The organism is Rhodoplanes azumiensis (genome assembly GCF_042682915.1).
Taxonomy (GTDB): domain Bacteria; phylum Pseudomonadota; class Alphaproteobacteria; order Rhizobiales; family Xanthobacteraceae; genus Rhodoplanes; species Rhodoplanes azumiensis.
In genome coordinates this window covers 1-113,754 of the sequence record NZ_JBHUIW010000001.1, presented here as the reverse complement: position 1 = coordinate 113,754, position 113,754 = coordinate 1, and the positions used below count along the sequence as shown (strand labels likewise).

The window sequence follows — 113,754 nt, the reverse complement described above, 5'->3', positions numbered from 1 at the left end:
GCCCTGTTCCCGGCCGGGCGGCGGGGGAATCGCAGGCGACGCTGATCTATGTCCGCGAGGTCGGTTGTCCGTGGTGCCGCGAATGGGACGCCCGCATCGGCCCGATCTATCCGAAGACGCCGGAGGGCCGCCGCGCGCCGATCCGCGAGGTCGAGAAGCGCGACGTTCCGGCCTCGGGCCTGACCCTCGCCCGCCCGGTGCGCTACACGCCGACCTTCGTGCTGGTCGTCGACAAGACCGAGATCGGCCGCATCGAGGGCTATCCCGGCGAGGAGTTCTTCTGGGCGCGGCTGGCCAAGCTTCTGGAGCTGTTGCCGGGCGAGTGACTCTTTCCCTCTCCCTGAGGGAGAGGGTCGGGCGCGAGCAAAGCTCGCGACCGGGGCGAGGGTTTACGGCGTCAGTTGGTGAGCGCGGCACCCCCTCACCCAGATCTCGCGCGATCGCGCGAGATCCGACCTCTCCCGGCCGGGGAGAGGTGAAGGGCAGATGCGTCAACGCACTGCTCCGGCAGGCTACATGGCCGTTGCGCGGGATCGCCCTACCCCGCCCGCCCCGACGCCGGCTCGGCGCCCGGCGCCGCCGTGGCGGCCGGCGTCTCGCGATCGATCAGGAAGTCGGTGATCCCGGCGGCGAGCCAGATGCAGGCGAGCGTCACCCAGGCGGTGAGCGCGAAGATGGCGCCGCCCGACACCCCGGCCCCGACCGCGCAGCCGCCGGCCAGCATGCCGCCGAAGCCCATGAGCACGGCGCCGACGATGTAGCGCCGCATGCTCTGGCCGTCCTTGAAGCCCTGCAGCACGAACTCCTTGTAGAGGAGCGCGCCGAGAAGCGAGCCGAGGAAGACGCCCGGCACCAGGCCGATGTCGAAGTTCCACACCATGCGCGACTGGTCGAGCACGAACATCAGCGTGTCGGCCGACGGCCCCGTGAACGTGATGCTGGTGACCCGGGCCGGCGCGAAGCTCGCCTGCGAGATCGTGTAGGTGACGAGCCAGCCGATCGCGACCATGCCGCCGACGCCCGACGCCGTGAACCAGGTCACGGCCGGCAGCTTGCTCTTCACGGCATAGAAGTACGCCGCCGCGCACCACACGACCCCGAAGGCGAGCGCGTGCCCGTGGCCGAGGCCGAGCACGACGAGGAGATCGCGGGCGCCGGCGCCGTCGATCGTCCACCAGCCCGTGATGGTCTCGCGCAGCGGCGTCAGCGCCCCGCGATAGGCCGACTGCGCCGTCACGGCCATCACCAGCCCGGTGACGAGGGCGCGGAGATTGCCGGTGGCGGACAGCACGAGCAGCCGGCTGGCGCAGCCGCGCGTCATGATCATGCCGGCGCCGAACATCAGGCCGCCGAGGATCGCTCCCGACAGGCTGCCGCGCTGGGCGAGCTGGCGCGCCTCGGAGACGTCGAGCAGCCCCGTCAGGATGAATCCTTGCGTCCACACCACGGCCGTCGCGAAGGCCATCAGCCAGATCGCCACCTTCTGCCCGACCTCGCCGTGGAAGAACTCGATCGAGGCGGCCCGCAGGCAGAAGCGGCTGCGCTGCGCCGCGAAGCCGAAGGCGGCGCCGACCGCGACGCCGGCGAGCGCCAGGGTCGGCCCTTCCCCCACCTGCTCGATGATGGTGATCAGATCCACGCGACGCCTCCGCCGGCGCGCCGTGGCCGGGCACGACGAGCATGCGGCGCGCCGAATATGAGAACCTTGACAATCCGCAACGTCGGAAGCGGTGGGCGCGTGGATTGGAGGGCAAGCGCCCACCGACCCAGCCTGTCATTCCGGCGCGCGGCGAAGCCGCGAACCCGGAATCCCGCGGCGACCTGCGAACTCTCGGCTGGATTCCGGGTTCGGCGTTGCGCGCCGCTCCGGCATGACCACCGCGTTGATCACATCACCGAATCTGGGATCCGCTATCGCGCCGGCGGCTCGTCGTCCTCGGTGCCGGCGAGCTCGGCGAGCGCCTGCTCGAAGTCCTTGGCTTCACGGAAGTTCTTGTAGACCGAGGCGAACCGGACATAGGCGACGTCGTCGAGGTCGCGCAGATGCGCCATCACGGTCTCGCCGATCGTCTCGGCCGTCACCTCGCCCTCGCCGATGCTCTCGAGGTCGCGGACGATCTTGGAGATCGTCTGCTCGACCCGGTCGGGATCGACGTTCCGCTTGCGCAGCGCGATCTCGATCGAGCGGGCGAGCTTGTCGCGATCGAACGGCACCCGGCGACCGTTGCGCTTGATCACGGTCAGCTCGCGCAGCTGCACCCGCTCGAAGGTGGTGAAGCGGAAGCCGCAGGCGAGGCACAGCCGACGCCTGCGGATCGCCGAGGAATCTTCGGTGGGACGCGAGTCCTTCACCTGGGTGTCGAGGCTGCCGCAGCTCGGACAGCGCATCGTGGATCCCCCGTGCCCTTCGGGCGCCGGGGCGCCGCGGCCCCGGCCGGCCCGACTCAGTCCTGGTAGATCGGGAAGCGTCCGACCAGCCGCTTCACCTTCTCGCGCACCGCCGCCTCGACCAGCGAGTCCTCGTCGGACTTCTTCTGCGAGAGGACGTCGAGCACCTCGGAGATCATCTCGCCGACCTCCTTGAATTCGGCGACGCCGAAGCCGCGGGTGGTCCCGGCCGGAGTGCCGAGCCGGACGCCCGAGGTCACCATCGGCTTCTCGGGGTCGAACGGGATGCCGTTCTTGTTGCAGGTGATGTGGGCGCGCCCGAGCGCCGCCTCGGCGACCTTGCCGGTGAGCTGCTTGGGCCGCAGATCGACCAGCATCAGGTGCGTGTCGGTGCCGCCGGAGACGATGTCGAAGCCGCGCGACTTCAGGGTTTCCGCAAGCGCCTTCGCATTTTCGACGACGTTCTTCGCGTAGACCTTGAACGACGGACGCAGCGCCTCGCCGAACGCCACGGCCTTCGCCGCGATGACGTGCATCAGCGGGCCGCCCTGCATGCCGGGGAAGACGGCCGAGTTGATCTTCTTGGCCAGCGCCTCGTCGTCGGAGAGGATCACGCCGCCGCGCGGGCCGCGCAGCGTCTTGTGGGTCGTCGTGGTGACGACGTGGGCGTGCGGGAACGGGCTCGGATGCGCGCCGCCCGCCACCAGGCCGGCGAAATGCGCCATGTCCACCATCAGATAGGCGCCGACCTCGTCGGCGATCTCGCGGAATGCCCGGAAGTCGATCACCCGCGGATAGGCCGAGCCGCCGGCGACGATCAGCTTCGGCTTGTGGGCGTGGGCGAGCTTTCGCACCTCGTCCATGTCGATGCGGTGGTCGTCCGGGCGCACGCTGTAGGGCACCACGTTGAACCACTTGCCCGACACGTTGACGGGCGAGCCGTGGGTCAGGTGGCCCCCGGCCGCCAAGTTGAGCCCCATGAAGGTGTCGCCGGGGCTCAGGAGCGCGAAGAACACGGCCGCGTTGGCCGAGGCGCCGGAGTGCGGCTGGACGTTGGCGAAGCCGCAGCCGAACAGCTTCGTCACTCGCTCGATGGCGAGCCGCTCGACCACGTCGACATACTGGCAGCCGCCGTAGTAGCGCTTGCCCGGCAGCCCCTCGGCATACTTGTTGGTGAGCACCGAGCCCTGCGCCTCGAGCACGGCGCGGCTGACGATGTTCTCCGAGGCGATCAGCTCGATCTCGTCACGCTGCCGGCCGAGCTCCTGGCGAATCGCGCCGAAGATCTCCGGATCGGCCTCTTGGACACTGGCGGAAAAGAAGGATTCGGCTTCGACCGAAGCCGGCTTCGTCACGGACATCGTGGTCTCCTGGCGCCGCGGGATGCGCGAGAATGGCGCCTCGACAGGCGGATCCCGGGGTGTGTTTGGGCCGTCGGATTAGCATATCGACTCCCGACCGCCAAGTTGTGGGCCGGCTTCCGGCGGTCCGGCTCTAGATATGGGGGCGTACAGGCCGCAGGGCCTCCGTGGCGCGGACAGCCCCGACCCGGTTGGGCCCGGCTCGGCGCCACTCAGCCACCGCCGTCGGCTCTTCGCCCTCGTCAGCCTTCGCCCTCCTGGGCGAGGCGGCGCTCCAGCTTGCGGAGCGCGAGGCGCTGCAGGTCGGAGCGCGGTGTCGTCAGCGGCCCCATGACGGTCACCTCGATGCCGGTGGCCCCGTCGATCGCGGACACCCGGACGGCACCGCCGACCGCGGTCATCTCGAAGAACACCTCGCGACCTGTCGAGTCGTCCGCCATCCGGGCCTCGCAGCGTGGGCCGGGAGGCTGGCAGATTCGCCCCCAGGGCCGATCGGACCGCCACCCCCTACCCGCGCGACGCCGCGCCCTGGCTGGCCGCGAGGCCGTCGCGCGAATAAATGTCGTCGCGGAACTGGACGACGCCGTCCGGGGTCACCCAGGCCGTCACATAGACCCAGTAGAGCGGCACCGGCGTCGCCAGGCGCGCGTCCTTGCGCTCGCCCGACTTGATCACCGCGTCGATCTCGGCGCGCGACCAGCCGGGCGTATCCGACAGGAGCCACACGACGAGGTCGCGCACGTTCTGGACCCGCATGCAGCCCGAGGAGTGGAAGCGGAAGTCCTCGCCGAACAGGCTCTTGGACGGCGTGTCGTGCATGTACACGTCGTCCTTGTTCGGGAAGTTGATGCGGATCGAGCCGAGCGAGTTGAAGTCGCCCGGATCCTGCTTGAAGCGGTAGTTCACCGCCTCGTTGGAGTTCCAGTTGATCTGGGTCGGCTGCAGCTCGGTGCCGCGGCCGTCGAAGATGCGGATGTGGTTCTTGGTGAGATAGTCCGGCTCCTCCTGCATGCGCGGGATCAGATCCTTGCGCACGATCGAGACCGGCACGGTCCAGTACGGATTGAAGTTCACCTCGACGACGCGGCTCTGCAGGATCGGCGAGGCGCGGTCCGGCTTGCCCGCGACCGTGACGTGGCGCGACACCACGACGCCGCCCTCGATCGCCTCGATCTGGGCGGCCGGGATGTTGGCGACGACGAGCTTGTTGCCGAGATTGCTCGACAGGGTGCGCAGCCGCACCACGTTGATGCGAAGCTGCGCCAGCCGCACCTGCGCCGGCACGTTGAGGGCCTTCAGGGTCTGCTGGCGCACCACGCCGTCGACGGTCAGGCCGTGGCGCGCCTGGAAGCGGCGCACCGCCGCCTCGACATAGGAATCGTAGACGTCGCCGGCGCCGGCCGCCGCCGGATCGATGTCACCCGACACGGCGAGGCGATCGCGCAGCACCGGCACGGCCGGGTTGCGGTTGCCGAGCCGCAGCCGCTCGACCTGCGGCACGGTCGGCCAGCCGCCGCGCGCCACGATCTCCTCGTAGCGTGGGATGAACTGCTCGCTGGTCTGGGCCGTCGACGGGTCGAGGGTCGGCAACGAGGCCTTCGGCATGAGAATGGTGCGCGACGCCGAGTCGAAGCCCTGGCCGAAATTGCGCCCCTGGCTCTGCTGGATGAGCTGCTCGAGCACGGCGTCCTGGCCGGGCGAGCCCTGAGCGAAGGCCCGGCCCGCGAACGCCGCGAGCCCGGCCACCCCGCCCGCGAGGGCGCGGACGACCGCCCGGCGGTCGAGCCCGTCGTGCCGCGTTGCGCCCCGCGGCGCACCGTCGTGCCGGTGGATCCCCGCCGCGCCACCGTCCTTCTTCACGTCCCCGTCCATCTCACCTCGCCGCGCCCCGAAAGGTCGCGCCTCGTTGGTCGCTTATGCCCGTTGGTCACGCATGCTCGTTGGTCACGCGGGCGCACGATCGCGCCCTGCCCCGACTGCGACCCGCATATCACGGCGATTACGGAGGCGAGCCGGCGTTTTTATGTCAGCCCGCTCCGGTGTGCGACGGCGCGACGGCACCTCTGCAGCCCATCGTGGTGGCGCTTCGCGACATGTCGGAGAGCGCGCATTGACGGTATCGGAGGGTGTTCCGTATGGTCGCGGCGCACCGACGCGCGAGGCCTGTCGAACGAACGCCGGCCCGCGCACCGCAACCCCCGAACGGCATTGGAGCCGACCCCGATGAAAACCTCCATTCTCGCCGTCGCGGCCCTCGTCTCGACGGCCGCGACGACGGCGCTCGCGCAGAGCCGGCAGGACTTCACGCTGATCAACCGCACCGGCTACGACATCAGCGAGGTCTATGTCTCTCCCAGCAAGACCGACGACTGGGAGGAGGACATCCTGGGCGACGACAGCCTCGAGGACGGCGAGCGCGCCAACATCACGTTCAGCCGCGCCGGCAAGACCTGCATGTGGGATCTCAAGGTCGTCTACAGCGACGACGACTCCTCCGCCGTCTGGCACGACATCAACCTGTGCCAGGTCGAGCGGGTCACGCTCCGCTACAACCGCAAGACCGACACGACCTCGGCGACGTTCGACTGAGGGCCGCCTCCGTGGGTGCGCGCCCGTCGGCGCCAACATAGGCGTTCGCCGACACACCCCTGCTCTCACCGGCCCCCCGAGGCGCCCGGCGAAGCCGGGCCTCGAAGGGCGACGGCCCGGGCCGGATCCTTCGAGGCTCGCGACGCGAGCACCTCGGGATGACGGGTGGTGGCATGGGCTGTTGGTGACAGCCGTTTCCAGCCAGCACAACCGGCGCCCGGCCCGCAAAACGCACGAAGCCCCGGTCCGCGCGCGGCGGCCGGGGCGTTCGTCGGGGGTCGGGCGCGCCGCGCCCGCCGGTGCTCGAAAGATCGAACCCGCGATCAGAGCCGATAGAGGATCTGGTCGGTCCAGAACCGCTCGAGCCGGTGCAGCGCCTTGTTGAGGGTGGCGAACTCCTCGGCGTTGACGCCGCCGACCTGCTCGACCGTGCGGACGTGCTTCTGGTAGAGCGCCTCGATGATGTTGCGCACCTCGCGGCCCTTGTCGGTCAGCTTGATGCGCACCGAGCGGCGGTCGACCCGCGAGCGCTGGTGGTCGAGGAAGCCCATCTCGACGAGCTTCTTCAGGTTGTAGGAGACGTTCGAGCCGAGATAGTAGCCGCGCGTGCGCAGCTCGCCGGCGGTCAGCTCCTTGTCGCCGATATTGTACAGGAGCAGCGCCTGCACCGAGTTGATGTCGGCACGGCCGCGGCGGTCGAACTCGTCCTTGATGACGTCGAGAAGGCGACGGTGGAGCCTTTCGACGAGGGTCAGCGATTCCAGGTAGAGCGGCCGGATATGGTCGAAGCGCATATCCCGCTCGGCGGGTTCCGCCGGCCTTGCGACTGCTTTCATGACGACGCCTATTGGTTGTTGTTCGACGAGGCCCTGTATTCCTCGTTCTCGACCATTACTACGTGGCACGCTCTAAAATCGGTTTAAACAACAGCATAAAGAACCGGTTTATTTGCCGAGGTAAACCAACGACTAAGGATGGAATTTCGTGTCCGGATTTTACCTTGGATTCACCGCCTTTCGACTGTGCCGGGGATGCCGGCTCCCCCGTTAACCGGCGTCTCCCGTGCGCCCCCCGCCCGGCCCCTGCCAGGCCCCTGCCCGGCCCCTGAAAATGGACGCGGCGGCCCCGAGGGGCCGCCGCGTCGCGATGTCGGTTCGGTGAGGGGCGGTCGGGCCGGGTCAGTTCACCCGGATCCAGTCAGTTCACCCGGGTCCAGGTCTGCCCGCCGCAGAACATGCCGCCGAAGGCACAGCCCTGGACGCGCATCTTGTCGGCGCCCTTCATGGCCAGCGTCGAGTCGTAGATGCCGCCGCCGCCGTTGCGGGTGTCCTTGATCCGGCCCTTCCAGCCGTCGCCGGACGCCTTCATGTCGATCAGCACCTTCTCGCCGTTACGGCCGGTCTTGGCGTCGACCGAATAGCCGCACAGGTTCTGGCCGCACGGCTCGACCCGCACCATGCCCTCCTTCTTCTCGGTCATCCACAGGCCGACCGGGCCGGTGGGGGCGGCGACGGGCGCCGGCGCCGGGGCCGGCGGGAGTACGGCGACGCGCTGCTCGGGAACGGGCGCCGGAGCGGGCACGGGGGCAGCGGCCGGAGCCGGGGCGACCGGGGCCGTCGCGACGGGCGCCGGATCGGTCTGGCCGACCGGCGGCGGCGCCGGGGGCGGCGGCGGCACGGCCACGGTCGTCTGGGCCGGGGGCGCGACCGGGGCGGCGACCGGAGCAGTCGGGGCCGGCGCCGGCGTGGCGACGGGCGGCTGGCCGGCGGGGGCCTTGGCGGTCGGGCGGACGTTCCACTGTGGCGCCGGGACGGCCGTAACCTTCTTGTCGTCCTCGTCGTCGTCCTTGCCGAAGCCACCGAAGCCGCCGAGCTTGCCCTTGGCGAGGCTCTCGATGTCCTTCCAGCCGACGGCCGGCAGATCGAACTGCTGCGCCTCGCGGGCGCCGTGCTCGCGCCAAGTGACGGTGCCGCACAGCTTGTCGCGGCAGCGCTCGTCGAAATCGATGCGGACCGTGCCGCCGTTCACCGGGACGCTGAACGAGCCGGCTTGGGCGGACGTGCCGAGCACGACCACGGCGGCGGCGAGACCGAAGGTCATTCCAATCGTGCTGCCGAGAGCCTTGCGGAGCGTCGTCATGGGATCCTCCCGTCGGTCGGGCCAGCGGCCCGGTGTCGAGGGTGAGGATGCCCCCGTCCCGGCCCTGCAACCGTGAGGTGGATCACACGAGCCCCGGCGGTCCGCCGCGCGGCCCGAACCGGGGCGCCCGAAAACGCGACAGGGCGGGCCTCGGAGGCCCGCCCTGTCGGAGCGCCGCGCGGCGGCGACTCAGTGGCCGTTGACCGGGAGGGTGGGAGCGGTCCGCACGGCCGGACGTTCGTAATCCGCGACCGAGACCCCGGCCTTCGACACCAGGACGGCCCAGACCGGCATGTCGATCTCGAGGAAGGCCGCGAAGGTGTCGAGCGTGGCGCGCACCGGCTCGGCCCCGCTCGCCGTCAGGTTGTCCTTGAAGAAGTGCGAGTCGACGGCGCGCGTCACCGCATTGGCGATCTCGCGCTGGATCTCGCCCGGAATGCCGCGCGGCGCCATCAGGCCGAACCACAGGCCGACATCGACGCCGGCGATCCCCTCCTCGGCCAGCGTCGGCAGCTGCGGCGCGACCGGGCTGCGGCGCGCCCCCGTGGTGGCGAGCTGAACGATGCGGCGGTCGGCGGCGATGCCCGCGATGGTCGGCAGCGGCGCGAACAGAACGTCGAGCCGTCCCGCGACGAGGTCGGCGGCGGCCTCGTGGCTGCCGTCGTAGGTGGCCTGAACCATGCTGACGCCGGCGGCGGCCTTGAACAGCTGGGCGGCGAGATGTCCGCCGGTGCCGAGGCCCGACGTGCCGTAGCGCAGGGTTCCGGGCTTCGCCTTGGCGAGCGCCACGAGCTCGCGGACCGAGCCGACGCCGAGGGCGCGGTTCACCACCACGACGGTCGGCACCCGACCGAGCAGCGCGATCGGCGCGAAGGCGTGCGGAAACGCGAAGGGTTGCTCGGGCAGGATCGCGGCGTTGGCGGACTGGGCGTTGCTCGCCACGAACAGCGTGTAGCCGTCGGGCTCGGCGATCGCCGCGGTCGCGGCGGCGTCGTTGCTGGAGTGGCCCGGGATGTTCTCGACGATGAAGCGCTGGTTGAAATACTCGGTCAGCTTGTCGGCATAGATGCGGGCGAGGATGTCGGTCGTCGAGCCGGCCGGGAAGCCGACCACGATGTGGACCGGTCGGGTGGGATAGATCTGGGCGTCCGCGACGCTCGCAACCGCTCCGAGAAGCAGCGTCGCGGCGATCGGGGCCAGCAGTCGGCGTAACAAGGTCGTCTCCCGTCGCGGCCCATTCGCGGGCTCGCCGTCGAGGCGCGCGCGGCCGCCTCACGCAGGTCGTCGGGGAGAGAAGGTGCGGAAGGTCGTCAGGTTCTCCGGCGACACGCGGGGAGCGGTGCACGCACCGTCCTGTGCCTTATTTAACTGCAACTGGCTGCTGAGGAATCGGGCGGATCACGTAGACCCGCATGCGTGAGAGCGCGGGCTGGCGCGCGCCGAACGCCGGTCTCCGCGAACCGAATATTTACCGATCATGAACCATAAGGAGCGCCGCACGGATTCGGCCTCCCCGAGGGCTTTGCATAATCGGTCATTCCGGGGCGCGCCCCCTCTGGCAGAATCGCCCTACTCGCGAAACGCCTCCTCGCGACCCTTGCGGATCGCCGGCAGCGCGACCGCGACCAAGAGCCCCGCGGCGGCGAGCAGGAAGCCGAGGCTGAGCGGCCGCGTGACGAAGATGCTCCAGTCGCCGCCCGACAGCACCATGGCGCGCCGGAAGTTCTCCTCCAGCATCGGGCCGAGCACGAGACCGAGCAGCAGCGGCGCCGGCTCGCAATCGAGCTTGCGGAACACGTAACCGACGACACCGAAGGCCGTCATGATCAGCACCTCGGCCGGGCTCGAGTTCAGCGTGTAGGTGCCGATGCAGCAGAACACCAGGATGCTCGGGAACAGATAGCCGTAGGGCAGATGAAGGAGCCGCACCCACAGTCCGATCAGCGGCAGGTTCAGCACCACCAGCACGGCGTTGCCGATCCACATGCTGGCGATGAGGCCCCAGAACAGCACCGGCTGCTTCGTTATGATCTCGGGGCCCGGCGTGATGCCGTGCACCATCATGGCGCCGATCATCAGGGCCATGAGGGCGTTGGGCGGCACGCCGAGGCTGAGCATCGGGATGAAGCAGGCCTGTGCGGCGGCGTTGTTGGCGGTCTCGGGCGCCGCGACTCCCTCGATGGCGCCCTGACCGAACCGCTCCGGCGTGCGCGAGACCTTCTTCTCGAGGCTGTAGGCCGAGAAGGCCGCGATGGTCGGCCCGCCGCCCGGCAGGATGCCGAAGGCGGTGCCGACCGCGGTGCCGCGGATCATCGCGGGCAGGCAGCGCAGAAGATCGGCCCGCGAGGGCATCAGCTCGCGCACGCGCAGCACGGCGGGACGCGCCTGTGTCTTCTCCTCCAGATTGATCATGATCTCGGCGAGGCCGAACAGGCCCATCGACAGCGGCACGAAGCCGATGCCGTCGAACAGCACGTCGAGGCCGCCGGTCATACGGTAGTCGCCGGTCGAAACGTCGGTGCCGACCGAACCGAACAGCACGCCGAGCACGATCATGCCGATCGCCTTGAGGAGCGAGCCGTGCGCCAGCACGACGGCGGAGACGAGCCCGAGCAGCATCACGGACACGTAGTCGGCCGACTGGAACATCAGCGCGACGCCGGCGAGCGGCGGACCGGCGACCGCGATCAGCAGCGTCACCACGGTGCCGGCGAACAGGGAGCCGAGCGCCGCGATGGCGAGCGCCGGCCCGGCGCGGCCCTGCTTGGCCATCGCGTGGCCGTCCAGGATCGTCACCACCGAGGAGGTTTCGCCTGGAATCTTGACCAGGATCGCCGTCGTCGAACCGCCGTATTGGGCGCCGTAGAAGACGCCGGCCAGCATGATCAGCGCGCCGACCGGCGACAGCCAGAACGTGATCGGCAGAATCAGCGCCATCGTCGTGAGCGGCCCGATGCCGGGCAGTACGCCGATCGCGGTGCCGACCGCACAGCCGAACAGGCAGAGCCCGAGATTCTGCCAGGTCAGCGCGACCGCGAAGCCGAGCGCGATGTTCTGGAAGAGATCGGACATCACGGGGCCTTCACGACAGCGCCGGCCACAGCCGGATCGGCATGCCGAGCGCCATCACGAAGACGCCGACATTGACGACGACGAGCACGAGCGTGAGCAGCGCGAGCCGCAGCGGCGGCAGCATCGGTCCCGCCCCGGCGCCGATCAGGATCGTCACGACCAGGGTCGCAACCAGCCCGAGCGGGCGGAGCGACAGCGCGAAGGCGAGCGCCGCGAGGGTGATGCAGACGAGCGGCCGCCAGTGCCACGCCTGCGGCCGCCCGTCGGGCCGGATCAGCGCCAGGGCGGCGAGCACGCCGCCGCAGCCGATCAGCAGCAGCGCGACGAGGCGCGGAAAGTAGCCCGACCCCATCGCGTCGGCCGTCCCGGTCTCGAGGCCGCGCGACAGCCAGAGGGCACCGAGCCCGAGGCCGACGAACATCAGCCCGGCGAGGAGATTCTTGGTCGGCCCGATACGCAAGGGTTGTGGTTCCCCACGGTGCGGTCGCCAGACGAGCCGGTCTTCCGGGGCGCGGACCGCAGGTCCACGAACCCGGAATCCAGCGCCCCGCCCGGTGATCATGGCAGGATTCCGGGTTCGCCGCGGAGCCTGTGCTCGGGCGGCGCGACGCGCCGACCCGAGTGCGGCGCCCCGGAACGACATGTCCCGAAGCTCGCCTACTTCTGCCGCGCCTTGACGAGCCCGGCTTCGAGCAGGATCGGATAGAGTTCGGCGTCGTCCTTCTTCCAGCGCGCCGCCGTGGCCTTGCCGTCGCCCGGCTGGATCGCGAAGCCGGCCTTCTTGGCCTTGTCGACGAACGCGGGATCCTTCAGCACCGTCAGGATGCTGGTCTCCAGGACCGTCAGCCGGTCCTGCGGAATCCCTTTCGGCCCGATGATGCAGCGCCACGAGCCGGCGATCAGGTCGACGCCCTGCTCCTTGAAGGTCGGGATCTCGGGCGCCATGAAGTGCCGCTCGGCCGCCGACACGCCGAGCAGCTTCAGCTTGCCGGAGCGGTGCGGCTCGATCGCGTCCGGCACCGGCACGGCGGCCGTGTCGATCTCGCCGCCCATCAGGGCCGTCACGGTCGGAGCGTAGCCGCCATAGGCCACCTTGGTGACCTTGAAGCCGAGCTGCTTCTCGAAGATCGAGATGGCGATGTAGGAGGAGCCGCCCGGCTGGTCGTTGCCGTTGCGCAGCTTGCCGGGGTTGGCGCGGGCGCGCTCGATCAGCTCCTTCAGCGAACCGATGCCGCTCGCGTTGCTGGCCTGCAGGGCGAACGGATCCTCGCCGAAGAAGGCGATCGGCTCCATCTCGTCGAGCGTGTTGGCCTGCGGGTTGAGATAGGGCAGCGACACGCCGCCCGACGCCAGCATGCCGATCGTGTAGCCGTCGGGCTTCGCCGTCACCACCTCGCGATGGCCGATCGCGCCCCCTGCCCCGGGCTTGTTCATCACCACGACGGGCACGCCGATCTGCTTCGACAGCGCATCGGCGAGGAGCCGCATGCTGATGTCGCTGCCACCGCCCGGCGGCCAGGCGACGACCAGCGTGATCGGCCCGGACGGGAACGCCTGCGCGCTCGCCTCGGTCCACACCGCGGGCGCGGCGACCGCCATCACTCCGGCACCGGCGAGCTTCAATAGATCCCTGCGCTTCATGGTGGTCTCCTGATCAGATGGACGTCACGGGCGGGGACCGGTCCGAGACGACCCCGGCGCGCCCCCCTGCACTTCCAAGAACCATGCCGCGTCGAGGCCGAGCGGCGCGACGCGTCAGCGCGTCGCGGCGGCGAAGCGGCGGATCACGTCGAGGCCGAGCGCGCAATCCTCCGGCGTGCCCAGCAGGCCCAGCACCGGCTCGTCGAGACCGGCGGCGACGAAGTCGGCGAGCCTTTGCATGCAATGCTCCGGCGTACCGGCGATCCCGAAGGCGTCGACGGCCTCGTCGGAGACGAGCGCCGAGGCGCCGGCGATGTCGCGCTTCGCGATCGCGGCGATCACGGCCTCGTGGTCGACCGGAATCCCGGACGCCCGAATGTTCTCGGCGAGGAACGCGTTGCGCATCACGAAAGCGAGCCGCTCACGAACGATGTCGCGCGCGGCGCCGCCGTCCGGCGAGGCGGCGAAGAAGATGTAGCCGGCGCGCCGGATTTTTTCGGGATCGCGCCCCGCCGCGGTCGCCGCCTCGAGGCTCAGGGTGATCGACTGCCGCACCGAGCCCGTCGACAGCCCGGCCGAGAGCACGACGCCGTCGCCGACCCGGCCGGCGAGCTTGAGCATGTCGGGGCCGATGGCGGCGACGTAGACCGGGATCGGCCTCTTCGGCACGACCGCGAGGCGGGCGCCGGCGAGCCGCACGAACTCACCCTCGGTGTGCACGGGTTCGCCGGTCCACAGGGCGCGCAGCGCAGCGACGAACTCGCGCACCGCCGCGACCGGCTTCACCATCGCTTGCCCGGCCTCCTTCAGGAACATCGGATTGCCGGTGCCGACCGCGATCGCCGCGCGGCCGGGCGCCACCTCGTCGAGCGTCGCGAGCGCCATGGCGGTCGGCACCGCGTGGCACACATAGGGGCTCACCGCCGTGGGAACGAGGGCCGCCTCGCCCGGCACCGCGAACGCGAAGGCCATGCAGGTGGCGATCGCCTCGCGATAGCCGAGATGCTCGGCGACCCACAGGCTGCCGGCGCCGGCCGCGACCGACTCCTTCGCCAGCGCGATCGCCTCGCCGGTGGGCACGAAGCCGTCGAAGTTGACACCGATCCGCACCCGCCCCGCCCCTCAGGTTCCGGTCTCGACGAGGGCGAGCAGCTCGGCCGCCGACTTGCCGGCGAGGCCCAGCTTCTCGAGCGTCAGGCCGTCGCGCCAGTAGTCGATGCCGAGCGACAGGCCGGCGAGCTGGATCAGCGCGTCCATGGTCGGGGTCGGCACGCCGGCGACGCGACCGAGCGCCGCCATCGGCACCAAGCCGTAGCCGACGTCCTCGTGGACATAGCGGTGGTCGAGCGTGCCGGGCGCCTTGATCGTCTTGTTCGGCGCGCTCTCGATGCAAGCGCGCGAGATGTCGCCGGAGTCGCGCGCCTCGGTCGTGGTCAGCCCGGCGTCGTGGAACAGCTGCAGGAACGACACGGCCGGCACGCCGAGCGCCTTCGCGACCGCCATGCGCTCGGCATCGACCGCCGCCGTGACGCGGCCGACGGCGTCGGTGATGCCCTCGCGATAGAACAGGAAGTTTCCGCCGGTGCGCTGGATCCAGCCGGCGTTCATGATCATGCCGGGCGAATGGAACACGGCGTTGATGTTGGCGAGCGCCGTCTCGAGCACGCTCGACGCCTCGACGATCTCCGGATAGAGCGGCTTCATCAGTGCGAACAATTCGCCGCGGTCGCGGCCGGGCAGCGCCGCGAAGCGCAGCCGCTTCGTGTAGCTGTAGATGTTGACGGTCGTCGGCCCTTCGAGCCGGGTGATGTAGGTGAGCGTCACGGTCTCGCAGGTCTTCACCGGGCCGCGACAGCCGGCGCGGCGCAGCTCGTGCACGAAGTGGAGGCCGCCGCCCGTGTGGCCGGGATTGACGAACACCGGCTGCGAGCCGTCGAGAAGTGGCGCCAGCGCCTGCGCGTAGGTCTCGTGCGCGACGGACGGCACCACCAGCATGATCAGGTCGGCGCCGCGTACCGCCTCGGCGACGTCGCAGGTGAGGAGATCGACCGGCACCAGTCCTTCGACGATGCCGCGGGCCTGAATGCCGCCCTGTGCCCGGATCGGAGCCAGGCGCTCGGGGTTGCGGGCGTGCAGGCGTACCGAGAAGCCGCGGTGTCCGAGATCGGCGGCGGCCGCGAAGCCACCGTGGCCCGCGCCGAGGACGGCGATCGACGTGATGCTCATGGTTCGGACAATCCGTTGAGGCGCGGCCGGTGGCCCGGCGTGACGGCAGACGCGCGGCCGCGCGACACGACTTCGGCTGGAGACCGACCGATGCTGAACGGCATGCGCGCGAAGACCCGTCGCGGTTGAAGGCCATCCAAGTCTGCATACCAGGACGGCCGAGGCAACGGTCTTTATGCAAAGTGGATGCCGGCCACTGCGGTCATGCCGGCCCCGTGCCGGGCATCCACATCTTCACGGCAATGCGGCTCGAAGGAAGGCGTGGATGGCCGGGACGAGCCCGGCCATGACGAAACGCGGAGGTTTCAGCCGTCAGCTGCCGTCGCCCGCGCGTCGCCCGCTCAGAACCGCACGAGCAGATTGCCTCGGACACCCTGGTCGGAGAGGTCGGCGCCATATTGGCCGCGCCACGACACGCCGACCGTCGCGTTGGCCGCGACCGCGACGTCGAGGCCGATGTCGCCGACGAAGGCGTCCTTGGCGATCGGCGCGCCGGCGACCGTGAACGGGCTGCCGCCGGCGAGCGCCAGCGTCGCCAGCGTCGACGTGTCGCCGAAGGCGTGCCGCCAGCCGACCGTGCCGCGCAGCTTGCCGGCCGCGGCGCCGAGCGCGACGTCGGCGGTGCCGTGCAGGCCGACCGTCGTGAAGGTCACGCCGGTGTCGTCCGATCCGGCCCGCAGCGCCGCGCCGCCGCCCGCTTCGGTGAACGAATCCGTGTGCAGGTTGACGTGGGCGAGCGCCGCGAACGGCTCGACCACGCTCCGCCCCACGGGCACCTTCCAGCCGAGCTCGGCGAAACCCTGCGCCGTGCCGGCTCCGTAGTCGGCGGTCGGACGATCGGAGAAGTTGGTCAGCACGACGCTGCGCGAGGTCGCGATGTCGTTGTAGGTGTAGGCGGCGCCGGCACGCAGGCCGAGCGCGCCCCACTGCTGTCCGCCGTAAAGGCCGACATGATAGCCTTCGGCCGTCGCGGCGCCCGCCGTGCCGGACGCCGTGGTGCGGCTGTAGCCGGCCAGGAGCCCGAGGCGCCAGCCGTCGAGAAAAACACGGTCGCCGCCGACCACGAAGCCGCCGGTCGAGCGGTCGAAAGCGCGCGCATTGCCGTCGCCGTTCGCCGTGCCCCAGGTGCCGAACGCCCGGCTCCACACCGTCGCCCGCTCGGCGCCGGGGCCGACCGCGTCGAACGCGGCCCGCACGCGGTCGAGCGCGGCGTCACGTACCAGCCCGGCGGTCTCGATCAGCGCGCCCTTGGTCGAGGCATGGACCTCGCCCGAGATCTGGTCGAAGGCGGCGCGCGCCGCCGCGTCGGTCGGCAGGAAGGCGACCGCGTTGTAGAGCGCGCTGGCGTTGGTCAGGCTGCCGAGCCCGGCGGCCGCCGCGGTCTGGTTGGCCGTCGCTGCGGCCGCCGTGAAGGCGCGGGTGAGCCGCACGTCGAGATAGACGTTGTTGGCGTCGTAGGCGGCACTGGCGGTGGCGAAGGCCGACACGGCGCCGCCATCGGCGACCGAGGCGTAGGTGCCGGTGACGCCGCCGGCCGCGGTCAGGATGGTGTAGCGGGTGCCGACCGTCGCGGCGCCCAGCGTCGAGACCGCGATGGTGCCGCCCGCGATCGTCGCCGTGCCGGTCACCAGGATCAGGTCGGAGGTGCCGTTCGGGCCGATCTCGACCGCGTAGGTCGACCCCACAGCCTGGGTGTAGTTGCCGGCGATCGTGATGGTGCCGATCGAGTTGCCCGGCGCCACGGTGCCGCCCGACTGCACCTCGGTGTCGCCGATCGTGCCGGAGCCCTTGAGGAGGCCGCCGCTGCGCACCTCGACCGTGCCGGTCGAGGTGCCGTTGACGGTCAGTGTCCCGTCCACCTGGACGGTCGATGCGAACAGGTTGGCGCCGGCCGCGACCGTGACGGTGCCTTCGTTGACGAAGGTGGCACCGGTGAGCGTCAGGCTCGACCCGGTGCCGAGCGCGATCGTGCCGGAGCGCGCGTTGGTGAAGGTGGTGGTGCCGACCGGACCCGTGAAGGTGGCGGAACCGCCGGACGCGACGGTGAGCAGGCCCGCATTGGTGAAGCTCGTCGTGCCGGCGAGCGTCCAGCTCGCCGACGTGACGCCGGACGGCAGCAGGTTCCAGGTGCCCTGGTTGACGATCAGGCTGGTGCCGCCGGACGTCGTGAAGCCGCCGTTGACGGTGCCGGTGTTGGTGAACGAGGCGGTGCCGGCCGTCGCCGACAGCGCGATCGCGACCGGGTTGGTCGTTCCGGTCGCCGTGATGGTGCCAGAATTGGTCACCGTGACGTTGCCGCTGCTGCTCTCGGCCGAGATGCCGCCGCGCGCCGTGATCGTCCCGGCATTGGTGACGGTGACGTCGCCCGACGGTGTCAGCGCCTTGATGCCCCAGTCGCTGGGCGCCGTGATGACGCCGCTCGCCGTGTTGGTGACGACGACGGCGCCGGTGCTCGACGCCTGCGCCCAGATGCCGGCGTGGCCGACGCCGGAATCCGCGATCGACGTGTTGTCGAAGGCGTTCAGCGTACCGCTGTTGGTCACCGTGACGGTGCCGTTCTCGGTCATCGCGTGAACGGCGTTGTCGTCATAGGCCGTGACCGTGCCCGAATTGACGATGGTCGTGTCCCCGGCCGCCGACCAGGCGACGAGACCCTGGCGGGTCGTCGAGGTGACGGTCCCGGAGTTCGTCAGCAGGGCGAGGCCCTGATAGTCGATGACCCTGATGCCGGCCTTGTAGGCGGACACCGTGCCGCTGTTGGTGACCGAGACGGTGACCGGGTTCGCCGCCGTGTTGTTGTGGCCGCCGTCGGCGTAGATACCCCAGTCGTCGTTGGAGGTGACGCGACCCGAATTGGTGATCGTGACGGCGCCGAGATTGGTCGTCGCCGTGATGCCCGGGGCGCCGGCTCCCGACGACGTGACCGTGGCGGCGCTGTCGATCGTGATGTCGCCCGACGTGTCGTTGCGCATCCACACGGCACCGAAGCCGCCGACCGACGTGACGGTGACGCCCGAGCCGAGCGTCACGATGATGTCGTGGTTCGCCGCGTTCGTCTGCGAGTAGACGGCGCTGTAGCTCGGATTGCTGATCGTCGTCGTGCCGCCGATGGTCAGCGTGTGGCTGGTCGGCGTGGTCGTGCCGGACGGCGCCATGTCGACCCCGACCGTCGTCATGTCCGTGATCAGGAGCGACGTCGCCCCAGCGCCGGTGCGCAGGCTGACGAAGCTCGCGTCGCACTGGCTCGACACCGGCGCCACATCGCTCGTGATCGTGCAGCCGGCCTGCGCCGGCTCCGACAGCGCGCCGGCGAGCGCGACTTGGGCGGCCGCCAGCGCGACACCGCGAGCGAGGACGTCGTGCGGGCGAAAGCGGGACCGGGTCGCCGGGACGAGCCACGGGGCGACGGGGGACGGAGTCCGGACGGGGGGCACGGAAGCTTCCTTCGGATGGTCGTTGTCGATCACGGCGGGAGGAAGAAACGAAGCGCGTGGGGTGATAGTCGACGGCGGCTATCCGAGCGGCAATGCCCGGGGCCCCTCATTTCCTACGAAAGTCCTAACGTGTACCTGCAGCCGTGTCCTGGGGAACACACCGAAGAAGCGACGCCGCAAGCAGAACGGCGACGTCGACCGCGCATACAATAAATACGTGCAGCCCAAAACGGGCACGGCGGCCGGGGATACCTCCGGCCGCCGTTCCGAAAACCAAATGTCGGACCTGATTCGCCGGCAAGCCCCGCTCGCGGACTAGCCGCGGCGCTCGGCCGTCCAGGTGCCGGCGCAGGCCCCGCCCGCCCACTTGCCGGTGCCGGACTCGCCCGACAAGCGGCCCTGGCCGGTGGCGCTCTTGCCGGCATAGCTCAGCTTGACGACCAGCTTGCCGTCCCGGCCGACCTTGCCCGAGATGTCGAACGAGGTGCTGCCCGCATTGATCAGGCTGCCGTCGTCGTTGATGCGGATCGGATACCGGTAGGCGCGGTCGCAGTCGCCCTGCTCCGTCACCACCACCACGCTCCACACCCCGTCGAAGCCGGTTCTCGCGTCGGCCGGAACCGGGGTCGCCAAGACGGCGCCGATGGACCCAGCCGCGAGCGCCGCCACGGCGCAACGAACGAACGCAGTCGTCATGTGTCGATGTCTCCCCTCGAAACGATCCGGTGCGCGAGATCGGATTAGCTGGATCGGGTGCGCGACCATGCGCGAAATCGGTGAAAAGCTCGTTGCATTCCACCGATCGTTCCCCCGTTCCGTCGGACGAGCTAACGACAAGGTTCAGCAATGGTTCCCGTGATCACGGCCGGAAACTAACCCGTCCGGGCCGGATGGCCGGATCGGTCGGTCACAACCCTGTGAGGCCGGCGATCGCGAGGCTCGCGTCCCACAGGCGGCGCGCCGCGGCGTCGTCCTGCGCGACGGCCGAGGGATCGGTGATCCGGCCGCGTACCACATAGGCGCCGGACGTCGTCGAAAACTCCGGCGCGGTGGCGACATGGATCGCGTTCTTCGCCCCCTTTTCGAGCGACATTGCGAACAGCTTGGCGATCCGGATGCCGATCCCCCAGAGCCCCCTGTTGTTGTCGCCGATGCGGGTGGCGACGAATCCGGGATGCAGGCAGTTGGCCGTGATCGTGGCGCCGGAGGCGACGGCGCCGGTGGCGCCCGTGCCCGCGAGCCGCCGCGCCAGCTCGCGGGTGAACAGGATGTTGGCGAGCTTCGAGCGGCGGTAGGCCGGCCAGCCCGAATAGGCCCGCTCCCCCTGCAGGTCGTCGAAGTCGAGTGTCACGCCCTTGTGGGCTTCCGAGGCGACGTTGACGATCCGGGCCGGGCCGGAGCGGCGCAGCGTGTCCAGCAGGCCGAGGGTCAGCACCACATAGGCCATGTGGTTGAGGGCGAAGGTGCGCTCGAGCCCGTCTGCCGTCACCTCGCGGCGGGCGAACATGCCGCCGGCGTTGTTGAGGAGCACGTCGATACGCGGCAGCGACGACAGCCGGGCGGCCAGCGCCTTCACCTCGGCGATGGACGACAAGTCGGCATAGTCGGCCTCGGCGATCGCCCCCGGCGCCTCGCGGCGCAGCCGCGCCAACGCGGCGTCGCCGCGCATCCGGTCGCGACCGACCAGGACGAGCCCGGCGCCTCGCCGCGCCAGCGCGATCGCGGCCTCGAGCCCGATCCCGCCGGTCGCTCCGGTGATGACGATCGTCTTGCCGAGCAGGTCGCGACCGTCCGCCGACGCCGCGCCCCGCTCACCCGCACCCTGCTCGGCCGCCCCTTGCTCCGCCCTACCCCGCTCCGCCATGCCCCGCTCCGCCATGCCCCGCTCCGCCATGCCCCCGTGCCCGTGTCGCTCCACGAGATCGGGGACATGACGGGTTCCGGCTCGGCCGGCAAGCCCGGCGGCGGAAGGGCCTAACGGCGGCCCTTCCGGCCCTTGCGTGGCGAGCCCATGAGGCCCTGCATGGAGCGCCAGTCCATGGCGCTGACCATGCCCATCATGGCGCCCATATCCATGCCGCCCATTCCCATTCCGCCCATTCCCCCCATGCCGCCGAACCCGGCCGAGGAGAAGCCGCCGCCCCCGAACCCACCGCCGTCGCCGCCGAAGCCGCCGCCGCCGCCGTCCATCATGTTGGCCATCATCGGGCCGAAGGTCTGCATCAGCTGGGCGTAGCGCTTCTTGCCCATGCGTTGCTTCATCATCTCCAGGAGAGGCGCCATCTGGCTGGCCATCTGCTCGCCGCCGAAGCCGCCCATCCCGCCGCCCATCCCACCGAAGCCCATCATCTGGGCGTGGGCGGGCGCCGGCACGGCGACCACCAGGAGCGCGGCTGCCGCCGCCCCCGACAGCCCGGCCGCGCGGAGCGCGCCCAGCCGGGTCGTGAGGCCACGCGAGAGGCCACGACGCGAAGCACCACCCGTCGAACGTTCACGCATGCGAAGTCCTCCTCGGACGGCGAGAGCCGTCGCCTGCAGGCGTTGCGCCCCCCGAACGGATCCCCGTTCGGTCCTCGGTGCGTCGGACCCGGCGCCGGGTTCACGCCGGGATCGAGAATCCGCCGGCGCAACCTCCCGGCCGGCCCGCTTGGATGGGCCTGGTCGAGGCACCGGAAATGCTGCCTTATTCGTGCAATCTGCGGACCGCACAATTCGGTGAGGGTCGGCGACTCGCCGGCCCGGTCGCGGGAGGGGATCCATGCCGGACAGCGCCACCGGTCGGCTCGACAGCTCTTGGTTCGCCAGCTCTTGGTTCGACAGGGGAGCTTTGGACACGTTCACGCCGTTCGGCACCCTGCACCTCGTCTCGGTGCTGTGCTGCTTTGCGGCGATCACCGTCCTGGTGCTGGTCGCACGGCGGCTCGCGCCCCCGGCCGAGATGCGCCTGCGCGCCGGCCTCGCCGTGTTCGCCGTCCTGGTCTGGGGCACCTACAACATCGCCTGGAACTGGAGCGGCATCGACATCGTCTCGGGGCTTCCGCTGCACATCTGCGACGTCGGCGGCATCATCGCGCCGCTTGCGCTGATCTCGCAGAAGCGCTTCCTGCGGGCGACGCTCTACTTCTGGGCCTTCGCGCTGACCACCCAGGCGTTCATCCAGCCGACCCTCGTCCAGGGCCCCGCCTCGCCGCTGTTCTGGTGCTTCTGGATCGCCCACGCGATCATCTTCGGCTACGCCATCTACGACATCGTGGTGCTCGGCTTCCGCCCCGACTGGAGCGATTTCCGCCGCGCCGCCGTGTTCACGATCGGCTATGTCGGCGCCGTCTTCCTCCTCAACATCGCGCTCGGCTCCAACTACGCCTATGTGGGCGACCCGGCCGACACCAAGCTGATCCCGCCCTTCGTCGCGATGCTCGGCCCGTGGCCGGCGCGTGTGCTGGTGATGGCGGCGCTGGCCGGTTTCGGGTTCCTCCTGGTGTTCCTGCCCTGGCGTTTTTTCGGCCGGGCCGCCGAGGCCGCGGTGGAGCCGGAGGCGGCGTGAGCGGCGGCTGAGCCGCCGATGGCGCGGGCGGCTTCCCAAGCGCCGCCCGTTGCTCTAGGAAGCGGCCCTTCCGCAACCCGAAGGCCCCCGCTGCGATGCCGACCTCCGCCCTGCCCGAGCCCACCCGTCCATCCGAAGAGCCGGGTGTCGTGCGAAAAGTCAGCTACGTGTCGCTCGGCTGCCCGAAGGCGCTGGTCGATTCCGAGCGCATCATCACGCGGCTGCGGGCCGAGGGCTACGAGCTGACGCGCTCCCATGCGGGCGCCGACCTGGTGCTGGTCAACACCTGCGGGTTCCTCGACAGCGCCAAGGCGGAGTCGCTCGCCGCCATCGGCGAGGCTTTGGCCGAGAACGGCAAGGTGGTGGTGACCGGCTGCATGGGCGCCGAGCCCGACGCGATCACCGAGAAATTCCCCAACGTGCTCGCCGTGACGGGACCGCAGCAATACGAGAGCGTGATGGAGGCCGTGCATCGCGCCGTCCCTCCCGCCCACGCGCCGTTCGTCGATCTCGTGCCGCCGCAAGGCATCAAGCTGACGCCGCGCCACTACGCCTATCTGAAGATCTCCGAGGGCTGCAACAACCGCTGCAGCTTCTGCATCATCCCGAAGCTGCGCGGCGACCTCGTCTCGCGCCCCGCCGCCGACGTGCTCCGCGAGGCCGAGAAGCTCGTCGCGGCCGGCGTGAAGGAGCTTTTGGTGATCTCGCAGGACACCTCGGCCTACGGCGTGGATCTGAAATACGCGACCAGCGTCTGGCGCGACCGCGAGGTGCGGGCGAGGTTCCTCGATCTCGCGGGCGCGCTCGGCGAGCTCGGCGTGTGGGTGCGGCTCCACTACGTCTATCCCTATCCGCATGTCGACGAGGTGATCCCGCTGATGGCCGAGGGTCGCGTGCTGCCCTATCTCGACATCCCGTTCCAGCACGGCGCGACCTCGGTGCTCCGGCGCATGCGCCGTCCCGGCGCCCAGGAGAAGACGCTCCAGCGCATCGCGCGCTGGCGCGAGACGTGCCCCGACCTGACGCTGCGCTCGACCTTCATCGTCGGCTTCCCCGGCGAAACCGACGACGAATTCGAGGAGCTGCTCGCCTGGCTCGACGAAGCCTCGCTCGATCGCGTCGGCTGCTTCAAGTACGAGCCCGTGAAGGGTGCGCCCGCCAACGATCTCGGCCTCGCCGTCCCCGACGAGGTGAAGGAGGAGCGCTGGCACCGCTTCATGCAGCGCCAGCAGGCGATCTCGGCGCGCCGCCTGAAGCGGAAGGTCGGCACCCGCCAGCAGGTGATCATCGACGCGGTGGAGAACGGCATCGCCCGCGGCCGCAGCAAGGCCGACGCGCCGGAGATCGACGGCGCCGTCCACGTCGTCTCGCGCCGCCCGCTGCGCGTCGGCGAGATCGCCACGGTCAAGATCGAGCGCGCCGACGCCTACGACCTGCACGGCACCGCGGTGGGGTTCTGACCGCTCTCGGTCGTTCCGGGGCGGCGCGCAAGCGCCGCGCCCGGAACCCATATGCCCCCTCTATCGTGAGCCACGGACACCGAGGAAACGGAATCATGGCTCGCGGACCTGACGGTCCGGATCCGGGAATGACGGATCACGCTCCCTCCAGCGCCCGCAGCAGCGTCAGGATCGCGCGATTGAACGGGACGGCGATGCCGTGGCGCTCCGCCGTGCGGACCACGGCGCCGGTGATGAACTCGTGCTCCATCGGCCGCCCGGCGAGGCGATCGTAGAGCATCGACGTGCCGGTGGCCGGATTGTAGGTCTTGTGGAGATGCAGCGTGTGGGCGACGTCGGCGGCGCCGATGTTTGCGCCTTCGGCCCGACCCACCGCCACGGCCTCCGAGATCAGCGTCTCGCCGAGCGCCGCGACGTCCGTGTCCTGAAAGATGCCGATGCGGCGCAGCGTCAGCGCCGTGATCGGATTGGCCGCCACGTTGGTCAGCACCTTGCGCCACAGCGCCGTGACGAAATCGGGCTCCTGGTGCACGACGAGCCCGGACGATCTCATCAGCACCGCGAAGGCCGCGCCCGGGCCGCCCTCCGGCACCGTGATGCGTCCTTCGGTGTGCAACCTGATGTGTCCGGGTGCGAGACGCTCGACGCCCGAATAGATCAGCGCCGGCAGCACGGTGGCGTCGTCGACGAAGCCCGCCACCCGCTCGGCGTGGCCGATGCCGTTCTGCACGACGACGACGGTCGTCCCCTCCCCGACCAGGGCGCGCAGCCACGGCCCCGCTGCCGCCGTGTCCTGCGACTTCACGGCGACCAGCACCCACGGGACCGGAGCGACGTCAGCCGACGACGTGACGATGCGGACCGGCACGGTGTCGCTGCGCCCGCCGCGCTCGACCACCAGGGCGTCGACCGGCGTGCGCACGCACAGGCTCACGTCGTGACCGGCATCGCACAGATGGGCGCACAACAAGCCCCCGACGGCGCCCCCGCCGATCACGGCGACGCGCGTCGCAACTCCGCTTTCCATCATCTCGGACTCAACACCTTCACGATCGCCCCGGTCAGCCTCGACAGATCCGCCTCCCCGATCGTGAAGGCCGGCGTGAGATAGACGATCCGGCCGAACGGCCGGACGTAGACGCCCTCGTCCACGAATCGCGCTTTCAGGGCCGGAACGTCGATCGTGTCGAGCTCGACGACGCCGATGGCGCCGCGCACCCGCACGTCGACGACGCCCGGCAGGTCGCGGCACGGTGCGAGCTGATCCGTCATCTGGGCCGCGATCGCCTTCACCTGCGCGAGCCGCGGCTCGCGCTCGAACAGATCGAGCGAGGCGTTGGCGGCCGCGCAGGCGAGCGGGTTGCCCATGAAGGTCGGCCCGTGCATCAGCGCCGCCATGGCGTCGTCCGACCAGAACGCCTTGAAGACGCGCTCGCTCGCCACGGTCGCGGCGAGCGGCAGTGTGCCGCCCGACAGCGCCTTGCCGAGCGTCACGATGTCCGGCACCACGCCGGCGCCGCCCTGCTCGACCGGCGCGCAGGAAAACATCGCGCCGGTGCGGCCGAAGCCCGTGAAAACCTCGTCGAAGATCAACAGCGTGCCGTGCCGGTCCGCGAGCGCCCGCAAGCGCGTCAGCACGGCGGCGTCGTGGAACAGCATGCCGCCGGCGCCCTGCACCAGCGGCTCGACGATGATGCCGGCGATCTCGTCGGCCCGTTCACCGAGCAGACGGTCGAGCGCCGCGGTCGTCGCCGCGTCGCGCGGCAGGTCGGTGATCAGGTGCTCGGGCAACAGTCCCTTGAACAGTCGGTGCATGCCGTCGTCCGGATCGCACACCGCCATGGTCGCGGTGGTGTCGCCGTGATAGCCGCCCCGGAAGGCGACGAACCGGGTGCGACCGCGGACGCCGGAGTTGATCCAGAACTGCACCGCCATCTTCATCGCGACCTCGACGGCGACCGAGCCCGAGTCGGAGAAGAACACCCGACCGAGGTCGCCCGGCAGCAGCGCCGCGAGTCGCGTCGCGAGTTGCGCCGCAGGTTCGTGCAGGAGCCCGCCCAGCATCACGTGCGGCATCGTCTCGAGCTGGCGAGCGACCGCCATGCGGATATGCGGATGATTGTAACCGTGGCAGGCCGTCCACCACGAGGCGACACCGTCGACCAGCTCGCGGCCGTCGGCGAGCACGATGCGGCTGCCACGCGTCGCCGCGACCGGCAGTGGCGGCGCCGCGGTCTTCATTTGCGCATAGGGCAGCCACACCCGATCACGACCGCGTGTCCACCAGGATGGCGGCTCTGCGACCCCGGCATGCCCCATTTCGCCTTTATGAACAATATCATGCGGGCCGTGCATGGCGTTCCCTGCGGCTTCGTCGGTTGCTCTTGTCATCGCGGGCGGCCACCCTTGCGGTTCGGCCGGCGGGACGACCCGGTCCGGCCGACGGTCCAGTACCGCACCGCCCTGCGCGATGAAACCCGCTTTCGGCGCGCCGTCCGACCTTCGCCTCCGAGACCGGATGTTCGAGACCCGGATGTTCGAGACCCCGATTCGATGACCTCACTCGATGCTTTCGCCACCGCCAAGCTGGACGCCCTCGCGGCGCAGAGCCTGCGGCGAGACCTCGTCTCCACGGCCCGATCGGCCGGCACCGTGGTGGAGCGCGGTGGACGCCGATACCTGTCCTTCTCCTGCAACGACTATCTGAACCTCTCGCATCACCCGGCCGTGCTCGCGGCGGCGCGCGAGGCCATCGACCGCTACGGCATCGGCTCCGGCGCATCGCGCCTCGTCACCGGCAACCATCCGCTCTACGACGCGCTGGAGGAGCGCCTCGCCCGGCTCAAGGGCGCCGAGGCCTGTTGCGTGTTCGGCTCCGGCTATCTCACCAACACGGGTGTCATTCCGGCGCTGGCGGGGCGCGGCGATCTGATCGTCGTCGACGAATGGGCGCATGCCTGCATCATGGCGGGCAGCCGGATGAGCGGCGCCGCCGTGCATGTCTTCCGCCACAACGACGTCGCCCATGCCGACGCACTGTTGACGGCCCATCGGGCCGCCCACCGCCACGCGCTGCTGCTCACCGACGGCGTCTTCTCGATGGACGGGGATCTGGCGCCGTTGCCGGCGCTCGGCCGGCTGGCGCGGGCCCACGACGCTTGGCTGATGGCCGACGACGCCCACGGCATCGGCGTTCTGGGGGGCGGCCGCGGCTCGAGCTACGCGTTCGACGAGCCTGCCGACGTGCCGCTGCAGATGGGCACGCTGTCGAAGGCGATCGGCGGCTACGGCGGCTATCTGTGCGCCTCGCGCCCGGTCGTCGAGCTGATGAAGAGCCGGGCCCGCACGCTCGTCTACTCGACCGGGCTGCCGCCGCCCGTGGTCGCCGCCGCGATCGCGGCGCTCGACCTGATCGCGGCCGATCCGAGCCTCGCCGAAGGTCCGATCGCCAAGGCGCGACTGTTCACGCGGCGCGCCGGGCTGCCGGACCCCCAGAGCCCGATCGTGCCCGTGCTGGTCGGCGAGGCGGAGGCGGCGCTCGCCGCCTCGCGCATGCTCGCCGAGGAGGGGTACCTGGTGGTGGCGATCCGGCCGCCGACCGTGCCGGCCGGCACGGCACGGCTGCGGCTGACCTTCACGCCCGCCCACCCGGACCAGGATGTCGAGCGTCTCGCGGATCTGGTCCGCGAGCGCGTACTGGGGAACGTGTCATGACTGTCGTTTTCGTCAGCGCCACCGGGACCGAGGTGGGCAAGACCTTCGTGTCCCGTGGGTTGATCAAGGCCCTCAAGGCGAAGGGCCGCACCGTCGAGGCGCTGAAGCCGGTGCAGAGCGGCTACGACCCGCGCGAGGCCGACGGCAGCGACGCCGGCCTGCTGGTCGCCGCCACCGGGCTGGAGCCGACCGAGGAGGCCATCGCGGCCGTCGCGCCGTGGCGATTCGAGGCGCCGCTGTCGCCGCATCTCGCCGCCCGCCGGGAGGGCCGCAGCATCGATGCCGACGCCGTGGTCGCCTTCTGCCGCGAGCGCATCGCGGCCCGCAAGGACGTGATGGTGATCGAAGGGGTCGGCGGCATCATGGCCCCGCTCGACCGCTCGCGCACCGTGCTCGACCTGATGGTCGCGGTCGGCGCCCCGGTCGTCCTCGTGGTCGGCAGCTATCTCGGCACGATCAGCCACACCCTGACGGCGCTCGAGGTGCTGCGGCAGCGCGGCCTCGCGGTCGCCGCGATCGTGGTCAGCCAGACCGACGACGGCACGGTGGTCCCGCTCGCCGACACGATCGGGGCGCTGGAGGCCTTCGGCAAGGGCCTGCCGGTGCTCGCCGTGCCGCGGCTGCCGCCGGAGAGCCCGCCCGAGCATCCGGTGTTCGACGAACTCGCCGCGCTGGTGTGAACCGCCGGCCGGCGAGCCGCAAGCCGGACCGCCGCCACCGGCCGGCGGACCCGTCCGCCGGCCCATCCCGGATCGACCGAACTTGATCTCCGTCCGTCCGGGCGTATGGCTGGACGAGGCGCGTCGGATGCGGCGGACCGTTCTCCGCACCCGGACGCGAGGCGAGATCGCATGACGCAGCCGCACGCCGCGGACGACCGGCACAGACACCTGTTCGCGCGATACTGGCGGAGCGCGTCCGGCTTCTGGACGGAGCGATCGGCCCGGGTGAGCTGGCCGCTGACGCTGGGCCTCGTCTGCATCGTGCTGTCGCAGATCGCGGTGCAGTACCAGCTCAACTACTGGAACCGCGATTTCTTCAACGCGCTCGAGCGCCGCGACGCGGCGGCGTTGTGGCAACAGGTCGGCTGGTTCGTGCCGCTCGCCGTGCTCAGCGTCAGCCTGTCGATCGCCTCGGTGTGGGGCCGGATGACCACGCAGCGCAAATGGCGCGAATGGCTGACCCGGCACCTGCTGGCGCTGTGGCTCGAGGAGCGCCGTTATCAGCGGCTCGGCTCGGTCGACGGCGAGCACCAGAACGCCGAGTACCGGATCTCCTTCGACGCCCGCATCGCCACCGACGCGCCGGTCGACATGGCGATCGGGCTCCTGAACGCCGTGGTGACAGCGCTGGTGTTCATCAACGTGCTGTGGACGGTCGGCGGCGACTTCCGCTTCCAGGTCGCCGGCCACACGCTGACCATCCACGCCTATCTGGTCGTCGCGGCCGTCGTCTACACGCTGGTGTTCACCACCGCGATGGTCTTCGTCGGCCGCAATCTCACCACGGTGATCCAGGCCGAGAACCAGGCCGAGGCGGAGCTGCGCGCCGCCACCAACGAGATCCGCGAGCTCGGCGAGCGCGTCCCGCCCGCCACGGTCGCGCTCGCCGACCTGCAGGGCGTGCGCGTCGCGCTGACCCAGGTGCTGCGGCGCTGGCGCCAGCTCTGCCACCAGCTGATGGGCACCACCATGGTGTCGCAGACCGACATCCTGCTGGCACCGGTGGCGGCCTGGATCCTGTGCGCCCCGAAGTTCTTGGCCGGCGATATGTCGCTCGGCGAGCTCACCCAGGCGTCCGCCGCCTTCGTGTCGGTCCAGCTCGCCTTCAACTGGTTCGTCGACAATTACCACCGCGTCGCCGAATGGCGGTCCTCGGTGAATCGCGTCGCCACCCTGCTCCACGCCCTCGACGACGCCGACGGCATCCCGGAGCCGACACCCGCCCCGGCACCGGGGCCGCAGGACCACGTCGTGATCTGACCGCTCCCGGGGATCCGAAGGCCCGAGGACTCACGCCCGCACCCGTGTCGCGATCGCCTGGAGTCCCAGAAAGGCGACGTCGGGATGGGTGATCACCGCGGTCGGGATCGCGGCCAGGTAGGCCTGGAACCGGCCCTTCGCCTCGAAGCGGGCGCGGAACTCCGACGCGTCGAAGGCCGCGCCGAGGCGCGGCACGATGCCGCCGGCGACGAAGACGCCGCCGCGCGCCCGGAACATCAGGGCGACGTCGCCGGCGACGCTGCCCAGCATGGCGCAGAACATCGCGACGGCCTCGCGGCAGACCGGGCACGCCCCCTCCCCGGCGAGCCTGCTGATCTCGGCGGCCCGGCGTGCCGGGACGACGACGCCGTCCACGACGGCGATCGCCGCATGGAGCGCCTCGAGCCCGGGACCGGAGATCGCCCGTTCGTTCGACACATGGCCGTAGCGGCGGCGCAGCACCGCGACGACCGCCGCCTCGCGATCGGTGGTCGCGGCGAGGCTCGCGTGGCCACCCTCGGTCGGCACCACGACCGGATCGGCGGAACCTCCCGCACCGTCGGGACCGCGCACCAAGGCCGCGACGCCGAGCCCGGTGCCCGGGCCGAGCACGACCCTGGGACCGCCCGGCACCGCCGTGCCACCGCCGACCGGACGAAGATGGTCAGGACCGAGGCGGGTCAGCGCCCACGCCACCGCCTCGAAGTCGTTGATCAGGACGACGCGCGACATCCCGAAGCCGGCACGCAGTTCGGCCGCTTCGATCACCCACGGGCTGTTGGTGAAGCGCACCGTCTCGCCGTCGACCGGGGCGGCGACGGCGAGCACCGCCGCCGTCGGTCGCACGCCCGGCGCTTCGGCCCGCAGAAACGTCGCCACGGCGTCGTTCGGGGACGGATGGTCGGCCACGGCGAGGTGACGGATCGCCCCGAGCCGGTCCGTGAGCAGGGCGAAGCGGGCATTGGTGCCGCCGATGTCGGCGAGCAGCACGGCACTCACGTCACGACCCTCGCACGCCCATCGTCATTGCGCCGCGGCGAGCGGGCGCGATGCCGTCGCCCGGATCAGGTCGGCGTACCAGTGATAGGAGGCCTTGGGGATCCGCATTCCGGTGGCGTAGTCGACATACACGATTCCGAATCGCTGGCTGTAGCCCGAGCCCCACTCGAAATTGTCGAGCAGCGACCAGATGAAATAGCCCCGCACGTCGGCCCCGGCGGCGCGCGCCTCGTTCAGCGCGTCGATGTAGGACTTCAGATAGTCGATGCGCGAGGGATCGTTCACCTCGCCCTTCTCGTCGACCACGTCCGGATTGGCGGTGCCGTTCTCCAGAACGTAGACGGGCAGCTTGTAGCGGTTCGACAGGAAGATCAGCGTGTCGCGGAAGGCGTCGGCCTCGATCGGCCAGCCCATCGAGGTGCGCCGCACGGACTCGGGCGACGGCCCCCAGCCGACGCCGAGCGGATTGCCGTCCCACGCCTTCATGTAGTGCGGCGAATAGTGGTTGAGGCCGAACCAGTCGATCGGACGGCAGATCCGCGCGATGTCGCCGGCCGCGATCCACGGCTCCATCAGATCGGCGATCAGGGCCGGATAATGGCCGAGGAGCTGAGGATCCGCGAAGGCGCCGTTCCAGTAGGCGTCGAACAGCGCCGCCGCCTTCACGTCCTCGGGCGCCGGCGTCGCCGGCCGGCACGGCTGGATGTTGTGGACGATGCCGAGCGATGCGTCCCTCACCAGCGCGCGCAGCACGTCGATGGCACCGCCGTGGCCGAGATTCACGTGATGGATCGCGCGGTGGAACATGTTGCGGTCGACGATGCCGGGCGCCTGACCGCCCATCACGAAGCCGAACAGCGTGAACACCGACGACTCGTTGAAGGTGGCGAAGCGCTTGACCCGGTCGCCGTAGCGGCGCGCGATCAGGGCCGCGTAGTCGGCGAACCAGAAGGCGCAGTCACGATTGGCCCAGCCGCCGAGGTCGCCCAAGGCCTGCGGCAGATCCCAGTGATAGAGGCACAGCCACGGCTCGATGTTCGCCTCGAGCAGCGCGTCGATCAGCCGGTCGTAGAAGGCGAGGCCCGCCTCGTTGGCGGCGCCGCGCCCCTTCGGCTGCACGCGCGGCCAGGCGACGGAAAATCGATAGGCGCCGACGCCGAGCGCCTTCATCAGCGCGACGTCCTCGGCATAGCGGTGATAGTGGTCGCAGGCGACGTCGCCGGTGTCGTTGTTGGTGATGCGACCGGGCTGGCGGCTGTAGGTGTCCCAGATGCTCGGCCCCTTGCCGTCCTCGGATGCGGCGCCTTCGATCTGATAGCTCGAGGTGGACACGCCCCACAGGAATGGAACGTCGGATGCGGCGGCGGGCGCGGGCGCGCGCGGGCTCATGGTTGTCCTTCCCTTCGCAGTCTCGTTTTCGCGGTCTCGTTTTCGCGGTCTGGCCTGCACGACGAGCGCCCGTGCAGACATCACGATCGGGCGAGGCTACGCCGGCGACGTTTCCGATGTGTTGATGGCCGTCAACCGACGCGCGCCGCACCCGGCCGCACCCTCGGAGCAGTCCTTACGGTACTTATCGGAGTGCGCCGCGGGCCCGATCGGCAGAGACTGATCCTGCGGACCGCCGCTCCGAACGACGCTGGCCCGTCCTTGTCTCCCGCGCGTCGCGTGCGCTCGACATCCGGCGCGACGCGTGCGGGCCCGCTCCCTCTCGAACGCCGATCGCGCGATGATCCGGGGTCGAGGTGGTCCGGCGTCGAGGTGGTCATGCGCAAATCCACGAAGATCGTCTTCATCGGGGCCGGCAGCATGTCGTTCGGCCTCACGCTGTTCCGCGACCTCTTCTTCTCCGAGGATCTGGCCGGCGCCACCATCGTGCTGGTCGACACCGACGCCGCCGCGCTCGAGCGCATGGCGGCGATCGGCCGCCTGCTCGCCGACAAGGCGCGCGTCGCCGTGACGATCGAGACGACCACGGACCGGCGCGCCGCGCTGCCGGGCGCCGACTTCGTCCTCAACGCCACGGCGATCGACCGGATGCGGCTGTGGCGGCACGACTACGAGGTGCCGAAGCGGCACGGCATCCGCCAGACTCTCGGCGAGAACGGCGGCCCGGGCGGCCTGTTCTTCACGCTGCGCACCCTGCCAATGGTCTTCGACTTCGCCCGCGACATCGAAGAGATCTGCCCCGACGCGCTGTTCGTCAACCTCTCGAATCCCGAGAGCCGCATCGTCATGGCGCTCGGCAAGTACACGAAGGTGCGGGTGCTCGGCCTGTGCGAGGGCATCTTCGGCGCCCGCAGCCAGGTCGCGCGGATCCTCGACCGGCCGGCCGAGACGATCGACGTCTGGGGCGCCGGCCTCAATCACTTCCAATGGCTGATGGCGATCCGCGACCGCGAGACCGGCGCCGATCTCTACCCGGCGCTGCGCGAGAAGGAGGCGACGCACGACCCCGCCTTCGTCCCGCTCGACCGCACGCTGTTCCGCGCCTTCGGCTTGTGGCCGACCTGCGGCGACGGCCACACCGGCGAGTTCGTGCCGTATGGCTGGGAGGCCGACGGCGGGGACGACAAGGGCTACGACTTCGACGGCGACCTGCGAACGCGGGCGGAGTTCCGCGCCGGCGTCGACGCCGTGCTGGCCGGCACGGCCGCGATCCCGGACTGGTGGACGATGCCGTCGGGCGAGCGCGGCGCCGCCGTGATCGCCGCGGTCGCCCACAACGAGAAGCGGTTCATCGAGTCGGGCGTCGTCTACAACCGCGGCGTCGTCCCGAACCTGCCGGCCGAGCTCGCCGTCGAGGTGCCGATCGTGGCGGACGCGGCCGGCATCCATCCGGTGTCGCTCGGCCCCCTGCCCGATCCGATCGCCAAGCTGCTCGCCGTGCAGGCCGGCGTCCAGCAGCTCGCCGTCGAGGCGGCGGTGCGTGGCTCCAAGGAGCTGGCGCTCGAAGCCCTGCTGATCGACCCGGTGGTCGCCTCGACCAGCGCCGCGCGGGCCGTGCTCGACGAGTTGTGGGAGATCAACAAGCCCTACATCCGGGCCTGCCTATGATCGCATGGCGGCCGTCGCCGACATCGTCTCGACGGCCGTGGACGGGTTGGACTAGGGTGGACGAGCACATCGCCGCGGGCCGAGGAGTCGGCGCGGCCGGGATCGGAGAGGTCCGGTGCGGGTCAGGGATTTCATGTCGTCCCCGGTGGTGGCGATCGGGCCGGATCGGCCGATCTGCGAGGCCGCCCAGCTCATGCTCGATCACCGCGTCAGCGGCCTGCCCGTGGTCGACGCCGGCGGGCGGCTGGTCGGCATCGTCAGCGAGCGCGACCTGCTGCGCCGCCGCTCGAACGGCGATCCGCCGCGGCGGCCGCACTGGCTGCAGCTGATGACCGAGCGCAACGCCCTCGAGCAGGAGCCCGAGCGATTCCATACGCTGACGGTCGGCGACGTGATGACGACCGATCTCGTCACGGTCGGCGAGAACACGCCGCTCGAGGAGGCCGGTCGGCTCCTGGAGAGCCGCCGCATCAAGCGACTGCCGGTCGTCCGCGGCCAGCGCGTGGTCGGCGTGATCTCCCGCGCCGACCTGCTGCGCGCGCTGCCCCGCGCGCTCGGCAAGGCCGAGGCGGCGTCCAAGCACGACCCCGCGATGACCGACGAGCGCCTGATCGAGCTCGAGCGCCAATACTGGCTGCAACGCACCCGCGGGCCGAAGTGAGGTCTCCGGTCCGGTCGTTCCGGGGCGCCGCGCAGCGGCGAGCCCGGAATCCATAAGCCCGGCGGTAGTGGCTCACGAAAGACCGGGGATATGGGTTCCGGGCTCGGCGCCGACGCGCCGACCCAGGACGACAGAGGCCCCTACTGGCTCGTCGCCTTCCGGTTCGCGCGGAGCTGCAGATAGAGGTCGTAGGTCTTCTTCGCGACGCTGCGCCAGGAGTAGTTCTGCTCGACCCGGGTGCGGCCGGCCTCGGCCATGCGGGCGCGCAGCGCCGGATCGCGGGCGATGCGGTTGATGCCGTCGGCGAGGCCGCGCTCGAAGCGGGCCGGCGCCATCGGATCGTGCGGCGGCTCCGCCGACAGGTTCGGGTCGACCAGGATGCCGGTGACGTCGTCGACCACCACCTCCTTGATGCCGCCGACCGCGCTGCCGACCACCGGCGTGCCGCACGCCATGGCCTCCAGGTTGATGATGCCGAACGGCTCGTAGATCGACGGGCAGCAGAACACGGTGGCGTGCGAGTAGAGCGCGATGGTGTCGGCGCGCGGCAGCATCTTGGACAGCCAGATCACGCCTTCGCGGCTCCTCTGCAGCTCGGCGACGATCTCCTCGGTCTCGCGCTGCAGCGCGAGCGTGTCGGCGTCGCCGGCGCACAGCACCACCTGCAGCGACGGGTCGAGCTGCGGGATCGCCTGCAGGAGGTAGTAGAGGCCCTTCTGGCGGGTGATGCGGCCGACGAACAGCACGTAGGGACGGTCCGGATCGACGCCGAGCCGGGTGAGCACCTCGGGGGCGTGGATCTTCTTGTACTCGTCGGTGTCGATGCCGTTCGGGATGATGTGGACGCGCTCGGCCGGCACGTCGAACAGCCGCAGGATATCCTCCTGGGTGCTCTTCGACACGGCGATCACGGCATCGGCCGTCTCCAGGGCGTTCTTCTCGATCCAGCGCGACAGGTCGTAGCCGTGCCCGAGCTGGTCGCGCTTCCACGGCCGCAGCGGCTCCAGCGAATGGACCGTGATCACCATCGGGATGTTGTAGAGGATCTTCGCCAAGAGCCCGGAGAAGTGCGTGTACCACGTGTGGCAGTGGATGATCTCGACATTGCCTTCGAGCTCGTTGCCGATTCCCTGCCCCATGAAGGCGAGGCAGGTGGACAGCGCCTTCAAGGGCGACACGTAGGTCTGCGGGCAGCCGGCGAACAGCGTGGTGTCGACCTTGATGCCGCGGACATGGAGCTGGCCGTCGTCCAGCGTCTGATCGTGGAAGGTGCGCACCTCGACCGGCGTCAGCTTGGCGAGCTCGCGCGACAGATACTCCACGTGCACGCCGGCGCCGCCGTAGACATAGGGCGGGTATTCGTTGGTGGTGAGCAGGACTCGCATCTCGGGCACTCCAGTCGCCGCTCGCGGCGCGGCGGAAACGTCGGCGCGCGCCGTCAGGCGACGCAGCGCAGCAGCACGGCCGGATCCTGGTCGGGATCGATGGCGAGCCGCACCCCGCCCCATTCGACCAGCCGCCACTCCCCGGTGACGAGGTTCTCGACCGCCCGCACGGGCCGGCGCGCGCCCTCCGGGCCGATCCGCATGTCGCCGAAATGCAGCCACACGTCGTGCCGCCCGGGCGCGAGCGCGATCGCCACCGCCACCACGTTGTCGCGGGCGACCGACTCCTTGACGAAGCCGAGCACGGCCGGGCTGTCGACCTGCACGAAGCCGAAATTGGAGGTCTGCTGAAGCGCCGGATTGGCGCGCCGGATGGCATTGAGCTGGGTGATGTAGCCCTTGATGTTGCCCGGCGCGTTCCAGTCGCGCACCTTGATCTCGTATTTCTCGGAGTCGAGATACTCCTCCTTGCCCGGCACCGGCACGTGCTCGAGCAGCTCGAACCCGTTGTAGACACCATAGTTTCCGGCGAGCGTCGCGGCGAGCGCGACCCGCGACTTGAACATCCACGGCTCGCCGCCCTGCAGATGGACGGGCAGGATGTCGGGCGTGTTGACGAAGAAGTTCGGCCGGAAATACTCGCGTTCCGGATGGCGCGTCAGCTCGGCCATGTAGGCGGACAGTTCATCCTTGCCGGTGCGCCAGGTGAAGTAGGTGTAGGACTGCGAGAATCCGAGCTTGGCCAGCGCCTTCATCACCTTCGGCCGGGTGAAGGCCTCGGACAGGAAGACGGCGTCCGGATAGCGGGCGTGGACCTCGCGGATCATCCACTCCCAGAACGGGAACGGCTTGGTGTGCGGGTTGTCGACGCGGAAGATCCGCACCCCCTGCTCGGCCCAGAACAGGACGACGTCGCGCAGCGCCTGCCAGAGTGCGACGCGCTCGGCGCAGTAGAAGTCGGGATTGGTGATGTCCTCGTACTTCTTCGGCGGGTTCTCGGCGTACTTCATCGAGCCGTCGGGCCGCCACTTGAACCACTCGGGATGCTGCTTGATCCACGGATGGTCGGGCGAGCACTGCGTCGCGAAGTCGAGCGCGATCTCGAGCCCGTGCCCCTTCGCGGCGGCGACCAGGCGGCGGAAGTCCTGGAGGGTGCCGAGCTGGGGATGGACGGCGTCGTGGCCCCCCTCGGCGGCGCCGATCGCGTAAGGCGAGCCCGGATCGCCCGGCTCGGCCTTGAGCGCGTTGTTCTTGCCCTTGCGGTTCTTCACCCCGATCGGATGGATCGGCGGGAAATAGAGGACGTCGAAACCCATCGCCGAGACGTCCGGCAGGCGCGCGATGACGTCGTCGAAGGTGCCGTGGCGGTTCGGGTCGGGCGTCTGGCTGCGCGGGAACACTTCGTACCAGGCGCTGCAGCGGGCGCGCGGCCGCTCGATCATCATCGGGAAGGCCTGGCTCCAGGTCAGGTCCGGCCGCGCCTCGACGGCCGCCATCGCGGCCGCCAGATCCTCGGCGAGCAAGGGCCGCGCCCCACCGGCCGTACCGAACATGTTGAGCGCCGCCTGCAGGCGCCCGGCCATGTCGCCGGCGCGTGGCAGCGCCGCCGCGACCAGGTCGCGCCCCTCCTTCAGCTCCAGGGTGACGTCCTGTCCGGCCTTCTGCTTGGCCAGCGTGTCGCGCCGCCAGGTCGCGAAGCCGGCCGTCCAGGCCTCGATCACGAACACGTGCCGGCCGATCTCGATCGGCACGAAGGCGCCGTGCCAGCGGTCGTTCTCGACCGGCACCAGCGGCGCGGTGCGCCAGCCGCGCTCGCCCTCGCGATGCCAGCGCAGCGCCGCCGCCGTCACCTCGTGGCCGTCGCGGAAGAGATCGACCCACACATCGACCGGCTCGCCGACGATCCGCTTCACCGGATAACGCCCGCCGTCGACGGTCGGATAGACGTCCTCGATGACGAAGCGCCGCTGATAGGCCTCGGCCTCGAGCGGTGCGCTCTCGGCGGTGGCGGGCAGATGCGACTCGTACGTCACGGTCGAGCGGGGCGTGCGCGGGAAATTCATCTTCGACCTTATGAGAGATCAGGGTTCGTTATGAGCGGCCCGCCGGTCGCGCGCAACGCCGCGCCGAGAAAACGCGCAGGCGCCCGGCAACCCTCGCGGGGAGACGGCTCCGGCCCACAATGTTTCCTTTTCGGCCCGGCGGCAAGGCCGCATCGCACTGCGGCAAAGGTTGCGTCGCAACGATCCGAAGACGCGGCGAGCGCGCCGTCGACAGCGCGACGCGCCCGACACGAAAATGCCCGCGACGGCGACCGTCGCGGGCGTGGATGGTGCGATGATCGTGCGCGCCGGCGCGCGCCGCCGGTGCGGACCGACTCGCCGCCCCGTCAGGCGGAGGCGAGCGCCGCCGGCGACGCGGCGAGGCCGGCCACCCGCACGGTGTGCTGGGCGATCATCGCCTCCTCGTCGGTCTGCATGACGTAGACCTTCACGGGCGAGCCGGCCGTCGAGATCACCTCGGCACCGGCCTCGTTGGCGGCCCGGTCGACGACGAGGCCGGCCCACTCCATGCCGTCCAGCACGGCGCCGCGGACGAACTTCGAGTTCGCCCCGATGCCGCCCGTGAACACGATCGCGTCGGCGCCGCCCGTGATCGCCATCAGGCTTCCGAGCTCGCGGCGGATGCGGTTGACGAAGTAGGCCAGCGCCTGCTTGGCGGCCGGCGCGTCGGAGGCCTCGAGGTCGCGCATGTCGCTCGACACGCCCGACATGCCCTTGAGGCCCGACTTCTTGTTGAGCAGATCGGAGATCTCCGCCGCCGTCATCTCCTTCTGCTGCATCAGATAGAGCAGCACGCCGGGATCGATCTGGCCGCAGCGCGTGCCCATCAGGAGGCCGTCGAGCGGCGAGAAGCCCATGGTCGAGCCGACGCCCTTGCCGTCCTTGATGGCGCACATCGAGGCGCCGTTGCCGAGATGCAGCACGACGAGCCGGCGCAACGCATCCGGATCACGATCCATCAGCCGGCTGGTGATGTACTCGTAGGAGAGGCCGTGGAAGCCGTAGCGGCGCACGCCCTCCTCGTAATACGCCGGCGGCAAGCCGTAGGTGTCGTTGACGAACGGCTGGGTGCGATGGAAGGCGGTGTCGAAGCAGCCGACCTGGGGAATGCCCGGGAAGGCGCGTCCCGCCGCCGCGATGCCGGCGAGATTGTGCGGCTGGTGCAGCGGCGCCAGCGGCGCGAAGGTCTTCAGCACCGCGAAGGCGGCGTCGTCGATCAGCATCGGGGCCGAGTAGACCGGCCCGCCATGGACGACGCGGTGACCGATCGCGGCGATCTTGGCGTCGGGGAAACGCTCGCCGAGCCACCCGATGATGATCTTCAGCGCGTCGTCGTGGTTCTTGGGCGTCTCGGCGCCGGTCAGGGTCCGCTTGGTCTTCTGACCGTCGACCTTGGCCTCGAACTCCGGCGTGACGCCGATTCCTTCCACCTGGCCGATCGCGACCATGCGGGGCCATTCGCCGCCGTCGAGCACGAACAGCGCGAACTTGATCGAGGACGACCCCGCATTGAGGGTGATGATGTGGTCGCTCATGTCTGCGATTCCGTTTCTTCTTGATGTCCGGCGCGGCTCACTCGGCCGCGACCTTGGCCGTGTCGGTGCCCGGCACCGGAACCGCACGACCGGTGCGGCGCCGATATTCGTAGAGCTGGGCGAGCGCCGCCGAGACCAGCCGGGCGCGATCGTTGTCGGCGCGGCTGGTCAGCATGACCGGCGCGGCGGCGCCGACGACGAGGCCGGCGGCCTCGGCCCGCGCCACGAAGGTGAGCTCCTTGGCCAGCATGTTGCCGGCCTCGAGGTTCGGCACGATCAGCACGTCGGCGCGGCCGGCGACCAGCGACGTGATGCCCTTGGTGCGGGCCGCAGCGACGTCCATGGCGTTGTCCATGGCGAGCGGGCCGTCGACGATGCCGCCCTTGATCTGGCCGCGCTCGGCCATCTTGGAGAGTGCCGCCGCGTCGAGCGTCGAGGGGATGCTCGGATTGACGGTCTCGACCGCCGACAGGATGCCGACGCGCGGCTTCTCGATGCCGCACGCGATGGCGAGATCGATGGCGCTCTGGGTGATGTCGACCTTGGTGATCAGATCCGGCGCGATGTTGATCGCCGCGTCGGAGATGAACAGGAGGTGGTCCATGGTCGGCACGTCCATGACGAAGACGTGGCTGATACGGCGCCCGGAGCGCAGGCCGCCGTCCTTCTTGACCACCTGGCCGAGCAGCTCGTCGGTGTGCAGGTTGCCCTTCATCACCGAAGCCGCCTCGCCGCGACGCACCAGCTCGACCGCCTTGGCCGACGCCTCGACGCCGTTCTGCGCGTCGATCAGCTTGTAGGGCGTGATGTCGAGACCGCCCGCCTCGGCCGCCTTCTGGATGGCGGCGCGCGAGCCGATCAGGATCGGCTCGATCAGGCCTTCGCGGGCGGCCAGCACGGCGCCGCCGAGCGAGTTGTGATCGTCCGGGCAGACCACCGCGGTCGCCATCGGGCCGAGGCTCTTGGCGCGCTGGATCAGCGGCGTGAACTGGTCGCACTCGTCGAGGATCAGGGTCGGCAGCTCGCGCGCCGCGACCGTCATGCGCTCGGTCGGTACGTCGACGAGGGCGCGGCCCTCCGCCACCACGGTGCCGTCGAGCTTCTCGATCCGGGTCTCGAACACGGCGACGGGTGCGGCCTGCTTCTCGACGCAGCGGACGCTCGCCCGCACCTTGTCGCCGACCTTCACGCGGCTCACCGCGCGCAGATCCTGCGAGCGATAGAGCGTGCCGGGCCCGGGCAGCAGATTGCCGAGCACAGCCGAGATCAGCGAGCCCGCCCACATGAACGGCGCCGTGACGGCGCGGTTCTCGGTCGAGGCCTGATCCGGAACCACGGCCGGGTTGGTGTTGCCCGAGACGTGAGCGAACAGATAAAGATCCTGCACCGAGCAGACCCGCTCGATGCTCGCGGTGTCGCCGACCTTCAGCTCGGCGAATGTCGTGTTCTTGATCACGTCTGCCATCGTCGTATCCATCTGCGGTGGTGCATCGAGGCGTGGTGCGCCGAGCACACCGACCGCTTCTCCGTCAGGGGTCGTCGTGTCAGGGGTCCGGAGCAAGTCCTGTTCCAGAAGCGCGGCGGCAGGAAAGACATCCCGACCCGGCGAGGGTCAATCGAATTCGGCGTTTGGCTGGGTGAGCGTTCGCGCATGGCCTCCGATGAGCGCGAGACGTCGCGAGTATCACGCACGTGACGCGAAGCACGCGATCCGAAACCGGCCGGCCCGAAGCGCGACGGGCCGCGGGTTCCACTCTACGAACGAACTTATAAGAAACACATAAATGGTCGAAGACACGACGGAAAAACCACGTACCCGGGGCCACGCACAGGCCGCGCGACGGCCGGAGAGCTTTCCCGGACACACCGCTCCGGCGGCCGGCATCGCGGTCGCCGCGTCGATCACGACGACAGCGTGGACGTGATCAGGGGTGCGCCGTCGATCCGAAAAGATACTGTTCGGGATTTTCCGTATGCGCCCCGGACTCGGTCCCTCGATGCAGTCTAGCCGGACCGTGCGATGCCGCTGCATCGGCACAGATTCGCCCGGCCCGGCCTCGACGTGGGGCCGGTCGCGCAATCCCTTGCGCCCCACTGCGCAAGCCGCTGCACAGGCCGTTCCCCTCGGTCGCGTCCTGTCGGTCGTCGGCCGGCTGTCGCGGCCGATGGCGGCATGCTATCAAGGCGCGTGACGAGACGACGCCCCCACGCCGCGCCACCGACCGCTCCGGCCCCGTCATGGCCGCGGGCCGTGTCGGGCGTGGTCGTCATCGTCGCGCTGCTTTTCCAGATCCTGCTGCCCGCGCTCGCGTCGCCGCGCCCCGGGGACGGCACCTCCCGGGACGGTGCCTGGTGGTCGTCGGCCGCCGGTCTCACCGACATCCTCTGCATCGGCCGGCCGGGTCTGGCGGGCGCCGACCGCAACCTCCCCGGCACGACCGACCTTCCCGCCGACGAGCGGACCGACGCCGCGCACGGCTGCTGCGTCCTCTGCACGACGCCGGGGGTCGCGACCATCGCGTTTCAGGTGGTCGGTCCGGCTCCGGCCTGGCACCGGATCGCCGCGCAGATGCCGCGCCGCTTCGCCGTCGCGATCGTGCCCGAGCGCAGCCCGATCCGCCCGCGCGCGCCACCCGCGTCCTGATTCCCCGCACCTCTTGCCTTCGTTCAGGTCCGTGATTCCGGCCGTTCGGCGCTCGCATGGCGCGACGGCCTCGTTCGGAGAATATCGATGTTCCGCACTCTCTCGTATGCCGCTGTCGCCGGCGCTCTCGTCGCCCTGCCGCTCGCCGCCGCGGCGCAGACGCCGGCCCCCACCGAGATCAAGGTCGGCGCCCTCAAGATCGAGACCCCGTGGACCCGCGCCACCCCGCGCGGCGCCAAGGTCGCGGGCGGCTACATGACCATCACCAACACCGGGACCGTGCCGGACCGCCTGGTCGGCGGCAGCCTGCCGCAGGCCGGCCGCTTCGAGGTCCACGAGATGAAGACCGAAAACGGGATCATGACCATGCGGCCGATCCCGGGCGGCCTCGAGATCAAGCCGGGCGAGACCGTCAAGCTGATGCCCGGCGGCTACCACGTGATGTTCATGGAGCTGAAGGAGCCGCTCAAGGAGGGCACGACACTCGCGGGCGAGCTGCGCTTCGAGAAGGCCGGCACGGTCGCGGTCAGCTACAAGGTGCAGGCGATCGGCGCCACCACGCCGGACGGCACGGCGCCGGCGGGCGGATCGGCCGGCGGCCATCAGCACGGCCACTGAGAGGGGCCGTCGTTCCGGGGCGCGGACCGCGAGGTCCGCGAACCCGGAATCCAGCCACGACGTCCGAGGCTCGGTCGAATTCCGGGCTCGGCGCGGAGCCCGTGCTCGGGCGGCGCGACGCGCCAGCCCGAGAGCGCCGCTCGGAACGACCCCGAGGCGATCGGCGTTCGCCCGCCTACACCTTGATCTCGATCGGGCCGCCGGCCTTCTTCCAGGCGCCGAAGCCGCCGCCGACATGGGCGACCGGGGCGAGCCCCATGCGCTTCGCCGTCAGGGTGGCGAGCGCCGAACGGGCGCCGGCCGCGCAGAAGAACACGTACTTCTTGTCCTGGGCGAAGATCGGCTTGTGGTAGGGGCTCGCCGGGTCGATCCAGAACTCCAGCATGCCGCGCGGACAGTGGAAGGCGCCGGGCACCCGGCCCTCGCGATCGAGCTCGCGGATGTCGCGCAGGTCGACGAACACGACGCCGGGGTCGCCATGCAGGGCGATCGCCTGGTCGACACCGAGGGTCTCGATCTCGCGCTCCGCCTCGGCTACCAGATCGGCGACGTGCTTCGTGATGGTCTGACTCATGAGTTTCTCCTGGGCGTCGGCACCGGAACGGCACCGGCGAAGCGGGACGTCGGTGGCGAGGCGGGCCGGCATTGTGGCGACCACGCGCGGATTGGCAATCGGGGGGAATGGCGATGCTCGGATGGTTCGACCCGCTCGATCTCGTGGCGATCTCGGTGTTCGTCCTCGCCTGGACGAGCTACGCTGTCGCGATGGAATGGACGCGGCTCGGCCGTGGCGCCCTCAATGCGCGCATGGACGAGGAGCGCGCCGTTTGGATGCGCCGCATGCTGCGGCGCGAGTCGCGCATCGTCGACACCCAGATCATGGCGGCCCTGCAGAACGGCGCCGCCTTCTTCGCCTCGACCTCGCTGCTCGCCATCGGCGGCGCGCTCACCGTGGTGCGCTCGACCGACCAGGTCGCGTCGATCCTCTCCACCCTGCCCGTCTCGATGCCGAGCGCGCGCGAATTGTGGGAGGTGAAGTCGGTCGGCCTCACCGTGATCTTCGTCTACACCTTCTACAAGTTCGCGTGGTCGTACCGGCTGTTCAACTACGTCGCGATCATGCTGGGGGCGACGCCACCCGCCGCCGAGCAGGGCAGCGAGGAGGCCGAGCGCCACGTCCGCCGCACCACGCGGCTGTTCCGTTCGGCCGCCATGCATTTCAACCGCGGCCAGCGGGCGCTGTTCTTCGCCCTCGCCTATCTGGGCTGGTTCATCGGCCCGTGGGTGCTGATCGCCTCGACCGCGGCGGTCGTCTTCGTCGTCTGGCACCGGCAGTTCGCGTCGGATTCGCTGCGCGCGCTGCGCGACGACCAGCCCCCGGACTGACGTCGAGTCACGGCGCCGGGAACAGCTCCGACGACTTGCCGGTGAGCCAGTAGACGAGAAGGCCGACCCATTCGCGCATCGCCGTGTCGGTGCGGCGCAGCCCGTCGCCGATCGAGGCGAACGGCCGCAGCGCATCGGCCGGCCCGACCGTGCGCCAGTCGACCGGGTACGGCTCGACCGCGAAGCCGGCCCGCCGAAACACGCCGATCGCGCGCGGCATGTGATAGGCCGAGGTGACGAGCAGCCAGCGCTCGCCCGATTTTGGTCGTGCGATCGCCTTGGTGAAGAGGGCGTTCTCCACCGTGTTGCGCGACCGGTCCTCGCCGACGAGGCGTTCGTCGGGCAGCCCGAGCTCACGCAAGAGGCGCAGCGCCGGCACCGACTCCGACCCCTCCCCGTACAGGAATCCCGGATCGCCGCCCGAATGGATCACCCGCGCCTCGGGGTGGCGCAAGGCGAGCGCGGCCGCCGCCGTCATCCGCTCGGCCGCCTCGTTGAGCACGACCTCGCCGCGCGCCGCCGAGACGTCCGGCGTGGTCGCCCCGCCGAGGATGACGATGCCGGCGATCGGCCGGCCGTCGTCGCGGAACGGCGGGAACCGCTCCTCCAGCGGCACCATCAGGGCGTTGCCGAGCGGCGACCAGCCGAGCACCGCGAGCAGGACGAGGCTCGCGACCGCGAGGCCGCGGCCGAGCCGCGCGAAGCGCGTCGCCATCAGGGCGAGGCCGACGAGGCCCAGCACCATCACGGCGTTGGACGGCAGGGCGAAGAAGCCGAGCAACTTGGAGACCGGAAAGAACATGCCCCGGTGAAGCGTTCCCCGGCGCCCGCGTCAAGCCGTCGCCGAGTCGGAGCGTCCGCGCCGCGAAAGGTCAGCGCTTCGCCTCGATGAAAAATTTCCCGAGCCAGCCGACGACGACGCCCTGGATCAGTCCGAGAAACAGCCCGGAGCCTTGAAGCACGTCCTTGACCGGGCCACGCGCCTGGGCGCCAAGGACCAAATAGAGAACGAGCAGGTAGAAGGCGGACAGGACGAGCGCCCCCCAGACCACGACGGCGGATGCCCGCTTCTCGGCGTCCTCCGGATGGTCGGTCACGGTCCAGGCGCCGCCGATCAGAGTCATGCCCGGGAATACGTACTGGGCAACCCAGGTCCAGGCCGCCTCCGCCTCGGTGCCGTAGAAACCGTTGAGCTGGCGCAGGATCAGGATCAGCAGCAGCGGCATCACCGCGACGCCCCAAAGCGCCGTTAGCACGAGCTTGGCGGTGCGCACCGTCATGGCAGCGCTTTCAGGCTCGCGCCGATGCTCTCGAGGTGTTCGTCGAGCGTCCACCGGCTCGGACGCAGATGCCGCGTCTCCTCGCCCGTCCGCTCGAACTCGTAGACCAGCACCAGGAGCGCATGATGGGGTGTCACCGGCAAGGCACGGATCTCCGGATCCAGGAAATCGGCGCCCTGTTGCGCCCAGGCCTCCGTCAGTCGTTGCAACTCATCGTCGCCGACCGGGCGCATCTCGACCGCCTTGTTGGTCAGCACGAACACGATGATACGGTGATAGCCGGGTGTGCGGACGAGCCCGAAGATGTCCCAGAAGCTGATCCCGGCGCTCGCGACGACGGCACGGCTCGGCCAACGGTCGGGTTTCGCCAGGGGCCGACCGGTGACGGCGTCGAGACGCTCGATCCGGGTCACGAGGGCGAACCCTCCCGGTACGGCGTAGTAGTTGATCTGGTCGAAGTCGGCGGCCGTGGTGATGGCGCGAAGCCGGTCGGCGACCTCTCCGACCGTCCGGGCCCGGGGCCTGTCCGCGACGACGTCCGGCGAGAAGGCGCGCCGTGTCGACGGCGTCGGCGGTGGCCACGGGAAAAACGGCTTGTTCGTCTCCGGTGCACGTCCCCCACCGAAGGTCGGCGCCGTGGGGGGCGTCGACGGTGCCGCCCTCGCCCACGGCTCGGGCCCGTTCCGATCCATGCGCGCGATCGGTCCGTCGCGATAGGCGTGGCGGTGCCACTCGGCGAAGGTCGATTCCGCCCGGCTCCGGGCCAGCTCGGCGAGGCGGGTCCGGCACTCCGGCGTCAACCGGCTGCCGCGCTGGATGCGCACCCGCGTTATCTCGTCCATGCCGGCCAGGAGCACCTCGCGGCGCCGCCATGCAGTCCAGGCAGCATCGTCGAGCCGGTCGACCCCGGTCCGGCACGACTCCGCAAGGGTCGCCTCGAGGATCCGCAGCTCGGCGACGAGGTCGGGGGCCGCCTCCCGCGGTTGCGGCGTCGCCGGCTCCTGGGCGCCGGCGAGGCTCCCGGACCACAGCAGCACGGCGAGCAGGACGTGCACGAGAAACCGCATCGGGGCCTCCCTCGGCAGCTGTCCGAGAGAAGCCTAGTGCAGGTCACGCGCCAGCCGCAACTTTCGCGTGCCGACCGCGGCGTCCGTGCGCGAACTGTTGATCGCCCGGCGCGCGCATCGGCCGGCCGCCGTCAGCTCCGGCTCTGCCGCCAGGCGGCGTAGCGGGCCTTGGCCTCGTCGTTCGGGGGATAGAGGCCGGGCAGCGGCACGCCGCGCTCCACCTCGGTGAACACCCAGCTCTCGTAGAGCTCGTGCTCGGCACCCTCGTGGGCGACGTACTCGACCAGATCCTTCGGAATCACCACGGCACCGTCGTCGTCGGCGACGATCACGTCGTCCGGGAAGATCGCGACGCCGCCGCAGCCGATCGGCTCCTGCCAGTTGACGAAGGTGAGCCCGTTGACCGAGGCGGGCGCGGCGACGCCGGCGCACCACACCGGCAAGCCGCTCGCCAGCACGCCGGTGCGGTCGCGCATGACGCCGTCGGTGACCAGCGCCGTGACGTTCCGCTTCTTCATGCGGGCGCACAGGATGTCGCCGAAGATGCCGGCCGACGTGATGCCCATGGCGTCGGCGACGACGATGCAGTTCTCCGGCATCGCCTCGATGGCGCCACGGGTCGAGATCGGCTTCGACCAGCTCTCCGGCGTCGCCAGATCCTCGCGGGCCGGGACGAAGCGCAGTGTGAAGGCGGGGCCGACCAGGCGCTCGCCGCCGCCGACCAGCGGCTTCGGCCCGGCCATCCAGCAGCGCCGGATGCCCTTCTTCAAGAGCATGGTGGTGACGGTGGCGGTCGTCACCTTCTTCAGGATGTCGTAGAGCGCCGCGGACATTGGGGTTTCCTGTTCGGAGATCGAGAGATTGTAAGCGTCACCCTGAGGCGCTCGGGCAAAGCCCGAGCCTCGAAGGGCGACGGCATCGATCTCGTGCTTGCCAGAGATCGACACCATTGAAGCCCAAGTCGGCGACGCCGACTTGGGTGGCTGCCCGTCCTTCGAGGTCCGGCGACGCCCGGCACCTCAGGACGACGGATCAGAGTCAGGCCGCCACCAGGCCGAGGCGCTCGTCACGGCGGCGCAGCCACAGCATGAACGGGATCGACAAGAGCACCATCCAGGCCTTGCCGACGACCTGGCCGGCCAGGAAGTCGAGCGAGCCGAAGGCGAGCCACAGGAACAGGAGCGAGTCGACGACGAGCCCGACGAGGCCGGAGGCGAGCACGGCCGTCACCATGCGGCGGCGCGCCAGCGGCGTGTAGACGGCGAGATCGGCCATCTCGGAGACCAGGAAGGCGGCCGCCGAGGCGATCACCAAAGCGGGCGGCGCCAGGAAGGCGGACAGGAGCGCACCCACCAGCACCGCGGCGGCCGCGACCAGCACGCCGAGCCGGCGCTGCACGAGATCGCGGAGCACCAGGGCGACGCCGACCATCAGCACGCCGGACGGCGCCGAAAGGCCCGGCAGCACCGGCACCAGGCACGGCCCACGTGGCACGCAGGTCGTGCCCGCATGCTGGATCAGCCAGTTGGCGGCCGGAATCGTGAGAGCGAAAAGGACAAGAAAAACGAGCCCTTCCGAGCGACGGCGAAGATCGGGGGTTAACATCGGCGAGCGGACATCCATTGCGAGAAGCCCTCGGCCCGCAGCCGGCAGGCCGGACAGGTGCCACAGCCGTAGCCCCACGGGTGGCGGACCGAGCGGTCGCCCACATAGCAGGTGTGGGTCTGTTCGAGAAGCAGGTCGACGAACGGCGCCCCGCCGAGCTGCTCGGCGAGCGCGAAGGTCTGCGCCTTGTCGATCCACATCAGCGGCGTGTGGACGACGAAGCGGCGCTGCATGCCCAGATTGAGGGCGAGCTGCATCGCCTTGACGGTGTCGTCGCGGCAATCCGGATAGCCCGAATAGTCGGTCTCGCACATGCCGGCGACGAGATGGCGGGCGCCGCGCCGATAGGCGAGCGCCCCCGCGAAGGTGAGGAAGACGAGGTTGCGGCCGGGCACGAAGGTGGTCGGCAGCCCATCCTCGGCGACCTCGATGGCCACGTCGCGGGTGAGCGCCGTCTCCGAGACGGCGCCGAGCGCGTCGAGCGGGATCAGGTGGTCGGGGCCGAGCCGCTCGGCCCAGGCGGGGTCGAGGGCGGCCATCTGCATGCGGATGCGCGGCCGCACCTGCAGCTCGACGGCGTGCCGCTGGCCATAGGCGAAGCCGACCGTCTCGACCCGCGAGAAGCGCGACAACGCCCAGGCGAGGCAGACGGTCGAATCCTGGCCGCCCGAGAACAGCACCAGGGCGGTTTCATCCTGCAGGCTCATCACACGACCATCGTTTTCGCCGGTTCGTCGCCGCCCGACGAGGCAGCCCGGGAAGACCGCAGCGCCCGAAGGGCTGTGCGCAAATCGGCCCGCCCGACCGGCTTGTCAACCGGCCCTGCATGCAGGCCCCTATCCCGGCGAGCGCGACTCCCGGTGAAGACGCCGGGGCCGCCTCAGTCCCACTTCGGCGCGCCGCTCCAGTTGACGATGCGGCCGTTCGGGCGGGCGAGGCCGCGGATCGCGGCCATCTCGTCGTCGCCGAGCACGAAGTCGAACACGGCGAGATTCTCGGTGAGGAGATCGAGCCGCGCCGCGCGCGGGATCGGGATGCCACCCGCCTGCATGATGTAGCGCAGGCTCACCTGGGCCGGGGTCTTGCCGTGCGCCGCCGCGATCTCGCGCATCACCTGGTCGGAGAACACGGCGCCGCGCGCCATCGGGCTGAACGCCGTGACGGCCATGCCGTGGCGCCGGCAGGCCTCCACCACCTTGCTCTGGTCGAGATGCGGATGCCACTCGATCTGGTTGACGGCGAGCGGCTCGCTCGCGTGCTTCACGGCCTCGTCGAGCAGCGCGACCGTGAAGTTGGAGACGCCGATGTTCTTCGCGAAGCCGACCTGCTTCATCTTGCACAGCGCCCCGATCGTCTCGGACAACGGGATGCGCGGGTTCGGCCAATGGATCAGCAGAAGGTCGACCTCGGAGAGCCGCAGCCGGGCGAGGCTCCCCTTGGTGGCGCGTTCGAGCTCGCGCGGCGCCAGGTGATCGGGCCAGATCTTGGTCGTGACGAACACCTCGGCGCGTCTGAGGCCGGAGCCGCGGATGCCCTCCCCGACCTCGCGCTCGTTCTCGTACACCTCGGCCGTGTCGATCAGCTTGTAGCCGGACCGCAGCGCCTGCTCGACCGTGCGGGCGCAGATCCGGCCCTTGAGCTCCCAGGTGCCGAGCCCGATCGCCGGGATGGTGGCGCCGTTGGCGGTGACGTACTCCATGCCGTCCTCTCCGGCGCTCCGTCCCACGGAGCGCCCCTGCAGAGATTATAACGGCGAGCCGTTAACGGATCGGATCACGTGTCCCAGACCGGCGCGTGCGCCGGGCTCACCAGCCGACCGTTCGGCTTCCGCAGCGCGGCGATGTCGGCCACGTCCTGTGCCGAAAGCGTGAAATCGAACACCGCGAGGTTCTCGGCGAGACGGTCACGCGAGGCGGTGCGCGGGATGGCGACGAGTCCTTGCTGGACGAGCCAGCGCAGCGCCACCTGCGAGGCGCTCTTGCCGTGCGCGGCACCGATGCGCCGCAGCACCGGGTCGGACGGCACCTCGCCGCGGGCGAGCGGGCAGTAGGCCGTGATCGACAGGCCGTGGCTTCGGCACGTCTCGATCAGCCGGCGCTGGTCGATGTAGGGATGCACCTCGATCTGGTTGGTCACCAGCGGCACGGTCGCGAGCCGCACCGCCTCCTCCACCATGCCGACCGTGAAGTTGGCGACACCGACATGGCGGGCGCGCTTGTCGGCCGCGACCTTGCAGAGCGCGCCGATCATGTCGGCCATCGGCACCGCGGCGTTCGGCCAGTGGATCAAGAGGAGGTCGACGAAGGCGAGATCGAGCTTCCTCAGGCTCTCGTCGAACGAGCGCTCGAAGTCGCCCGGCGCCAGATTGGCGTGCCACACCTTGGTGGTGACGAAGACCTCTTCACGCGCGACACCGGAGGCGCGCAGCCCCTGCCCCACCTCGGCCTCGTTGCCGTACATCTGCGCGGTATCGAGATGCCGATAGCCGAGCCGGACCGCGGCGTCGACGATCTCGACGCAGGTCTCGCCCTTCAGGGTCATGGTCCCGAGCCCGATCGCCGGGATCCGGGCCCCGTTCGCCTCCACGGTCTGCATGTGTCACTCCCCATGATGATCCGCCCGCGATCGTTGTGGAGAAACCGCACAGGCGTGCGGGTCGCGGGCATCGGCCGACGACGTCGGCCGGCGGACGAGCGTGTCCGGATCGGCGCCGCCACGCAAGCACCTGCCGCGACGGGCAGACCGGCTGGTTTCAAGGATCGACGCCGTTGACGAGATCGTCGCCGTCGCCGAGGGCGGTGCCGGGCAGGACGAGGCCGCGCCCCGTCATCTCGCGGAGCGCGGCGGCCGGCATCGGCCGGGCGAACAGGTAGCCCTGCATCTCGTCGCAGCCGGCGAGCCGCAGCAGCAGGCGCTGCTCCTCGGTCTCGACGCCCTCGGCGAGCACGGAAAGGCCGAGCGCGCGGCCGAGCGCGACGATCGCCTGCAGGATCACGCCGCCGTTGGCGGAACGTCCGAGCGGCGCGACGAACTCCTTGTCGATCTTGAGCTTGTCGATCGGCAGGCGGCGCAGATAGCTGAGGCTCGAATAGCCGGAGCCGAAGTCGTCGAGGGCGATCTTGACGCCGAGCGCCCGCAGCTCCTTCAGGCGCTGCTTGGCGTCTTCCGGGTTGTCGATGAGGACGCCCTCGGTGATCTCCAGCACCACCCGGGACGGATCGATGCCGGAGTCGGCGAGCGCGCTCGCCACCGCCCGCACCAGGCCGCGGTCGCGCACCTGGATCGGCGACAGGTTGATGGCGATGAACAGCTCGGGCCAGTCGCGCGCGTCGGCGAGCGCGCGGCGCAGCACGAACTCGCCGAGCTCGATCATCAGGCCGGCCTGCTCGGCCACCGGCACGAAGACGCTCGGCGGGATGTTGCCGCGCACCGCGTGCTTCCAGCGCACCAAGGCCTCGGCCCCGACCATGCGCAGCCCGTCGCCGGCGACGATCGGCTGATAGGCGACCGTCAGCCCGTCGTCGGCGAGCGCGAGCCGCAGCTCCTGCTCGATGAAGCGCCGCTCGTTGATCTCGTCCTCGAGCCCGTGATGGAACGCCAGGATGCGGCCGCGGCCCATCTTCTTGGCAGCGCGTGCCGCGAGATCGGCACGGCGGATCAGCTCATGCGCGCTCTCTCCGTCTCGCGGCGCCAGTGCGAGCCCGACGCTCGCCGTGACGTTGATGACCTGGTCGCGGATGTGGAACGGCGCGGCGAGGCGGCGCGCGCAGGCGTTCGCCGCATCGACCGCCACGGCGCCGTTGCGCACGCCCATCACCACGGCGAACTCGTCGCCGTCGATGCGCCCGACCTCGGCGGTCGCGGGCAGCACACTGCGCAGCCGCTCGGACGCCTCGGCGATCAGCCGGTCGCCGATTTCGTGCCCCAGAACCTCGTTGATCTCCTTGAACGAGTCGAGGTCGATGCAGACGAAGGCGATGCTCTCGTCGGGACCGCGCGCCTTCAAGGCGCAGCCGAGCGCGGCGATGATCTTGCGCCGATTCGGCATGCCGGTGAGCGGATCCTCCTGGGCGATGCGGCGCAGCTCGACCTCGATCTGCTCCAGTCCGCCGGCCGCGCGCCGGATCTGGACGAGCGACAGGCCGGCGAAGCCGAGGAAGGCGGCCCCACCGACCACCGGCAACAGCCACAGCCAGGCGGGGTTGCCGGCGTCGTCGGGCGGCTCCCAGCCGAACCAGCCGACGATGCGTCCGCGCGAATCGGTCTGCGAATGAAGCGGTCCGGACGCCTCGCCCGGGTCGGTGTCGAAGCGCAGCCCACGCACGCCGGCCGTCTCCCCCATCGCGGCGACGATCGGCCCGTCGATCGGCACCGCGAGCACCAGCGTCAGCTCGGCCTCGCCCGCCGACCCGGCACCGACCGGCACCATGGCGACCACGGCGGGCTGCTGCTCGATCAGAAGGATCTCGGTCTGCACCGGCACGGCGCGGTCGATCAGCGCCAGGTCGGTCCGCGCGCCGCTTCGCGACGGCCCGTCGCCCGGCTGAAAGGTTGCGATGTACGAAACGATGGACGGCGGCACCACCCGCACATCCGGCGGATATGCGGCCGCGAGCGAGCCGTCACGGCGGACCAGGAAGGCCCAGCGATGACGCAAGTGCGGCAGGCCGGCCGGCGCCAGGTGCTGCTCGATGTCGACCGGAATGACGTCGGCGGCGCCGGTGGCGGAGATCGCCCGGGCGCGCTGCAGCGCGACGTCGCCGAACACGCTGCGATACTCGGCGAAGGTCCGGGTGACGCCCACCCGCGCCCGTTCGAGCGCGACCGAATCGTCCGGACGAACGACGAGATAGAGGACGGCCGCCACCGACACGAGGCCACAGGCGAGTGCCGCGGCGAGCGCCAGCAGGGAGCCGGACACCGGTCGCGCGGCCCCGGCCCAGGCACGCGGCTTCGCCGCACGCGGCGGCTCGGCGGCGTGCTGGTCCGATCCCTTCGCTCTGCCTTCGCCGCTGCTGTCAGCGGAACCCATGAAGCCACCTTCGGCGGACTTTTCGTCCCGATTTGTAGCAGTATGGGAGTTAATACTTGGTCAGCAAAGGTCGAAATGGAGCGTCTGACGGAACATTTCGGTCGGCTGTTCGGCGTTCACTTCAAGCCGAACCACAGGCTCGCGATTCCCAGGAACGAGAAGAAGCCGACCACGTCGGTGATGGTCGTGACGAACACGCCGGAGGACACGGCCGGATCGAGCCGAAACCGCTCGATGACCAGCGGGACCAATATACCCCCGAGGGCGGCCGCGACGAGATTGCAGATCATCGCGAGCCCGATCACCACCCCGAGGTCGACGGTTCTGAACCACGCCGCCGCGGCGACGCCGGTGATCACCGCGAAAGCGACGCCGTTGACGACGCCGACCAGCACCTCGCGCAGCACGATCCGGGCCGCGTTGCCGTCGTGCAGCTCGCGCGTGGCGAGCGCCCGCACCGCGACCGTCATGCTCTGGGTCGCGGCATTGCCGCCCTGGCTCGCGACGATCGGAGCGAGCACGGCGAGTGCCACCATCTTCTGCAGCTCGCCCTCGAACAGGCCGAGCACCGAGGAGGCGAGGAACGCCGTCGCGAGATTGACCAGAAGCCAGTTGAAGCGGCCGCGCGCGATCGTCCACACGGAGTCGGACAGCTCCTCGTCGCCCGTGACGCCGCCGAGCGCCTTGATGTCCTTCTCGGCCTCCTCCTCGATCACGTCGACGACGTCGTCGACCGTGACGACGCCGACCAGCCGGTCGCCCTCGTCGACCACGGGCGCGGCGATCAGGTTGTAGCGCTCGAACATGCGCGCCACCTCCTCGAGGTCGTCGGTGGCGTGGACGCGGCGGCGGCCGGCGTCCATCAGCTCGGCGACCGGCGTCGGCCGGCGGGTCCGCAGCAGCGTGTCGAGCGCGACGGTGCCGAGCAACTTGTCGTCGCCGTCGACCACGTGGATCTCGAAGAAGCGCTCGGGCAGCTCCTCGTTGTCGCGCAGGAAGTCGATCGTGTGGCCGACCGTCCACGACGGCGGCACCGCGACATACTCGGACTGCATGCGTCGCCCGGCGGAGTTCTCCGGGTACTGCAGGCTGCGCTCGAGGGCGCGACGATCGAGCGAGGGAAGCTGCTCGAGAATCTCGTCCTGCTCGTCCTTGGGCAGGTCTTCCAGGATGTAGACGGCGTCGTCGGAGTCGAGATCGCGCACCCCCTCGGCGACCGCCGCGGGGGCGAGCTCCTCGAGGATCTCCTCGCGGACCGTGTCGTCGACCTCGACCAGCGCCGTGAAGTCGAAGTCGGCGCCCATAAGGGCGATCAAGCGCGGCCGCAGCGCGGGATCGAGCGCCTCGATCAGGTCGCCGACGTCGGCCTCGTGCATGTCGCCGACGAGATGCCGCAGCGCCGCGGCGTCTTCCGCCTCGATCGCCGACGTGACCCGCGCGACGAAGCCGGCCGCGATCGCGCCGTCCTCGTCACGCAGCACGACGTCTCCCGCCTCGGTGCTCGTCTCGGGCTGGTTCGGCATCTCGATTCTCACGATCGGGACGGGCGCTCGGCCACGCGCCCTGGTCCGGCTTTTACGCGGGCGGATCCGACGTGGCAAATCGCCTGCGACGGCATGATGACGCCCCCGCACGACTGCCCCGCCCTCGCCACATCCGCATGGCACGCCCTGGCCAGGCTGCGGACGATCCGCATCCCGAGTGTGCGGATCCAGCGGATGATTCGGCCCGGCCCGATGGTCCTGACGACGGTCGCGACGAGGCTCGTGAGGGCGAAGCTCGCGGCGACGAGGCTCGCGGCGACGTTGCTCGCGGCGACGGTCGCGACGATGCTCGCCGCGCCCACGGCGGACGCGCAGACGGCGGACGCGCAGACGGCGTGTCCGGGCCGCAGCGGCGCGCTCGGCACCGCCCGCATCCTCACCGTCGATCCGGCGACGACGCCGCGGGTCGGCCGCAAGCATTTCGCCGACACCCTGCCGCTCGCCGACATGGAGGTGGTGCTCACCTTCGACGACGGGCCGCGCCCCGGCCGCACCGACCGGGTGCTCGACGCCCTGGCGCGCGAATGCGTGCGGGCGAGCTTCTTCGTCCTAGGCAAGCACGCCCTGGCGCACCCGGCGCTGCTGCGCCGGATCGCCGCCGAGGGCCACACGGTCGCCCATCATACCTTCGCGCATCCGCTGCTCGACCGGATGTCCCCGACGGCCGCCGAGCGCGAGATCGATCATGGCTTCGTGGCCGTCGAGACGGCGCTGCACGGTCGGCCGAGCGAGCGGCCGTCGACGCCGTTCTTTCGCTTCCCCGGCTTCGCCTCGACGCCCGCCCTGCTCGACCGGCTGCGGGAGCGCGGCATCGTCGTGTTCGGCGCGGACCTGTGGGCGAGCGACTGGACCGACATGACGCCGGGCCAGCAGCTCGATCTGGTGCTCGCCCGGCTGGAGGCGTCGCGCGGTGGCATCCTGCTCTTCCACGATCCGCGGCTGCAGACCGTCCAGATGCTTCCCGCTTTTCTCAGGGCTCTGAAATCACGCGGCTTTCGGATCGTCCACGTGGTCCCGCCGCCGGTCCGGACGGCGACCGGCCCGCGTTGATGCGGGCAGGGCACACGGCCACGATTTCATCATCTGTACACGATATTTTACCCTTTTCCCGGTTACCAATCGCGCGTGACTATGGAAAAAAGTGTTGGCATTCCGAGTGATCGGGGGAAGGGGCAGGTCATGCGCCGGTCGTGTGCGAGTGGTCCGTCGTTGATCGCATCATCGGTTGCGCTGTCGCTGCTCGCCGCCGCGGCCGCCCCCGCGGCGCACGCCGCCTCGCCGACGGCCGCCACGCCCCCCGCCGCGCAGTGCCCCGGTAACCCGAACGCGCTCGGCACCAGCCGCACCCTGGTGGTCGATCCGATGGAGCACGCCCGCATCGGCGTGATGCAGTATCGCGAGTCGCTGCCGCTGGAGCACAAGGAGGTGGTGATCACCTTCGACGACGGGCCGATCCCGCCCTACTCCAACCGGGTTCTCGACATCTTGGCATCGGAATGCGTGAAGGTGACGTATTTCCTGGTCGGCCGGATGTCGCACGCCTATCCGAGCATCGTGCGCCGCATGCAGGCCGAGGGGCACACGATCGGCACCCACAGCAACAGCCATCCCCTCACCTTCCACAAGATGCCGATCGGCCAGGCCGAGGCGGAGATCGAGGGCGGCATCGCCAATGCGGGGGCGGCGCTCGGCGACCGCGCCGCGGTGGCGCCGTTCTTCCGCATCCCGGGTCTCCTGCGCCGGGACGAGGTCGAGCGCCTGCTGGTCTCGCGCGGCCTGATGACCTGGAGCGCCGACTTCCCGGCCGACGACTGGAAGCACATCTCGGCCGACGAGGTGATGAAGCGGGCGCTGGAGCGGATCGAGGCGCGCGGCCGCGGCGTGCTGCTCCTGCACGACATCCAGCCGGCGACCGTGCTGGCCCTGCCCGGCCTCCTCAAGGCCTTGAAGGCGCGCGGCTACAAGATCGTCCACGTGGTGCCGGCGAGCGCCGACCTGCCGAAGACCGCGACGACGCCCGAGCAGTGGATGGGCCGTCGCACCGCCAACGGTAGCGGCAACGGCGGCTCGTGGCCGACGCCGGTCTTCACCATCGAGACGTTGCTCGCCGACCCGATCCTGCCGACCTACGACCCGACGAGCGTCGGCGTCATCGATGCGCTCGGTCCGGCGCCCGTCGTGGCGCGCTCCCAGATGCGCAGCTTCCGCGCCCCCGCCCGCGCGGTGCCGCTGCCGCCCGAGCCGGTGTGGCCGCGCCACCTCGACGACGCGGCGGCGAGCCGCGCCGCGGCCCAGCCGGTCGCCCTGCCGGTCCCGAGCATGGGGAGCTTCGGCCGGGATCAGGACTTCGCCCCGGCGAGCCCGGTGCTCGGCACCGCCGGCCACGCGGCTCTGCTGCCGCCCGTGCCGGTGTTCGGTCCCGGCGAGGCGCGCCCACCGCTCGGACCGCGACTGGCCGCCCTGAAGCCGCCGGCCGGCCCGCGGGCGCCGGCGACCACGCCCGTGTCGCTCGCCGCGGAACCGCCGCCGACCACGACCGCGGCACCGCTGCCGGCGCCGGAGCCGACCGGTGCCACGCCGCGCGGCCTGCTCGGCCGCTGGCCGTTCTCCACCTCGGCCCTGCCGAAGCTCGGAATTCCGTGATCGCGCCCGGCGGCGACAGCCCGATGTCTCGGATCGGCCGGGCCTCGTCCCGGCCGATGTCGTCTCGACCCCGCAACGGGAACACCGGGCCCCGGCCCGCCGACCTCCGGCGCGCCTCACGCCCCGGACCGGGCGACCTCTCGGCCGACCTCCGGCCGACCACGGGCCGACCTCGCCGGCGGCGCGCCGGTGCCGTGCCGGCGATTCGGCCGGCCGTCGGATTCGGTGCCGCGCCGCCCCGCAACCCGGCTCCGAAATCCGAGTTTTCGGGGCTTCGCCGGTCTTGTCGCGGCATCATCGATTTGTTACACCCTCGCCGTCGCCTCGATGCCCGGGCCGTCACCGGCCGGCATCGATATCCCCTGATGCGGTCGTGGCGGAACTGGTAGACGCGCTAGCTTGAGGTGCTAGTGGGGCGACCCGTGGAGGTTCGAGTCCTCTCGACCGCACCAGACTTCGCCGTCGGCTTTTCCGAGCCGGCTTCGACCGGGCGAAGCTGCTCCCTGATCAATCCGTGCTGATCGAATCCGGCACCCGCCGGACGGCGCACCGTGCCCGATCCGGGGCGACGGTGGCCGATCGATCGTGCAGGCCCGGATGGGCAGAGGGCGGGACGACAGTGTCGCCCCGCCCCGCATCTCGATCGCGCGGGCGCCTCGGCCCCCTCGCTCGGCCCTCCTGGCCGTCGGCGCCGCGCCGAAATTCACGCCGTCGCCGGCTCGATCCAGCGCGGGAAGACCGGGGTGGGCGGCGGGAGCTGGCTGCCGGGCGCGATGCGGGTTCCGCCGCCGAGCTGCGAAAAATCGCGGGCGTCGGCCGGCACGGCGAGGATGTCGAGCAGCTTGCCGCAGGCCGTCGGCATCACCGGCTGGGCCAGGATGGCGACCTGGCGCAGCACCTCGGCCGTGACGTAGAGCACCGTGCCCTGACGCACCGGATCGGTCTTGGCGAGCGCCCACGGCTGCTCGCCGGCGAAGTACCGATTCGCGTCGGCGACCACGGCCCACGCGGCCTCGAGCACCCGGTGGATCTGCTGAGTCGCCATCTGCTCGCGCGCCTTGCCGACCAGCGCGTCGGCGGCGTCGAGGATCGTCTTGTCGGTCTCGGTGAACGCGCCCGGCGTCGGCATCACGCCCTTGAACGCCTTCGCCAGCATCGACAGCGAGCGCTGCGCGAGGTTGCCGAGGTCGTTCGCCAGATCCGCGTTGATGCGGTTGACGATCGCCTCGTGCGAATAGCTGCCGTCCTGACCGAACGGCACCTCGCGCAGGAAGAAGTAGCGGAGCTGATCGACACCGTAGAGCTCGGCGAGCCCGACCGGGTCGATCACGTTGCCGACCGACTTCGACATCTTCTCGCCCCGGTTGAACAGAAATCCGTGCGAAAAGACCCGGCGCGGCACGTCGACCCCGGCCGACATCAGGAAGGCCGGCCAATAGACGGCGTGGAAGCGCACGATGTCCTTGCCGATCACGTGCAGGTCGGCCGGCCAGTACTTCCGGAACATCGCGCTGTCGGTGTCGGGGAAACCGACGCCGGTGATGTAGTTGGTCAGCGCGTCGACCCACACGTACATGATGTGCTTCTCGTCGCCCGGCACCGGGATGCCCCAGTCGAAGGTGGTGCGGGAGATCGACAGATCCTGCAGCCCGCCGCGCACGAAGCTCGCGACCTCGTTGAGGCGCTCCTTCGGCAGCACGAAGTCGGGCACCCGCTCGTAGAGATCGAGCAGCTTCTGCTGATAGGCGGACAGCCTGAAGAACCAGCTCTCCTCCGCGACCCACTCGACCGGCGTGCCGGTCTTGGTCGACACGCGGGTGCCGTTCTGGTCGAGCTGGGTCTCGCTCTCGGCGTAGAACGCCTCGTCGCGGACCGAGTACCAGCCCTCGTACTTCGACAGATAGACGTCGCCGTTCGCCTTCATCCGCTCCCAGATCGCCTTGGACGAGCGGTAGTGGCGCTCCTCCGTGGTGCGGATGAAGTCGTCGTGCGAGATGTTCAGCTTTTCGTCCATGGCGCGGAACAGCGCGACGTTGCGGTCGGCGAGCTCGCGCGCCGCGAGCCCCTCCTTGGCGGCCGTCTGCACCATCTTCTGGCCGTGCTCGTCGGTGCCGGTGAGGAAGTGCACGTCGTAGCCGTCGAGCCGCATGAAGCGGGCGATCGCGTCGGTGGCGATCACCTCGTAGGCATGGCCGATGTGCGGCGCCCCGTTCGGATAGGCGATCGCGGTCGTGAGGTAGTAGCGCTTGGAGGCCATGGATTTCGAAGCTCGCAGGCAATCCGGGCAAAAAGCAGCCGTCATTCCGGGGCGCGGCGAAGCCGCGAACCCGGAATCCAGCCGTGTGCTCGGCGTCGGTGGCTGGATTCCGGGTCCGACGCTGCGCGCCGGCCCGGAATGACGAGATGCTGCGGCGATGTCGCCGCCTGGGTATCAACCCCGTGCCGCCTCGGCAAGCCAGCCGAACACGGCGAAGACGAGCGCGCGGCGATCGAGGTTGAGGGTGAGGACATCGCGGGCGGCGGCGTCGAGCCGGCTCCACGCCTCGGCATAGGGGGCGAGCCGGGCCGGCGCCTGAGGACCATGACGCAACTGCGCCGAAAGCCAATCGCGCACCGTGTCGACGAAGGCCTCCACGGTCTCGCGGTCGGCCCGCTCCAGCGTGTCGCCGAGCGCGTGCAGGCCGCGCGGGTCGGTGCGAGGAAGCCCGGCGAGCAGCGCCGTCACCTTCTCGCGCATCGCCAGCAGCGGTCCGCCGGAGAGCGCGATCGCCCGGGCGACGCAACCGTCGGCCGCGGCCGCCGCCTGGGCGAGCCCGGCCTCCCCCGGATCGCGTCCGAGCGCCCCGGCGGCGGCCGTCGCGACCTCGGGTGCCGACAGCGGCCGCAGCGTCAGCATGCGGCAGCGCGACTTGATGGTGGGGAGCAGGCGACCCGGCGAATGGCTGACCAGGAGGAGCAGCGCGCGCCGCGGCGGCTCCTCGAGAATCTTCAGGAGCGCGTTGGCGCCCTCGGGGTATTTCAGCTCCTCGGCGGCGTCGACGACGCAGATGCGCCAGCCGCCGCCCGTCGCCGTGGCGCCGAAGAAACCGACCGTCTCGCGCACCTGGTCGACCGTGATGACGGTGCGCACCGTCTCGCTCTTCTCGCCGGGCGTCCGTTCGAGCGCGAGCAGCGCGCCCTCGGTGTCGGCCGCCACCCGGCGAACGACGGGATGATCGGGCGGCAGCGCCAGCGAGGTCGCGGCCTGCACGGCGGGCGAAGCCGGGTCTGGATGAGCGAGGACGAAGCGGGCGAAGCGGTAGACGAGCGTCGCCTTGCCGATGCCGGCCGGCCCGCCGATCAGCCAGGCGTGCGGCACCCGGCCGGACGTGTAGGCGGCGAGCAGGGTCTGCTCGGCGGCGGCATGGCCGACGAGGTCGAGGGTCTCGCGCGGATGCGGAACCAGCCTCTCCTCGCGCGCGGCGCGCGGCGCCTTGCTCACGGCACGGCCGCGCCGAGGGCGGCGCGGCGCGAGGCGTCGCCCGAGTCTGGATCGATCGAGTCTGGATCGATCGCCTCTGGATCGATCGCCTCCGGCTCGCTCGTGCCGGGATCGCCCTCGTCTGCGCCGATCGCCGTGGTGTGCACCTGGGCGGCGCCGAGCCGCGCGCACACCACGGTCCACACCTCGTCGGAGATGCGCTGCGGCGTCGGGCTCGCGTCGATCACGGCGCAGCGGCCGGGCTCGGCGGCGGCGATCGCGCGATAGGCGTCGCGCAGGCGCGCATGGAACGACACGTCCTCGGCCTCGAACCGGTCGATCGCGCCGCCTTCGCGCCGGCCTGCCGCGCGGGCGAGCCCGGCCTCGGCCGGGAGATCGAGCACGAGGGTCAGGTCCGGCACCGTGTCGCCGACCGTGACGCGCTCCAGCGCCCGGATCATGGCGGGATCGACCTTGCCGACCGCGCCCTGGTAGACGCGGGTCGAATCGGCGAAGCGGTCGCACACCACCCACGCGCCGCGCGCGAGCGCCGGCCGGATGGTCGTCTCGAGATGGTCGGCCCGGGCGGCGGCGAACAGCATCGCCTCGGTCTCGGCCCCGAGCGGCTTCGCTGCACCGCTGAGCAGCACGTGCCGTACCGCCTCGGCCCCCGGCGAGCCGCCGGGCTCGCGGGTCTGCACGACGGCGATGCCGAGCCGCCGTAGCCGGGTGGCGAGCAGCGCCGCCTGGGTCGACTTGCCCGACCCCTCCCCGCCCTCGAACGTGATGAACTTCCCGCGCATCTCACATCCTGTCGGCCGGCGCCCGGCTCCCACCAATCGGATCCGCGACAAATCAGATCCGCGAAAATCCGGCCTTGAGCCAACCGATGACGACCTCCGTGACGACGTCGACGGCGCGCTGCGGCAGGTTGCCGACCTCGACGCTTTCGGCCGCCTTCAGCGGCACTTCGAGCGTGACGTTCTCGCCCCGGATGACGCGCAGGCGGCCGATCCTCTGGCCTTCGGCGACCGGCGCCCGCACCGGACCCGTATAGACGATCCGGGCCGAGATGCGGTCGGTCGTGTTCTTCGGCACCAGCACCGAGACCGCCTTGTCGGCGACCAGCGGCACCGAGCCCTGCGCGCCTCCGAACACCTTGGCGTCGCCGATCACCTGGCCGTCGGCGAACAGCGGGCGCGCCTCGAAGCCGGAGAAGCCCCAGTCGAGCAGTCGCTTGCCCTCGTCGGCGCGATCCTTGGCGGTCTTCAGCCCGTTGATCGCCACGATCAGCCGCAGGCCGTTCTGCACGGCCGAGCCGACGAGGCCATAGCCGCCCTCCGCCGTGAAGCCGGTCTTCATGCCGTCGGCGCCGATGTTGAGCGGCAAGAGCGGGTTGCGGTTGAGCTGGCGGATCTTGTTCCAGGTGAACTCGCGCTCGCCGTAGATCGAATAGAACTCCGGGTACGTCTTGATGATGTGCTGGGCGAGCTTGGCGAGCTCGCGCATCGTCACCTGATTGGCCGGATCGGGCAGCCCGGTGGCGTTGCCGAAGGTCGAGCGCGTCAGTCCGATCTCGCGCGCTCGCTTGGTCGCCATCTCGGCGAAGCTGCGCTCGTTGCCTGCGATTCCCTCGGCGAGCGCGATCGCCGCGTCGTTGCCGGACTGGATGATCAGGCCGCGCAGCAGATCCTCGACCTTCACCCGGCTGTGGATCGGCGCGAACATCGACGACGTGTGCGACGGCGCCCCGCCCCGCCGCCAGGCATCTTCGCTGACCTGGAACTCCTGGTCGAGGGTGACGCGGCCGGCCTTGATCTCGTTGAAGACGACCTCGGCGGTCATCAGCTTGAGGAGGCTCGACGGGGCCGTCGGCGTGTCGGCGGCCTTCTCGTAGAGGACCGTGCCGGTCTCGGCGTCGATCAGGATGGCGTAAGGGGCGGCGGTCTGGAAGCCGCCTTCCTCCTTCTTCTGGCCGGTGACCGAGTTGTTGGCGGCGGTCGCCCCCGCCACCAGGGCGAAGGTCAGGGCGAGCGCGGCGACCGCGCGCGTGCCGGGGCGCCGCGTCCACGCCCGCGCCCTCCACAGCCGTCGAAGCATCGCAATCATCGCCATCGCATCCGGGAAGAGTTGGCCGGAACAATGGCGCGACGCGGCGGCCGGAACAATGGCGGTCCGGACCGAAAAGCGAAATATTAAGCGTGAGTAGAGCGTTGTACCGGCAAGCTCGCGTCTCAGTAGAGCCCGCGGCCGGTCATCACGGCGGCCGGGGCGCCCCCGGAGCGCGATTCGACGGCGGCGAGTGCCGGCGCCGGGCGGGTCGGGGTCGCGATCGGGACGGTGCGCACCGTGGTCACGCGCCCTGGCTTGGGATCGCGGCCGGCCGCCAGCACGGGCGGCGTCTCGTCGCCGGCGGGAGCGCGCTGCGAGCTGCGGCCGTAGCCGCGCGACGGCGGCGCCGGCTGGTCGTCGAGGCCGAGGCTGAACGGCCGCTCGGGCGGCATCGGCACACTGGAGCGCGGCGGCGGTGGCGCCGCCGCTCCGACGCCGTGCAGCGCCGGCACGAACGGCCGCGTCGCCGCGACCATCACCAGCGACGGTGCCGGCGCCGGCGTGCCCTCGCGCAGCGTCGCCATCAGGATGCCGTCGTCGGAGCCTTCGAGCGGCGCGCGGCCGACATACTCGACCCGCACCCGCGCCGTGCCGTTCTTCTGGAAGCCCAGCATGTCGGCGGCCTTGACCGACACGTCGATCAGCCGGCCCTGGTGGAACGGCCCGCGGTCGTTGACGCGCAGGATGATGGATCGGCTGTTGCCGAGATTGGTCACCCGCACGTAGCTCGGCATCGGCAGCGTCGGATGGGCGGCCGACATGCTGTGCATGTCGTAGACCTCGCCATTGGCGGTGAGCCGCCCGTGGAAATCGTTCCCGTACCACGAGGCCAGCCCCTCGGCCCGGTAGTTCACGTCCTCCTCGGGGACGTACATGCGGCCGCCGACCATGTAGGGCTTGCCGATGCGATAGCCGCCGCCGCCTTTCGGCACCGGCTGTCCGGCCTCGACGACGCGCGGGCTCGCGGCGACGCCGTACCGTGGATCGATCTGTGGGAACAGGCCGCCGTTGCCGGCCGTGCACTGGGCCAGCAGCATGCTCGCGCCCGCCGCCGCGCCGATGCGCGCCAGCCGGGCCCACCGTCCCCGCATCTCCCCCCGGATCATCCGACGAGGATCCCCCTCCTGCCGTCTTCCACGTGCGTCGACGCCGTCGCTCCGCCCGTTCCCCCCGGAACAGGTCGGCGGTCGCCCACGCCCGGACCGCCGCGCCTCGACGAGTCGCGGACAGTCCTGCCCGCACGTTACAGCGCTGCCGCCGCGCGCGGAACGACAACAGTTTTTCAAGGTAAATGAGCCGGAAAGAAGACGGCCCTGGATATCCACGACATCTGCGCCGCAACCCGAAGGGCGTGTTAACCGGCAGCGGGTTAGCCTTCCCCATCGCTCGACCAGAACGGTCTCACGCCATGCACCACGCCCGCATTCCCCGCCTCGCCGGCTCGACACTCAGGAGGGTCGTCGCCGTGACGGCGGGCGTCGTGGTGATCGGGACCGCCGTCGGGGTCGGCGCCGCGCTGTTGCCTCGCACGACGGGTACGTCGTCGGCGCGGATCGGCCCGGAGGGCACGATTCGCCTGGCGCCGGACGCCGCCAAGCAGTGCCAACGCCTCGGCTTCGACAACCGCAACGGCGAGGTCCGCGACCGCGGCGTCGCGGCCTGCGAGCCGCAAGCCGACCGCGACACCGCGATCGACCGCATGCAGGCGATCCGGGCCTGGTTCAATCGCCGCTGAACGACGCGCCCCGCCCTGCCGCCCGTCCGGTGCGATGCGCGTCGTCGGATTCGCGCCTCGGCCGCTTCGGCGGCGCAGCACAAGATTCTGCACTGCCCTGATCTGAATCAAAGATCGGCCGTCCCGGACCGCGTACAAGAACACCGTTGGCGCCGCTTCACGGGGGTGAGTGGCGCGACGGAATTGGGCGGTCCTCACGGACCGCCCTTTTTTTTGCTTGGCGACTCTCCGCGTCGCACCCGACTCCAGCCGGCGAGGGGCAGCCGGGTTGCGCCGGCCCTCGCTCCGCACGACATGGGGTGAGTCGGGGCCCCGCCGGCAGGGTGCCGAACCGGTCGACACCGAGGCTCTGCAAGCGATTCCGCGGCCCCGACCGTCCCGACCGCCTCGCCGCGGACAGCTCCGAAAGCATCGCCCATGACAGAGATGGTTCGCGACAACCCGGCCCTCGCCCGATTCGAGCTGGGTGACGGTGATGCGCTCGCGGTCGCGCACTATCGGATCGCCGACGGCGCCATGATCTTCACGCACACCGAGGTGCCGCGGCGGCTGCGCGGCCGGGGGATCGCGACCCGCCTGATCGCCGGCGCCCTCGACTCGGCCCGGGCGCGCGGGCTGCGGATCGTGCCGCTGTGCTCCTTCGTGGTGGACTATCTGGAGCGACATCCCGAGGCCGACGACCGGGCGGATTGAACAACCGGACCAGAAACCCCGATCCGATTCCACGACTTGCCGTTGCCTCGGCAAAAGAAACCACCGCAGCGGCTCGACAAGCCCAAATATTCGCATGGGTGGCGAGCGACGGTTTCGTGATCCGCCGACACGCTTGTTCAGACCCCCTTAACGGCTAGGTGCTTTTACTGATTTCTTGGCGAGATCGACCAACGGGCATTGCGCAGAAATATAGTAATGACGGATTAATCGACCTCTCACCAAAGCCGATCTCACATCGCCTCGCCTGCCCGGCTTCCCGGCGCCATCTCACCCCCTGTTGCACTCCTGGAGCATTCCGTGAAAGCGTTGTCGTTTCTCAGCCGCGTCTCATTGCCGACCAAGATCGCGCTTCTCACGGTCGCCGGCATCGGCCTGCTCTGCGGCGGCCTCGTCCTCGTCGTCTCGCATCAGGTCGGCGCCGAGTTGCAGGCCCAGGCGCAGGCGCGCCAGGAATCGAACATGCGGGTCGCCTCGGAGGTGCTGCGCGGCGCCGGCGAGCTGCGCCTCGTGGGCGATCGCCTGATGGCCGGCGCGCGGCCGCTCGACGGCGACACCGAGCTGGTCGATCGCGTGCAGACGCTGGTCGGCGGCGTCGCGACCGTGTTCCGGGGCGACACCCGCGTCGCGACCAATGTGCGCAAGCCCGATGGCGACCGCGCCGTGGGAACCAAGCTTGTCGGGCCGGCCCACGACGCCGTGCTGGTGCGCGGGCAGCCCTACCGGGGCGAGGCCGACATTCTCGGCGAAGCCTATTTCACCGCCTACGACCCGATCAAGGATGCGTCCGGCGCCACCGTCGGGGTGCTGTTCGTCGGGCTGAAGAAGAGCGCCTTCCTCAGCATGCTCGACGTGCTGATCCGCAGCATCGCGCTGCAGGCGCTCGTCGCCGCCGCCGTGATCGGCGGCCTGCTCTATGCCGTGCTGCGATGGCAGATCCGGCCGCTCGTCACGCTGAGCCGAGTGATGGGCCGGCTGCAGGAGGGCGACCACGCGGTCGCGGTGCCGTCGCTCGACCGTGGCGACGAGATCGGCCTGATGGCCCGCGCCGTCGAGGTGTTCAAGGAGCATGCCGTCGCGCGCGAGCGGCTCGAGGCCGAGCAGAAGGTCGCGGAAGCGCGCGCCGCCGAGCAGCGCAAGGCCGACATGGTGCGGCTCGCCGATCATTTCGAGCAGGCGGTCGGCGGCATCATCGGCGCCGTCTCGGCCTCGGCGACCGAGCTCGAGGCGACGGCGACGACGCTCACCCGCACGGCGGACGTCACCCGGCAGAAATCGGCGACCGTCACGGCCGCCTCCGGCGAGGCGTCGAGCAACGTTCAGGCGGTCGCCGCCGCGACCAACGAGATGACCGCGTCGATCGGCGAGATCTCGCGCCAGGTGCAGACCTCGAGCCGGATCGCCGACGCGGCGGTGAGCCAGGCCGCCAAGACCGACGACCGGATCGGCGCCCTGTCGATCGCGGCAAGCCGCATCGGCGACGTCGTCAAGCTGATCACCGACATCGCCGAGCAGACCAACCTGCTCGCCCTCAACGCCACCATCGAGGCGGCGCGCGCCGGCGAGGCCGGCAAGGGATTCGCCGTCGTCGCCAACGAGGTGAAGGCGCTGGCAGGCCAGACCGCCAAGGCGACCGGCGAGATCTCGGCCCAGATCGCGGCCATGCAGGCAGCGACCGAGGATTCGGTCTCGGCCATCAAGGAAATCTCCGGCACGATCGGTCAAATCGCCGAGGTCGCGTCCGCCATCGCGGCCGCCGTCGAGGAGCAGGGCGCCGCCGCGGCGGAGATCTCGCGCAACATCCAGCAGGCGGCGCACGGCACCACCGAGGTCGCGCAGAACATCACCGAGGTCAGCCGCGGCGCCGAGGATACGGGCGCGGCATCGAGCGAGCTGCTCAATGCCGCCGGCCAGCTCGCCCTGGAGAGCAATCAGCTCCGCACCGAGGTGCAGACGTTCCTGGCGTCGGTGCGGGCCGCCTGACGCGGCGAGAGCTGGTGACGAGAGGTTTGGTGACGAGAGGTTTGGTGACGAGAGGTTTGGTGACGAGAGGCTTGGTGACGAGAGGCTTGGTGACGGCGTGAGGGCGACCGCCGAAGTGCGTGCCGCGTGACGAGGCCACTCGACGCTACAGGCTCGTCGCGGCACGCGACCTTCGACGCCACATACGCTCTGTATTCCGACGTCCGCAGAGAGGCCCTCTCGGCCCCGCCGTCCGGAGCTGACCCGCAACGCCACGGCCGGTCGCCACGGGCTCGGATCGGTTCGGACAGCGGGTCGAGAAGAACCTTAGCCGGAGACTCGGAACCGCACAGCCGCGGTTTTCCGGAAGGGGTATTGCGGACACCAATCCGAAAATTGTCCGAAGGCAGTAAAACCAGCCTGTCGACAAGTGGACTGGATGCATCCCCGAACAGTTTTCAGATCTCGATACCTGCGATGACTGGATTATACGCCATCATGCCACCCGGCGATCGCCCGGGTCACGGCTGGAGGTGACGGCCTCCGCCACCCAGGCGTCCTTGGCGAACCATTCGTGCGTGGTCCGGCAATACGGGCAGAAGCTGCGGCTGAAGAAGACCGGCATGGCCGCGAACGCCTCGCGGCTGACCGTGATGTCGGTCGACACGGCGCGTCCGGTCTCGGGGCAGCGGATCATCAGCAGTCCCATGGCGGGGGTTCCTCCTTCAGGTCAGTGTGCACAGCCCTACCGGTGGCTTGCGAAGCCGCGACGAAAACCACGTGACCATTTCGGGGCGATGCGGCGGCGGGTGGCAGAACACCGGCTCGGCACGGCGAAGCAGCAGCCGCCGGGCCCGGCCGCAGGTGTGCGCCACGACAGCGGTTTCGCGCCGCCACGCGACGCGAGGCGGTGTGCGGCCGCGAAAGATCGTCCGAACGAGGGCACGGACGTGTCGCCGCGACGGCATCCGGGCCGGGATCGCGCGGACGTGAAGACCCGCGCGCGAGGCTTCGTCGGCGTGAGCGTCGACGCTACAGTGGCCCGCCCCCTTCCACCCCCTTGCCGAGGTCACCCGTGCCGGTGCGTCCCATCGTGAAGTTTCCCGACCCGCTGCTGTCGCGCCCGGCCGCCGAGGTCGAGGCGTTCGACGACGATCTCGGCGCCCTCGCTGCCGACCTCCTCGACACCATGCGGGCGGCGCCCGGTATCGGCATCACGGGGCCGCACATCGGCGTCCTCCAGCGCGTCGTGGTGATCGAGACCTCGTTCGCCGACGGCGCCCGCACCTTCGTCAACCCGGTGATCACCTGGTCGTCACCCGAGACCGCGCCGCATATGGAGGGCAGCGTCTCGATGCCCGGCGTGAGCGACGAGATCGAGCGGCCGGTCCGCATAAAGCTGCGCTGGCAGGATCTCGACGGCCTCACCCACACGGGCGAGGCGGACGGGCTGCTCGCCGTGTGCCTGCAGCACGAGATCGACCAGCTCGACGGCTGCTTCTGGATCGACCGCCTGTCGCGCCTCAGGCGCGAGCGCATCGTCAAGAAATACGAGAAGCTGCAGAAGCGGTGAGAGAGGCGGAATACAAACGGCCGTTCCCCCCGGGCCCTTTCCGCCACCCCGAGGTGGCGGCGCGAAGCGTCGCCCTCGACGGGCGACGGCCATCGATCTCGGGCTTGCCCGAGATCGACCCCATCGAAGCCGAAGTCGGCGACGCCGACTCGGGTGGCCGCATCCTTCGAGACCCGACTTCGTCGGGCCTCGAAGGATGACGGGTCGAAGGTTGGAGCCCCGGGCTCGCGGACCGGACGGTCCGCGCCCCGGGACGACGGAGCAATCGACGGTCGCCGCGCGCCTCGACGCCGCCCGCCTCGACGCCGCCCTGCCATTCGCGCTCCCGCATTGACCGACCCCGCCGCCGGCCTATGGTCCGCTCGCGCCCGCGAACAGCCGCGGGCCGCACCCGGACGGCTTCGACATGGACTTCCTCTCGCCGGCCCAGATCGCCGGTTACGTCTCCTTCGTGCTCGGCATGATCGCTTTCATGCAGACGCGCGACCGTCCGCTGAAGCTGTTCAACGGCGCCCAGTGCATCGCCTACGCGGTCCACTTCTTCATGCTCGGCAACATTCCGGCGACCGCGACCGCCTCCGTCTCGGCGATCCGGTCGTTCCTGGCGCTGCGCACCCGCTCGCCGCTGCTGGCGATCGCCGTGGTGGTGGTCCTGGTGGCGATCGGGTCGCAGGTGGTGACGCACTGGACCGGCTGGCTGCCGGTCGCCGCGTCGAGCTTCGGCACGCTGGCGATGTTCCTCCTGCGCGGCATCGCGATGCGGCTGGTCATGCTCGGCTGCTGCCTGATGTGGCTTGCCAACAACGTGCTGTCCGGCTCGATCGGCGGCACCCTGCTGGAGACCGCCATCGCGCTCGCCATGACCGCGACGATCGTGCGGATGGTGCGGGCGCGGCGCGCCGCCGAGGCGGCGTGACGGGCGGCGGCGTCAAGCTTCACCCGAACGTCTTCCCGTAAATCTCCGGCGAAAAGCCGACCACCACGGCATCGCCGATCTCCAGCACCGGGCGCTTGATCATCGAGGGCTGCGCCAGCATCAGGCGGATCGCCTTCGCCTCGGTCAGGTCCGTCTTGTCGGCATCGGGCAGCTTCTTGAACGTCGTTCCGGCCGTGTTGACCAGCCGCTCGACGCCGACCTGTTTCGCCCAGCGCGCCAGCCGCGCCGCGTCGATGCCGTGACTCTTGTAGTCGTGGAACGCGTAGGCGACGCCGTGCTGGTCGAGCCAGGCACGCGCCTTCTTCATCGTGTCGCAAGCCTTGATGCCGTAGAGGATGACGGAATTCCCGGCCCTCATGATCGTCCCTCCCGCTCGCCGAACCGCGTTTGCGCGGGGATGACCGATTCGCGCCGGACGGGTAAGCCGCCGCGGCGCGGCGCCGCCGTCAGCCCGCACGGCATGCGCATTGCAAGCCCATTGCGCTGCTCGCGAAAGCCTCGCCGCCGCCGCGATCGACGGTCAAGACCGTTGACGCTCGCGCCGGTTCCGGTCTCGATGCGGCCGCAGCCTCGGCGAGCCCCACCCGAAGAACCGCCGCCGCGCGGAGGATGGAAGCAGCGTGTCCGCCGTCACCACCGTCCTGATCCTGCTGCTCGTCGTCGTCGTGTCGAGCGCCACGTCGCGCATGCTGCCGATCGCAGTGCCGCGGCCGCTGGTGCAGATCGCCTTCGGGGCCGCCATCGGGCTCATCTCCGACATCCGGGTCGAGTTCGACGCCGAGCTGTTCTTCCTGCTGCTGCTGCCGCCGCTCTTGTTCCTCGACGGCTGGCGTATCCCCAAGGACGAGCTGTTCAAGGACCGCGCCACCGTGCTCGAGCTGGCGCTCGGGCTGGTCGCCTTCACGGTGGTCGGGATGGGCTTCTTCATCCACTGGCTGATCCCGGCGATGCCGCTCGGCGTCGCCTTCGCGCTCGCCGCCGTGCTGTCGCCGACCGACCCGATCGCCGTCACGGCGATCGCCCGGCGGGTGTCGATCCCGCGCCGGATGATGCACATCCTGGAGGGCGAGTCGCTGCTCAACGACGCGACCGGTCTGGTCTGCTTCCGCTTCGCCGTCGCCGCGGTGGCGACCGGCACCTTCTCGCCGCTCGCCGCCGGGCTGACCTTCGGCTGGGTGGCGGCCGGCGGCCTCGCGGTCGGGGTCGGCGTGTCGCTGGCGATCCTGCGGCTGAAGGAGATCGTCGGTCGCCGCTTCGGCGAGGATTCCGGCTCCAACATCCTGGTGAGCCTCTTGATCCCGTTCGCCGCCTATCTAACGGCGGAGGAATCCGGCTGCTCCGGCATCCTCGCCGCGGTCGGCGCCGGGGTGACGATGAGCTATGTCGAGGCGACCGGCCAGGCGCTGGCGCTCACCCGGGTGCGCCGGCGCGCCGTGTGGGACATGATCCAGTTCGCCGCCAACGGCGTCGTCTTCGTGCTGCTCGGCGAGCAGCTCCCGGCGATCTGGCCCAAGGCGCAGCAGAGCGCCGGGCTCACCGGCACCTCGGACCCGCTGTGGATGATCGGCTACGTGCTGGTGATCGCGCTCGGGCTGACCGCGCTGCGGCTCCTGTGGGCCGGCGTCTCGATGAGCATCACCTGGTTCCGCACCTGGCGGCGGCTCGGCCTGCCGGCGCCGAGCCTGGTGCGGCTCGCCGCTGCCATGGCCTGCGCCGGTCCGCGCGGCGCCGTGACGCTCGCCGCGGTGCTGACCCTGCCGGCCACGCTGCCGGGCGGCGCCCCCTTCCCGGCCCGCGACCTCGCGATCTTCCTCGCCATGGGCGTGATCATCGTGTCGATCCTGATCGCCGCCGTCGGCCTCCCGCTGGCGATGCGCGGCCTCGACCTGCCGGCCGAGCCCTCGACCGAGGCCGAGGACGACCTCGCTCGCATCGCGGCGGCCGAGGCCGCGATCGCCCGCATCGAGGAGGTGCAGCACGCGATGGCCGAGGGCCGCGCCGACGCCGACCGCTATGTCGAGATCGCCTCCCGCCTGATGGACCTCTACCGCACCCGGGTCGAGAACCGCTCGGGCGACGATCCGGTGCGGGCCCGCGAGGACGAGGCGATCGAGCGGGTGATGCGGGTCGCGGCCGTGCGGGCCTCGCGCGAGGCGGTGCTGCGCCTCCTCATCGACCGCCGGATCGGCAGCGCCGTCGCGACCAAGCTGATGCAGGAGTTCGATCTGCTGGAGGCGCGTTACCAGGCGTGAGCGCGGCGGTGCCCATGCGCTCGATCCGGCCACGGTCCGCGGTGAAGTGGACCCGAAATTCAGGACAAAGGCGTAAGTTGGAAGTCGGCCGCCCCGTTTGGTAGACGGAGCAGGCCATGACGAAGTGAACGAGACGGAAGATCGACACGGGGCTGACGGCGAAGATTGCGCTGGAGGCGATCCGCGAGCAGGCGACGGTGTCCGACCTGGCCCAGCGCTACGAGATCGATCCCAACCAGAAATACGCCTGGAAGAAGCCGCTCTTGGACAACGCGGCACGGGCGTTCGACGCGAACGTGGAGGCTGACGCTGAGAAGCTCGCGCAGAAGATGGTCAACGACCCCTACGCGAAGATCGGCCAGGCGACGGTGGGGCGGGCTTTTTTTTGCAAGCGAAGCTTGGATGTTTCGTAGAGCGGGTGAGGTGCGAAGCGCCGCAACCTACCGCTCACTCTCCAAAATACCGACATCGGCGGGTGACGCGACTTCGGCGCGAACCCACCCTACGCGCGCTCCCGACAAACAAACTCCCCCGAGGAAGCGCCGCCTCCTTCCGCGCCCCCTACTCCCACTCGATCGTCCCGGGGGGCTTGCTCGTCACGTCGTAGACGACGCGGTTGACGCCTTTCACCTCGTTGATGATGCGCGTGGCGGCGTGGCCCAGGAATTTCATGTCGAAGGGGTAGAAGTCGGCCGTCATGCCGTCCGTCGAGGTGACGGCGCGCAGCGCGACGACGTAGTCGTAGGTGCGGCCGTCGCCCATCACGCCGACGGTCTTGACCGGCAACAGCACGGCGAAGGCCTGCCAGATGTCGTCGTAGAGGCCGGCGCGGCGGATCTCCTCGATGTAGATCTCGTCGGCGTAGCGTAGGATCTCCAGCTTCTCGGCCGTGATCTCGCCCGGGCACCGGATCGCGAGACCCGGCCCCGGGAACGGGTGGCGGCCGACGAACACGTCGGGCAGCCCCAGCTCACGGCCGAGCGCCCGCACCTCGTCCTTGAAGAGCTCGCGCAGCGGCTCGACGAGCTTCATGTTCATGCGCTCGGGCAAGCCGCCGACATTGTGGTGCGACTTGATGGTCACGGACGGCCCCCCGGTCGCCGAGACGCTCTCGATCACGTCCGGGTAGAGCGTGCCCTGCGCCAGGAACTCGGCGCCGCCGAGCTTCTTGGCCTCCTCCTCGAAGATGTCGATGAAGGCCTTGCCGATGATCTTTCGCTTGTCTTCCGGGTCGGTGACGCCGGCGAGCGCCTTCAGGAACTGCTCGCGGGCGTTCACGTGGACGAGCGGGATGTTGTAGTGGCCGCGGAACATCGCGATGACGCGCTTGGCCTCGCCGCGACGCAGGAGCCCGTGGTCGACAAACACGCAGGTGAGCTGGTTGCCGATCGCCTCGTGCAGCAGCACGGCGGCGACCGCCGAGTCGACGCCGCCCGAGAGGCCGCAGATCACCTTGCCGTCGCCGACCTGGGCGCGCAGCTTCTCGATCGCCTCCTCCTTGAAGGTGCGCATCGTCCAGTCGCCCTCGCAGCCGGCGACCTTGCGCACGAAGTTGCGCAGCAGGAGCGCACCGTGCGGCGTGTGCATCACCTCGAGGTGGAACTGGGTGCCGTAGAAGTGACGGGTCTCGTCGGCGATGATGGCGATCGGCGCGTTGGGCGAGGTGCCGACCACCTTGAAGCCCGCGGGCGGCCGAGTGACGCGGTCACCGTGGCTCATCCACACCGGATACTTCTCGCCGACCTGCCAGATGCCGTCGACCAGCGGGCACGCGTCGGTGACCTGCACCTCGGCGCGGCCGAACTCGCGGTGATGGCCGCCCTCGACCAAACCGCCGAGCTGATGGGCCATCGCCTGCTCGCCGTAGCAGATGCCGAGGATCGGCACGCCGGCCTCGTAGAGCGACGGCGGCGGCAGCGGCGCCCCCTCCTCGTGCACCGAGGCGGGGCCGCCCGACAGGATGATGCCCTTCGGCCGCATCGCGGCGTAGGCTTCGGCCGCCTTCTGGTAGGGCACGATCTCGGAATAGACCCCCTCCTCGCGCACCCGGCGGGCGATGAGCTGGGTGACCTGGGAGCCGAAGTCGACGATGAGGATCTTGTCGTGTTTCATGGCGCTCGGGTTAGCGGATCGGGCGCTCCACCGCAATCCGGGCCGGCCGCAACCCACGGTGAAATCATGGGTGAAACGGCGTGTCGCCCGCCCGTAACAGTCCCTAAAGGCCTGCCGGCGAAGATCGGGGCGATCATCACCCGCACCGCACCCGAGCGAGCCCCTCATGCCCGTGTCCACGGCCATCGCCGCGTCCCGCCCGGACGACCCGCCCGCCGGCGACGACGCCCGCCGCCGCGCCCTGTTCCGGGAAAGCCTCGCGCAGCGCCTGCAGCGCATCGCGCTGGGTGCCGCCTGGTCGCTGAAGGGCTCGCGGGTGAAGGGTCTACCGGGGCTGGCGCGGCTGTGGGCGCGCGACCTCCTCGCTCCGGCCGAGGGACTGCCCGACCCGGACCGGACCGTGAACCCGTTCGGGGTCTGCGGCATCGTCCACGACGCCTCGCCGACGGCGCTGACCGCCGCCTATGCGCGCGGCCTGTTCCCGTTCGCCCATGTCGGGCCGCTGAAATGGATCTCGCCGGCCGAGCGCTGCATCCTGCTGCTCGACGAGCTCCACATCGCCAAGCGCCTGCGCCGGCAGATGCGGCAGGGCCGCTACACGGTGACGTTCGATCGCGACTTCGAGGGCGTGATCACGGCCTGCGCGGGGCGGCGCGCGGGGCGCTGGCACCTCACCTGGATCACGCCGCGGATCATGCAGTGTTATGCGGAGGCGTTCGACGCCGGCCGTGTCCATTCCTTCGAGGTGTGGAACGAGGCGGGCGATCTGGTGGGCGGCGGCTACGGGGTGGCGGCCGGCGGCGCCTTCTTCACCGAGTCGCAGTTCTCGCACGAGCCCAACACGTCGAAGATCGGCTTCACGGTGCTGCACTGGCATCTGGCGCAGTGGGACTTCCTGCTCGACGACGGCAAGTGGCCGACGCCGACCATCCTGGACATGGGGTTCCGCACGGTGCCACGCAGCGAGTTCCGGGCGCTGCTCGCCGACGCCGCGGCGCGCCCCGGCAAGCCCGGACGCTGGAGCGTCGAGACCGACCTCGCGACGGTCGCGGCCTGGCAGCCGGGCGGCACGGGGAAGGGCGAGAAGGACAAGGACGCGGAGTAGCGACGCCAGCGGCTGGTGCTCCAGCCTCGTGTCCCGGGCGCGGCGCGACGCGAACCGACGTGCCTCGTCCGGCGCACCATTTCGAAAGACCGTGGCTTGCCGACCCAAGAAACTCGATCCGAAAAATCATTCAGATCAAAGAATGTCGCTTCATCCTACTGGGTGTACCACTTGCGCATTACAGCTCACACCTCCGTCACAGTACGGCGACGAAAATCCAGGCCGCGCCGACGCGGCGGGGTCATTAGTGGAATTTCAAGTAGAATACCTCTAACAAGATACATATAATCAAGTACTGGAGCACGGAATAGCCTTACCTCTTACCCATAGCTGAGTCCTATCGCCTGCCGCAAGACTCTTTTGCTCGTCAACTGTAAAACATTGCCCAATATTCAACGTTCCGACGACGGACCTCCAACCGGCAGGAGTCGACCTTACGTTGACTTGCCACTTGGCTCGCAAAACCGTTCCAGGACCAACTCCCGGCGTCACAGAGCGCCCGTTCGCGAGTAAAAAATTCACGTCGCCGCTGGATTGACTCTCTACAAATCCGACGGCAACCCATCCAGCCAATGTCCCCGCCTCCGATTGTCCCGCTTGCGACGGCGGCGCCGGTACGGCGACTACTGGAATTCCGTCCGGCGTATTCTCCTGAACAGTTGCCACTACACGAATAAAATCAACTAACTTAGTCCTTCGCAAAGCACACTCATTCGGGAAAAGCTCAATTCTGGCGTCCAACTCTCTAATCTGCACCACGCGACCTTCGTATTTGTTGGCAATTCGTTCGATTATGGATAAGCAAGCCGTTTGCACGTTAAACTCGTCAGTCTTGCTTTTCTGCTCATAGCCAAGATAACCAATAATGACACCCCCGAATACTGCGGAAAGCAACGAAGCAAATTTCGCCAAAGAGTCGAGCATAGGCACCTCCGAGGTCGGCACCCATGATGACAGGCTATTACTAACCTTCAATTGAAATGATCGTTACCTCAGATTGCAATCGACCGCCGCAGCACGCTGACGAAGAAGCCGTCCGTGCCGGTGCGGCGGGGGGTCATCAGCAGGCCTTCGGGAAAGGTCAGCACGGAGTCCAGGAAGGCGGGCGCGGCGTCGCCCAGCACCGACACGGTCTTCTCCGCCGGCACCGGGGCGAAGCCCGGGTGGCGGGCGAGAAAAGCCTGAATCTGGTCGGTGTTCTCGTCGGCCAAGAGCGAGCAGGTGACGTAGACGATGCGGCCGCCCGGCCGCACCAGGCCGGCGGCACGGTCGAGCACGGTCCTCTGCTGGGCGAGCCGCTCGGAGAGCGCGCCCGGCCGCATCCGCCACTTGGCGTCCGGGTTGCGGCGCCACGTCCCGGTTCCCGTGCAGGGCGCGTCGACCACCACCAGATCGGCACGGCCGTGGAGATCCTCCAGAACGTCGACGTCGGGCCGCGGCGTGCGGACCTGGACGTCGCGCACGCCGGCGCGCTCCAGCCGCGCATGGATCGGCGCGAGGCGGCGCTTGTCGAGGTCGGTGGCGTAGAGCTGGCCCCTGTTCGCCATACTGGCGGCGAGCGCGAGCGTCTTGCCGCCGCCGCCGGCGCACAAGTCGATCACCTGATCGCCCGGCCGCGCCGCAGCCAGCAGGGCGGCCACCTGCGAGCCCTCGTCCTGCACCTCGATCTGGCCCTTGATGAAGGCCGGCTCGGCGTGCACGGGCGGGCTCTTGGCGTCGGCCCCGATGGCGACCCGCAGGCCGACCGGCGACCACCGGGTCCGCTGCGGCTTCAGGTGCGCGAGCTCGGCCGCGATCGTGCCGCGAAGAGCCTCCGGATCGCGGCCGGCCTCCTTCGAGACGGCGAGCGTGTTGACCCGCAGATCCAGCGGCGCCCGGTGCGCCAGCGCCCGCCCCTCGGCGACGCGATCGTCGCCGAACACGCGAGCGAGCGGCAGGTCGAGCCACTCCGGATAATCACCGGCGATGTGCGAGGGCGCGTCGGCGAACGCCTTGCCGTCGGCCGCGGCGGCGAGGGCCGAACGTTCGTCCGCCGTGAGAGGATCCGGATTGAACCGGCTGCCGTCGAACATCTTTTCCAGCTTTGCGAGATCCAGGCCTCGGTCCAGTCGCAGCATGCCGAGCACGACCGCCCGCGACGTGGTCGCGCCCATGAGATGAGCCGCCGAGGCCTTGCGGCGCAGCGCGTCGTAGACGAGGCCGGCGATCGCGGCGCGGTCGCCGGACCCGGCGAAGCGATGCGACAGGCCCCAGTCCTTGAGCGCGTCGGCGGCGGGGCGGCGGCGAGCCTCGATGTCGGCGAGAACCGCGATGGCGGCGGCGATGCGGGCTGAGGGCGTCATGCGCCCCTGTCCCACACCGCGCCCCGAATATCCAGCACCGACCCGCGCCGGGCCGGGTCGCGGCGCCTTTCGTCTATTGACAGCATACTGTCGTTATGTTTGCATCCTGTCATGACAGGACGCTTCCACGAGACCCAGACCCCCGAGGGCGACGCCCTCACCGCCCTGATGCTGGAGACCTTCCGGCTCAACGGCCGCCTGCTCGCCGCCGGCGACCGGCTGGTGGCGCCGATCGGGCTGACCAGCGCGCGCTGGCAGGTTCTCGGCGCCATCGCGATGGCCGGGCGCGGTGCGCCGGTCGCCCATATCGCCCGCGACATGGGCCTCACCCGCCAGTCGGTGCAGCGCGTCGTCGACGTGATGGCGGCCGAGGGGCTGGTCGGCTTCGCAGCCAACCCGCATCACCGCCGCGCCAAGCTGGTGGTGCTGACGGCGCGCGGCCGCGCCACCTACGACGCCGCCATCCTCCGCCATGTCGGCTGGTCGAACGGCCTCGCCGACGGCCTCGTCGCCGACGGCCTGACGACAGCCGACATCGTCGGCGCCACCGCCGTCATGCGCACCCTGCTGGCGAGGCTCGAGGCCGCGCTCGACGCGCCCGCGGAGATCGATCGGCAGGCCATCCCCGAGACGACGTCCGACACCGCGTGACCCGATCCCCTGCGAGAGAAGGAGAGTGCCATGCCCGCGACCGCCATCCGCCCGGCCCGTGACGCCGCCCTGCCCGTCGTCCACGGCCTCGCCGGGACGGCGGCGTTCCTGACCATCCTGACCTTCTGGACCACCACGGTGGGGTCGGAGCTGTTCGCCGATCTCGCGACCGTCGCGGCCGTCAAGCAAGCGATCGCGTGGGCGCTCCTGCTGCTGGTGCCGCTGCTCGCCGTCACGGGCCTGTCCGGACTGCGCCTCGCCGGCGGCGCCACCGCCCGGTCGACAGCCGCGCCGGCGATCCGCGCCAAGCAGCGCCGCATGCCGATCGTCGCCGCCAACGGCGTCTTGGTCTTGGTCCCTTGTGCGATCACGCTCGCGGTGCTGTCGGCGCGTGGCGACTTCGGATCGACCTTCCAGGCCGTTCAGGCGGTCGAGCTTTTGGCCGGCCCCGTCAACCTCGCCCTGATCGGCCTCAACATCCGCGACGGCCTGCGGCTGGCCGGCCGGCGTGGGGCGGCACGGTAAGCGCCTCGCTCGATCGCCCCTGGGTTCCGGGTCACGGCGCGCAGCGCCGCGCCCGGGACACGAGGCAGTCGATGATCGGCCCTCAGAACCCCAGCAGGATGCGCACGGCGAAGACGCCCCAGGCGACCGCGAGGACGAGGGCACTGGCGGCGTCGAGGAGGCCCGGTGAGGAGCCGGAGCGGCCGGTGACGAGCGCGGCGGCGAGCAGAACCCGTAGCGCGGCGAACAGCCAGGCGAGCAAGACGAAGACCAGGTCGGCGTGGCGCGTCGCCATCGAGACGACGGTCAAGACGTAGAGCAGGATCGGCAGGCGATACTCCAGGTCGAGCGCCGTCGCGCAGCCCGAGGCCGAGACGGCGCGCCCGCGCCAGCCGGAGGCGATCCGGCCGCCAAGCCCCCCTCCGCCAAGTCCCCCTCCGCCAAGTCCCCCTCCGCCCAGCCCGCCTCTGCCGAGGCCGCGGCCACCGGAAAAGCCGCCGCCGGCGCACAGCGTCAGCAGCATGGTCAGCGCCACCAGGATGAAGGTCGGGGCGAGCACGAGGGGCAGCGACATCGGGGGCTCCTGAGGGCATCCGGAGGCTTCGGCCCGGCGGCGGAAAGATACGGCGCGCGGCCGGCCGGTATCGTCGTGCCAACCCGCTGTGGCGGACCGGAGTTCCCGGAGGGCCGCCATCCATCGCTGTCGTCGGGGCGGCGCTCCGCTTCACGCGAGGGGATGCGATGCGGCCCGCCCGGTTGACTCGGGCGCCCTTCGGGACCATCGACAGGCCCCTCGCCCCGCCAAGAACGCCCGGACCCGCCCCCATGCCGACCGAGACTTTTCGCTCCGCCTTCGTGCCGCACGACCTCGCCGCGCCGGTCAAAGGCGCCGCGACCGGACCGCTGGCCGGACTCTCGGTGGCGATCAAGGACATGTACGACATCGCAGGCAGCCGCACCGGCGGCGGCAATCCGGACTGGCTCGCGGCGCATCCGCCGGCGACCGCGAACGCCGCCGTCGTGGCGGCGCTGCTCGCCGCCGGCGCCACCATCACGGGCAAGACGGTGTGCGACGAGTTCTTCTTCAGCGTCGCCGGCGTGAACGCCCATTACGGCACGCCGCTCAACCCGCGCGCCCCGGGGCACATCCCGGGCGGCTCGTCGAGCGGCTCGGCCTCGGCCGCCTCGGCGGGCGCCTGCGACGTGGCGATCGGCTCCGACACGGGCGGCTCGGTGCGGGTGCCGTCCGCCTTCTGCGGGCTCTACGGCATCCGCCCGACCCACGGCCGCGTCTCGCTCGAAGGCGCCATGCCGATGGCGCCGTCCTTCGACGTCGCCGGCTGGATGTCGACCACGCCGGGCGTTTTTCGCGCGCTCGGGCCGGTCCTGCTCGACCACCATCCGGTGGCGGCGGCGGTCGAGAAGCTGATCGTGCTCGACGACGCCTTCGCGCAGGCCGACGAGGCGGTCGCGACCTTCCTGCAGGACGCGCTCGACGCGATGGCGAAGGCCCTGCCCGCCCCGACCCACGGGGCGATCGCGCCGGACGGCTTCGACCCGTGGCGCGAGGCGTTCCGCATCATCCAGGGCCGCGAGATCTGGCAGGTCTACGGCGACTTCGTCGAGACCAAGCGGCCGCGCTTCGGCCCCGGCGTGCGCGAGCGCATGGACTTCGCCGCGACCGTGACCGAAGCGGCCGCGAACGAGGCCTATGCCGTGAAGGCGGCGGCGCGCGACTGGATCCGCGGCGTCGTCAAGCCCGGCACCGTTCTGGCGCTGCCGACCGTGCCGTGCGTCGCGCCGCGGGCCGACGCGCCGCAGGAGCTCCTCGAGTCGTTCCGGGTGCGGGTCATGCGCCTCACCTGCACGGCCGGGATGGCCGGCCTGCCCCAGGTCACGATCCCGGTGGGCACCCTCGAGGGCTGCCCGGTGGGGCTCTCCTTCATCGGCTGGGCGGGCGGCGACGAGGCGCTGCTCGACCTCGCCGTGCGGCTCGCGCCCAACGTCGGCGCCACCGCGGAGTAGCGGCGCCGGACTTTCTCCCGGCTTGGTTTATAAAGCGTCGACGGGGCGTCCGTTGCACGGGCGCAACGCGTTCCGGCATTCGGCCTCGCACCTTCGTGATCACGACCGTCCTTCGTTCGGCGGACCGCGCAAGACATCCTTCACCCGCGTCGCGGACAGTCTGCGGCCTCGCGGACACGGCCGCGATCGTGCCCGGGAACGAACCAATCCGGTCACCGGGAGACCTTATTTGCGCCCGATCGGCCCACCAGATGACGGGGGTCGGCCGGGTGGGACGACCCGCCGGCCGGCGGCCACGAGGCCAGACCGAAAGAACCCCCGGCACGCATCCGGCGTGCCTTTCCGGAGACTGCGCAATGCCCCGTACCGAGCTGCGAACCTTCGACACCGACGCGCCCCCGCCAGCCGCCCGCACCGCGGCCGACGGCAAGGTCGAGCGCGCCGAGACCGGTCGCCCGACCGGCCGCGAAGCCCGCCGCACCACGACCGACCGCTCCGCCGTCGCCTACTGCGTCGACAACGACCTGATCTGATCACGAGCTGATCAGCCTCGTCGTTCCGAGGCACTGGTCATTCCGGGCGGTGCATCGCGCCGTCCGGCCGCGGGCTCGGGCCTGAGCCCCGGAAGACGGTCTTGCCCCCCATCATTTCTGTTCCGGCTGACGGGCCGCTCCTTACCCTCTCCCAAAGGGAGAGGGTCGACGCGCTCTTGCGCGTCGGGGTGAGGGGTTAGGGCGCCAGCTGGATAGCGTGGCACCCCCTCACCCGGACTTCGCGCCTTCGGCGCGAACCCCGACCTCTCCCCGCCGGGGAGAGGTGAAGGTCGTGCCCGCCGTGAGTCTTTGCGCTGATCAGCCGGACGTCTCTCAATACTTCATCGGCACGTAGAGCTCGGCCGGCAGCGTGCGCCGCTCGTAGTTCGGGTTGAACACCCGGTCCGGCAGCGCGATCGGGACGTGCGGAACGGGCTCGTAAGGAATCTGCTTCAACAGGTGGTCGATGCAGTTGAGCCGCGCGCGCTTCTTGTCGTTGCCCTCGACGATGAACCACGGCGCCTCGCGGATGTTGGTGCGGAACAGCATGTCCTCCTTGGCGCGCGTGTAGTCCTCCCAGCGCACCCGCGACTGCAGATCCATCGGGCTCAGCTTCCACTGCTTCATCGGATCGTGGATGCGCATGAGGAAGCGCATCTGCTGCTCCTCGTCCGTGATCGAGAACCAGTACTTCAGCAGGATGATGCCGGAGCGCACCAGCATGCGCTCGAACTCCGGCACGTCGCGGAAGAACTGCTCGACCTCGTCCTCGGTGGCGAAGCCCATCACCCGCTCGACGCCGGCACGGTTGTACCAGGAGCGGTCGAACAGCACGATCTCGCCGCCGGCCGGCAGATGCGGCACGTAACGCTGGAAGTACCATTGGGTGCGCTCGCGCTCGGTCGGCGCCGGCAGCGCGACGACGCGGGCGATGCGCGGATTGAGCCGCTGGGTGATGCGCTTGATGACGCCGCCCTTGCCGGCGGAGTCGCGCCCCTCGAAGATGACGACGATCTTCGCCTTGGTGTGCTGCACCCAGTCCTGCAGCTTGATCAGCTCGGCCTGCAGCGCGAGCAGATTGCGCAGATAGTCGCGCCGGTCGATCGACGGCGGATGGGTCCGCTTGTAGATCTTGCGGATCTCCTCCGAGAGCGCCGGCTCGGACAGCTCGAGCTCGTAGTCCTCGTCGAGCGTGTCGGCGAGCTCGGCGTCGAGCCAGTCGAGGCCGCCGTTCTCCGGCCTGCCCTCGGCGCCATGTCCGTCGCCCGCATGCCCGTCGTCCGAACTTCCGTTGCCCGGCTTGCCATTGCTCGACGTGCCGTGTCCCGGCTTGCGGTCGTCCATCTGTCGCTCCGGTGAAGTCTCTGAACCGGCGATGGGAATCGCCGGACCGGACAGTGCCCGCGAGTGTGCGACAGTTCGATGACGAAGTCCGCGCGGCCGAGGGTCGCGCGGAGTCTTCCGGACACCGACTCCCCGCCCGTCACACGCGGGTCGGGTAGTTCGGGCTCTCGCGCGTGATGGTCACGTCGTGGACGTGGCTCTCGCGCAGGCCGGCGGCCGAGATCTTCACGAACTGCGCCTTCTCGTGCAGCTCGGCGAGCGTCTTGGCGCCGACATAGCCCATGGCGGCGCGGAGCCCGCCGGTGAGCTGGTGGAGCACGGCGCCGGCCGGCCCCTTGTAGGGCACCTGGCCCTCGACGCCCTCCGGCACCAGCTTGAGCGAGTCCTTGATGTCCTGCTGGAAATAGCGGTCGGCCGAACCCCGCGCCATGGCGCCGACCGAACCCATGCCCCGATACGTCTTGTAGGAGCGGCCCTGATAGAGGAACACCTCGCCCGGAGTCTCGTCGGTGCCGGCGAGCAGCGAGCCGATCATGGCGCAGTCGGCGCCGGCGGCGAGCGCCTTGGCGAGATCGCCCGAATACTTGATGCCGCCGTCGGCGATCACCGTCACCTTGGCGTCGCGCGCGACCCTGACGGCGTCCATGATGGCGGTGAGCTGCGGCACGCCGACGCCCGCCACCACGCGGGTCGTGCAGATCGAGCCCGGGCCGATGCCGACCTTGACGGCGTCGGCGCCGGCGTCGATCAGCGCCTTGGCGCCGTCGGCGGTCGCGATGTTGCCGGCCGCCACCTGAACGGCGTTGGACAGCTTCTTGATGCGGGTCACCTGCTCGAGCACGTGGCGCGAATGGCCGTGCGCCGTGTCGACGACGATCAGGTCGACGCCGGCCCCGATCAGATGCTCGGTGCGGGCATAGCCCGAGTCGCCGACCGTGGTCGCCGCGGCGACCCGCAGGCGTCCCTGCGCGTCCTTGCAGGCGTTCGGATTGGCGACCGCCTTCTCGATGTCCTTCACGGTGATCAGGCCGACGCAGCGATACTGGTCGTCGACGACCAGGAGCTTCTCGATGCGGAACTGGTGGAGGAGCCGCTTGGCCTCCTGCTGGCTCACCCCTTCCCGCACCGTGACCAGGCGCTCCTTGGTCATCAGCTCGGAGACCTTCTGGTCCGGATCGTGGGCGAAGCGCACGTCGCGATTGGTGAGGATGCCGACCAGCCGGCCCTCGATGCCCGCCTCGGTGGTGACCACCGGGATGCCGGAGATGCGGTTCTCGGCCATCATGCGCAGCGCCTCGGCGAGCGACGCGTCGGGACCGATGGTGAGCGGGTTCACCACCATGCCGCTCTCGAACTTCTTCACCTGCCGCACCTGGGCGGCCTGCGCCTCCGGCTCGAAGTTGCGGTGGATGACGCCGATGCCGCCGGCCTGCGCCATGGCGATCGCCATGGCGGACTCGGTCACCGTGTCCATGGCGGAGGCGATGATCGGGATGTTGAGCGGGATTTCTCGCGTGAGGAAGGTGCGCACGTCGGCCTGCGAGGGCAGCACGTCGGACAGGCCCGGCTGCAGCAGCACGTCGTCGAAGGTGAGGGCCTCGCGCGGGGGGGCGTCGGACAGAACGGCCATGCCAAGCTCCTGGTCGCCGCAGGGGTCTCGGAGACAGCGAGCCCGGCCCGGTCGTCGTCGATCGGGAAGACTCGAAACGCCCCTGTACGGAGTTGGCGAGGGTGGTTAGCACGGGCGTGCGACGATGGGAAGGCGGTTGCTGCACCGCCGTCCGCCGTCGCCGCAGCGACGATGCCGGCATTTCGTCAGCCGAGTCCGCGACGGCGGCGGAAGCCCCTCACCGCCGCCAGCCGGGCGGCGGACCGTGGCGCTCGATGGCGTCGACGATCTCGCGGTGACGGCGCTCGTCCCGGGCCATGTAGACGCTGATCACGGCGTGCGCCGAGGGCACCAGCATGATGATCGGGAACGTGAAGATCGTCAGCAGCGTGAGGACGACGCAGATCGCCAGCAGCACGAGATTGAACAGCGCGGCGAAGGGCTGGCCGTTCACCAGGAGGCCGAGGGGAGGCAGGAAGACCGCCAGAACGTAGATCATCGCCGCGTCGCTCCGGGCACGGGGTGAGGCGCGCGAAGGCGCCGTCACCGGTCATGTAGGGGCTCGCGCGACGCGCGCAATCCGGGTGCGGCAGGCCGGCTTGGACGGCGGCATCGGCGGTGCGGTGGCACCGGACTTCCCCGCGCCCCCTTGCCGGCCGGCGCGTCCCGGCGCATAGGCGGGGCCCGACCGACGTCGCCCGCGCGACGGCGTCGGCTCTCTCGCCGTCCGGACCCCGCATGCCCCTGCCCCGCGAGCGCATCGTCCCGTTCATCGTCGCGGTCGCCCTGTTCATGGAGAACATGGACTCGACCGTGATCGCCACGGCCCTGCCGGCGATCGCGGCCGACATCGGCACCTCGCCGATCGAGCTGAAGCTCGCCATCACGTCCTACCTGCTGGCGCTCGCCATCTTCATCCCGATGAGCGGCTGGATGGCCGACCGGTTCGGCGCCCGCACCATCTTCCGCAGCGCCATCGTGGTGTTCGTCGCGGGCTCGGTCCTGTGCGCGATCTCCGGCGCGCTGTGGCATTTCGTGTTGGCGCGCTTCCTCCAGGGCATGGGCGGCGCCATGATGAGCCCGGTCGGCCGTCTGGTGCTGGTGCGCAGCGTCGACAAGAGCCGCCTCGTCGACGCCATGGCGCTCGTGACGCTACCGGCCCTGATCGGCCCGCTGCTCGGCCCGCCGCTCGGCGGCTTCATCACCACGTTCGCGAGCTGGCACTGGATCTTCATCATCAACGTGCCGATCGGCATGATCGGCTTCGCGCTGGTGACGGCCTTCGTCGACAATGTGAAGAGCGACGTGCCGGAGCCCTTCGACGCCGCCGGCATGGTGCTGGTGGCGCTCGGCATCGGCGGGCTCGCCTTCGGCGCGACGGTGAGCACCGTCGCGTTCGTGCCGACCTGGGTGGCGGCGACGCTGCTGGGGACGGGCGCCGTGGCGACCACGGCCTACGTGGTCTACGCGCGCCGTGTCGCCAACCCGGTGATGGATCTGACGCTGTTCGCGCTGCCGACCTTCCGGGCCGGCGTCGCCGGCGGCTTCCTGTTCCGCATGGGCGCCGGCGCCCTGCCGTTCCTGATGCCGCTGATGCTGCAGATCGGCTTCCACATGACGCCGTTCGAATCCGGCCTGGTGACCTTCGCCACCGCGATCGGGGCCATGGTGATGAAGACGCTGGTCCCGAAGATCCTGCGTCGCTTCGGCTTCCGCGCCACCATGACGGTGAACGCGCTTCTTGCAGCGGTCACCATCGGGGCGCCGGCGCTGTTCACGCCCGGCACGCCGGTGTGGATCATGATCGCCGTGCTGCTGGTCGGCGGCCTCTTCCGCTCGCTGCAGTTCACCAGCATCAACACCATCGCGTTCGCCGAGGTGGAGCCGCGCCGGATGAGCCGCGCCACCTCGCTCACCAGCGTGTCGCAGCAGCTCTCGGTCTCGGCCGGCGTGACGGTCGGCGCGCTGGCGCTGGAGACCGCGATGGCGCTGCGCGGCGACGCGGCGCTCGGCGCGGCCACCTTCCCGCCGGCCTTCGTGACCATCGCCCTCCTCGCCGCCTCGGCGACGCTCCTGTTCGCCCTGATGCCGAAGGACGCGGGTGCGGAGATGGCAGGGGGGAAGTGATTTCTTGGGAACTGTAGGGTCGGCGCGCGGCGGAGCCGCATGCCGACGCCGTCCACCCTCGCCGCGCCCACTCTACGCGGGCGGCCGGCACGGCATCGTAGGGCGCAATAGCGAAGCGTATTGCGCCGAACCTTCTACGGCCGCAGCGGCGAGCCGGGGTCGGCGAATACGCTTCGCTATTGCGCCCTACGATTCCGAAACCTCCCTGAACCCCATCGCCAGCACGTACAGCTCGGCCGAGTCGGCGCGGCTGGCGGCAGGTTTGACGTGCTTCACTTTCGCAAAGTCGCGCTTGAGGTCGGCGAGGAGATCGCCCTCGGTGCCCCCGCGTAAAACCTTGCAGAGGAAGGAGCCGCCGGGGCTCAGCACCTCGCGGGCGAACATCGCGGCGGCCTCGGCGAGGGCCATGATCTTCAGGTGGTCGGTCTGGCGATGGCCGGTGGCGTTGGCGGCCATGTCGGAGAGGACGACGTCGGCCGGGCCGCCGAGCAGGGCTTTCAGCTTGGCGGGCGCGCTCTCGGCCAGAAAGTCGAGATGCAGGAGGTCGACGCCGACGATCGGCGGCATGTCGAGGATGTCGATGCCGACCACCCGGCCCTTGCGGCTCTCGGCGCCGACGCGCTTGGCCGCCACTTGGCTCCAACCGCCCGGCGCTGCCCCGAGGTCGACGACGCGGCCGCCCGGACGGAACAGCTTGAAGCGATCGTCGAGCTCGATCAGCTTGTAGGCGGCGCGCGAGCGAAAACCCTCGCGCTTCGCCCGCGCCACATAGGGGTCGTTGAGCTGGCGGTCGAGCCAGAGCTTTTGCGCGAGCGTGCGGCCCTTCTTCTTCTTGACCTGGACTTTCAGGGGCCGGTTGCGGTCGGAGGTGGTCATGGGGTGCTCGGGTCGGTGGCGGCGCGCGCCGGTGGTGCGCCCCCTGCGAGGCGTCGTGCGCGGGCTCGACCCGCACCTCCATCCTCGCGCAAAACGCCGCTCTTCGTAGAGGGATGGGTCGCCGGGTCAAGCCCGGCGACGACGCACGGGGGTTCGCCGGCTCCCGGGCGGAGAGGTCGGCGCCCGCTGTTCCCTCTCCCCGCCGTGCGGGGAGAGGGAAAGGCCGTGCACGGCGGCGGGAGGCGCGGCGACGGCGTCACCCCTGCGCCCACACCCCGTCGGCCCGCATCATCTTGACGAGAATCCCCTCGCGAAGGCCGCGGTCGGCGACGCGCAGGCGGGGGCACGGGAAGGCGCGGCGGATCGCCTCCAGGATGGCGCAGCCGGCGAGCACCAGGTCGGCCCGCTCGGCGCCGATGCAGGGGTTCGCCACGCGCTGGCGGTAGCTCATGGTCATGAGCCGGTCGATCACGGCGGCGATCTCGTGGCCGCGAAGCCAGCAGCCGTCGACGCGACGGCGGTCGTAGCGCGGCAGATCGAGATGCACGCCCGCGATGGTCGTCACCGTGCCCGACGTGCCGAGCAGATGCATGCCGCCGAGGTCACGCGCATGCGCCTTGGCGAAGCTCGCAAGCGCGACCGACACGTCGGCCACCATGGCGTCGAAGGTCGGGCGGTCGACCGTGACGCCACCGAACCGCTCGGCGAGCGTGACGACGCCGATCGGCAGCGACACCCAGCCCTGGATCACCGGCTTGGGCGGGCCGCGGCCGGCGGCTTCCGACCGCCCGAGCCGGACGAGTTCCGACGACCCGCCGCCGATGTCGAACAGAATGGCACCACGCGCGTCCGGGTCCATCAGCGGCGTGCAGCCGGTGGCGGCGAGCTCGGCCTCGGTGCGCTGGTCGACGATCTCGAGGTCGAGCCCGACCAGCTCGCTGATCCGGGCCTGGAACTCGGCGCCGTTCTCGGCCGCCCGGCACGCCTCGGTGGCGATCAGCCGCGCCCGCGTGACGCCGCGCGCCTGCATCTTGTCGCGGCACACCGCGAGCGCGTCGACGGCGCGGGCGATGGCGGCGTCGCCGATCCGCCCGGTGAGCGAGACGCCCTCGCCGAGCCGGATGATGCGCGAGAACGCGTCGATCACCCGGAACGCCGTACCGGTCGGCCGGGCCACCAGCAGCCGGCAGTTGTTGGTGCCGAGGTCGAGCGCCGCGTAGGTCGGCCATGTCCCGGGGGCCGGCCGAGGTGTCGGTGCCGTGCCGGCCGCAGTCGGCCAGTCCGGTCCGGGGCGCTCGGACACCCCCTCCCTCCCCGACCGCGCCGGTTCGAGGAGGCCGGTGGTGGGGGCCTCTTGGTCCATCAATCGCCTTCGCGCCGGCCGCCGTCGCAGGCGCCGAGCGTCATCACGATGTGTTGTTTCGTCGACTCCAAGTGTAACAGGCCTTCCGGTCGACGCAATTGCCACAGTGTGGCGACGCATTCGCAGCATTGCGAATTCGACCCAAACAATGAACCGCGAACCAGGTTTTCTCCGCGGTTTGTCCGGGGCGCCTGGATGGTCTAGATCTCGGGTCTCCCATGCCCCCGGCCGCTGGACACCGATGACCTCACCCGACGACGCCCGCCTCGCAGGGTCGCGCAAGCCCCTGCCCGAGACCCTGCAGCATTGGTCCGACGCCCGCTTCGGGGTCGGCCAGCCCGTCCCCCGCACCGAGGATCCGATCCTGGTGCGCGGCCAGGGCCGCTACACCGACGATATCGCGCTCGCCGGCCAGGCCTATGCCGTGATGGTGCGCAGCCCGCATCCGCACGGAATCATCCGCGGCATCGACACCGACGACGCGCGAAACATGCCGGGCGTGCTGGCCGTCTACACGGCCGCCGATCTGACCGGCTGCGGCACGCTGAAATGCGTCACGCCGCTGAAGAGCCACGACGGCACGCCGCTGGCGAAGCCACCGCGCCCGCCGCTCGCGACCGACCGGGTGCGGTTCGTCGGCGATCCCGTCGCCGTGGTGATCGCCGAGACGCTCGCCCAGGCGCGCGACGCCGCCGAGGCCGTGGCGCTCGACCTCGAAGCGCTGCCGGCCGTGACCACCACGACGGCCGCGATCGCCGCGGACGCGCCGCAGCTCTATGCGGAGGCGCCGAACAACATCGCACTCGACTGGCGTACCGGCGACACCTCCGAGGTGGCCGCGGCGTTCGCCACCGCCACCCATGTGGTGCGGCTCGACCTGACGGTCAGCCGCGTCGTCGTGGTGCCGCTGGAGCCACGCGCCGCGGTAGCCGATTTCGATCCGGCGAGCGGGCGCTTCACCCTGCATCTCGGCTGCCAGGGCGCCTTCGGCATGCGCGGCCAGATCGCCGACCTGATGCAGGTGCCGGTCGACATGGTGCACATCCTCACCGGCCATGTCGGCGGCTCGTTCGGCATGAAGGCGGCCGCGTTCCCGGAATATGCCTGCGTCCTGCACGCCGCGCGCGCGCTGGGCCGCCCGGTGAAGTGGACCGAGGACCGCAGTGCGAGCTTCCTGTCCGACACCCACGGCCGCGACCAGGAGCGGACCGCCGAGCTGGCGCTCGACGCCGAAGGCCGGTTCCTCGCCCTGCGCCTCACCGGCCATGCCGACATGGGCGCCTATCTCGGCCTCGTCGCGCCGATGCCGCCGACCGTCAATGCGCTCAAGAACGTCGCCAGCGTCTACCGCACGCCGCTGATCGAGGTGCGCACCCTGTGCGTGTTCACCAACACGACGCCGATCGGCGCCTACCGGGGCGCCGGACGTCCGGAGGGCAACTACATCATGGAGCGGCTGATCGACGCCGCCGCGCTGCAGACCGGCATCGACCGGCTCACGCTGCGCAGGCTGAACCACATTCAGCCGGAGGAGATCCCGTTCGCGGCCGCCTCGGCGTTGACCTACGACTCGGGCGACTTTCCGGGCGTGTTCGAGCGGGCGCTGGCGGCCGGCGACTTTGCGGGCTTTCCGGCCCGCAGAGAGGCGAGCCGCGCGCGCGGCAAACTGCGCGGCTTCGGCATCGGCAGCTATCTCGAGGTGACGGCGCCGGCGAGCCCCGAGATGGGCGGCCTGACCTTTGAGGCCGACGGCACCGTCACGTTCACGACCGGCACGCTCGACTATGGCCAGGGTCACGCCGCACCCTTCGCCCAGGTGATCGCGGAAAAGCTCGGCATCCCGTTCGAGCGCATCCGGCTGCGCCAGGGCGACAGCGACGCGCTGATCGCCGGCGGCGGCACCGGCGGCTCGCGCTCGTCGGCGGCGAGCGGCACGGCCGCCGTGGAGGCCTGCGGCCGGGTGATCGAGCAGGGCCGCGCCATCGCGGCCGCCATGCTGGAGGCCGGCGTCGCCGACATCGAGTTCTACGGCGGCCGCTTCACGGTCGCCGGCACCGACATGGGGCTGGGCCTGCTGGAGATCGCACAGCGTCTGAACGACGGGCTCGAACTGCCGAACGGCGTTCCGCGAAACCTCGACGTGGCGCTGGTGAGCCCGGGCGCGCCCTCGACCTTCCCGAACGGCTGTCACGTCGCCGAGGTGGAGATCGACATCGATACCGGCGTTCCGGAGGTCGTGCGCTACGTCTCGGTCAACGACTTCGGCACCGTGATCAACCCGCTGATCGTCGACGGCCAGATCCATGGCGGCGTCGTCCAGGGGATCGGCCAGGCGCTGTTCGAGCGCGTCGTCTACGATGCCGACGGCCAGCTGATCACCGGCTCGCTGACCGACTACGCCGTGCCGCACGCCACCGACGTGCCGTCGATCGAGACCGGCTACCACGGCGTGCCGGCGACGACGAACCCGCTCGGCGTCAAGGGCTGCGGCGAGGCCGGCTGCGCCGGCGCGCTCGTCGCGGTCATGAACGCGGCGGTCGACGCGCTGTCCGAGCACGGCGTCCGCCACGTCGACATGCCGCTGACCTCGGAGAAGCTGTGGCGGCTGATGCACGGGGCCGACGCGACGGCGTGACGAGAGTCGTGGTGTCGCCGGCGGCGCGCGCTCTTCCCTCTCCCCGCGCCGCCGGGAGAGGCGAAATCCTCGGAGGTCTGCGATGACCGAGACCCACCTGCCGCGCGACGAGGCGTCCGTAGCGCAGGCGCGGGCCGCCGACCTGCGCGTCGTGATGGCGGTGAGCGCGGCGCATTTCGTCTCGCACTACTACATCCTGGCGCTGCCGCCCGTCTTCGAGATGGTGCGGGCGAGCTTTCAGGTCTCCTACACCGAGCTCGGCCTCGCGCTGGTCGTGTTCAACGTCGCCTGCGCGGCCGGGCAGACACCGGCCGGCGTGCTCGCCGACCGCATCGGCGCGCGCCGCGTGCTGGTCGCCGGCCTCGCGCTCGGCGCCCTCGCGCTCGCCGCCGCCGGGCTCGTCTCGTCGTTCCTTCTGTTCGTCGTTCTGTTCGGGCTCGGCGGCCTCGCCAACGCCGTCTACCACCCGGCCGACTACGCGGCGCTGTCCGAGCGCATCGCGCCGGAGCGGATCGGCCGCGCCTACGCGATCCACACCTTCGCCGGGATGATGGGCGGCGCCGTCGCCCCACCCCTGATGCTGTTCCTCGACAGCCAGATCGGCTGGCGCGGCGCCTTCGCGGCCTCCGCCCTGCCCGGCCTCGCGCTCGCCGCCTGGCTCGCGCTCGCCGGCCGCACCATCCTGCCGGTGACGCCCCGCCCGGCCGCCGCCCGCGGTGCTGCGCCCGAGGCGAGCGGCTCGGTGCGGCTGCTGACGTCGCCCCCGATCTTGCTGAACTTCGTGTTCTTCGCGCTGTTCGCGGTGTTCCAGCTCGGGCTGCAGACCTACTCGGCCGTGGCGCTCGTCGCCGCGCACGGGCTGCCGCTCGCCGCCGCGAGCCTGGCCTTGACCGCCTATCTGCTCGCCTCGGCGATCGGCGTGCTCGCCGGCGGGCTGCCGGTCGGCCGGATCAGCCCGGCCGTCCTCACCATCGCCGGCATGCTGGTGGTCGCCGCCTGCACGGTGGCGCTCGGGATCGGCACGGTCGGCACGCTCGGCGCGGTGCTGCTGCTCGGTCTCGCCGGGCTGGCCGGCGGCATGACCATGCCGGCCCGCGACATGATCGTCCGCGCCGTGACGCCGCCGGGCACGTTCGGCAAGGTGTTCGGCTTCGTGACGACCGGCTTCAACCTCGCCGGCGTGCTCGGCCCGCTGTTGTTCGGCCTGCTGATGGACCACGGCCGGCCAGGCGGCGTGTTCCTGGTGGTGGCCGGCGCCTGCCTCTTGTCGATCCTCACCGTGCTGGGCGGTCGGAAACCGGTGGCGGCGGGCTGAGGACCGTCCGGGCCACCCGCGAGCTCACTGCAGCGGCTCGCCCGACGCGCGGGCGCTGCGCAGATCGACGGCGATGCGCTCCAGCATGTCGGCCGCCCAACGCTGGCCGCCGACCGACACCATCCGGGACAACGCCTCGCACAGCAGCACCGAGACGACCGTCTCGATCGTGATCCCGTCGCTCTGGGCGTCGGCGATCGCGTCGCCGAGAAGCGCCTGGGCATCGCCGAACCGCGGCGGGCCGGACGGGGCAGTCCTGTCGTCGTCGAAGACGCTCATCGAAATCTTCCGCGTTCCGAGAGATCGGATCGGCGCGGGGTGCCCCTCTCCGCGCCCGAACGGCCCGGTGGACCGATCGATTTCGAGGAAATATGTTACGTTATAATAATCCAGTCAATGGACCCCCAGTTGCGCCGCAGCGCAACATGACGGTGGTATCCTGCCGTACATAAAGCTACGATATTTCCCATCAGACGCCAGCCATGCCCCGATCGGGCGTGGCGCCGCTCCGGATGATGCGAGCTAGCCCATGGACCGGTTGTCCGCCGCCGACATCGAGTGTGTCCGCCATTCCTTCGATCGGGTGTGGTCGGAGTCACAGCGCCTCTCCGACCTCTTCTATGCCCGCCTGTTCGAGACGGCGCCCGACGTGAGGCCGCTGTTCAAGGGTGACCTCTCCGAGCAGAAGCAGAAGTTCCTCGGCACGCTGGCCGTGATCGTCGGCAGCCTGGAGAACGCCTCCGTACTGATGCCGGCGGCCGAGACTCTCGCCCGCCAGCACGTCGAGTACGGCGTCGCGCCGGACCATTACCCGGTGGTCGGCGAGGCGCTGCTGTGGAGCATGGCCCAGTGCCTCGGATCGCACTGGACGCCCGAGATCGCCGCCGCTTGGAGGAAGGCCTACGGCGCCGTCACGGGCCACATGATCGCCAGCGCCTACGCCTGACCGACGGCCCGGCGCGCCGCCACGGCGCTCTCGCACGGCCGAGAGCCCGCGCAACCGACGCCGGCCCCACCGAGCGGTCGACCGACTTCAGCGCCCTCCAGCGCCCGCGTCGGCGGGCGCGAATGCCGGTCGATTCGCGCCGCGCTGCCGCCGCCCGCATCACGCAGTCGCCATGATCCAGCGGAAAATCCGGCATCCGCCGGCGCCACGAACAAGGGGTGGACCGCCGCCGTCATCCCGATTATATGAGCGGCACCGCGCCGCGCTCGCCGCGCCGCGGTCGACACGGCACCGCCCTGACCCGTCCCAGGTGATTCTCCACGGACGACGTCGAACGACCGGCTGCCGCGTTGGGGGATAGTTTAATGGTAGAACAGCGGACTCTGACTCCGTTAGTCTAGGTTCGAATCCTAGTCCCCCAGCCACTCGGACCGATCTCCTCGGAGAACCACCTCATCGGAGACCGACAGAATGGCGCCGCCGGGCTCTTGGCCGGCGTGGCGGGGCGTGGTCATAGTCGCGGATCACGGGTCCGACGATTCCCGTCGCGCGTGCGGCGGTGGCGCGATGACGTTTCTGGTCCGCCTGCCTCTCGAATTCTATCCGGCCGACGCGCTCGACGGCCTCGCGCCGCACGAGGGCTTCGACCTCGGCACCGCGCGGGCCGCCGCCTGGGCGTCGCAGCTCGCCTACGAGGACGAGCCGGAAAAGCTCGACGCCGTCGCGGCGCGATGGCGGGTCGCGCTCGCCGCCTTCAGCCCGCCGACCGGCGCCGCGCTGCCGATGCCGCAGACCCGCGGGATCGTGCTGCGCCGACCCGGCACCACCATCCTGGCCTTCGCCGGCACGGATCCGTTGGTGCTGGCGAACTGGCTCACCGATCTCCTGTTCTTCGTCAACGACGACGGCCTGCACGGCGGCTTCGCGGCGGCGCTCGCCGCGGCCTGGAGCGACGTCACCGCCCTCGTCGCCGATCACGACCCGTCGCATCGGTTGCTGATCACCGGGCACAGTCTCGGCGGGGCGCTCGCCGTGCTGGCCGCCCAGCAGGCCGTCATCGAACACGTGCTGCTGCCCGAGGTCTACACGTTCGGCATGCCGCGGGTGGGCACCGCGGCCTTCGCGCGCGACTACGACGCGGTGCTGGGCGCGCGCACCTTCCGCCTCGTGCACGGCGAGGATCTGGTGCCGGCCGTGCCGCCGAGCAGCCTCGGCTTCCACCATGTCGGCTGCTGCCTTTCCTGTGCGCGGCACACCCGGTTCGACCGGTCGCTCCTGAAACCGCCGCCCTGCGACGACCCGCAGCTCGTGTCCGGCCTGCAGAGCGCACTGCGCGAGGGCGTGCGCCGCCTGGTGTCGCTGTCGCTCGATCCGCAGATCAGGTCGGACCTGAAGGGCCAGGCGTCGCGCCTCCTGGCGCCGGCGCTCGGCGACCACCTGCCCGACCGCTACTGGCAGGCGCTGGAGCCGCAACCGGCCGCGTCCTGAAAGCGCGATTCGCCGGACGTCACCCTCCGCGAAGGAAGTCTCCCGCGTCCCCGTAGAACCTGTCGGACGGGCGCTCCGTGACGACGCTCTCACGCCACCACCGCGGGCGTCGAGGCCCGGCTCGGGCGCGGATCTCCCACGCGGTCCGCCCCCGGGGCGGCCGCCGCTATGTCCCCTAGCGGCGGCCGCCGACCTCGTCGATATGGGTCAGGAGGGCCAGCGGATCCTCGTAGACCCGGAAGGCCCCGGCCCGCTCCAGTTCGGCCTCGCCGTAGCCGCCCGACAGGACGCCGATGCCGAGCGCGCGGGCGCGGCGTGCCGCCAGCATGTCCCACACGCTGTCGCCGACCACATAGGAATCCTCGATGGCGACGCCGACCCGCTCCGCCGCGGCGAGGAACAGGTCGGGATCGGGCTTGGCGAAGCGCACCTGATCACGGGTGACGACCGGGATTCTTTCGGGATCGACACCGAGCGTGTCGAGGGTCGGCCGCGCCGTCTCCATGCGACCCGAGGTGGCGATCGTCCACGGAATGCCGGCCTCGGTCAGATAGGCCAGCAGTTCCTTGGCACCGGGCAGCGGCCGGATCTCCCGCGAGCGGCGGCCGTAGCTCTCCGCGTGCAGCCGCTGCAGGCGCTCGCTGCGCTCGGGATCGAGCGCCGTCCCGGTCTCGCGCAGCAGCATGTTGGTCAGGAGGCCGCCGCTCATGCCGATCCGCCGGTGGATGCGCCACACCGAGAGCCGGATGCCCTCGTGCTCCAGCGCCTCGTGCCAGGCGAGCACGTGCTGATAGACGCTGTCGACGAGGGTGCCGTCGAGATCGAACAGAAAGGCCGTCTGGCGACGCTCCATGCGGGGGTCTCCGGTGCGCGAAGGAACTGGAATGACGAAAAGGCCGCCGAGCGTCGGCCCGGCGGCCCCTCTTGCAATGATTTGGTGACGGCGGGATGGCGGCGCCGCCGCCAAGTCCGCGGAGCGACCTTCACCCCGCCAGCACGGCGCGCACCGTGCCGGCGACGGCCTCCTTGGTGAAGCCGAAGCGGGGCAGGAGATCGCGCTCGGGCGCCGACTCGCCGAAGCGATCGAGGCCGATCACGGCGCCCTTGCGGCCGGCGAGGCCGCGCCAACCACGCGTCGCGCCCGCCTCGACGACGACGACCGGCGCATCGGCCGGCACCAGGGCGGCGCGCGCCGCGTCGGACAGCGCCTCGAACCGCTCGACGCAGGGCATCGAGACCACCCGCACGGCGATCCCGGCTTCGCCGAGCAGCGCCGCCGCGTCGACGGCGAGCCGCACCTCGGAGCCGGTGGCGACCACGGTCGCGGCGGCTTGCGGCGCCTCGACCAGCACGCGGGCACCGGCCGCGGCGAGCGTGTCGAGATGGGCGGACGTCTGCGGCGGCAGGGCCTGGCGGGTGAGGATCAGGGCCGACGGCCCGTCCCGGCGGGCGAGCGCGGCGCGCCAGGCGACCGCCGTCTCGGCGGCGTCGGCCGGGCGCCAGACGTCGAGGCCCGGGATCAGCCGCAGGCTCTCGACGTGCTCGATCGGCTGATGGGTCGGGCCGTCCTCGCCGACCGAGATCGAGTCGTGGGTGAACACGTAGATCACCCGCAGCCCCATCAGGGCGGACATGCGCACCGCGTTGCGGGCGTAGTCGGAGAACACCAGGAAGGTCGCGACATACGGAATGAAGCCGCCGTGCAGGGCGATGCCGTTGGCGATCGCCGCCATGCCGAACTCGCGCACCCCGAACAGGATCTGGTTGCCGGCCGGATCGCGCGTCACCGGCACGCTCTTCGGGTGGAACGTCAGGTTGGAATGCGCGAGGTCGGCCGAGCCCCCCAGAAGCTCGGGCAGCGCCTTGGCGAACTCGGTCAGCGCGATCTGCCCGGCCTTTCGGGTCGCGACCGCGCCGGCCGCCGTCTCGGCCGCAAGCGCCGCGGCGGCCGCCTCGGCGAAGCCGGCCGGCAGGTCACCGGCGAGGCGCCGCTCGAACTCGGCGGCGAGGTCGGGATGCGCGGCCGCATAGGCCGAGAAGCGCGCCCGCCACTCGGCCGACAACGCGGCGCCACGGGCGCGGCAATCCCATGCCGCATACACCTCGGCCGGGACGTGGAAGGGGGGATGGGCCCAGCCCATGGCGGCGCGGGCGCGGGCGATCTCCTCGGCGCCGAGCGGCGCACCGTGGGTGTCCTGATGGCCTTCCTTGGTCGGCGCGCCGTGGCCGATGACGGTGCGGGCACAGATGAGGGTCGGCTTGGCGGTCTCGGCGATCGCCTGGGCGTAGGCCCGCGCGATGGCGTCGGGATCATGGCCGTCGACGCCTTCGATCACGTGCCAGCCATAGGCGCGGAACCGCGCCGGCGTGTCGTCGGCGAACCACTCGGTGACCTTGCCGTCGATCGAGATACCGTTGTCGTCCCACACGGCGATCAGCTTGCCGAGGCCCAGCCGGCCGGCCAGCGAGGCGGCCTCGTGGCTGATGCCCTCCATCAGGCAGCCGTCGCCGAGAAACACGAAGGTGCGGTGATCGACGATGCTGTGGCCCGGCCGGTTGAACTGCGCCGCGAGCGTCTTCTCGGCGAGCGCCATGCCGACCGCGTTGGTGAGGCCCTGCCCCAACGGCCCCGTCGTCGTCTCGACGCCCGGCGTCATGCCGTATTCGGGATGGCCCGGCGTCTTCGAATGGAGCTGGCGAAAGCGCTCGAGCTCGCCGATCGGCAGGTCGTAGCCGGTGAGATGCAGGAGCCCGTAGAGCAGCATCGAAGCGTGACCGTTCGACAGCACGAAGCGGTCGCGATCCGGCCAGCGCGGATCGGCCGGATCGTGCCGCATCACGCCGCGCCACAGCACCGCGGCGACCTCGGCCATGCCCATGGGCGCGCCCGGATGACCGGACTTCGCCTGCTCGACCGCGTCCATGGCGAGCGCTCGCAGCGCCGCCGTGACGGGCCAGGTGAGCCCCTGCTGCGCCGCGCCTTCGGTGTCTTGCCGCTCGATCGTCGCCGGCATGGTCATGGTGGTGTCTCCCCGGTCTTTGTCTCTCGATTTCGGAATGCCGGCCTCTCGGCCGTCACGGCCGGGCCTGTCGCGGCCATCCACGGTCTTGCCCGCCGCGCTTTGGCTTCGTGAATGGCCGGGACGAGCCCGGCCATGACGAGTCGGGACATCACGCCAGCGCGCGGCGCTTGCGCTCGACGAGCTTGAGGATCATCGGCGTGAGGATGAGCTGCATGGCGAGGTCGAGCTTGCCACCCGGAATCACGATCGAGTTGGCGCGGCTCATGAAGCTGCCGTCGATCATGGTGCGCAGATAGGCGAAGTCGATGCCGCGCGGGTTCTTGAAGCGGATCACCACCATCGACTCGTCCGGCGTCGGGATCCAGCGGGCGACCAGCGGATTCGACGTGTCGACGGTGGGCACCCGCTGGAAGTTGATGTCGGTCTCGGTGAACTGCGGGCAGATCACGTGCACGTAGGCGTGCATGCGGCGCAGGATCGTGTCGGTGACGGCCTCGGTCGAGTAGCCGCGCGCCGCGCGATCGCGATGAATCTTCTGGATCCATTCGAGATTGATCACCGGCACGACGCCGATCTTGAGGTCGGCATACTGGGCGATGTTGATCGTGTCGGTCGCGACCGCCCCGTGCAAGCCCTCGTAGAACAGGAGATCCGACTTCTCCTCGAACGGCGCCCAGTCCGTGAAGGTGCCGGGCGGCACGCCGTAGCACTCGGCCTCCTTGTCGTCGTGGACGTAGTGCCGCGTGCGCCCCTTGCCGGTGAGTCCGTAGTCGCGAAACACTCGCTCGAGCTCCTCGAGCTCGTTGGCCTCGATGTTGAAATGGCTGAAGGTCTGATCGCCTTCGGCGGCGCGCCGTGCGATCTCGGCCTTCATGGCGGCGCGGTCGTAGCGATGGAAGGCGTCGCCCTCGATCGACACCGCCGTGATGCCCTCGCGGCGGAAGATCTGGTCGAAGGTGTGCTTCACCGTGGTGGTGCCCGCTCCCGAGGAGCCGGTGACCGAGATGATCGGATGCTTGACGGACATTGTTCTCGACCCGGAAGTTCAGTCTGCCGTCATTCCGGGCGCACCGCAGGTGCGAACTCGGAATCCAGCGGCGACGACGGAGAGTTCGGCTGGATTCCGGGTTCGCCGCCGTGCGGCGCCCCGGAATGACCGGGAAATGGTTCGAATCAATTCTCGGAAAGCATCATCTCATGCCGTGAGCAGGCCCCGCTTGGAGAACAGCGGCGAGCGCTCCGCGATCTCGCCGGGTGCCGTGAGATAGTTCGACACCCGCTCCACCTTCTCGCGCGAGCCGAAGATCAGCGGGACACGCTGATGCAGCTTCTCCGGCACGAGGTCGAGGATGGGCGTGCGGCCGTCGGTCGCCGCGGCGCCCGACTGCTCCATCAGGAGCGCGATCGGGAACGCCTCGTAGATCAGGCGCAGGCGGCCCTGCGTGTAGCCGGCGCGGGTGTCGGCCGGATACAGATAGATGCCGCCCCGGATGATGATGCGATGCGCCTCCGCCACCATCGAGGCGATCCAGCGCATGTTGTAGTCGGCCTCGCGCGGGCCGTCCTTGCCCTGCAGGAGATCGTCGATGTAGAGGCGCAGCCGGTCGTCCCAGTGGCGGTGGTTCGACATGTTGATGGCGAACTCTTTCGCGCTCGCCGGAATCGTCACCCGCTCGCTGATCAGCCGATAGGTGCCGGACGTGCGATCGAGCACGAAGTGGGCCGTCCCCTCGCCGACGCTGAGCACCAGCGCGGTGTGCGGCCCATAGACCGTGTAGCCGGCCGCGAGCTGATCACGCCCCTTCTGGAAGAACGCCGCCTCGGACACCGGGTCGATGTCGTCGGGAACCGGCAGCACCGAGAAGATGGTGCCGATGGTCACGTCGGTGTCGATGTTGGAGGAGCCGTCGAGCGGATCGACGGCGACCAGCAGCGGCGCGCCCGCGTTGACGGCGACCGGCAGTTCGGCCTCCTCGGACGCATAGGCGGCGACCGGCGCCCCCTTCAGGGCCTCGAACAGCAGGGCGTCGGCGCGCACGTCGAGCTCCTTCTGCTCGTCGTAGCCGTCCGCGCCCTTGCCGAGCGTCGCCGAGAGCTCGCCGGCGAGCGGGCCGTCGGCGACGATGGCCGAGATGGTCGCCGTCGCGCCGGCGATCGCCACCAGCACCTTGCGCACCGCGTCACGGGTCGGGTCGGTGCCGGCCCAGCGTGCCAGATATCCGTCGAGTGTGTCCGCCATGGTGCTTCCCCGTCCCGCCGTCTTTTGCCTGCCGCCTCTGTCCGTCGCTCTTGCCTCTGTGCCGGCCACCATAGTCGCGGTGCCGGCCGAAATGTCAGTCCGAAAAAACCCGGCTGGCACGGATGTCCGCCGCCGTGATGGTGCGCAGCGCCTCCTGGTCGACCGGCGCGTCCTGGTCGAACAGCCGCATCGCCTGGCGCAGCCGCGCCCGGTCGAAGGCGTTGCGCATCGAGCGCGCGTTCGCGAACGACGGCTTCTTTCGCCGTGCCGTGACGTAGTCGACCAGCGCCGCCCGCCCCGCCTCGTCGAAGCGATAGCCCTCCGCGGCCGCGAGCGTCTCGGTGATGGCGACCAGCTCGGCGTCGTCGTAGTCCGGAAAATCGATGTGATGCGTGATGCGCGAGCGGAAGCCCGGGTTCGCCGAGAAGAACGTCTCCATGCGGTCGCCGTAGCCGGCCAGGATCACCACCAGATCCTCGCGCTGGTTCTCCATCACCTGGAGCAGGATCTCGATCGCCTCCTGGCCGTAGTCCTTCTCGTTCTCGGGTCGGTAGAGATAATAGGCCTCGTCGATGAACAGGACGCCGCCCATGGCGCGCTTGAGCACTTCCTTGGTCTTCGGCGCCGTGTGGCCGATATATTGGCCGACCAGATCGTCGCGCGTCACCGAGACGAGGTGGCCTTTCCGCACATAGCCGAGGCGATGCAGGATGCTCGCCATGCGCAGCGCCACCGTCGTCTTGCCGGTGCCGGGATTGCCCGTGAACGCCATGTGCAGGGTCGGCGGCGTCGCCGTGAGCCCGAGCGTGCGGCGCGCCTTGTCGACCAGCAGATAGGCGGCGATCTCGCGGATGCGCCGCTTCACCGGCTTCAGGCCGATCAACGCGGCGTCGAGCTCGGCCAAGACCGCGTCGATCTGGGTCTCGTGACAGAGCGCCTTGAGATCGACGCGGGTGTCGGCCGGGTTTTCCCCCGCCGTGCCGGCGGCGACCGGCACCGCCTGCCCCGTCCCGATCGTGCCGATGGTCATGACCGTCTCCCGCTCACGCACCCGCCTGCTCGTTCCGCGGCGCGCCGCCGGCGCGCACCCGGACTCCGGCGACAAGCTCCGTCCCCCGCGTCTGGAATCCAGGGTCGTCGCTCCGCGACGCCCCGGAATGACCAGCGTGGCTCAGGCCCGCACCACCGAATAGTGCTGCACCCGGCCCGGACCCTCGGTGCGCTCCAGGCGGAACCGGGCCTCGACCTTCGGCCGGTGGACCATGAAGGCGAGCCGCACCGTCTCCCAGCCGCGGGTCGAGTCGAAGGCCGACAGGCGGATGTAGCAGTCCGGATGGGCCTCGCGGCAAGCCTTCAGCTCGCCCATCACGCCGGCGGCGTCCTTCAGGTCGAACATCGGGATGCCCCACATGTCCCAATAGGTGTTGCGGGGATGCGGGTCGTCGGTGAACTCGAGGCTGACGGCCCAGCCCTGCTCCAGCGCGTACTCGATCTGCGCGGCGATCTGCGGGTCGGTGAGGTCGGGAAGGAACGAGAACGCCCCTTGCGTGATCTTCGGCATGATCTGCTCCTGGTCGCGATGCGACGAATTCTGAATCTCCCCTCATGGTGAGGTGCTCGCCGAAGGCGAGCCTCGAACCATGAGGCCACAGGCTCCGGTCGGGGCCGCCCTCGCCCTTCGAGACGCGCCTTCGGCGCTCCTCAGGGTGAGGGCGGGAAAGGTCCGGGGGCCGGGGGCGAGCCCCCGTCACGCCACCGAGGCGGTGGGCACGAAGTCCGAGGTGTCGGTCGAGGTGTAGTCGAACGTCACCGAGCCCCAGGTGTGCAGGGCCGCCTCCAGCGGCTTGCACCACTTCGCGGCGGCCTGCAGGATCTCCGGGCCGTCCGCCATGATGTCGCGGCCTTCGTTGCGGGCCAGCACCATGGCCTCCAGGGCGACGCGGTTGGCGATGGCGCCCGCCTCGATGCCCATCGGGTGGCCGATCGTGCCGCCGCCGAACTGCAGCACCACGTCGTCGCCGAACAGGTTGATGAGCTGGTGCATCTGCCCCGCATGGATGCCGCCCGAGGCGACCGGCATGACGCGGCGGATGTCGGCCCAGTCCTGCTCGAAGAACAGCCCGCGCGGCAGATCGACGGCGTTCGTGCGCTCGCGGCAGATGTTGTAGTAGCCCTGCACGGTCATCGGGTCGCCCTCCAGCTTGCCGACCGCCGTGCCGGCGTGCAGGTGGTCGACGCCGGCGAGGCGCAGCCACTTGGCGATCACCCGGAACGACACGCCGTGGCTCTTCTGCCGCGTGTAGGTGCCGTGGCCGGCGCGATGCATGTGCAGGATCATGTCGTTGGCGCGCGCCCACTCGGCCATCGACTGGATCGCGGTCCAGCCGATCACCAGATCGACCATCACGATCACGGAGCCGAGCTGCTTGGCGAACTCGGCGCGCCGGTACATCTCCTCCATGGTGCCGGCCGTGACGTTGAGATAGTGACCCTTCACCTCGCCGGTGCGCGCCGTCGCTTGGTTGACGCCCTCCATGCAGTAGAGGAAGCGGTCGCGCCAGTGCATGAAGGGCTGCGAGTTGATGTTCTCGTCGTCCTTGGTGAAATCGAGGCCGCCGCGCAGCGCCTCGTAGACGACGCGGCCGTAGTTCTTGCCCGACAGGCCGAGCTTCGGCTTGATGGTGGCGCCGAGCAGCGGACGGCCGAAACAGTTCAGCCGCTCGCGCTCGACCACGATGCCGGTCGGCGGCCCCTTGAACGTCTTCACATAGGCGACCGGCAGCCGCATGTCCTCCAGCCGCGCCGCCTTCAGCGGCTTGAACGAGAACACGTTGCCGATGATCGAGGCGGTGAGGTTGGCGATCGAGCCTTCCTCGAACAGGATCAGGTCGTAGGCGATGTAGACGAAATACTGGCCCGGCTGGCCCGGCACCGGCTCGACCTTGTAGGCCTTGCCGCGATAGCTGTCGCAGGCGGTGAGCCGGTCGGTCCACACCACCGTCCAGGTCGCCGTGGAGCTCTCGCCGGCGACCGCCGCGGCCGCCTCGATCGGATCGACGCCCTCCTGCGGGGTGATACGGAACACCGCGAGCAGATCCGTGTCCTTCGGCTCGTAGTCGCCGTCCCAGTAGCCCATCTGCGCGTATTTCAGCACGCCCGCGGCGTAGCGCTTCTTGGCGTCCGTGATGGCGCCTTGCGGCGCACTGCCCTGGGGCGCGGCGCCCTGCGGGGCGGTGGGGGCGAGCGACGTGACGCTGGTCATCGAATAGGGCTCCTCGGCTGTCCTCGCGACGGACATTGCAATTTCCGAATGCGTCAGTAAATTTTAATGTTCTGAAGCTTGCGTTCAGCCGGACTTAACCGGCGCGCCGACGGACCGCCCCATGCGCAACATCACGCTCAAGCAGCTCCGCCTGATCGACAGCGCCGCCGCGCTCGGCAGCTTCGCCGCGGCGGCGGAAGCGAACCACGTCACGCCGCCGGCCGTGACCATGCAGATGCGCCAGCTCGAGGAGGAGATCGGCCTGCCGCTGTTCGACCGCGACGGCCGCGGCCTCACGCCCACGGCGGCCGGCCAGGAGCTGCTGCTCGCCGCCCGCAAGGTCGAGGCGGCGCTCGGGGAGTGCCGCGAGGCGCTCGCCTCGCTCAAATCGCTCGACGCCGGGCGCGTGACGGTCGGCGTCGTCTCGACCGCCAAGTATTTCGCGCCGCGCATGCTGGCGGCCTTCGCGAAGAAGCACCCGAAGGTCGAGCTGCAGCTCGTGGTCGGCAACCGGCGCGACATCGTCGCCCAGTTCGAGACCGGGCTGCTCGACGTCTGCGTCATGGGGCGCCCGCCCGAAGGCCTCGCGATCGAGAGCGACCGCATCGGCGCGCATCCGCACGTCGTCGTCGCGCCGCCCGACCATCCGCTGGCGAAGCGGCGGCGCCTCGCCCCGCAGATGCTGGCCGGCGAGACCTTCCTGGTGCGCGAGCCCGGCTCCGGCACCCGCACCCTGATGGAGAGCTTCTTCACGAAAGCCGGCCTCACCCCCGCGATCGGCATGGAGATCGGCTCCAACGAGACGATCAAGCAGGCCGTGATGGCGGGTCTCGGCCTCGCCTTCATCTCGGCCCACACGATCGCGGCCGAGCTCGCCGACGGCCGCCTCAAGGTTCTCGCCGTCGAGGGCCTGCCGCTCGAACGCGCCTGGTTCGTGGTGCGCCTGGAGTCGCGCCGCCTGCTCCCCGCGGCCCAGGCGCTGAGGTCGTTCCTCGCGAAGGAAGGCGGCGCGTTCCTGCCGGCGGTGCCGAAAGCCAAGGGGCGGTGACGCGCACGCGCGCGGCCCGGCGCGTTCACGGCCAGTCGGCATAGGAGTGGCGCGACGGCGGCGGGGTGCGGCGCGCCGCGGCGCGCGCCGTCTCGCGCCGGAAGGCGCCCGGCGGCAGCCCGGCATGGGCCTTGAAGAAGCGGTTGAAGTGGGCCGGATCCTTGAAGCCGAGATGGGCCGACACCTGCTCGACCGTCAGCATCGAGCGCTCCAGCAGCAGCATCGCCTCGCGAGCCAGCCTGTCGTGCACCAGCGCGAGCGGCGCGCGGCCGAGCTCGCGCAAGCAGATCGCGTGCAGCCGGTCGGGCGACACGGCGAGCGCCTCGGCGTAGCGCGGGATGCGCCAGTGCTCACGGAAATGCAGCTCGACGAGATGACGGAAGCGCTGGAGGATCGACGCGGCCGGACCGCCCGAGCGCCCGGCCGCCGCCTCGATCCCCGAGGCCCGCCACAGCCCGACCATCACCAGCGCGACATGCGCCGTGACGGCCGTCCAGGCGCCGCGCGTCGCGGCCGCGAGCTCGCGCTCGATCGCCGCGAACGCATGGGCGAGGTCGGCGAGCGCCTCGGGCGTGCCGACCGGCACGGCAAGCAGCCGCGCTGCGATCGTCGCCAGCACGGCCGACTCGACGTTGCCGCTGATCGTCGCGGCGAGCAGATCGTCGGCGATGGCGAGCAGCCACCCGCTCGCCCCGGCCTCGAGGTGGAGCCGCTCTGCGGCGCGCGGCGGCACCCACACCAGGGCCGGGCCGGACACCTCGAGCGGCGGCTCCGGACCGACCAGATGCCCCTGCCCGGACGTCACCAGGATGGCGTGGGAGAGGCGCCCGGCGGCGCCGTGCGCGAGCGTCCAGTCCCGCCCCGTCAGGGCCGGACGGATCGCCTGCAGGGCGACCTTGCGGGCCGCCACCGAGCCCGCCAGAAGCGACGGGCCATGCACGCCGGAGGAGCCGGACTCGACCCACTTCTCTCCCATTATGTGCCAATTCCGATGTTCGGGCGCCCAGGACGCCGAATAATCGTCAATAAAGGACCAGAAAAAGATATTCATCCCGGACGCGCATTCGGGTCAACTTCGCCTCACCGGACGCTGCACCCCCGCACAACAACGCGGCGCCGGGCGGGAATGGGACATCCAGGGAGGCGGCCGCCCGGCCGCAGGCACGACCGGCCCGCGCCGCGCCGCAGCGGGGCTGTGTCGGCCCGCCGGGCCGCCGAGGGTCGTTCGGACCCGCGCGGCGCCATCCGCCGCGCGCATGAGCCCTGGATGTCCCCCCGTCTCGTCGGATGCGAGCGGCGGCCCCCGCCGTCGCTCGTCACAGGCCCGCGTCAGTCGGGCCGCCACGAAGGGAGGAGACCATGCGACGTGTGTCTGCGGCGCTCGCCGCCGCGCTCGGACTGCTTGCACTCGGCGCCGAGGCCTTCGCGCAGGCCGCACCCGGCACGCCCGACAAGGTCAAGATCGGCTACGCGATCTCGAAGACCGGCCCGTTCACGGGCGGCGCCAGCATCACGACCCTGCCCGTCTACCAGCTCTGGGTGAAGGAGGTGAACGCCGCCGGCGGCCTGAAGATCGGCGACAAGCGCGTGCCGATCGAGGTGATCGAGTACGACGACCGCTCGAACTCCGAGGAGGCCATCAAGGCGATCGAGCGGCTCGCCGCCCAGGACAAGGTCGACTTCATCTTGCCGCCGTGGGGCACCGGCCAGAACCTCGCGGTCGGGCCGATCCTCGCCCGGCTCGGCTACCCGCATCTGGCGGTGACGACCAACACCAACCGGGCGCCCGAGCTCGCCAAGCGCTGGCCCAACGCCTCGTTCTGGCTCGGCCTGCCCGCCGACATCTCGGTCGAGATGGTGGCGCTGCTGAAGAGCCTGCGCGACCAGGGCAAGATCGGCCCGACGGTCGCGATGATCGCGGTCTCCGACCAGTTCGGCATCGAGCTGTCCACGGCGGCCCGCGACGCCTTCGCCAAGGCCGGCTTCAAGCTCGCCTACGACAAGTCCTATCCGGCCGGCACGCAGGACATGCAGCCGATGCTGAAGGACGCCATGGCGACGAGCCCGGACGTGTTCGTCTCGTTCAGCTATCCGCCCGACACGCTCGCCGTCACCGATGCCGCGAAGGTGCTGAGCTTCAATCCCAAGGTGTTCTTCACCGGGGTGGGCACGGCGTTCCCGCTGTTCAAGCAGCGCTTCGGCGGCAATGCCGACGGGGTGATGGGCATCGGCGGCTGGAACGCGGACTCGGCCCTGTTGAAGGACTATCTGGAGCGCCACAAGGCCGGCGTCGGCCGCGAGCCGGACCGCTGGGCGAACCCGATCACCTTCGCGAGCCTGCAGGCCCTGCAGCAGGCGATCGAGCGCGTCGGCCTCGACCGGGCCGCGGTGATCAAGGAGCTGCAGAACGGCTCCTTCGACACCATCATCGGCAAGGTGAAGCTCGACGGCGGCCTCTTGAAGGACGTCTGGGCCGTCGGCCAGTGGCAGAACGGCGAGTTCTACGGCATCGCGCCGACGAAGAAGGACGGCGCCCGCGCGGCGATCGTGCCCAAGCCGGCCTGGGGGCCGTAGCGTTCCTGGTCGTTCCGGAGCGCCGCGCAGCGGCGAGCCCTGCTCCGTCACCCTGAGGCGGCCGCGCCATGGGCGCGGCCCTCGAAGGGCGACGGCCACGGCGTCGTGGCCGCATCCTTCGAGGCCAGGCTTCGCCGGGCGCCTCAGGATGACGGTCGAGGTTTTGTGCGAACAAGCGGAAGACTGTCCCTTTGCTCCTCGTCGACATCGTCCTGTCGGGCCTGATCCTCGGCGGCATGTACGCGCTCGTCGCCATGGGGTTGACGCTGCAATACGGCGTCGCCCGCATCCTCAACCTCGCCTACGGGGAGGTGATGGTGGCGGCCGCGTTCCTCGCCTATGTGCTGTTCACCGGCGCCGCGATCGTGCCGCTTCTCGGCCTCCTCGTCGTTCTGCCGCTCGCCTTCGCGGCGAACTGGCTCGTCTACCGGGTGATGCTGGTGCCGCTGGTGCGCCGCGCCAAGAGCCGCGCCGCACTGGAGACCGACTCGATCCTCGCCACCTTCGGGCTCCTCTTCGTGCTGCAGGGCGTCGCCTTCGTGATCTTCGGCGGCCAGTATTACGGCTACGCGTTCCTCTCGACGCCGGTGTCGCTCTTCGGCGCGACCGTGGCGGTGAACCGGCTGGTCGCGCTCGGCTTCGCCGCCGTGCTCGCGATCGGCCTCTATCTGCTGCTGACCCGCACCCGCACCGGCACGGCGATCCGCGCCGTCGCCGTGGATCCGACCGCGGCGCGCCTCGTCGCCATCGACGTGGACAGGATCGCCGCGCTCGCCTTCGCGGCCGGCGGCGCGCTGTGCGCGGCCGGCGGCGTGCTGGTGTCGATGTTCCTCACCTTCAACGCCGCGATGGGCGTGCTCTTCACCATGAAGGCGCTGATCGTCGTGATCATGGGCGGGGTCGGCAACCTTCTCGGTGCGCTCGCGGCCGGGCTGTTGCTCGGCCTGATCGAGACGGCGGTCGCCCGCCTCGTCGATCCCGGCCTGACGCTCGCGGCGAACTACGCGCTCTTCCTCGCCGTGCTGCTGGTGCGGCCGACCGGCCTGTTCGGGAAGGCCGCCCGATGAGCCGGCCGCTCTCCTACGGTCCGGCCGTGCTGGTCGGCGGCACGCTCGCCGCGCTCGCACTGGTGGCGATCTTCGGCTCCGACTATCACGTCGCGCTCGCCGTCGCGGTCACGAGCTACATCGTGCTCGCCACCGCCTGGGCGCTGTTCTCCGGGCCGACCGGCTACGTCTCGCTCGCCACCGTCGCGTTCTTCGGCATCGGCGCGTACACGGTGGCCGTGCTGGGCGACGCCCTGCCCTGGCCCGTCGTGCTGGTGGTCGCCGCCGCGATCGGGCTCGTCGTCGCCCTGGTGGTCGGTCTCTCGACCCTGCGCCTCAGCGGCATCTATTTCGTCGTGTTCAGCTTCGGGCTCGCCGAGCTGATCCGCCAGCTGGTCACCTGGTACGAGGTGAACATCGGCCGCTCGGTCGGCCGCTACGTCTTCCTCGACGTGACCCAGGCCGGCCTCTTCTGGCAGCTCTTCGGGCTCGCCGTCGCGGTCTTCCTGGTCGGCTGGCTGATCGGCCGCTCGCGGCTCGGGCTCGCCCTGAGAGTGATCGGCGAGGACGAGACGGTGGCGCGCCACTGCGGCATCGACACGACGCGCGCGAAGCTGATGCTGTTCGCCGTCTCGTCGATGTTCATCACCGTGACGGGCGCCGTGATGGCGCCGCGCTGGACCTATATCGACCCGGCGATCGCGTTCAATCCGCTGATCTCCTTCCAGGTCGTCGTGATGGCGCTGCTCGGCGGCGCCGGGGTGCTCTACGGCCCGCTGCTCGGCGCCGTCCCGCTGGTGCTCCTGTTCGACCTGATCGGTGCGCATTTTCCGAACCACTTCTCCATCCTGCTCGGGCTGGTGTTCGTCGTCGTGGTGTACGGGCTGCCGAAGGGCGTGGCGGGGCTGGTGGGGCGCGCCACGTCGATGGAGCACGGCGCCGGTTCACCCTCTCCCCGCACGCGGGGAGAGGGTGGCTCGCCGCAAAGCGGCGAGACGGGTGAGGGGGCGCCTCCGTATCCACGAGAGGCCCCCTCACCCGACATCCGCGCTGAGCGCGCGAATGTCGACCTCTCCCCGCGTGCGGGGAGAGGTGACACCCGCCTCGGCGTGAGCGGCGAGCCCCTCCTCGTGATCGAAGATCTGAGCAAGTCCTTCGGCGGCGTGCGGGCCGTCGACGGCTTGAGCTTCGCGGTGGCGCGCGGCAGCATCGTCGGGCTGATCGGGCCGAACGGCTCCGGCAAGACCACGGCCCTCAACCTGATCTCCGGCGCGCTCCCGCCTCTAGGCGGCGAGATCCGGCTGGACGGCGACGCCATCACAGGGCTCAAGCCCGACCGCATCGTCCATCGCGGCGTCGCCCGCACGTTCCAGCTCGTGCGCGTCCTCGGCGACCTCTCCTGCGCCGACAACGTGACGGCGGCGATCGCCTTCCGCGAGCAGCCGCTGTGGGGCGACGAGGCGCGCCATCAGGCGACCGCCCTGCTCGGTCGTGTCGGCCTCGACGGCCGCGACGCCGAACCGGCCGGCAACCTCACCTACATCGACAGCAAGCGGCTCGAGCTCGCCCGCGCGCTGGCGCTCGATCCGAAGCTCCTGCTGCTCGACGAATGGCTGGCCGGCCTCAATCCGACCGAGCTGCAGGAGGGCATCGCGCTGATCGCCTCGCTGAAGCGCGACGGCCTCACCATCGTGATGGTCGAGCACGTGATGGACGCGATCCGCTCGCTCTGCGACCGTTGCGTCGTGATGAACACCGGCAAGAAGATCGCCGACGGCACGACGGCCGAGGTGCTGGCCGACCCCGCGGTGGTGCGGGCCTATCTCGGAGGCGCCGATGCTGAGGATTGAGGATCTCTCGGTGTCCTACGGCCGCCATCGCGCGCTCGACGCCGTCGCACTGACGGCCGGCGCGGCCGAGATCGTCGTCGTGCTCGGCGCCAACGGGGCCGGCAAGTCGACGCTGTTGAAGACCGTCGGTGGGCTGCTCACGCCGCACCCGGGCGCCAGCATCGTGCTCGACGGCGAGGCGCTGACCGGCAAACCGGCGCACGACATCGTCGAGGCGGGAATCGCGCTGGTGCCCGAGGGACGCGGCATCTTCGGCGAGCTGACCGTGCGGGAGAACCTGCAGCTCGGCGCCTATCCGGCGCGTGCCCGCGCCGCCGAGAAGGCCAATCTCGACCGCATCCTCGCCCTCTTCCCGCGGCTCTCGGAGCGGATGGGCCAGACCGCCCGCACCATGTCGGGCGGCGAGCAACAGATGCTCGCCATCGGCCGCGCCCTGATGTCGGCGCCGAGGCTCCTGCTGCTCGACGAGCCGTCGCTCGGCCTGTCGCCGCGGGTCTGCCGCGAGCTGTTCGCGGCGCTCACCCGCATCAAGGCCGACGGCATCGGCATCTTGCTCGTCGAGCAGAACGCCACCGCGAGTCTCGCCATCGCCGACCGTGGCTACGTGGTCGAGACCGGCCGGGTCACGCTCGCCGGACCCGCTCGCGACCTGCGCGAGAACCCGGCCGTCCGCCGCGCCTATCTCGGACTGCCAGCACCTGCTACGTCCGCCCCCGAGGGCAACACCCCCCAGCCGACGAGGTCATCGATGCTCGACGTCACCATGATGGTCAACGACAAGGACACGTCCGCCACCGCCGGCCGCACCTTCGAGCGCCTGAACCCGATCACCGGCGAGGTGGCGAGCCGCGCTCCCGCCGCGACGGTCGCCGACGCGAACGCCGCCGCCGACGCCGCCGCGGCGGCCTTCCCGGCGTGGTCCGAGACGGGGCCGAACGCCCGCCGCGCCATCCTCAACCTCGCCGCCGACAAGCTGGAGGCGCGCGCCGAGGACTTCGCCGAAGCGATGACGGCCGAGATCGGCGCCGCGGCGCCGTGGGCACATTTCAACGTGCATCTCGCCGCCGGCATGCTGCGCGAGGCCGCCGCGATGACGACCCAGATCGCCGGCGAGGTGATCCCCTCCGACGTGCCCGGCCTCGTCGCCTTCGGGCACCGCCAGCCGGTCGGCGTGGTGCTCGGCATCGCGCCGTGGAACGCGCCGGTCATCCTCGGCGTGCGGGCGCTCGCCATGCCGCTCGCCTGCGGCAACACCGTGGTGCTGAAGGCCTCCGAGATCTGCCCGGCGACGCACCGGCTGATCGGCGAGGCGCTGCACGACGCCGGCCTGCCGGCGGGCGTCCTCAACGTCGTCACCAACGCGCCCGAGGACGCGCCGGCCGTGGTCGAGGCGCTGATCGCGCATCCGGCCGTGCGCCGCGTCAACTTCACCGGCTCGACGAGGGTCGGCCGCATCGTCGCCGAGATCGCCGCGAAGCATCTCAAGCCGGTGCTGCTGGAGCTCGGCGGCAAGGCGCCCTGCATCGTGCTCGACGACGCCGATCTCGATGCGGCGGTCGCCGGCGCCGCCTTCGGGGCGTTCGCCAACCAGGGCCAGATCTGCATGGCGACCGAGCGCATCGTGGTGATGGAGGAGGTCGCCGACGCCTTCGTGCAGAAGCTCGCCGCCAAGGCCGCCTCGCTGCCGGCCGGCGACCCGCGCAAGGGCGCGGTCGTGCTCGGCTCGCTGGTCGGCCGCGAGGCGGCCGAGCGGGTCGGCGGGCTCGTCCAGGACGCGGTGGCGAAGGGCGCCGAGCTGCTCGCCGGCGGCAAGATCGACGGCACCATCATGAACGCCACCGTGATCGATCGCGTCACCCCGGCGATGCGGCTCTACACCGAGGAGTCGTTCGGCCCGGTGGTCGCCGTCGTGCGGGTCGGCAGCGTCGACGAGGCCGTGCGGGTGGCGAACGACACCGAGTACGGACTCGCGGCCGCGGTGTTCGGGCGCGACATCCCGCGCGCCATGGCGGTGGCGCGGCGGATCGAGTCCGGCATCTGCCACATCAACGGCCCGACCGTGCACGACGAGGCGCAGATGCCGTTCGGCGGCGTGAAGGCCTCGGGCTACGGCCGCTTCGGTGGCCGCGCCGCGATCGCCGAGTTCACCGAGCTGCGCTGGATCACGGTGGCGACGACGCCGCGACACTATCCGTTCTGATCAGCACCACGTCACGCCAGCCTGCCCTCTCCCCGCCGCACGGGGAGAGGGAAGAACGGTGCGCGGCGGCGAGGCCGTGGGCGACCGGATGCCGCCGGCACCGTCATGGTGCCGTCATCGCCACGTCAAGCCGGCGTTGCGGGCGCGGTCGAAAACCGACGGAGACATCCATCGAGGAGTCTCCATGACCCCCACGACCGCCCGCACGCCCCGCGCCCTGCCCCTCGCCGCCGCCCTCGCGCTGGCGCTCGCCGCCCCGGCCTCGGCGCAGCAGGAATATCCGGCCGTGTTGGCCGGCCATGCCGTGCTCCCGGCCAGAACCTTCGTTCCCGCGCCGGCCGATGCACCCGCCGACCTGACGATCTCCGGCAAGTTCGTGACCGGCAAGCGCGTCGAGACGATCGGCAGCGTGCCGGGCAAGTCGAACGGCCGCCCGACCGGCCTCGCCCTGCCGTTCGACGGCCAGCCCGTGCAGGGCAACTCGGGCGTCAAGGTGATGCCCGACGGCACGGTCCTGGTGCTCACCGACAACGGTTTCGGCGGCAAGGCGAACTCGCCGGACGCGATGCTGTTCTTCAACCGCTACAAGATCGACTGGGCGGCCGGCCGGTTCGAGCGGCTGGAGACCGTGTTCCTGCACGACCCCGACAAGAAAGTACCGTTCCGCATCGTCCACGAGGGCACGCCGAAGCGCTACCTCACCGGCGCCGACTTCGATCCCGAGGGCTTCCAGCCGATCGGCGACGTGATCTGGATCGGCGACGAGTTCGGACCCTACCTGATCAAGGCCGACAAGACCGGCAAGGTGCTCGGCGTGTACGAGACGATGGCGGACGGCAAGCCGGTGCGATCGCCCGACCATTACGCCGTCACCTCTCCCGGCGCGCCGAACCAGACCGGCGCCTTCAACGCCCGGCGCTCCAAGGGTTATGAAGGCTTCGCCGCGTCGCAGGACGGCAGGTTCATCTACGGCCTCCTGGAAGGCGCGCTGTGGGACGCCGACAAGAAGGACTTCGAAAATCTCGACGGCCGCGCCGCCTCCCGGATCCTCGAGTTCGACGTCGCGGCGGAGAAGTTCACGGGCCGGTTCTGGTTCTACCCGTTCGAGCAGAACGGCAACGCCATCGGCGACTTCAACATGATCGACGGCGCGACCGGCCTGGTCATCGAGCGCGACGACTTCGAGGGCACGGCCGACAAGGCGTGTCCGGCCGGCGCCACGGGCGCGGCGACGGAGAGCTGCTTCGCGAAGCCGGCGCAGTTCAAGCGCGTCTACAAGATCGAGCTTTCGGACGCGACCGTCGGCAAGCCGGTGCGCAAGATCGGCTACATCGACCTGATGAAGATCCAGGATCCCGACAAGAAGGCGAGGAAGCCCCTCACCGGCGGCGTCCTGACCTTCCCGTTCTTCACCATCGAGAACGTCGACCGGGTCGACGAGACCCACATCGTGGTCGGCAACGACAACAACCTGCCGTTCTCGTCGAGCCGCGAGCCGAACCAGGCGGACGACAACGAGTTCGTGCTGCTGAAGGTCGAGGAGCTCCTGAAAGCGAAGTGAGCCCGGCAGCGCTCGCAACCTGGTGGCCGGGCTCCTCCCGGCCACGTCTCCTTCGCGGCGAAGCCTCGGACGTCCACCGCGTGCCACGCCCGCGGCCCCTCGACAGGGCTCCGAATCCAGGTTAACGCGTCCGATGTCCGAGGATCTGGGCGCAGTATTCGGGAT

General features: G+C 70.4%; 98 protein-coding genes, 2 tRNA genes and 2 pseudogenes (1 of these 102 only partly in view). 41 read left to right on the top strand and 61 right to left on the bottom strand.

Translation table 11 applies throughout. The annotated features are described in order from the left end of the window. Positions 1-326, top strand: partial view of a thioredoxin domain-containing protein gene (locus ACFSOX_RS00510; RefSeq protein ID WP_378475837.1) — the 3' portion only. Its footprint begins 73 nt before the window's first position; only the last 326 of its 399 coding nucleotides appear in the window; its start codon lies off the left edge, out of view; its stop codon occupies positions 324-326. Between the two features lie 212 nt (positions 327-538). Here ACFSOX_RS00510 and ACFSOX_RS00505 read toward each other — a convergent pair whose 3' ends face one another. The 5 genes from ACFSOX_RS00505 to ACFSOX_RS00485 form a co-directional block, all read right to left on the bottom strand. Further along, a complete protein-coding gene (locus ACFSOX_RS00505; protein ID WP_378475836.1) occupies positions 539-1,639 on the bottom strand; it encodes a YeeE/YedE family protein in 1,101 nt (366 codons plus the stop codon). A 272-nt stretch (positions 1,640-1,911) separates the two neighbouring features. After that, complete coding sequence (gene nrdR, locus ACFSOX_RS00500; protein WP_378475835.1) at positions 1,912-2,388, bottom strand: transcriptional regulator NrdR; 477 nt, start codon at positions 2,386-2,388, stop codon at positions 1,912-1,914. 56 nt (positions 2,389-2,444) lie between these two features. Next, positions 2,445-3,749 (bottom strand): serine hydroxymethyltransferase, encoded by a 1,305-nt coding sequence (glyA, locus tag ACFSOX_RS00495; protein WP_378475834.1) that lies wholly within the window; start codon positions 3,747-3,749, stop codon positions 2,445-2,447. Between the two features lie 242 nt (positions 3,750-3,991). Continuing rightward, positions 3,992-4,189 (bottom strand): DUF6898 family protein, encoded by a 198-nt coding sequence (locus ACFSOX_RS00490; protein WP_378475833.1) that lies wholly within the window; start codon positions 4,187-4,189, stop codon positions 3,992-3,994. A gap of 67 nt (positions 4,190-4,256) precedes the next feature. Next, positions 4,257-5,621: a L,D-transpeptidase family protein gene (locus ACFSOX_RS00485; protein WP_378475832.1), complete on the bottom strand. Its 1,365-nt coding sequence runs from the start codon at positions 5,619-5,621 to the stop codon at positions 4,257-4,259. A gap of 351 nt (positions 5,622-5,972) precedes the next feature. Between ACFSOX_RS00485 and ACFSOX_RS00480 the strand changes: the two genes are divergently transcribed. Beyond that, on the top strand, positions 5,973-6,338 hold the full coding sequence (locus tag ACFSOX_RS00480) for a hypothetical protein (RefSeq protein WP_378475831.1): 366 nt from the start codon (positions 5,973-5,975) through the stop codon (positions 6,336-6,338). A 323-nt stretch (positions 6,339-6,661) separates the two neighbouring features. Here the strand turns inward: ACFSOX_RS00480 and ldtR are convergent, their stop codons facing one another. From ldtR to ACFSOX_RS00420, 12 genes are all read right to left on the bottom strand, one after another. Further along, on the bottom strand, positions 6,662-7,174 hold the full coding sequence (gene ldtR / locus ACFSOX_RS00475) for a transcriptional regulator LdtR (protein ID WP_111360698.1): 513 nt from the start codon (positions 7,172-7,174) through the stop codon (positions 6,662-6,664). A 361-nt stretch (positions 7,175-7,535) separates the two neighbouring features. Next, the gene (locus ACFSOX_RS00470) at positions 7,536-8,477 is read right to left on the bottom strand and encodes a DUF2147 domain-containing protein (protein ID WP_378475830.1); all 942 of its coding nucleotides are present in this window, start codon (positions 8,475-8,477) and stop codon (positions 7,536-7,538) included. 189 nt (positions 8,478-8,666) lie between these two features. Beyond that, positions 8,667-9,692, bottom strand: a complete 1,026-nt coding sequence (locus ACFSOX_RS00465) for a Bug family tripartite tricarboxylate transporter substrate binding protein (protein ID WP_378475829.1) — start codon at positions 9,690-9,692, stop codon at positions 8,667-8,669. Between the two features lie 354 nt (positions 9,693-10,046). Then, entirely contained in the window at positions 10,047-11,549 is a 1,503-nt protein-coding gene (locus ACFSOX_RS00460; protein WP_378475828.1) for a tripartite tricarboxylate transporter permease, read from the bottom strand. A gap of 10 nt (positions 11,550-11,559) precedes the next feature. After that, on the bottom strand, positions 11,560-12,009 hold the full coding sequence (locus ACFSOX_RS00455; protein WP_378475827.1) for a tripartite tricarboxylate transporter TctB family protein: 450 nt from the start codon (positions 12,007-12,009) through the stop codon (positions 11,560-11,562). A 197-nt stretch (positions 12,010-12,206) separates the two neighbouring features. Further along, positions 12,207-13,190, bottom strand: coding sequence for a Bug family tripartite tricarboxylate transporter substrate binding protein (locus ACFSOX_RS00450; RefSeq protein ID WP_378475826.1), 984 nt, complete (start codon positions 13,188-13,190; stop codon positions 12,207-12,209). 114 nt (positions 13,191-13,304) lie between these two features. Next, a complete protein-coding gene (locus ACFSOX_RS00445; protein WP_378475825.1) occupies positions 13,305-14,300 on the bottom strand; it encodes an LLM class flavin-dependent oxidoreductase in 996 nt (331 codons plus the stop codon). A gap of 12 nt (positions 14,301-14,312) precedes the next feature. Then, positions 14,313-15,416: an NAD/NADP-dependent octopine/nopaline dehydrogenase family protein gene (locus ACFSOX_RS00440; protein WP_378475824.1), complete on the bottom strand. Its 1,104-nt coding sequence runs from the start codon at positions 15,414-15,416 to the stop codon at positions 14,313-14,315. Positions 15,417-15,757: 341 nt separating this feature from the next. Continuing rightward, positions 15,758-18,850, bottom strand: a complete 3,093-nt coding sequence (locus tag ACFSOX_RS00435) for an autotransporter outer membrane beta-barrel domain-containing protein (protein WP_378475823.1) — start codon at positions 18,848-18,850, stop codon at positions 15,758-15,760. Positions 18,851-19,165: 315 nt separating this feature from the next. Then, positions 19,166-19,546 (bottom strand): hypothetical protein, encoded by a 381-nt coding sequence (locus tag ACFSOX_RS00430; RefSeq protein ID WP_378475822.1) that lies wholly within the window; start codon positions 19,544-19,546, stop codon positions 19,166-19,168. A 211-nt stretch (positions 19,547-19,757) separates the two neighbouring features. Continuing rightward, the gene (locus ACFSOX_RS00425) at positions 19,758-20,729 is read right to left on the bottom strand and encodes an SDR family oxidoreductase (RefSeq protein WP_378475821.1); all 972 of its coding nucleotides are present in this window, start codon (positions 20,727-20,729) and stop codon (positions 19,758-19,760) included. Between the two features lie 95 nt (positions 20,730-20,824). Next, positions 20,825-21,349 carry a hypothetical protein gene (locus ACFSOX_RS00420; RefSeq protein WP_378475820.1) on the bottom strand — a complete coding sequence of 175 codons (525 nt, stop codon included), beginning with the start codon at positions 21,347-21,349 and terminating at the stop codon, positions 20,825-20,827. A gap of 259 nt (positions 21,350-21,608) precedes the next feature. On the opposite strand from ACFSOX_RS00420, the gene ACFSOX_RS00415 reads away from it, so the two are divergent. Together ACFSOX_RS00415 and rimO are read left to right on the top strand one after the other, a co-directional pair. Then, complete coding sequence (locus ACFSOX_RS00415; protein WP_378475819.1) at positions 21,609-22,394, top strand: YwaF family protein; 786 nt, start codon at positions 21,609-21,611, stop codon at positions 22,392-22,394. 95 nt (positions 22,395-22,489) lie between these two features. Continuing rightward, a complete protein-coding gene (gene rimO / locus ACFSOX_RS00410; RefSeq protein ID WP_378475818.1) occupies positions 22,490-23,854 on the top strand; it encodes a 30S ribosomal protein S12 methylthiotransferase RimO in 1,365 nt (454 codons plus the stop codon). 136 nt (positions 23,855-23,990) lie between these two features. Here rimO and ACFSOX_RS00405 read toward each other — a convergent pair whose 3' ends face one another. Both ACFSOX_RS00405 and ACFSOX_RS00400 read right to left on the bottom strand, forming a co-directional pair. Further along, on the bottom strand, positions 23,991-24,884 hold the full coding sequence (locus ACFSOX_RS00405; protein WP_378475817.1) for a 2-dehydropantoate 2-reductase: 894 nt from the start codon (positions 24,882-24,884) through the stop codon (positions 23,991-23,993). Next, entirely contained in the window at positions 24,881-26,173 is a 1,293-nt protein-coding gene (locus tag ACFSOX_RS00400; RefSeq protein WP_378475816.1) for an adenosylmethionine--8-amino-7-oxononanoate transaminase, read from the bottom strand. Before ACFSOX_RS00400 ends, ACFSOX_RS00405 begins: the two co-directional genes overlap by 4 nt. Positions 26,174-26,407: 234 nt before the next feature. Between ACFSOX_RS00400 and bioF the strand changes: the two genes are divergently transcribed. The 3 genes from bioF to ACFSOX_RS00385 all read left to right on the top strand — a co-directional run bounded on the left by bioF (position 26,408) and on the right by ACFSOX_RS00385 (position 29,550). Further along, the gene (gene bioF / locus ACFSOX_RS00395) at positions 26,408-27,568 is read left to right on the top strand and encodes an 8-amino-7-oxononanoate synthase (protein ID WP_378475815.1); all 1,161 of its coding nucleotides are present in this window, start codon (positions 26,408-26,410) and stop codon (positions 27,566-27,568) included. After that, positions 27,565-28,248: a dethiobiotin synthase gene (bioD, locus tag ACFSOX_RS00390; protein ID WP_378475814.1), complete on the top strand. Its 684-nt coding sequence runs from the start codon at positions 27,565-27,567 to the stop codon at positions 28,246-28,248. The genes bioF and bioD overlap by 4 nt, the downstream gene beginning before the upstream one ends. Before the next feature lie 171 nt (positions 28,249-28,419). Beyond that, positions 28,420-29,550 (top strand): SbmA/BacA-like family transporter, encoded by a 1,131-nt coding sequence (locus ACFSOX_RS00385; protein WP_378475813.1) that lies wholly within the window; start codon positions 28,420-28,422, stop codon positions 29,548-29,550. A gap of 30 nt (positions 29,551-29,580) precedes the next feature. On the opposite strand, the gene glk is transcribed toward ACFSOX_RS00385, so the two are convergent. Further along, positions 29,581-30,549: a glucokinase gene (glk, locus tag ACFSOX_RS00380; RefSeq protein ID WP_378475812.1), complete on the bottom strand. Its 969-nt coding sequence runs from the start codon at positions 30,547-30,549 to the stop codon at positions 29,581-29,583. 24 nt (positions 30,550-30,573) lie between these two features. Then, positions 30,574-31,938, bottom strand: coding sequence for a GH1 family beta-glucosidase (locus ACFSOX_RS00375; RefSeq protein ID WP_378475811.1), 1,365 nt, complete (start codon positions 31,936-31,938; stop codon positions 30,574-30,576). Positions 31,939-32,316: 378 nt separating this feature from the next. Between ACFSOX_RS00375 and ACFSOX_RS00370 the strand changes: the two genes are divergently transcribed. Together ACFSOX_RS00370 and ACFSOX_RS00365 are read left to right on the top strand one after the other, a co-directional pair. After that, a complete protein-coding gene (locus tag ACFSOX_RS00370; protein WP_378475810.1) occupies positions 32,317-33,606 on the top strand; it encodes a family 4 glycosyl hydrolase in 1,290 nt (429 codons plus the stop codon). A 115-nt stretch (positions 33,607-33,721) separates the two neighbouring features. Further along, positions 33,722-34,267 carry a CBS domain-containing protein gene (locus tag ACFSOX_RS00365; protein WP_378475809.1) on the top strand — a complete coding sequence of 182 codons (546 nt, stop codon included), beginning with the start codon at positions 33,722-33,724 and terminating at the stop codon, positions 34,265-34,267. Positions 34,268-34,407: 140 nt separating this feature from the next. On the opposite strand, the gene glgA is transcribed toward ACFSOX_RS00365, so the two are convergent. The 4 genes from glgA to ACFSOX_RS00345 form a co-directional block, all read right to left on the bottom strand. Then, a complete protein-coding gene (gene glgA, locus ACFSOX_RS00360) occupies positions 34,408-35,652 on the bottom strand; it encodes a glycogen synthase (protein WP_378475808.1) in 1,245 nt (414 codons plus the stop codon). A 53-nt stretch (positions 35,653-35,705) separates the two neighbouring features. Next, positions 35,706-37,715 (bottom strand): alpha-1,4-glucan--maltose-1-phosphate maltosyltransferase, encoded by a 2,010-nt coding sequence (locus ACFSOX_RS00355; protein ID WP_378475807.1) that lies wholly within the window; start codon positions 37,713-37,715, stop codon positions 35,706-35,708. Between the two features lie 326 nt (positions 37,716-38,041). Then, positions 38,042-39,250: an acetate/propionate family kinase gene (locus tag ACFSOX_RS00350; RefSeq protein WP_378475806.1), complete on the bottom strand. Its 1,209-nt coding sequence runs from the start codon at positions 39,248-39,250 to the stop codon at positions 38,042-38,044. Between the two features lie 37 nt (positions 39,251-39,287). Further along, positions 39,288-40,715, bottom strand: a complete 1,428-nt coding sequence (locus tag ACFSOX_RS00345; protein ID WP_378475805.1) for a bifunctional enoyl-CoA hydratase/phosphate acetyltransferase — start codon at positions 40,713-40,715, stop codon at positions 39,288-39,290. 795 nt (positions 40,716-41,510) lie between these two features. Between ACFSOX_RS00345 and ACFSOX_RS00340 the strand changes: the two genes are divergently transcribed. After that, positions 41,511-41,894: a hypothetical protein gene (locus ACFSOX_RS00340; protein WP_378475804.1), complete on the top strand. Its 384-nt coding sequence runs from the start codon at positions 41,511-41,513 to the stop codon at positions 41,892-41,894. An 87-nt stretch (positions 41,895-41,981) separates the two neighbouring features. After that, positions 41,982-42,512 carry a copper chaperone PCu(A)C gene (locus tag ACFSOX_RS00335; protein ID WP_378475803.1) on the top strand — a complete coding sequence of 177 codons (531 nt, stop codon included), beginning with the start codon at positions 41,982-41,984 and terminating at the stop codon, positions 42,510-42,512. A gap of 175 nt (positions 42,513-42,687) precedes the next feature. Here the strand turns inward: ACFSOX_RS00335 and ACFSOX_RS00330 are convergent, their stop codons facing one another. Then, positions 42,688-43,086 carry a rhodanese-like domain-containing protein gene (locus ACFSOX_RS00330; protein WP_378475802.1) on the bottom strand — a complete coding sequence of 133 codons (399 nt, stop codon included), beginning with the start codon at positions 43,084-43,086 and terminating at the stop codon, positions 42,688-42,690. Between the two features lie 107 nt (positions 43,087-43,193). Here ACFSOX_RS00330 and ACFSOX_RS00325 point away from each other — a divergent pair, with 107 nt between their 5' ends. After that, the gene (locus tag ACFSOX_RS00325) at positions 43,194-43,898 is read left to right on the top strand and encodes a DUF599 domain-containing protein (RefSeq protein WP_378475801.1); all 705 of its coding nucleotides are present in this window, start codon (positions 43,194-43,196) and stop codon (positions 43,896-43,898) included. Positions 43,899-43,905: 7 nt separating this feature from the next. On the opposite strand, the gene ACFSOX_RS00320 is transcribed toward ACFSOX_RS00325, so the two are convergent. The 10 genes from ACFSOX_RS00320 to mgtE form a co-directional block, all read right to left on the bottom strand. Beyond that, a complete protein-coding gene (locus ACFSOX_RS00320) occupies positions 43,906-44,700 on the bottom strand; it encodes a YdcF family protein (RefSeq protein WP_378475800.1) in 795 nt (264 codons plus the stop codon). A 70-nt stretch (positions 44,701-44,770) separates the two neighbouring features. After that, the gene (locus ACFSOX_RS00315) at positions 44,771-45,178 is read right to left on the bottom strand and encodes a hypothetical protein (RefSeq protein WP_378475799.1); all 408 of its coding nucleotides are present in this window, start codon (positions 45,176-45,178) and stop codon (positions 44,771-44,773) included. After that, the gene (locus tag ACFSOX_RS00310; RefSeq protein WP_378475798.1) at positions 45,175-46,002 is read right to left on the bottom strand and encodes a hypothetical protein; all 828 of its coding nucleotides are present in this window, start codon (positions 46,000-46,002) and stop codon (positions 45,175-45,177) included. The genes ACFSOX_RS00315 and ACFSOX_RS00310 overlap by 4 nt, the downstream gene beginning before the upstream one ends. 374 nt (positions 46,003-46,376) lie before the next feature. Then, entirely contained in the window at positions 46,377-47,078 is a 702-nt protein-coding gene (locus ACFSOX_RS00305; RefSeq protein WP_378475797.1) for a ribonuclease activity regulator RraA, read from the bottom strand. 205 nt (positions 47,079-47,283) lie between these two features. Further along, positions 47,284-47,739 (bottom strand): VUT family protein, encoded by a 456-nt coding sequence (locus tag ACFSOX_RS00300; protein ID WP_245428735.1) that lies wholly within the window; start codon positions 47,737-47,739, stop codon positions 47,284-47,286. 104 nt (positions 47,740-47,843) lie between these two features. Further along, positions 47,844-48,557, bottom strand: coding sequence for a 7-cyano-7-deazaguanine synthase QueC (gene queC, locus ACFSOX_RS00295; protein ID WP_378475796.1), 714 nt, complete (start codon positions 48,555-48,557; stop codon positions 47,844-47,846). Between the two features lie 173 nt (positions 48,558-48,730). Beyond that, the gene (locus tag ACFSOX_RS00290) at positions 48,731-49,549 is read right to left on the bottom strand and encodes an aldo/keto reductase (protein WP_378475795.1); all 819 of its coding nucleotides are present in this window, start codon (positions 49,547-49,549) and stop codon (positions 48,731-48,733) included. Between the two features lie 74 nt (positions 49,550-49,623). Next, positions 49,624-50,445, bottom strand: coding sequence for an aldo/keto reductase (locus ACFSOX_RS00285; RefSeq protein ID WP_378475794.1), 822 nt, complete (start codon positions 50,443-50,445; stop codon positions 49,624-49,626). 157 nt (positions 50,446-50,602) lie between these two features. Continuing rightward, the gene (locus ACFSOX_RS00280; RefSeq protein WP_378475793.1) at positions 50,603-52,882 is read right to left on the bottom strand and encodes a putative bifunctional diguanylate cyclase/phosphodiesterase; all 2,280 of its coding nucleotides are present in this window, start codon (positions 52,880-52,882) and stop codon (positions 50,603-50,605) included. Positions 52,883-52,998: 116 nt separating this feature from the next. Beyond that, positions 52,999-54,405, bottom strand: a complete 1,407-nt coding sequence (gene mgtE, locus ACFSOX_RS00275) for a magnesium transporter (protein ID WP_378475792.1) — start codon at positions 54,403-54,405, stop codon at positions 52,999-53,001. 195 nt (positions 54,406-54,600) lie between these two features. Here mgtE and ACFSOX_RS00270 point away from each other — a divergent pair, with 195 nt between their 5' ends. From ACFSOX_RS00270 to ACFSOX_RS00260, 3 genes are all read left to right on the top strand, one after another. Then, positions 54,601-55,476 (top strand): polysaccharide deacetylase family protein, encoded by an 876-nt coding sequence (locus ACFSOX_RS00270; RefSeq protein WP_378475791.1) that lies wholly within the window; start codon positions 54,601-54,603, stop codon positions 55,474-55,476. 159 nt (positions 55,477-55,635) lie between these two features. Further along, positions 55,636-57,069 carry a polysaccharide deacetylase family protein gene (locus ACFSOX_RS00265; RefSeq protein WP_378475790.1) on the top strand — a complete coding sequence of 478 codons (1,434 nt, stop codon included), beginning with the start codon at positions 55,636-55,638 and terminating at the stop codon, positions 57,067-57,069. A 367-nt stretch (positions 57,070-57,436) separates the two neighbouring features. After that, positions 57,437-57,521 (top strand) — tRNA-Leu (locus tag ACFSOX_RS00260). Positions 57,522-57,772: 251 nt separating this feature from the next. On the opposite strand, the gene metG is transcribed toward ACFSOX_RS00260, so the two are convergent. Continuing rightward, positions 57,773-59,326 carry a methionine--tRNA ligase gene (gene metG, locus ACFSOX_RS00255; protein WP_378475789.1) on the bottom strand — a complete coding sequence of 518 codons (1,554 nt, stop codon included), beginning with the start codon at positions 59,324-59,326 and terminating at the stop codon, positions 57,773-57,775. On the opposite strand from metG, the gene ACFSOX_RS00250 reads away from it, so the two are divergent. Next, positions 59,325-59,468: a hypothetical protein gene (locus ACFSOX_RS00250; RefSeq protein ID WP_378475788.1), complete on the top strand. Its 144-nt coding sequence runs from the start codon at positions 59,325-59,327 to the stop codon at positions 59,466-59,468. The genes metG and ACFSOX_RS00250 overlap by 2 nt on opposite strands. 32 nt (positions 59,469-59,500) lie before the next feature. Here the strand turns inward: ACFSOX_RS00250 and ACFSOX_RS00245 are convergent, their stop codons facing one another. From ACFSOX_RS00245 to ACFSOX_RS00230, 4 genes and pseudogenes are all read right to left on the bottom strand, one after another. Then, complete coding sequence (locus ACFSOX_RS00245) at positions 59,501-60,550, bottom strand: DNA polymerase III subunit delta' (protein WP_378475787.1); 1,050 nt, start codon at positions 60,548-60,550, stop codon at positions 59,501-59,503. 149 nt (positions 60,551-60,699) lie between these two features. Beyond that, positions 60,700-61,332: pseudogene (tmk, locus tag ACFSOX_RS00240) on the bottom strand (dTMP kinase); the annotation flags it as partial. A 52-nt stretch (positions 61,333-61,384) separates the two neighbouring features. Continuing rightward, a complete protein-coding gene (locus ACFSOX_RS00235; RefSeq protein ID WP_378475786.1) occupies positions 61,385-62,638 on the bottom strand; it encodes a D-alanyl-D-alanine carboxypeptidase family protein in 1,254 nt (417 codons plus the stop codon). Positions 62,639-62,763: 125 nt separating this feature from the next. Further along, the gene (locus ACFSOX_RS00230; RefSeq protein WP_378475785.1) at positions 62,764-63,747 is read right to left on the bottom strand and encodes a septal ring lytic transglycosylase RlpA family protein; all 984 of its coding nucleotides are present in this window, start codon (positions 63,745-63,747) and stop codon (positions 62,764-62,766) included. 359 nt (positions 63,748-64,106) lie between these two features. Between ACFSOX_RS00230 and ACFSOX_RS00225 the strand changes: the two genes are divergently transcribed. From ACFSOX_RS00225 to ACFSOX_RS00215, 3 genes are all read left to right on the top strand, one after another. Continuing rightward, entirely contained in the window at positions 64,107-64,376 is a 270-nt protein-coding gene (locus tag ACFSOX_RS00225; protein WP_378475784.1) for a hypothetical protein, read from the top strand. A gap of 417 nt (positions 64,377-64,793) precedes the next feature. Next, a complete protein-coding gene (locus ACFSOX_RS00220; protein WP_378475783.1) occupies positions 64,794-65,069 on the top strand; it encodes a GNAT family N-acetyltransferase in 276 nt (91 codons plus the stop codon). 318 nt (positions 65,070-65,387) lie between these two features. After that, entirely contained in the window at positions 65,388-67,070 is a 1,683-nt protein-coding gene (locus ACFSOX_RS00215) for a methyl-accepting chemotaxis protein (RefSeq protein WP_378475782.1), read from the top strand. A gap of 475 nt (positions 67,071-67,545) precedes the next feature. Here the strand turns inward: ACFSOX_RS00215 and ACFSOX_RS00210 are convergent, their stop codons facing one another. Next, entirely contained in the window at positions 67,546-67,758 is a 213-nt protein-coding gene (locus tag ACFSOX_RS00210) for a thioredoxin domain-containing protein (RefSeq protein ID WP_378475781.1), read from the bottom strand. A gap of 351 nt (positions 67,759-68,109) precedes the next feature. On the opposite strand from ACFSOX_RS00210, the gene ACFSOX_RS00205 reads away from it, so the two are divergent. Further along, the gene (locus ACFSOX_RS00205) at positions 68,110-68,622 is read left to right on the top strand and encodes a peptide deformylase (RefSeq protein ID WP_378475780.1); all 513 of its coding nucleotides are present in this window, start codon (positions 68,110-68,112) and stop codon (positions 68,620-68,622) included. A 406-nt stretch (positions 68,623-69,028) separates the two neighbouring features. Continuing rightward, positions 69,029-69,538 (top strand): YgjV family protein, encoded by a 510-nt coding sequence (locus tag ACFSOX_RS00200; protein ID WP_378475779.1) that lies wholly within the window; start codon positions 69,029-69,031, stop codon positions 69,536-69,538. Between the two features lie 19 nt (positions 69,539-69,557). Here ACFSOX_RS00200 and ACFSOX_RS00195 read toward each other — a convergent pair whose 3' ends face one another. Further along, positions 69,558-69,917, bottom strand: a complete 360-nt coding sequence (locus ACFSOX_RS00195; protein WP_378475778.1) for an ArsC family reductase — start codon at positions 69,915-69,917, stop codon at positions 69,558-69,560. Between the two features lie 262 nt (positions 69,918-70,179). On the opposite strand from ACFSOX_RS00195, the gene ACFSOX_RS00190 reads away from it, so the two are divergent. Both ACFSOX_RS00190 and ACFSOX_RS00185 read left to right on the top strand, forming a co-directional pair. Beyond that, positions 70,180-71,811, top strand: a complete 1,632-nt coding sequence (locus ACFSOX_RS00190; RefSeq protein ID WP_378475777.1) for a Na+/H+ antiporter — start codon at positions 70,180-70,182, stop codon at positions 71,809-71,811. A 140-nt stretch (positions 71,812-71,951) separates the two neighbouring features. Beyond that, on the top strand, positions 71,952-72,224 hold the full coding sequence (locus tag ACFSOX_RS00185; protein WP_378476088.1) for a transposase: 273 nt from the start codon (positions 71,952-71,954) through the stop codon (positions 72,222-72,224). Positions 72,225-72,372: 148 nt separating this feature from the next. Here ACFSOX_RS00185 and guaA read toward each other — a convergent pair whose 3' ends face one another. Next, positions 72,373-73,923 carry a glutamine-hydrolyzing GMP synthase gene (gene guaA / locus ACFSOX_RS00180; protein ID WP_378475776.1) on the bottom strand — a complete coding sequence of 517 codons (1,551 nt, stop codon included), beginning with the start codon at positions 73,921-73,923 and terminating at the stop codon, positions 72,373-72,375. 166 nt (positions 73,924-74,089) lie between these two features. Here guaA and ACFSOX_RS00175 point away from each other — a divergent pair, with 166 nt between their 5' ends. Further along, positions 74,090-75,028, top strand: coding sequence for a leucyl/phenylalanyl-tRNA--protein transferase (locus ACFSOX_RS00175; protein WP_378475775.1), 939 nt, complete (start codon positions 74,090-74,092; stop codon positions 75,026-75,028). A 288-nt stretch (positions 75,029-75,316) separates the two neighbouring features. Here the strand turns inward: ACFSOX_RS00175 and ACFSOX_RS00170 are convergent, their stop codons facing one another. Continuing rightward, the gene (locus tag ACFSOX_RS00170; RefSeq protein WP_378475774.1) at positions 75,317-75,952 is read right to left on the bottom strand and encodes a hypothetical protein; all 636 of its coding nucleotides are present in this window, start codon (positions 75,950-75,952) and stop codon (positions 75,317-75,319) included. Positions 75,953-76,020: 68 nt separating this feature from the next. Continuing rightward, the gene (locus ACFSOX_RS00165) at positions 76,021-77,370 is read right to left on the bottom strand and encodes an RsmB/NOP family class I SAM-dependent RNA methyltransferase (protein ID WP_378475773.1); all 1,350 of its coding nucleotides are present in this window, start codon (positions 77,368-77,370) and stop codon (positions 76,021-76,023) included. A gap of 111 nt (positions 77,371-77,481) precedes the next feature. Here ACFSOX_RS00165 and ACFSOX_RS00160 point away from each other — a divergent pair, with 111 nt between their 5' ends. Both ACFSOX_RS00160 and ACFSOX_RS00155 read left to right on the top strand, forming a co-directional pair. Next, complete coding sequence (locus tag ACFSOX_RS00160) at positions 77,482-78,021, top strand: MarR family winged helix-turn-helix transcriptional regulator (RefSeq protein WP_378475772.1); 540 nt, start codon at positions 77,482-77,484, stop codon at positions 78,019-78,021. Positions 78,022-78,051: 30 nt separating this feature from the next. After that, the gene (locus tag ACFSOX_RS00155; RefSeq protein WP_378475771.1) at positions 78,052-78,546 is read left to right on the top strand and encodes a hypothetical protein; all 495 of its coding nucleotides are present in this window, start codon (positions 78,052-78,054) and stop codon (positions 78,544-78,546) included. 82 nt (positions 78,547-78,628) lie between these two features. Here the strand turns inward: ACFSOX_RS00155 and ACFSOX_RS00150 are convergent, their stop codons facing one another. Continuing rightward, the gene (locus ACFSOX_RS00150) at positions 78,629-79,099 is read right to left on the bottom strand and encodes a hypothetical protein (protein WP_378475770.1); all 471 of its coding nucleotides are present in this window, start codon (positions 79,097-79,099) and stop codon (positions 78,629-78,631) included. A gap of 251 nt (positions 79,100-79,350) precedes the next feature. On the opposite strand from ACFSOX_RS00150, the gene ACFSOX_RS00145 reads away from it, so the two are divergent. Then, positions 79,351-80,550, top strand: a complete 1,200-nt coding sequence (locus ACFSOX_RS00145; protein ID WP_378475769.1) for an amidase — start codon at positions 79,351-79,353, stop codon at positions 80,548-80,550. Between the two features lie 356 nt (positions 80,551-80,906). Then, positions 80,907-81,083, top strand: a complete 177-nt coding sequence (locus tag ACFSOX_RS00140; RefSeq protein WP_378475768.1) for a hypothetical protein — start codon at positions 80,907-80,909, stop codon at positions 81,081-81,083. 333 nt (positions 81,084-81,416) lie between these two features. Here the strand turns inward: ACFSOX_RS00140 and ppk2 are convergent, their stop codons facing one another. From ppk2 to ACFSOX_RS00125, 3 genes are all read right to left on the bottom strand, one after another. After that, entirely contained in the window at positions 81,417-82,427 is a 1,011-nt protein-coding gene (ppk2, locus tag ACFSOX_RS00135; protein WP_378475767.1) for a polyphosphate kinase 2, read from the bottom strand. A gap of 139 nt (positions 82,428-82,566) precedes the next feature. Further along, complete coding sequence (gene guaB, locus ACFSOX_RS00130) at positions 82,567-84,057, bottom strand: IMP dehydrogenase (RefSeq protein WP_378475766.1); 1,491 nt, start codon at positions 84,055-84,057, stop codon at positions 82,567-82,569. Between the two features lie 217 nt (positions 84,058-84,274). Further along, a complete protein-coding gene (locus tag ACFSOX_RS00125) occupies positions 84,275-84,535 on the bottom strand; it encodes a hypothetical protein (protein WP_378475765.1) in 261 nt (86 codons plus the stop codon). 239 nt (positions 84,536-84,774) lie between these two features. Between ACFSOX_RS00125 and ACFSOX_RS00120 the strand changes: the two genes are divergently transcribed. Beyond that, complete coding sequence (locus ACFSOX_RS00120) at positions 84,775-86,163, top strand: DHA2 family efflux MFS transporter permease subunit (protein ID WP_378475764.1); 1,389 nt, start codon at positions 84,775-84,777, stop codon at positions 86,161-86,163. Between the two features lie 186 nt (positions 86,164-86,349). Here ACFSOX_RS00120 and ACFSOX_RS00115 read toward each other — a convergent pair whose 3' ends face one another. Both ACFSOX_RS00115 and ACFSOX_RS00110 read right to left on the bottom strand, forming a co-directional pair. Next, positions 86,350-87,039 carry an RlmE family RNA methyltransferase gene (locus ACFSOX_RS00115; RefSeq protein ID WP_378475763.1) on the bottom strand — a complete coding sequence of 230 codons (690 nt, stop codon included), beginning with the start codon at positions 87,037-87,039 and terminating at the stop codon, positions 86,350-86,352. A gap of 256 nt (positions 87,040-87,295) precedes the next feature. Continuing rightward, complete coding sequence (locus ACFSOX_RS00110) at positions 87,296-88,402, bottom strand: Ppx/GppA phosphatase family protein (protein ID WP_378475762.1); 1,107 nt, start codon at positions 88,400-88,402, stop codon at positions 87,296-87,298. A gap of 241 nt (positions 88,403-88,643) precedes the next feature. Here ACFSOX_RS00110 and ACFSOX_RS00105 point away from each other — a divergent pair, with 241 nt between their 5' ends. Together ACFSOX_RS00105 and ACFSOX_RS00100 are read left to right on the top strand one after the other, a co-directional pair. Then, entirely contained in the window at positions 88,644-91,037 is a 2,394-nt protein-coding gene (locus ACFSOX_RS00105) for a xanthine dehydrogenase family protein molybdopterin-binding subunit (protein ID WP_378475761.1), read from the top strand. 82 nt (positions 91,038-91,119) lie between these two features. Further along, positions 91,120-92,352 carry an MFS transporter gene (locus ACFSOX_RS00100; RefSeq protein ID WP_378475760.1) on the top strand — a complete coding sequence of 411 codons (1,233 nt, stop codon included), beginning with the start codon at positions 91,120-91,122 and terminating at the stop codon, positions 92,350-92,352. Between the two features lie 24 nt (positions 92,353-92,376). Here ACFSOX_RS00100 and ACFSOX_RS00095 read toward each other — a convergent pair whose 3' ends face one another. Further along, positions 92,377-92,631 (bottom strand): hypothetical protein, encoded by a 255-nt coding sequence (locus ACFSOX_RS00095; RefSeq protein WP_378475759.1) that lies wholly within the window; start codon positions 92,629-92,631, stop codon positions 92,377-92,379. A gap of 250 nt (positions 92,632-92,881) precedes the next feature. Between ACFSOX_RS00095 and ACFSOX_RS00090 the strand changes: the two genes are divergently transcribed. From ACFSOX_RS00090 to ACFSOX_RS00080, 3 genes are all read left to right on the top strand, one after another. Next, entirely contained in the window at positions 92,882-93,298 is a 417-nt protein-coding gene (locus ACFSOX_RS00090) for a globin family protein (protein ID WP_378475758.1), read from the top strand. A 351-nt stretch (positions 93,299-93,649) separates the two neighbouring features. After that, positions 93,650-93,723, top strand: a tRNA-Gln gene (locus ACFSOX_RS00085). Positions 93,724-93,865: 142 nt separating this feature from the next. Next, positions 93,866-94,786 carry a lipase family protein gene (locus ACFSOX_RS00080; RefSeq protein WP_378475757.1) on the top strand — a complete coding sequence of 307 codons (921 nt, stop codon included), beginning with the start codon at positions 93,866-93,868 and terminating at the stop codon, positions 94,784-94,786. A 175-nt stretch (positions 94,787-94,961) separates the two neighbouring features. Here the strand turns inward: ACFSOX_RS00080 and ACFSOX_RS00075 are convergent, their stop codons facing one another. The 7 genes from ACFSOX_RS00075 to ACFSOX_RS00045 form a co-directional block, all read right to left on the bottom strand. Then, positions 94,962-95,639, bottom strand: a complete 678-nt coding sequence (locus tag ACFSOX_RS00075; protein WP_378475756.1) for an HAD family hydrolase — start codon at positions 95,637-95,639, stop codon at positions 94,962-94,964. A gap of 130 nt (positions 95,640-95,769) precedes the next feature. Continuing rightward, complete coding sequence (gene tkt / locus ACFSOX_RS00070; protein ID WP_378476087.1) at positions 95,770-97,710, bottom strand: transketolase; 1,941 nt, start codon at positions 97,708-97,710, stop codon at positions 95,770-95,772. 247 nt (positions 97,711-97,957) lie between these two features. Further along, positions 97,958-98,836: a phosphoribulokinase gene (locus ACFSOX_RS00065; RefSeq protein WP_378475755.1), complete on the bottom strand. Its 879-nt coding sequence runs from the start codon at positions 98,834-98,836 to the stop codon at positions 97,958-97,960. A 168-nt stretch (positions 98,837-99,004) separates the two neighbouring features. Then, the gene (locus tag ACFSOX_RS00060; protein ID WP_378475754.1) at positions 99,005-100,048 is read right to left on the bottom strand and encodes a class 1 fructose-bisphosphatase; all 1,044 of its coding nucleotides are present in this window, start codon (positions 100,046-100,048) and stop codon (positions 99,005-99,007) included. A 94-nt stretch (positions 100,049-100,142) separates the two neighbouring features. Continuing rightward, complete coding sequence (gene cbbX / locus ACFSOX_RS00055) at positions 100,143-101,078, bottom strand: CbbX protein (RefSeq protein WP_378475753.1); 936 nt, start codon at positions 101,076-101,078, stop codon at positions 100,143-100,145. Positions 101,079-101,219: 141 nt separating this feature from the next. Continuing rightward, the gene (locus ACFSOX_RS00050) at positions 101,220-101,609 is read right to left on the bottom strand and encodes a ribulose bisphosphate carboxylase small subunit (protein WP_378475752.1); all 390 of its coding nucleotides are present in this window, start codon (positions 101,607-101,609) and stop codon (positions 101,220-101,222) included. A 186-nt stretch (positions 101,610-101,795) separates the two neighbouring features. Beyond that, positions 101,796-103,310, bottom strand: coding sequence for a form I ribulose bisphosphate carboxylase large subunit (locus tag ACFSOX_RS00045; RefSeq protein WP_378475751.1), 1,515 nt, complete (start codon positions 103,308-103,310; stop codon positions 101,796-101,798). A 121-nt stretch (positions 103,311-103,431) separates the two neighbouring features. On the opposite strand from ACFSOX_RS00045, the gene ACFSOX_RS00040 reads away from it, so the two are divergent. Beyond that, positions 103,432-104,358, top strand: a complete 927-nt coding sequence (locus ACFSOX_RS00040) for a LysR family transcriptional regulator (RefSeq protein WP_378475750.1) — start codon at positions 103,432-103,434, stop codon at positions 104,356-104,358. Between the two features lie 25 nt (positions 104,359-104,383). On the opposite strand, the gene ACFSOX_RS00035 is transcribed toward ACFSOX_RS00040, so the two are convergent. Next, entirely contained in the window at positions 104,384-105,334 is a 951-nt protein-coding gene (locus ACFSOX_RS00035; protein ID WP_378475749.1) for a helix-turn-helix domain-containing protein, read from the bottom strand. Positions 105,335-105,717: 383 nt separating this feature from the next. Between ACFSOX_RS00035 and ACFSOX_RS00030 the strand changes: the two genes are divergently transcribed. The 6 genes and pseudogenes from ACFSOX_RS00030 (at position 105,718) to ACFSOX_RS00005 (ending at position 113,589) form a co-directional block, all read left to right on the top strand. Beyond that, entirely contained in the window at positions 105,718-106,932 is a 1,215-nt protein-coding gene (locus ACFSOX_RS00030; RefSeq protein ID WP_378475748.1) for an amino acid ABC transporter substrate-binding protein, read from the top strand. Positions 106,933-107,123: 191 nt separating this feature from the next. Beyond that, positions 107,124-107,999: a branched-chain amino acid ABC transporter permease gene (locus tag ACFSOX_RS00025; protein ID WP_378475747.1), complete on the top strand. Its 876-nt coding sequence runs from the start codon at positions 107,124-107,126 to the stop codon at positions 107,997-107,999. Continuing rightward, positions 107,996-109,828 (top strand): branched-chain amino acid ABC transporter ATP-binding protein/permease, encoded by a 1,833-nt coding sequence (locus tag ACFSOX_RS00020; protein WP_378475746.1) that lies wholly within the window; start codon positions 107,996-107,998, stop codon positions 109,826-109,828. Before ACFSOX_RS00025 ends, ACFSOX_RS00020 begins: the two co-directional genes overlap by 4 nt. Continuing rightward, positions 109,815-110,291: pseudogene (locus ACFSOX_RS00015) on the top strand (ABC transporter ATP-binding protein); the annotation flags it as partial. The gene ACFSOX_RS00020 and the pseudogene ACFSOX_RS00015, both read left to right, overlap by 14 nt. Positions 110,292-110,576: 285 nt before the next feature. Then, a complete protein-coding gene (locus ACFSOX_RS00010) occupies positions 110,577-112,028 on the top strand; it encodes an aldehyde dehydrogenase (RefSeq protein WP_378476086.1) in 1,452 nt (483 codons plus the stop codon). A gap of 184 nt (positions 112,029-112,212) precedes the next feature. Further along, a complete protein-coding gene (locus ACFSOX_RS00005; RefSeq protein WP_378475745.1) occupies positions 112,213-113,589 on the top strand; it encodes an esterase-like activity of phytase family protein in 1,377 nt (458 codons plus the stop codon). Positions 113,590-113,754: the final 165 nt, after the last annotated feature.

Bases quoted from the DNA above. Each gene is read 5' to 3' on its own strand.
- ACFSOX_RS00335 (WP_378475803.1), top strand. From the start codon at position 41,982: ATGTTCCGCACTCTCTCGTATGCCGCTGTCGCCGGCGCTCTCGTCGCC.
- ACFSOX_RS00170 (WP_378475774.1), bottom strand. From the start codon at position 75,952: ATGCTCGACTCTTTGGCGAAATTTGCTTCGTTGCTTTCCGCAGTATTC.
- ACFSOX_RS00200 (WP_378475779.1), top strand. From the start codon at position 69,029: ATGGACTTCCTCTCGCCGGCCCAGATCGCCGGTTACGTCTCCTTCGTG.
- ACFSOX_RS00250 (WP_378475788.1), top strand. From the start codon at position 59,325: ATGGATTTCGAAGCTCGCAGGCAATCCGGGCAAAAAGCAGCCGTCATT.
- ACFSOX_RS00315 (WP_378475799.1), bottom strand. From the start codon at position 45,178: ATGACGGTGCGCACCGCCAAGCTCGTGCTAACGGCGCTTTGGGGCGTC.
- ACFSOX_RS00100 (WP_378475760.1), top strand. From the start codon at position 91,120: ATGACCGAGACCCACCTGCCGCGCGACGAGGCGTCCGTAGCGCAGGCG.
- bioD (WP_378475814.1), top strand. From the start codon at position 27,565: ATGACTGTCGTTTTCGTCAGCGCCACCGGGACCGAGGTGGGCAAGACC.
- ACFSOX_RS00210 (WP_378475781.1), bottom strand. From the start codon at position 67,758: ATGGGACTGCTGATGATCCGCTGCCCCGAGACCGGACGCGCCGTGTCG.
- ACFSOX_RS00420 (WP_378475820.1), bottom strand. From the start codon at position 21,349: ATGCGTGAACGTTCGACGGGTGGTGCTTCGCGTCGTGGCCTCTCGCGT.
- ACFSOX_RS00285 (WP_378475794.1), bottom strand. From the start codon at position 50,445: ATGCAGACCGTGGAGGCGAACGGGGCCCGGATCCCGGCGATCGGGCTC.
- ACFSOX_RS00005 (WP_378475745.1), top strand. From the start codon at position 112,213: ATGACCCCCACGACCGCCCGCACGCCCCGCGCCCTGCCCCTCGCCGCC.
- ACFSOX_RS00145 (WP_378475769.1), top strand. From the start codon at position 79,351: ATGCCGACCGAGACTTTTCGCTCCGCCTTCGTGCCGCACGACCTCGCC.
- ACFSOX_RS00450 (WP_378475826.1), bottom strand. From the start codon at position 13,190: ATGAAGCGCAGGGATCTATTGAAGCTCGCCGGTGCCGGAGTGATGGCG.
- ACFSOX_RS00040 (WP_378475750.1), top strand. From the start codon at position 103,432: ATGCGCAACATCACGCTCAAGCAGCTCCGCCTGATCGACAGCGCCGCC.
- ACFSOX_RS00065 (WP_378475755.1), bottom strand. From the start codon at position 98,836: ATGTCCGTCAAGCATCCGATCATCTCGGTCACCGGCTCCTCGGGAGCG.
- ACFSOX_RS00165 (WP_378475773.1), bottom strand. From the start codon at position 77,370: ATGACGCCCTCAGCCCGCATCGCCGCCGCCATCGCGGTTCTCGCCGAC.
- ACFSOX_RS00350 (WP_378475806.1), bottom strand. From the start codon at position 39,250: ATGAGCGACCACATCATCACCCTCAATGCGGGGTCGTCCTCGATCAAG.
- mgtE (WP_378475792.1), bottom strand. From the start codon at position 54,405: ATGCCGAACCAGCCCGAGACGAGCACCGAGGCGGGAGACGTCGTGCTG.
- ACFSOX_RS00345 (WP_378475805.1), bottom strand. From the start codon at position 40,715: ATGGCAGACGTGATCAAGAACACGACATTCGCCGAGCTGAAGGTCGGC.
- ACFSOX_RS00045 (WP_378475751.1), bottom strand. From the start codon at position 103,310: ATGACCAGCGTCACGTCGCTCGCCCCCACCGCCCCGCAGGGCGCCGCG.
- ACFSOX_RS00305 (WP_378475797.1), bottom strand. From the start codon at position 47,078: ATGTCCGCGGCGCTCTACGACATCCTGAAGAAGGTGACGACCGCCACC.
- metG (WP_378475789.1), bottom strand. From the start codon at position 59,326: ATGGCCTCCAAGCGCTACTACCTCACGACCGCGATCGCCTATCCGAAC.
- ACFSOX_RS00075 (WP_378475756.1), bottom strand. From the start codon at position 95,639: ATGGAGCGTCGCCAGACGGCCTTTCTGTTCGATCTCGACGGCACCCTC.
- ppk2 (WP_378475767.1), bottom strand. From the start codon at position 82,427: ATGGACGACCGCAAGCCGGGACACGGCACGTCGAGCAATGGCAAGCCG.
- guaB (WP_378475766.1), bottom strand. From the start codon at position 84,057: ATGGCCGTTCTGTCCGACGCCCCCCCGCGCGAGGCCCTCACCTTCGAC.
- ACFSOX_RS00160 (WP_378475772.1), top strand. From the start codon at position 77,482: ATGACAGGACGCTTCCACGAGACCCAGACCCCCGAGGGCGACGCCCTC.
- ACFSOX_RS00320 (WP_378475800.1), bottom strand. From the start codon at position 44,700: ATGTTCTTTCCGGTCTCCAAGTTGCTCGGCTTCTTCGCCCTGCCGTCC.
- ldtR (WP_111360698.1), bottom strand. From the start codon at position 7,174: ATGAAAGCAGTCGCAAGGCCGGCGGAACCCGCCGAGCGGGATATGCGC.
- ACFSOX_RS00270 (WP_378475791.1), top strand. From the start codon at position 54,601: ATGATTCGGCCCGGCCCGATGGTCCTGACGACGGTCGCGACGAGGCTC.
- ACFSOX_RS00090 (WP_378475758.1), top strand. From the start codon at position 92,882: ATGGACCGGTTGTCCGCCGCCGACATCGAGTGTGTCCGCCATTCCTTC.
- rimO (WP_378475818.1), top strand. From the start codon at position 22,490: ATGCCGACCTCCGCCCTGCCCGAGCCCACCCGTCCATCCGAAGAGCCG.
- ACFSOX_RS00405 (WP_378475817.1), bottom strand. From the start codon at position 24,884: ATGATGGAAAGCGGAGTTGCGACGCGCGTCGCCGTGATCGGCGGGGGC.
- glgA (WP_378475808.1), bottom strand. From the start codon at position 35,652: ATGCGAGTCCTGCTCACCACCAACGAATACCCGCCCTATGTCTACGGC.
- ACFSOX_RS00095 (WP_378475759.1), bottom strand. From the start codon at position 92,631: ATGAGCGTCTTCGACGACGACAGGACTGCCCCGTCCGGCCCGCCGCGG.
- ACFSOX_RS00375 (WP_378475811.1), bottom strand. From the start codon at position 31,938: ATGAGCCCGCGCGCGCCCGCGCCCGCCGCCGCATCCGACGTTCCATTC.
- queC (WP_378475796.1), bottom strand. From the start codon at position 48,557: ATGAGCCTGCAGGATGAAACCGCCCTGGTGCTGTTCTCGGGCGGCCAG.
- ACFSOX_RS00485 (WP_378475832.1), bottom strand. From the start codon at position 5,621: ATGGACGGGGACGTGAAGAAGGACGGTGGCGCGGCGGGGATCCACCGG.
- ACFSOX_RS00480 (WP_378475831.1), top strand. From the start codon at position 5,973: ATGAAAACCTCCATTCTCGCCGTCGCGGCCCTCGTCTCGACGGCCGCG.
- ACFSOX_RS00080 (WP_378475757.1), top strand. From the start codon at position 93,866: ATGACGTTTCTGGTCCGCCTGCCTCTCGAATTCTATCCGGCCGACGCG.
- ACFSOX_RS00280 (WP_378475793.1), bottom strand. From the start codon at position 52,882: ATGGGTTCCGCTGACAGCAGCGGCGAAGGCAGAGCGAAGGGATCGGAC.
- ACFSOX_RS00150 (WP_378475770.1), bottom strand. From the start codon at position 79,099: ATGTCGCTGCCCCTCGTGCTCGCCCCGACCTTCATCCTGGTGGCGCTG.
- ACFSOX_RS00385 (WP_378475813.1), top strand. From the start codon at position 28,420: ATGACGCAGCCGCACGCCGCGGACGACCGGCACAGACACCTGTTCGCG.
- ACFSOX_RS00020 (WP_378475746.1), top strand. From the start codon at position 107,996: ATGAGCCGGCCGCTCTCCTACGGTCCGGCCGTGCTGGTCGGCGGCACG.
- ACFSOX_RS00355 (WP_378475807.1), bottom strand. From the start codon at position 37,715: ATGAATTTCCCGCGCACGCCCCGCTCGACCGTGACGTACGAGTCGCAT.
- ACFSOX_RS00400 (WP_378475816.1), bottom strand. From the start codon at position 26,173: ATGGGGCATGCCGGGGTCGCAGAGCCGCCATCCTGGTGGACACGCGGT.
- bioF (WP_378475815.1), top strand. From the start codon at position 26,408: ATGACCTCACTCGATGCTTTCGCCACCGCCAAGCTGGACGCCCTCGCG.
- ACFSOX_RS00290 (WP_378475795.1), bottom strand. From the start codon at position 49,549: ATGGAGTACGTCACCGCCAACGGCGCCACCATCCCGGCGATCGGGCTC.
- tkt (WP_378476087.1), bottom strand. From the start codon at position 97,710: ATGGACGCGGTCGAGCAGGCGAAGTCCGGTCATCCGGGCGCGCCCATG.
- ACFSOX_RS00060 (WP_378475754.1), bottom strand. From the start codon at position 100,048: ATGGCGGACACACTCGACGGATATCTGGCACGCTGGGCCGGCACCGAC.
- ACFSOX_RS00115 (WP_378475763.1), bottom strand. From the start codon at position 87,039: ATGACCACCTCCGACCGCAACCGGCCCCTGAAAGTCCAGGTCAAGAAG.
- ACFSOX_RS00325 (WP_378475801.1), top strand. From the start codon at position 43,194: ATGGCGATGCTCGGATGGTTCGACCCGCTCGATCTCGTGGCGATCTCG.
- glyA (WP_378475834.1), bottom strand. From the start codon at position 3,749: ATGTCCGTGACGAAGCCGGCTTCGGTCGAAGCCGAATCCTTCTTTTCC.
- ACFSOX_RS00230 (WP_378475785.1), bottom strand. From the start codon at position 63,747: ATGATCCGGGGGGAGATGCGGGGACGGTGGGCCCGGCTGGCGCGCATC.
- ACFSOX_RS00330 (WP_378475802.1), bottom strand. From the start codon at position 43,086: ATGAGTCAGACCATCACGAAGCACGTCGCCGATCTGGTAGCCGAGGCG.
- ACFSOX_RS00035 (WP_378475749.1), bottom strand. From the start codon at position 105,334: ATGGGAGAGAAGTGGGTCGAGTCCGGCTCCTCCGGCGTGCATGGCCCG.
- ACFSOX_RS00425 (WP_378475821.1), bottom strand. From the start codon at position 20,729: ATGGCGGAGCGGGGCATGGCGGAGCGGGGTAGGGCGGAGCAAGGGGCG.
- ACFSOX_RS00415 (WP_378475819.1), top strand. From the start codon at position 21,609: ATGCCGGACAGCGCCACCGGTCGGCTCGACAGCTCTTGGTTCGCCAGC.
- cbbX (WP_378475753.1), bottom strand. From the start codon at position 101,078: ATGACCATCGGCACGATCGGGACGGGGCAGGCGGTGCCGGTCGCCGCC.
- ACFSOX_RS00460 (WP_378475828.1), bottom strand. From the start codon at position 11,549: ATGTCCGATCTCTTCCAGAACATCGCGCTCGGCTTCGCGGTCGCGCTG.
- ACFSOX_RS00120 (WP_378475764.1), top strand. From the start codon at position 84,775: ATGCCCCTGCCCCGCGAGCGCATCGTCCCGTTCATCGTCGCGGTCGCC.
- ACFSOX_RS00155 (WP_378475771.1), top strand. From the start codon at position 78,052: ATGCCCGCGACCGCCATCCGCCCGGCCCGTGACGCCGCCCTGCCCGTC.
- nrdR (WP_378475835.1), bottom strand. From the start codon at position 2,388: ATGCGCTGTCCGAGCTGCGGCAGCCTCGACACCCAGGTGAAGGACTCG.
- ACFSOX_RS00105 (WP_378475761.1), top strand. From the start codon at position 88,644: ATGACCTCACCCGACGACGCCCGCCTCGCAGGGTCGCGCAAGCCCCTG.
- ACFSOX_RS00125 (WP_378475765.1), bottom strand. From the start codon at position 84,535: ATGATCTACGTTCTGGCGGTCTTCCTGCCTCCCCTCGGCCTCCTGGTG.
- ACFSOX_RS00370 (WP_378475810.1), top strand. From the start codon at position 32,317: ATGCGCAAATCCACGAAGATCGTCTTCATCGGGGCCGGCAGCATGTCG.
- ACFSOX_RS00030 (WP_378475748.1), top strand. From the start codon at position 105,718: ATGCGACGTGTGTCTGCGGCGCTCGCCGCCGCGCTCGGACTGCTTGCA.
- ACFSOX_RS00430 (WP_378475822.1), bottom strand. From the start codon at position 19,546: ATGACGACTGCGTTCGTTCGTTGCGCCGTGGCGGCGCTCGCGGCTGGG.
- ACFSOX_RS00235 (WP_378475786.1), bottom strand. From the start codon at position 62,638: ATGATTGCGATGCTTCGACGGCTGTGGAGGGCGCGGGCGTGGACGCGG.
- ACFSOX_RS00440 (WP_378475824.1), bottom strand. From the start codon at position 15,416: ATGAGCATCACGTCGATCGCCGTCCTCGGCGCGGGCCACGGTGGCTTC.
- ACFSOX_RS00140 (WP_378475768.1), top strand. From the start codon at position 80,907: ATGCCCCGTACCGAGCTGCGAACCTTCGACACCGACGCGCCCCCGCCA.
- ACFSOX_RS00490 (WP_378475833.1), bottom strand. From the start codon at position 4,189: ATGGCGGACGACTCGACAGGTCGCGAGGTGTTCTTCGAGATGACCGCG.
- ACFSOX_RS00010 (WP_378476086.1), top strand. From the start codon at position 110,577: ATGCTCGACGTCACCATGATGGTCAACGACAAGGACACGTCCGCCACC.
- ACFSOX_RS00470 (WP_378475830.1), bottom strand. From the start codon at position 8,477: ATGACGACGCTCCGCAAGGCTCTCGGCAGCACGATTGGAATGACCTTC.
- guaA (WP_378475776.1), bottom strand. From the start codon at position 73,923: ATGAAACACGACAAGATCCTCATCGTCGACTTCGGCTCCCAGGTCACC.
- ACFSOX_RS00220 (WP_378475783.1), top strand. From the start codon at position 64,794: ATGACAGAGATGGTTCGCGACAACCCGGCCCTCGCCCGATTCGAGCTG.
- ACFSOX_RS00175 (WP_378475775.1), top strand. From the start codon at position 74,090: ATGCCCGTGTCCACGGCCATCGCCGCGTCCCGCCCGGACGACCCGCCC.
- ACFSOX_RS00195 (WP_378475778.1), bottom strand. From the start codon at position 69,917: ATGAGGGCCGGGAATTCCGTCATCCTCTACGGCATCAAGGCTTGCGAC.
- ACFSOX_RS00050 (WP_378475752.1), bottom strand. From the start codon at position 101,609: ATGCCGAAGATCACGCAAGGGGCGTTCTCGTTCCTTCCCGACCTCACC.
- ACFSOX_RS00110 (WP_378475762.1), bottom strand. From the start codon at position 88,402: ATGGACCAAGAGGCCCCCACCACCGGCCTCCTCGAACCGGCGCGGTCG.